The sequence below is a fragment of the Streptomyces sp. NBRC 109706 genome, from assembly GCF_000974485.1.
Taxonomy (GTDB): domain Bacteria; phylum Actinomycetota; class Actinomycetes; order Streptomycetales; family Streptomycetaceae; genus Streptomyces.
Genome location: NZ_BBOM01000005.1, coordinates 713,696 through 829,038, shown reverse-complemented (window position 1 = coordinate 829,038; position 115,343 = coordinate 713,696). Strand labels below are relative to the sequence as shown.

Genomic DNA, 115,343 nt, shown 5'->3' with positions numbered 1-115,343 from the left:
GTGGAGGGCCTCATGGCGGTCGTGTCCGCGAAGGAGTTCAGATGAGCGACCAGCCCGACTCGTCCGCACTGGAGGTGCTTCGGAGATACGCCGTCGGCCGCCCCCAACGGGGGCGTACCACCGAAGCCGTCTCCGAGGCGCTGCGCGAGGCCATTCTCGACGGCGCGCTCGCGCCGTCGACATGGCTGCGGGAGGACGAGGTCGCCGCGGTCCTGGAGGTCAGCCGCACCCCCGTCCGCGAGGCGCTGCGCCGGGTGGCCGACGAGGGGTTGGCCGTCAAGGTCGCCCACCACGGCACGGTCGTCGCGCCGATGAAGCTGGAGGACATCCTGGCCCTCTATGTGGTCAGGGAGAACCTGGAGGGAATGGCCACCCGGCTGGCCACCATTCACCAACAGCCGGGGCTGATCGCCGATCTGGAATCACTGCAGGAGCAGATGACCGCTCTGGTGAACCAGTCGGAACAGGTGGCCCCGGACGCCGCGAAGAGAATCGCCGCACTCAACCTGAAGTTCCACGGGCGCATCAGGGAATCGTGCGGAAACCTCTATCTCGACCGTTTCCTCTTCCAGGTGGAACAGGCCGTCCGCCGCCTCCAACCCACCAGCTTCTCGGCGCCCGGCCGCGCACAGCGAGCCCTCGACGAGCACATCGCCATCATCAAGGCCATCAAGATCGGCGACCCGGCGGAGGCGGAGAAAAGCGCCAAGGAACACATGCGCAACGCCCGCGAGATCAGACTCTCGATGCTCCTCGGCTGACCGCCGCCGGCTGCGCCGCCTCGGCGGCTCGGCGGCGGCCCACCGCGCCGGCCCGCGCGGGGCCCCCGACACGGCGGGCCCATGTGGTGCCCGGCTCAACCGGCCGGGGAACTCTCCTCGGGCTGCGCTTCCGTGAAGGGGGCCTGGTTGAGAAGCCTGATGAGCTTCTTCAACTCGTTGCCCCGGCACGCGCCCAGCTCGACCATGACCGAGTCGTTGTGGTCCGACCACGTGTCCCGGTAGCGGGATTCCACCCCGATGTCGGTCAACGTGATGCCGTGCCGCCGCACGGCCTTCTCCGTCTCGGCGACCAGCTGGGGGGTGCCTCAGGGCCTGGGTGTGGGTTTTGCCGCGGGTTCGTTGCTTGTCGTAGTAGGTGCGGGGTGTCGCGTGCATCCGCTGTTGTTGCCGGTCCTCGCCGTGCAGGGCCTGCGTGGCTCCTCCGGGCTCCTCCGCCCGGTCAGTCGGGTGCCCTGTACCTCGCGAGCATGGCACGGGCGCTGAGGTCTCCTCAAGGCGGTCCCGGGCGATGCCGGAGCCGGTCTCCGGCCGGAGTGAGTGGGAGTGCCGGGCGAATCCGGCCGTGGATCGTCCCGGCCCGAACGGGCAGCCAACGGGCCCTCGCTGCCCGAATGTCGAGGTCGCGCGCCCGAACTTGCGTGGACTGACGGGGCTCCAGAGAATTCAGAGGTTCTCTTGAGCTCAGTTCAGCCCCAACTCTTCTATAAATGAACTTCCGCAACTCAACGGAAACTTCGGCGGGTTCGACGCGACATAGCCTCAGAAGCCCCTTCCAGTGCGCCGTTGGAGCAGCAGCGATGTCCCACGCCCAATCGCCTCACCACCCTCTTCCCCGGCCGGCCGCCCTGCCACCGGCGCCGGTCGGCCGGCCGGTGGCCCGTGCCCACCCGAGACTCCCGGCGGCCGAGCGGTACCGCGACCGGCTGCTCCGGTACGTCAGACGTCTGACGGCCGGCGATCCGCACCGCGCCGAGGACATCGTCCAGGAGACGATGCTGCGCGCCTGGCTGGCCGCCGAGGAGTTCAGCGGGGAGTTCGCCGGCAAGCCGGAACCCTCCCGGAACGACGACCGGCTCGCCGCCTGGCTGCATGTCGTCGCCCGCAACCTCGCCTTCGACGCCCACCGCCGCGAGCGGAGCGTTCCGGCCGGCATCATGCCCACCGGTCTGCTCGGACAGGCCGACGAGGGCGTCGACGTGGCCGAGGCCGTCGTCAACCGGGTGGCGGTCACCCGGGCGTTGGCCGGCCTCAGCCCGCTCCACCGCGACGTGCTGGTCCACGTCCACCTGTGCGACCACTCCCGCGCCGACACCGCACGCCTCCTGGGGATACCCCGGGGGACCGTCAAATCCAGGGCGCACTACGCCCTGTCCGCCCTGCGAAGGGAGTTCCCGGCAGCATGAGGTCAGCCGATCCACTGGAGTTCCTGAGCCGGCACCGGGAGACCATCTTCCGGATCCTCGGCATCGTCGCGGTGCTGTTGGTGATCTTCCTGATCATCCGCGCCGTGGCCATGCGGATGGGCGGCTGGAAGGCGGCCAGGGACCGTGTGCGCCGCGAGTGCGCCATCACCGCGCACGCCTTCGCCGCGCCGGTGCGGTCCTGGCTGCGGTACCGGCGCTCGCTGCGGGTGCTGGTCCACGGGCTGCGCGCCCCCGCGACCTGGCGCGACGCCGAACGGGCCCTGGCCGCCGCCCGGCAGGCCGCGGGCCCCGAGGGCGCCCGGCCGTACGCGGTGCTGGTCGCCGGCCACACCGTGACCGTCCTCCTCGCCGGCCGGCGGATACCGCCTCCCGGGGCCGACCCCTGGTGGGTCGCCGACGACGACGAGACCGACCACTGGAGCGCGGAACGCGCCGATCTGCCGCCGGTGGTGCCGGTGCCCGACCAGGAGTATCCGGTGCTGGTCGCGGTCGGCGAGGTGGGCGGCTGGTGCGCGTTCCTCGACCTGGCCGTCGGGCCGCCGATGGTCTGCGTCGACGGGGAGCGGCGCGCCGCCACCGCCCTGCACCAGGCTGTCGCGGCGCAGTTGGACGTGCGGCTGCCGAAGGACACGGTGGTGGTGGCCGAGGGGGTGCACCGGGCGTTCGAGGGGCCGCCGATCCGCACCGCCTACCGCGCCGCCGCCCGGCTCGGGCCCCGCTCCGGGCTCGCCCCGTTCCTGGTCGGCGCCGAGCTGCCGGCCCCGATGCCCCCCGAACTGGTCGCGCCGCCCGCGGAGTTCCCCGGGCTGCGACTGCTGCTGCTGGGGGAGGGCCGCGGCTACACGCGCACCCTGCTGAATGACCGGACGGGGCAGATCCAGCTGGTCGGGACGCCCCTGGTGGCCGAGGGCAACGCGCTCAGCCGCGCCATCGCCCGGGTGCTGCCGCTGATCCCGCCCGTGCTGCCGCCCGATCTCGGTGGCGACGCCTCCAGCACCGCCCGCGTCTTCGCCGAGCTGGACGACGAACTCGACGCCGAGCTGGACGGGGAACTGCCCGGCGAGGACGCCGTGCGGCGGCCCGCCGCCCCGCCCGTCGCCCTCGTCCCTGGACCGCCTTCCCCCGAGCGCGAGGACGAGCCGGAGCCCGTGAGCGCGCCGAGGGCCGACGTCGACGAGGGGGAGGCGCCCGTGCCTTCCCTCAGCCCAGGGCGCCCCTGACCGCCGCGCATCCCCCCGTCCCTGACACCCGTTGGACTGCTCGTGAAGCTCACCGTGACCACCGCCGACTCCCAGGGGCGGCGCACGGACCATCTGCTGGACCTGCCGGGCGACACCACCGTCGGCGAACTCGCCGCCGCGCTGGGCACACCCCGTCTCTACCTCGGTGAGGAGGCGCTGGACTCCGGGACGCCGCTGGGCGCCGGCGGCGTCCGCGACGGCATGGTGCTCGGCCTGGACGGCCCGGCGCCGCCCGGCCCCGACGCCGCACGGGCCTGGCAACCCCCGGGCTCCGACCCGGTGTTGCTGGAGCTGCGGCATGTCTCGGGCCCGGGAGCCGGGCAGGTGTGGCTACTCGGCCCCGGCAGCCACGAGGTGGGCACCGACCGTCGCTGCTCGCTCCGCCTCCCCTCACCCGACGGCGAAGCGCCGGGCCCCGTGGCGGACTTGGAGGAGGGGGAGGAGGACCCCGGCACCCCTGAGTCCGGCACGTGGATCATCGTGCACACGGACGGCTCGGTGCGGTTCCGGCTCCCGGCGGACGCCGACCCGCTCCGGTGCGGCCTGCGCAGCCTCACCCCGCCGCCGCCCGTGGACCCGGAGACCGGTACGCCGCTCACCGACGAGGAGCCAGCGGGGCCGAGGGACGGCGGGCCCGGCGGCCACAGCGCCGAACCTCCGCCGGCGGGCCCCGACGGGCTGCCCCTGGAGCCGCCGCTGCCGCCCCCCGGGTACCGCCCGCCGCCGGACGACGGCTCCCACGACTGGCCCGCCTTCGCCGACCTCGCCCTCGGTGACCATCTGCTGCGGCTGGCGCCCAGGTTCGAGCCCGATGCCGCCGTCCGACCCGCCGCAGACGGGCTCACCATCGAGTACAGCCGTCCGCCGCGCATCCTGCCGCACCTGGACGCCGAGAACCTCAACCTGCCGGCACCCCCACCGCCGCCGGGGCCACGGCCGTTCCCGTTCATGCTGATGATCTCCCCCATGGTCATGGGCTTCGCCATGGTGGCGCTCTTCCGCTCCTTCTACTTCCTGATCCTCATCCTGTTCACCCCGCTGATGGCGGTGGGCAACTGGTTGATGGGGCGCCGGGGCAACCGCAAGCAACACGCGGAACAGCTGCGCAGGTTCCGGCTGCGCCGGGCCGCCCTGGAGCGGGAGATGCGCCGCGCGACGGTGGAGGAACGCCGGCAGCGGAACACCGCTTCGCCCGATCCCGCGTCCCTTCTGCTCACCGTCAGGGGCCCGGGCCACCAGCTGTGGGAACGGCGCCGCCACCACGGGGACTATCTGACCCTGCGCCTCGGCGTGGTGAACCGCGCCTCGCTCAAACGCATCAGCGACCAGGCCAGGGAGAGCAACCACCGGCAGGTGCACTGGCGGCTGTCCGACGTGCCCATCGGCGCCGAGCTACCGATGCTCGGCGTCATCGGCCTCACCGGCACCCCCGACACCGTGCGGGCCGTGGCTCGTTGGGCCATCATCCAGTCCGCCGTCCTGCACAGCCCCCGCGACCTGCGGATCGTCGTGCTCACCGACGAGGAGCACCTTGCCGACTGGGCCTGGGTGCGCTGGCTCCAGCATCTGCGCCCCGCCCGCGCCGGCGCCGCGACGACGCCGCTCGTCGCGCTGGGCCGCGACCCGGCGTCCACCCGCCAGCGCGTCGGCGAGCTCTACGCGGACCTCCAGTCCCGCGCGGCGGTCTCCGGGAAGTCCACGGGCGACGCGGCCGTCGCCCCGGGGGAGCCGGACATCCTGGTCGTCCTGGACGGCGCCTACCGGCTGCGCGAGGTGCCGGGGATGATCGGCGTCCTCACCCAGGGCCCGCCCCTGCGGATCTACAGTATCTGCCTGGACGAACGCGAGTCGCTGCTCCCCGAGGAGTGCACCTCGGTCGTCACCGCGAAAGGCAACCAGCTGACGATGCGCGTCTCGGGGGCCCCCGCCGTCTCGGGTATCCGCGCCGACCAGGTCACCCCCGAATGGTGCGAGGGGACCGCCCGCGCGCTGGCGCCGCTGCGCGATGTCACCGTGGAGGTCGAGGCCGGGATCCCCGCCGAGGTGCGGCTGCTGCCGCTGCTCGGCCAGGAGCCGCCGGACCCGGCCGCCCTGGTGCGGGCGTGGCAACGCCAGCCCGCCAGCACGGCGTTCCCCGTCGGCGCGGGACACGACGGCACCGCCCAGCTCGACCTGGTGGCGGACGGGCCGCACGCCCTGATCGGCGGCACCACGGGGTCGGGCAAGTCGGAGCTGCTCCAGACGATGATCGCCTCGCTGGCCGCGGTGAACCGGCCCGACGAGCTGACGTTCGTGCTCATCGACTACAAGGGCGGCAGCGCGTTCCGCGAGTGCGCCGAACTCCCCCACACCCTGGGGATGATCACCGACCTCGACGGGCATCTGGTGGAGCGCGCGCTGGCCTCGCTGGACGCCGAGCTGCGCCGCCGCGAGCAGCTGCTGGCCGATGTGGAGGTGAAGGATCACAAGGAGTACCGGGCCAAACGCGCCCGCGAGCCCGAACTGCCGGCGCTGCCCAGGCTGTTGCTGATCATCGACGAGTTCGCCACGCTGGTGCGGGAGCAGGTGGAGTTCGTGCCGGGTCTGGTCAGCCTCGCGCAGCGGGGCCGCTCCCTGGGCCTGCACCTGGTGCTGGCCACGCAGCGTCCGGCGGGCGCCGTCTCCAACGAGATCCGCGCCAACACCAACCTCCGGGTCGCCCTGCGCGTCACCGACCGGATGGAGAGCACGGACATCATCAACGCGCCGACGGCGGCGGCGATCTCCCCCGCCACCCCCGGCCGGGCCCTGGTCCGCCGAGGCGACGGGCCCCCGATGCCGTTCCAGACGGCCTGGGTCGGCGCCGAACGGCCCGACGAGAACCCGGACGCGCCGGGCGCCAGGACCGTGCCGCGCACCGTGCGGGGCGTGGAGCTGAGCCCGGAGCGGCTCGGCCATCCGCTGCCGGCGGCCAGGGTCATCCACGAGGGCGGCGATCCGATCGCGGACGCGGCGAACCCCGAGGAGCCGGACGAACCGGCTGAACCGGCCGAGGGGGAAGGGGACGAGAAGGACGGGGCGCCGGTCGACCCCGCCACTGATCTGAGCGTGCTGGTGGCGACCGTGCGGGCGGCGACGGAGGCCCTGGAGGACTTCGAGACCCAGCCCAGGCCCTGGCTGCCGCCGTTGCCGGAGGAGTTGCCGCTCACCGGCCCCGAGCAGGACCCGCACCCCGGGGCCGCCGCGCTGCCGCCGGTGCCCTACATCCTCTTCGACGTGCCGAGCCGGCAGGAACAGCGGCTCGGGCACATCGAGTTCGGCACCTTCGGCCATCTCTACGTGATCGGCGCGCCGCGCTCGGGGCGCACCCAGACGCTGCGCACCATCGCGGGCTCGGCCGCCCTGCACCTGACCACCGACCAGCTGCACGTCTACGGCATCGACGCGGCCGGCGGCGGCCTGGCGCCGCTTGAGGCCCTGCCGCACTGCGGCGCCGTGGTGCCCCGGCACGACGGCGAGCGCCTTGAGCGGCTGGTGCGCCGGCTGGTCACGGAGCTGACCGACCGCCAGCAGGTCATCGCCCGCCAGGGCGTGACCTCCCTGCCGGAGGCGCGGGCCCGGCTGCCCAGGGAGGAACGCCCGCCGCATCTGCTGCTGTTGATCGACGGCTGGGACGCCCTGGTGACCCAGTGGGAGAAGCAGGACGGCGGCCGGCTCACCGAGGAGTTGCTGCGGTTGCTGCGGGAGGGAGCCACGGCCGGCGTCCATGTGATCGCCACCTCGGAGCGGATGCTGCTCGGCGGCCGGCCGGGGCAGCACAACGACCGGCGCTTGCTGCTGCGTCAGTCCGACCGGATGGACTACGCCATCGTCGGCGTCAACCGCCGTGCGGTGCCGGAGCAGGTGCCGGCCGGGCGGGGCTGGGCGACGCCTGGCGCCGTCGAGGGACATATCCTCACCCTGCCGCTCTCGGCCCTCGCCAAGGGCGGCGACCAGGCCGACGTGGTGCGGGCCATCGGGCGGCAGGCGACGATCAGGGACGGCGGAGTGGCGGACGAGCTGCGCCCGTTCAGCGTGGCGGCGCTCCCCGAGGCGATCGGCTTCCAGGAGGCCGCCGACCAGATCGACGAGGCGGCCCGCCGCCCGCTGTGGGCGCTGCTCGGGGTTGGGGGCGACACCGGCGGGGCGCTGGGCCACGACTTCGCCACCGGCTCCGGGTCCTTCCTGGTGGTGGGCCCGCCGCACAGCGGGCGTTCCACCACGCTTGCCGCGATGTGCGTCTCGCTGGTGACCGGCGGCACCTCGCTGGTGGTGCTGACGCCCAGGGAGTCGCCGCTGCGGCGGCTCGCCGCGCACGGTCTGGCGCGGGTGATCGACGAGGTCGATCCGGATCCCGAGGCGTTGGAGGCGGCGCTGGCCGCCCTTGCGGGCCGGCCCACCGTGGTGGTGGTCGACGACGCCGAACTGCTGGTGAACACCCGGGTTGACGGTCCGCTGCGGAAGGTCGCCTCGGCCGGCCGGGACCGGGGCCTCGGGCTGTTGTTGGCCGGGCCGGCCGACGGCATGTCCAGCCTGGGCTGGATCGGCATCGCCCGTCGGGGCCGGCGCGGGCTGCTGCTGGCGCCCAAGGCCCTGAACGAGGGCGAGTTGATCGGCGCCCGGTTGACGCCCGACCACCTGCGTCCCGCGGCCGTTCCCGGCCGTGCCTGGACGGCTGACCCCGCCGGCCGGCTGCTGGCGGTGCAGGTGCCGCTGACCGTGCTCCAGTGAGACGGGCCCCTGGCACGGCGCCGCTTCGGCACCGTGCCAGGGGCGTGGTCAGCCCTGGGTGATCGAGCTGCGGTCCTCGTTCCAGGTGATGGGCGTGCCGCCCAGATCACCGCCGGGCGGTCCCCAGGTCGGCGCGTCGGGAGTGTCGGTCTCCACCTCATCGGCGGTGAGTTCGAGACCACCCTCGCCGTCGATGCTGGAGAGCGTCGCGGCGAAGAGCGCGGAGTCGTTGCTCTTGAAGGCGTCGTTGATGCCGGTGAACAGATTGGCCCAGTTCTGGATGTTGCTGGCCGCCATCTGCATGGACCTGCTGAACTCCTCGTAGGCGGTCTTCAGCGCGGGACTGGCCTGTTCCAGGTAGAGGCCGTTGTCGAGCAGCGTGCCCACCTTGGAGAGAAGCGAGTAGATCTCCGGCACGATGATGTTGCACTGCGCGCTGAGCTTGCTCGATGTCTCGGCGATGCCGGCGTAGTCGGCTGAGATGTCTGGCATGCCCGCCTCACTTCGGGTTGCGGATGTTCTCCGCGTACTGCTGGTCGAAGTCGATCATGCCGTCCTTGATGTCCACGAACTGCTTCGCGAAGCCCTCGATCGCCTCGCACAGCTGCTGGAGCTGCTCGTGGAGCAGGTTGTACTGGTCGGTGATCGCCGCGTTGGTCTCCGGCAGGACCAGGGAGCTGCCCAGGGCGTCGTCGATCGCCGCCTTGGCCGCGTCGACGGCCGGCTCGATGGTGTTGGTCCTGGAGTTGTTCATCGCGGACGCCGCTTCGTCCACGTCCTCGTAGGTGATGCTGATGTTGGGCATGAGGGCTCACTTCCTGTCGTGGCTGGCTGCTGGTGGTGTGCGGGCCGGGGCCGCTGGGGAGGGGCTCAGTCCTCTACCTCCTCCCAGTCCGACTCCCACTTCTTGTCGTCCGGACCGTTCTTGGGGTCCCTGGTGTACTCCGTGACCGTGACCTCCTCGTCGCCGTCGTCGTCCGTGGTGGTCGTGGTCACCTTCTGGGTGCCGGAGCCGTCGTCCTCGATGGTGTACTCGGCCACGCTCTCGGTGCCGTCGGGGCCGATGGTGGTGACCGTGTAGTCGCGGCGGTCGAAGGTGTCGTCGTCGTCCTCCGGGCCGCTCGGGTCGGGCGGGCCCTCGTACTCGACCGTCGTGGTGACCGTCCTGCCGTCCGAGGTCTCGATGACGGTCTTCTCCTCGGTGACGTTGTACTCGTCGTCGTAAGTGAGGTACACGTCGACGCTGCTGCCGTCGTCATCGGTGATCTGGACACGGCTCGGCGGGTGCTCCGGCGGCTTGTCGGGCTCGGGGCCGGGCCACGGCGGCCGGCCGTCGCCCAGGTCCTCCTGCCACCGCTCGCACCAGCCCGGGGGGTCGTCCACCGAGCAGACCTCCGCCGGGTCGGCGTCCGGGTGCTCGGCGAAGTAGTCGCCGGCGCCGATCTCCTCGGCGTAGTCGTCCCAGGTCTCCTTCTTCTCCTCCCAGTCCGAGTACGCCTCGCGCTCCCCGAGCCACTTGTCCAGCTCCGAGTAGCCGGTCATGGTCATGGCGCCGGCGGCGATCCCGGCGTCCTGCTCCAGCAGCACGTCGGCGACCCCGCCGAACATGTCGCCGAACTGCTTCAACTTGTCCTTGCCGTCGTTGATCCGTGTCTTGGACAGGCCGTAGAAGACCTGGAACTGGTACGAGAGGTTGTAGTTGCCGAAGATCGACTGGTTGGAGCTGGCGGTCCCGTCGCCGATCTCCTGCCACGCGTCCGCGCCGCCTGCCGAGTCGGCCCGGTCCGCCAGCTCGTGCAAGCCCCGCTTCATGGCGTAGAGCTTGTCGTAGTCCATGGCGAAGTCGGCCATCGCGCCTCCCTCCACTGCCGGTTGTCGAACGCCCCTGCCCGGGCGCGTCTCCACCCCCTCCACGCACCAGCCCGGCGGAAGGTTCAGCCGGCGCGGAAATCCGGTGAACCCCCGGGCGCTCTCGTGCGTAGAGCTTGCGAGGGGTGCCCCCGGCCAGCCCTCACCGTCGTCGCCCGCGAGCGGAAGGGACCAGGACATGCCTCGACCTCCGGACTGGAGCGCGCTCGACCTGGGCAGCGACCCGACGCCGGGGGACGCGGACCGGCTGGAGGCGCTGATCGAGGCGCAGAGGGCCATCGTCGAGCTCGCCACCGAACTCGACGACGACCTCGAAGAGCTGATGCGGGAGAACAGCGAGTTCTTCGTCGGCGAGACGGCGGGCGCGCTGCGCGAGGAGATGGACGACCGGGTGCGCAAGTTCGTCCGGAGCTTCGCCGAGGCGCACGAGTCGGTCCGCACGGCGCTGACCACCTACCACGAGACGATGGTCACCCAACAGGGCATCGCCGACGGGGCGTTGAGCGCCGTCGACGGCATGGACGAGGACGACGCCGAGTTCGCCGGGCACAAGGAGACCGCCGAGAACGCCGGGGACGCCCTGGAGGCGGCGGCGGCCACGGCGGCCAGCGCCATCCAGGAGGCCGGCTCCAACATCAGCTCGATGATCGACCCGTGCGAGGCGTTCTGGAAGTTCCTCCAGTTCTTCGTGATCGCGCTGATTCTCCCGGCGATCATCCTGGGCGGGCCGACCGCCATCCTCTTCCTCACCCTGAGCGCGGTCCTGCTGGTGAAGACCGCCATCGACTTCGCCGGCGGGAGGGCGAGCGTCACCGAACTCGTCCTGTCCGTCCTCGGCATGCTGGTGCCCACCACCAGGGGCCTCAACGTGGCCGGTATCACCAGGGCGATCACCAACTTCGGCAGCAAGGGCTGGGCGGGGGCCGGCGGTTCCTTCCGGCAGCTGATGATCAACGTGGGGAAGGGCTCCTGGGGCTCCTTCAGGGGTGCCGGCAACATCATCGCCAGCACCCACAGGCACCTGAGGATCGGCGGCGCCTGGTCGAACAGCCCCATGGCCCTCAAGATGACCTGGGTCAAGGACTTCGGCACCTATATCGCCGCCCACTTCACCCGCTACGGCTGGACGGCGATCTTCCTCCCCGTGAACGTCGGCGAGATCGGCGTCAAGTCCTTCTCGGGGCTGGCCAGCGCCTTCAAGATCTCGCTGTGGAACCGTGGCGTCCTCGGCCAGTACCGGGCCGGCGCCGTGGTGCACGGCACCAACGTCATCGATGTGCGCGCCCTGCACGGCTTCGACAACATGGGCCGCCCCCAGGTCAACTCGGCGCTGTGGGCGCGCTACCAGCCGGGCGCCTCCAATGTGGCCAAGTACCTCTCCGCGCCCCCGCAGCACGCCTGGAGCAACGTCAGCAACGCGCCGATCATCACCATCGGGGGCGGCTTCACCCCGAACAGCGGGTTCGGCTCCGTCGCCGACCTCACGCCGGCGCCCTCCACCCCGGCCAACGGCTCCACGGTCTCCCTGCTCGGGCCGGGCGGCCGGTCCCCGATCCCGTCGCCCAACTCCTCGATGGCCGACCTCTCGCTCCCCACCCCGACGCTGCCCGGGGGCCTGAACCGTCCGGGTGGCGCCATGACCGACCTGCCCACCCCGCAGTCGGGGCAGAGCGGATCGCTGGCCGACATGCGGCCCGTGCAGCCGATCTCGGTGAGCTTCGCCGACCAGGGGCGCGGCCTCGCCCCGCCGAGCCCCGTCGTCGGCAACACCACGGCCGACGGCATCGGCAACATGGCGGGCGACTTCTATGTCGCCGGCACCCCCACCGTCGTCACCCATATGCCCTCGCCCAGCGGGCAGATCGTCGGCGTCCAGACGCCGATGCCCTCCAGCATGCCGACGCCCACCGCGATCGCGACCCCCACGGCGACCCCGACGCCGGCCGGCGCCTCCGTCACCTCCACGACGCCCGTCGTCACCGCCACCCCGACGCCGACAACGACGCCCGCCCCCACGGCCGCGACCACCACGGTCGTCAGCGCCGGCGCCACCCCGACCTCGATGCCCAACGGCAGCACCGTCCCCGTCGGCAGCATCGTGCCCAACGGCAGCGTCGGCGCCGGTGGCAACGGGGCGATCGACGTCTCGCAGGGCTCGTTCTCCCCGATCCGGTTCCAGGACGGGGTGGACGGGGCGCGGATCGCGTCCGCCGGCGGCTCCTTCGGGCAGCTACCCGTCGTCAATGTCGCCGGGATGCAGCAGTTGGGCGACATGTCGCCCCTGCCGACGGCCGGCGTCACCTCGGCGCGCGGCGATATGAGCGGCATCACCGCCGCCCACCACGGCGGTGGCAACGCCCCGGGGGCGCTGTCAGGTTCGCAGCCCGTCTCGTTCGTCGCCGGGCAGTCGGGTGTCCCGGGCGGGGGCGGCCGTGGCACGGCGGGGGACGGCGCCCAGGAGCTCAACCTCGGCTCGGTGTCCCCGATCCCCTTGCACTTCGCCGACCAGGGCAGGGGCCTCGGCACCCCCGACATCGCCCAGGCCGGCGCGGGCGCCCGTCAGTTCACCGACACCCACCTCGGCCCGGTCGACGCGCCGGCGAACCCGGGCGCGCGGCACGCCGCCCCGGAGGGCAACCCCGGCGCCCTCACCGACGATGTGGCGGCCGTGGTGCCGACGGTCAGGCCGCTCCAGGCCGCCCCCGGCGGCCAACTCGGCGATGTACCGGGGCAGGCGGGCGGCAGCGCCGTCGGCCGCCCCGGTGGTGCGCCGCTGCCGCAGGCCACCGGCGACCTCGCCGCTCCCACCCAGCCCCTCACCCCGCCGGTGACCGCCGCGGCCACGGGCGGCAGCGGCGCCGCGCCGGCGATCCGTCAGGCGGGCGGTGGGATTACCACCCCCGTCGACGGCATCAGGCCGGTCAACCTCAGCGCGGTCGGCACCCGCGCCGCCGCCCCCGTCGAGAGCGTCCCGACCGCCCCGCCCCGCTCGGGGGACGGCGGCGGAGCCGGGGTCGAGGGCGGGCCGCTCCGCCGCCCGGCCGGCCAGGCGGAGCCCGGCTCCGGCGTGGTGGCGGTGGACAGCATCGTCCCGCCGGCCAGGTCCGCCACCCCGTCGGTCACCCCGCCGCCCGCCGCGCTGTCGCAGGGTCTGCTGCCGGGCGGGCCGCCGCCCGCGACGGCGCGGGGCACCGGCGGCGGTCCGGCCGGGCTACCGCCGGGCGCGGGAGCGCACAGCCACCCGGCCGGGCCGCTGGCCGGCCACACCGTGGTCACGCCGCCGGGGTCCACGCCCTGGCTGGTCGGCCCCGGCGGGGCGCGGGTCGCCGGCGACGTCACCCGGATCGACGGTCTCGGCTGGTCGTTCACCGCCCCCGGGCAGCGGGTCGGGGCCGTGGTGGACTCCTCGGGACAGCGCACCCACGATGTGGTGCCGCTGACCGGGCGGGGCGACCAGACGACCGGGGAGTTCGCCGCCGTGCCGCTGGGCGGCGACCGCACCCCGATCCTCTTCGGCCGCCAGGGCGAGACATCCCCGGCCCCCGTCGCGTTCCTCGGCGACTCCTTCGCCGTCCAACGGGCGGGCGGCACCGTCCACTTCCACGGTCTGGACGGCACCCTGCTCGGCACCTCCCACCGGCTGCCTGGCCAGGGCGGCCACGAGCTGATAATCGACCCGGGGGCGTTGCGCGCCTATGTGGCCGGCGGGGACGGGCAGCCGTTGGCCGGCGCCCAGGTCAGGCGGATCGGCGGCGAAGGGCTGCTGGTCGAGCGCCCCGGGCGGCCCACACTGCTCGTCGACGCCGACGGCGTCCGCACCCACGACGTGATCCGGCTGCCCGAACAGGGCGGCCACCGCTGGACGTTGGCGATCCCCAGCGAAGGGCACCGAGGCGGCCCCGTGCTGATCAGGGGCGTCGACGAGGTCGTCCCCGCCGGCCCCGGCGGTTCGGTGAACCCCCTCGGCCAGCACGGGAACCTGGTACGGATCGGCGGCGGGGCGCCGCTGCTCGTGGACGACGCGGGCCGCGTCGCCCCGGCGGTGACGCTCAAGAACCGCAACGGCGACGCCACCGATCTGGTGTTCGCCCCGGCGGCCGGCCGCACCGAGGCGCCCGCCGTTTACCGGAGCGACGGCCGGCTCTTCAGCGACGAGGTGACGACCGGGTTCGACGGCAACCGGATCGTCGTCCAGAGCGCCGCCACCTACACCGTGCACGGCCCCGACGGCGCCCTGCTGGGCTCGGGCGCCGCCCGCACCGGGGGCCCGCTCGGCGCGGGCAACCGGCTGGCCCTCCCCGAGCCCGGCGGCCATCCCCGGATCCTCGGCCCCGACGGCGCCCCGGTGCCGGGCGCGGCCGTCGTCCCCTGGGACGGGGACGCGTTCCTGGTGCGGGTGCCGGGCCAGCGCCCCGGCGTGGTCGACGCCTCGGGCGTCCACACCCACGACGCGATCCGGCTCGGCACGGGCAACGGCGCCCCCCACGGCTTTGTCACCGTGCCGCTGCGCGACGGCGGCACCCCCACGGTGCACGGTCCCGACGGCCGGCCGATGCCGCAGGTGACGGCGGGCGTCGACGGCTCCTCGCTCACCATCCGCCCGGCGGGCGGGAGCACCACCACGCTCTACGACCTGACGGGCGGCTTCAACGGGCTGCGGCACCAGCTGGTCGGCGGCCACGAGATGGTCCTGTCCGCCGGCGCGGCGCCCCGGGTCGTCGACGCGGCCGGGCAGCCGGTGCCGGGCTCGTCCGTGGCCCGGGTCGGCGACGGCGCGGGACACCTGGTGCGGGTGCCGGGCCATGACCCGGTCGTCATCGACGCCGCCAGCGGGGCCCGCACCCACGACGTGGTGGAGCTGCCGGGCCAACCGGGCGCGGCGGCCGACGAGTTCGTGCTCATCCCCGGGGGCGGCACCGGCCCCGCCCTCGTGGTCCACGCCGACGGCCGGCTCGTGGACGGTTCGCTGGCGACTCCGCTGAGCACCGGCGAACACCTGGTGAAGACCGGCGACACGACCCGCCTGATCGGCGCGGACGGCTCCGTCGGCCACACGGTGCGGACCCTGACCGGCCAGGAGGGGCACCCGGACCTGCTGGTGCTGGTCCGCTCCGACGGCCAGGTCTACCCCCACCCGCGCGACGTGGACGGGGTCCCGCTCACGGACCGGCGGGTGGAGTACCGGGAGTCGACGCCCCAGCCCACGCGCGCGGATCCCCATCCGGCGACGGAACGCCGGTTCAGCGTCTACACCGCCGACAACCGGGGCGCGCACTTCTCGGCGGACACCGGCCGGTTCACCGGCGAGGGTCCTGGCGGCGCCGGGATGCACCGGGTCGGCGCCGACGAGTACCGGCTGCTCGGCCCCGAGGACCAGGCGGCGGTCCGGCGGCAGCTCATCGAGTCGTCCAGCCGTCCCACCGTCACACCGCCGGGCCTGGACGACACCGACCGGATCGTCTTCATGATGCCCACCACGCGGATCGACCCGCCCGTCCATGGCCGGCCCGCCGTGGACCCGGCGGGGGCGCACCCCCACGGCGGGCTGCCGCTGGGCCGCGCGGACGGCGACGGGCCCCAGGACTTCCTCGTCACCCCGGAGGCCGGCGGTCCGCCCATGCTGCGGGGCCCGGCGGGGGAGGTCAGGGGCGAGGCGCCGACGGTCGAGGGGAACACCGTCACCGTGGTCCGGGGGAACATCACCCACCGGTACGACGCGACAACCGGCGACTGGCGGCTGCGCACCCACCAGTTCGATGCCGGCCCCTGGGCCAACCACGAGGTGCGGGTGCCCAACACCGCGCTCGACGCCGACGCCAGGCCCGCCCTCGTGGACCGCGCCACCGGACAGCCGGTGCCTGGCACCACCGTGGACGAGCTGGGCGACCAGAGCTTCCGCGTCACCCACGACACGCACGGCGGCGGCGTGGTGGTGGACCGTGCCGGCGCCGAACTCGGCACCAGTCAACGCCTGCGTGACTTCCAGGGCCAGGTCACCGACGACTACGTCCTCGTACCCGCCCGAGGCGCCGACCCGGGCGCCGCCGCGACCCCGCCACCGCCGGTGCTCCAGACGCGCGGCGGCGACGTGATCGACGGGGCCCGGGTGATCCCGACCGGGGACGGCCACCGGGTGACCAGGGTGGGGACCCCGGAGACGGTCGCCGTGCACGGCCCGGGCGGCCGGCTCCAGCACCTGGACCACGGCATCAGGGGCGGCACCGCGCTCGACGGCAACCGGCTGATCGTGCCCCCCGGGGGCAACGCGCGGGTGGTGGACGGCACGGGCAGGCCCGTGCCGGGGACCGATGTGGTGGCGACCCGCCCCGACGGGCATCTGATCACCACCGGCGACGAGTTGATCGGGCTCGGCCGCACCGGCGGCGCCGCCGATGTGCCGCTCCCGCTCGGCGGCCGGCACGCCGAGGGGCCGGATCTGACCCTGTACACCGGGACCGGCGGCGCCGGGCCACGGGTGGTCGAGCGGCAGCCGGGCGGCCAGGTCCAGATCGCGGGCGCCGGGGAGATCACGTTCGCCGGCCGGGAGATCCAGATCGTCCGGGGCACGAGCACCGCCGTGCACGACGCGGCGGGCGGCGCGCTGCTCCGCGATGTCCACCGCCTCGCCGGGACGCCCGAGTTCGACGCCGCCGACCTGGTGGTCCCCGGCCCGGGCGCCGGCGCGCCCCGGCTGGAACGGGCGGGCGCCGAGGTGCCGGGCAGCCAGGTCCGCGAACTCCCGGGCGGCGGCTACCTGGTGCGGGCCGACGGCACCCAGCGGGTGCTGGACCAGCACGCCCGCCCGCACCCGGGCGCCCTGGACGTGACCCTCCCCGACGGCACGGCCGGCATCGCCGTCCGCTCCCAACAGGCGGACGGGCGGCATCTGTTCATCGACTCCCACGGCCGCCTGGACGGCCACCACAACCCGCGGTTCGACACGGCGGACGACGGCACCGGGACCCTCGGCGTCACCTGGGAGCGCGGCACCCTCGACTACCGGATCACGGCGGGCGAGGCCGGCCCCGGCACCCAACTGGTCCAGGAGAGCTACCCGGTGCGGGGCGGCGGGCCCGCCCGGACACTGGAGATCGACCACCGGGGCGGCGCCCCGGTCGCCCGGTTCCGCGCCGGGGACGGGACGACGACCCCCGCCGTCCCGCAGCGCTGGGACGGCTACGCCGGCTACCGGGCCGAGGCGGGCGACGGCGGCGCCCACACGGTGGTCGACCACCGGGGCCAGGTCACCCACAGCGCCGTGCCGCTGTCCCCCCGCCACGGCGATCCGGACGCCTTCGTCTTCCGGCCGGCCGCCCACGGCCCCGGCGGCCCCGTGCTGCGCCAGCCGGACGGCGCCGGCCATCCGGCCCGGTTCCATCCGGGCCGCGACAGCTGGGAGTTCACCAACGACGCCGGCGTCACCCGCAGGCACGGGCTCGACGGCCGCTTCGTCGAGGAGACCTTCACCGCCAGGGGCGGGACGTTCAACAACTACCGGCTACGGCTGCCCGCCGACCTGGAGGGGGCCACCGTCCGGCCCCCCGGCGGCCGGCGTGAGATTCCGGTCACCGTCGTCCCCCAGGCCGACGGCGGTATGCGGGTGCACCACAACACCCTGCACGCCGCCGTCAACCCGGCCACCGGCGCCGTGACCCACGAGGTGCTCACCCTCAGCAGGGCCGGCGACGCCCGGCCACCGGCGCACGTCTTCACCGATGTGGCCGATCACCGGACGCTGCCGGCGCCCCGCGCGGACGACGGCACCGACGTGCCGAACACACACGTCCACCGGACGGCGGACGACGATGTCGTGCTGAGCCGGACGGACAACCCGACGACCGAGTACTTCGACGGCGTCACCGGCGCCTTCCGGTTCACCGAGACGACGCTGGACGGCGCGGGGGACGCCCTGCCGGGGACGTTGCTCCGCACCCATGAGACGGTCCGCGACGGCCAGGTCTTCCGCGCCTTCGACCTGCTGAACCACGACAGGACCGCGGTCGGCGGCTGGTCGGTGACGGGCCGCCAGGCGATACCGACCAGCCCGGACCCGGGCACCGGCGTCCGGGTGCGCAACGCGGACCGCTCGGAGACCTGGGTGATCGATGCCCGCGGCCGGGTGGTCGTCCATATCGGCGCGGCCGACGCCGCCACCCACGTCCGGGTCGGCCGCGTCTTCGACTGGGAGGGCGGCGGCCCGCCCACGGTCACCACCCACCGGGTGGTCGACATGGTCGACAGCGGCGGCCGGCGTTTCTTCGACGTCGACCCGGCGGGCCGGCCGGGGGCGGTGCGCGACGGCGAGCTGAACCGGCTCGACGGCCACCGACTCACCCCGGAGGGCGCCAACTTCCGCTCCACCGAGCACGCCGCCGGACTGCGGGACGGCGAGTGGAAGGACTACGGCATCGACGGCCGCCTGGTGGAGCAGCGGATCAACATCGTCAACCGGGGCGTGCGCCAGGACGACCACTTCTACAAGGTCACCTACCAGCACGACGCCGGCGGGAAGATCACCGGCGGCACCTGGGAGCACTGGCGTCCCAACCCTGGCTACCGGCCCCCGGCCGACGGGGCGCCGGCCACGGTCCCCCGCTCCGTCGCGCCACCGCCCGTCGCGCCCCTGCTGGACCGGGGCCGAGTGGACGTCAAGGGCGTCAACGAGGGGCATATCACCCTGCTCACCAACAACGTCGACGGCCTGCGCGGCTTCGTCTTCGAACGTCGCCCGCTGCCCGGCGGCGGCAGCCTGGACGCGCACGCCCCCGGCACGGTCGAGAACTTCGTCAACACCCACGGTGGCGTGCGGATCGGCATGAACCAGCGCGAGCGCTGGCAGCAGCTGGACGTGAACGGGAACGCCGCCGGGCACGGCATCCGGATCTGGGGCACCAGCAAGAAGACCTTCTTCGACTACCACGACGGCTGGCACATCTCCCGCTCCCAGTCCGGCCCCGTCCACCACTACCGGGAGACCCCGCAGGGCGGCTACATCCTGACCCACCGCGATCCGGGCAACGCGTTCTCCTTCAAGACCGGCGAACAGGGCCGCTGGTACCGCTACGACGCCGACTTCGCGCCGCAGGCCACAGGGGAGCGCCGCTGGGGGGCGTTCGGCCACGGCTGGAAGGACCGGATGCCCGATCCGCGGACCGGCGAGCTCAGCCTGGTGGGCGAGAAGACCGGCGGATACGCCACCCACAACATCCGCAACTTCCAGTCCTTCGAGCTGGGCGGGGACGGGCTGCCCAAGGCGAACGGCGGCTGGATCACCGTCTCCCCGCAGGGCAAGGAGACCAGCGTCGGCCGGGTCGAGCCCGACGGGGGCATGTTCCGAAACCACCGGAACGCCGAGCAGCGCCCGCCGAACTTCTACCGCTGGCTGCTCTCCCCGGAGTTCCGCAACGTGGACACCGGCGCCCGCGAGGGGCTGCACTTCCTGCTGCCGAACGGGTTCTTCCACCGGAACCACCGCTTCACCACCGACGGCAACCACGCGGCCTTCATGATGGACAGCCGATACCAGACGTTCGACTTCCAACGCACCAACGCCGCCGGGGAGATCGTCCAGCGGGGCATCCAGGGCATCAGCTCGCGCGGTTGGAACACCGTCACGGTGCCGTCCGGCGGGCGGATATCGGGGGAGACCAGGCCGCTGACCAACGGCAACACCCTCACTGTGGGCGACGATGTCGCGCTGCCACCCGGCGCCGTCCGGCACGCCGACCACCTGCCCTGGACGGAGGGCCCCGGCAAGCTGTCCGGACACCGGACCTTCGACACCGAGCATTTCGTCAACCCGCCGGCCGGCGTCAACAAGGACCGCACCAAAGTGGCCTGGCAGGACCAGTTCCGCGCCGACGTCCCCCCGAACGGCGACTGGTACAGCAGGGCGGCCGGCGCCGAGTGGCAGGTCGCCCGGATGGGCTTCAAGGACGGCACCATCCTCGACTTCCGCCCCCGCCCCGCCGAACGGCCCGCCGGCGCGGCCGGCAACGGCGACCTCGGCTTCCAGCGCACCGTGCACGGCGACCACCCCGCCCCGGCGGGCGGCAACCGGCCGGCCGCCAACGCCTACACGCACAGCGACTGGGTCCTCTACAACCACCACGGGAAGCTGCTGGGCCGCCAGGACACCTTCCCCGGCATCGGGCCCGGCGGCGCGGACCTCCAGGTCGTCAGCCGCTACAAGGACAGCCCCCTGGGGGCCGGGAAGATCGCCTGGACGGGGAGCGACGGGACCAGCGGATACCGCAAGCTTGCCTCGCGGAACGACATGGGCCACCACAACTACTTCGACCGCGAGTCCTACCGGGACTTCGTCAACACCCCGACCGGCCCCCAACTGGTGCGCGAGGTACGGCTGTTGGGGGACAACACCACCGTGGTCTCCTGGAAGTCGCGGGCCGGTGCCGACGGTGCCCCGGACGAGTGGCGCTGGAACAAGGTCGACCGCCACGGCAACATCATGTCCTTCGGCGCCCCCGAGCAGCGGATCAGGCACTGGTTCGACGACATGCGGCGCTGGGAGGACCGCGTCGTGGACATCCCCGCCGGCCGCGCCGACCCGCCGGCGGGCGCCTACACCAGCCCCGGTGGCGGTCACACCGTCGTCCAGGAGCTGCCCGTTGAGGTCGGCAGCGCCCTGCGGCAGGCGTTCAACTACAAGCCGCTGCGTACCCGGGAGTACTTCCCCGACCCCGCCAGCCTGACCGGCCTCGGCCGCACCCAGGACAACCTCCGTGCCCTCAGCTGGAAGGAGTTCGAGGGCGGCGCCGTGGCCCGCCGCAAGACCCCGTTCGGCGACGACGGCTCGTTCCAGGAGCTGGAGAGCATGTCCAAGCAGTGGCGGCGCTGGGTCCTGGACACCGAGACCAACCAGTGGAAGGTGATCACCGAGCGGTCGGTCGCCGGCTATGTGCGGGAGCTGCCCGCCTCGTCGTTCACCGCCGAGGGCGCCGGCCGGTTCGCCGGCGACCTCCGGTACTCCGGTCGGGAGACGTACTACATCGGCGTCATGAACGAGTACCGCGGCTTCGAGCGGATGTACCGACAGCCACGGCGCACCCCCTGGGGGTCGCCGGTGACGGAGACCGGCGAGTCCACCTACACCCCGTTCGCGGTGCGGAACATCCAGCACATGCTGGTCGAGTTCGGGCAGGAGTTCGTCCTCGACTTCCTGGTGACCCTGGCCGTCCTGGCCGCCCTGCCGGGCGACTTCACCTGGACCGACGTGGCGCAGGCCGCGTTGAGCGCGACCATCTCCAGCTCCGTCAAGACCAGCTTCATCGGAGCCCACAACCTGGCCGCCCAGCACACCCAGTTCCGGCTCGGGCTCAACTGGCAGGACCGGGGCTTCCCCTACCGGTTCCGCCAGGACGACGACGACTGGGCGGGCGAGTGGGCGTCGAACGAGTTCGTGCTCCGCTGGCGCGGCGGCACCTACGACTTCATCAAGGACGGCTTCGTCGCCGCGCCGCTCGGCGCCTTCCTCGGCAACCTGGCCGCCCTGGAGGTCTTCGGCATCAAGGACTCCGAGGGCAACAGGCACGACGTCTCGATCAGCGAGGCCGCCCTGCTGGCCGGCGCCGCCGCCGCCAGCGCGGCGTTCGGCACGGTGGTCACCGGCATCGCGAAGAACTCGCTCCAGAACACCGTCGCCACCCGCTGGTACCACCGGCAGGGGGCCATCGACTTCACGTTCGCGCCGATCGTCACCAAGTTCATCGACAAGTCCATCGGCATCCTCGTCCTGGCGCCCTTCGTCCGCGACTCGATCGGCGTCGTCCCGCCCTCGACCGGCGTCCAGGCGGGCACCCCGGTGGAACCCCCGCCCCTCCCGGACGGGTCCGTGGTGGCGGCGGCCATGCTGGAGCCCCCGCCCCTGCCCGAGTTCGGCACCGACCTTCCCGTCCTCGGCCACCTGAGCCCCTATCCGCCGCCCGTGATGCCCGACTGGGAGAACACACCGTGACCGACGACCGCATCCGCGTCGCGCCCCGCACCAGGGGCGCGCACCGGACCATCACCCAGGCCCTCGGCGCGGCCCCGGACGGGGCGGTGATCAGCATCGCGCCAGGCGAGTACCACGAGTCCTTCCGACTGATCCGCCGGGTGACGCTGGTCCCGCAGTACGGCAACGGCTCGGTGACCATCGCCGTGCCGGCGGCGGCCGGCGCGCTGACCGTCGCCGCCCCCAACTGTCGGGTCCGCGGCCTGGTCGTCCGGGGCACCGACCCGGGGGAGACGCTGCTGCGCGTCGAGGACGCAGCCGGCCTGACCCTGGAGGACTGCCTCGTCACCCACGGCCGGGCCGAGGTGCTGGGCTCGCGCACCGTCGTGCCGGGGGCGGGCCGGCCGGTCGGCGACATCCCGCTCGACCACGACCTGGCCACCGAGCTGGCAGACCCCACGGCCGGCGGCGTCCTGGTGACCCGCCGCACCCGGCTGCGGGCCGCCCGCCACACGGCTCTGCATGTCACGGGCGACGCGCTGGCCCGTCTTGACGACACAAACATCATGGACGTGGAGGGGATCGGCGTCGCCGTCTCGGGATCCGCCGTGCTCCGCGCCGACCAGCTGCGGGTGCACGGGGGTTCGGGCTCGGCGCTGCGGGCCCTGGACGCCTCTCGGGTGCTGCTGCGCGGCAGCGGCCTGTTCGGCGCCGGCCGCAACGGGGTGCTGGTGCAGGACGCGGCGGAGGCGCTGCTGACCGACTGCCGGGTCGAGAACGCGGCCCGCTCCGCCGTGCGTCTCGACCACACGGCGCGCGCCCAGATCGAGGAGTCCACCCTCGCCGGCGCCAGGCTCTCCGGCGTCGAAGTCCGCGACCAGGCACGGGTGATGATGCGCGGCGTCCGGATCAGCGGCGGCGAGACGGGGGTGCGTCTGCGCTCCCAGGAGGAGTCGGTGCTGCTGCACTGCTCGGTGACGGGCCAGCAGGGCAACGGCATCGAGCTGGCGGCCGGCGCCGACCCGCGCGTGCGCGGGGTGCGGGTGGCCCGCACCGGCAAACACGGGGTGAGCGTCGGCGAGAGCTCCCGTGGCACGTTCGACCACTGCGATGTGATCGCCAGCGGCTTCCCCTCGATCCATGTCGGCCGGGACGCGGCGCCCCGCTTCCGTGGCTGCCGGGTCTTCGACTCCGCACACGACCTCGGCGTCGCCGAGGACGCCAACCCGACGTTCGAGAACTGCGTGGCGATCAACGTCGCCTCACCCCGGCTCCCCGGCGCCCCGCGCGGCGGCACCGCCGCGCCAGGCGCCAGGCAGCCGGGTCCTGGCCGCCAGGGCCGGGACGCCGGCCCGCCCCCGGGGCCCCAGGGGCGGGCCGCGGCCACGCCCTCCGGCCAGGCCGCGACCGCGCCGGGGTCGGCGCACCCCCGGCAGGGCTCCGACGACGACGCGCCCGAGGCCGACTCGCTGACCGATCTGCTGGCGGAGCTGGACGAGTTGGTGGGTCTTGAGAACGTCAAGCGGGACGTCGGCGGCATGGTCAAGCTGATGCAGACCGTCCGGATGCGGCAGGAGGCCGGGCTGCCGGCGCCGCCGCTCAGCCGCCATCTGGTGTTCGCCGGCAACCCCGGCACCGGCAAGACCACCGTGGCCCGGCTCTACGGCCGGCTGCTGCACGCCCTCGGGCTGCTCTCCCGGGGTCATCTGGTCGAGGTCGACCGCAGCGCGCTCGTCGGCGAGTACATCGGCCACACGGGCCCCAAGACCACCGAGGCGTTCCAACGGGCGCGCGGTGGAGTGCTGTTCATCGACGAGGCGTACGCGCTGACGCCCCCGGGGGTCGCGCAGGACTTCGGCATGGAGGCCATCGCCACCCTGGTGAAGCTGATGGAGGACCACCGCGACGAGGTCGTCGTCATCGCCGCCGGCTACCCGGAGGAGATGGACCGCTTCATCGGCTCCAACCCGGGCCTCGCGTCCCGGTTCACCCGCAGCCTGCTGTTCACCGACTACTCGACGGAGGAGCTGGTGCGGATCGTGGAGCACCACGCGCGCCGGCACCGCTACGACCTCACCGAGGGAGCCCGCTCCGCGCTCGCCACCCACATCGGGGCCATTCCCAGGGGCGAGCGCTTCGGCAACGGACGCACCGCGCGCCAGCTCTTCCAGCAGATGACGGAGCACCAGGCGATGCGGGTCGCCGAACTGACCGCGCCCAAGGACCAGGAGCTGATGGCCCTGGACGAGAACGACCTGCCCGTGCCCCTGCCCACGTCCTGAGCGCCCCTGCCCCCTGACCTCTGAACTCCCCCGACCTTTCTGATGACGAGGTGCCGATGATACGAAGGCGACAACAGTCCGCACCTCGGTTCGCGGCGGCCTTCGCGCGCAGACCGGCCGTGGCACGCCGGGGACTGCTGCCGGGGCGGCGGGTGTTCGCCTCCCTGGTCTGGGGGGTTGCCCTGGTGACGCTGATCGTCGGCTCGGTCCGGCTCGTCGGCGTCGTGCTGCCGGGCGGCGACCAGGGCGAACCCGTGGCCGCCCCGGCGCCCACCGCGCCGCCCCCCGAACCCGAACCCGAGCCGGAACCCGAACCCGAAGGGCCGGCGGAGCCCACCGAGGAGCCGACCGAGGAGCCCGAGGAGGAACCGGAGCCGGACCCCGAGCCCGATCCCGCCCCGCCGCCGCCCCCCGACCCCGACCCCGAACCGGACCCGGATCCGGAGCCCGACCCCGAGCCCGATCCGGACCCGGAGCTTCTCCGCGAGGAGGACGGCCTCCCTCAGGACGGCGGCGTCTACGCGCTTCAGAACGCCACCAGATGCCTGGACGTGCCGAACAGCACCACCGAGGTGGGCGGACCGATCCAGCAGTGGAACTGCAACGGCAGCGACGCCCAGCAGTGGCTGGTCGGCGGGACCGACCAGCCGGACACCTTCACGCTGTCGGCCATGGGCAACTGCCTGGACCTGCCGTTCGGCAGCACGGAGCACGGCATCGACATGATGATGTGGCACTGCAACGGGTCGGAGCCCCAGAAGTGGCGGATCGAGCCACTCGGCGACGGCGCCGTGCAACTGGTCGCGGTCCTCAGCAACTACTGCCTTGAGGTGCCGAACGCCTCCGTGAGCCTCGGCGAGAAGGTCCGCCAGTGGGGGTGCAACGGCACCCCCGCCCAGACCTGGCGCCTGCACCGCCTCTGACGCCGCGTCAGCGGCGCTGCCGCTGTGGCTCGCCGAGCGGCCCGACGGCGAGCAGGACGCGGTAGCTGTACGCCTCGGCCGGCTCGCCGACCCGCAGCCCGTCCGCCTCCACCCAGGCGTGCGCGGCGAACGGCGGTGTCCTCACGCCGCTGCACCAGGTCGGCCGGACCCCCGCATCCGGCACAGCAGGAAGGTGGCGAGGGAGCGCGGCAGGCAGAACGTGCCCGCGCAGGAGGTGCTGGCCGTCGTCACCTCGGTGCGGGCGCGCAGCGCCTCTTGGTGCGTGGCGGGCACCGCGCGGCAGCGCAGCAGACGGAGGTGTCGAGGACCTGGCTCATGCGGCGCTTCCCCCGCCCGTCCCGCGTCCGGCCTCGACCGGCCGGTCGCCGCCCGGCAGGGCATGGCTGAGGAGGCCCTTGGCGCAGGTCAGGCATCGACCGTTGCGGTGGACGCGTACCGCGGAACCTGGCGGTTCAATCGTGGTGATCATCATAATGTCGCTTAGCGCGACCCCGGGTTACTTTCCTTCGGTGACTGTCTCCCAACTCCCCGTAGAGTTAAGCCCTCTGACCTCGTCCGCCGCACTCACCCAGCTGCTGTTCGACGCGCGGGACGACCTCCACGAGCCGTGGCGTCGCCTCTTCGGCTCGGCCGCGTTCGCCTACCAGGAGGGACTGACCCACCAGGAGCGCACGGAGCTGTCGTACCGGCGGCTGCGTGTGGTGAACGCGGCGCTGTCCGACCCCTGGGCCCTGGCCGGTGACGCCGAGGCGCTGAGCGCGCTGCACGAGTGGGCCGGGGTGGCGGACGCGGGGCTGACGACGATCCTCAGCATCCACTACAACCTGTTCCTCGGGAGCCTGCGCGAACACGACCACGGCGACCGGGATCTGGGGCCCTACCTGCGGATGGAGCGGGTCGGCACCTTCCTCTGCACCGAGCAGGCGCACGGGAACGACGCGCCTCAGCTCCAGACCACGGCCACCCTCGATCGGGTCACGGGCACCCTCACGCTCGACACGCCGACCCCGGGGGCACGCAAGTGGATGCCCAACACATCGAGCGTCGGCGGCCCGAAGGACGCGCTGGTGGCGGCTCGGCTGGTGATCGACGACGCGGACCACGGCGTCTTCCTCTTCCTGACGCCGCTCACCGACGCGAGCGGGCGCCATCTGCCGGGCGTCGAGGTCGAACCGCTCCCGCAGACCGCCAGCAGTCCCGTGGACCACTGCGCCACCTCGTTCCACGGCGTCCGACTGCCCTGGACGGCCATGCTCCAGGGCGACCACGGACGCCTGACGCCCGAGGGCGGGTTCACCTCCTCCCTGGGGAGCTCCCGCAAACGGTTCCTGCGCTCCATCGGCCGGGTCACCGCCGGCAAGCTCTGCATGAGCGGCTACAGCCTCGGCACCATGCGGCACGCCCTGACGGTCGCCGTGCGGCACGCACACCAGCGGGTCACCTCGGGCATGACCAGCGGACAGCGGGTGCCGCTGTTCGCGCACCGCACCCACCACGCCCCGCTCGTGGAAGCGCTGGCCACGACCTACGCCGCCACCCTGCTGCACCGTGCCGTGACACGGCGGTGGGCGCAGGCGGCGGAGGCCGAACGCGAGGACACCGAACGGCTGGTGGCCATCGCGAAGGGCTGGATCACCTGGCAGGCCAGGCAGGTGATGACCGAGTGCCGTGAGCGGTGCGGGGCGCAGGGACTGCTGCTCTCCAACGGGATCGCGGGCCAACTGGCGGCGAACGAGGGCACCATAACCGCCGAGGGCGACAACACGGTCATCTGGGTCAAGGCCGCCGGGGAGATGCTGCTGGGCGGCTTCTCCCCGCGGCCGGTCAGCCAGGTCCCGCCCGCCGGCCGCTCGTTGCTGGACCCGGAGCATCTGCTCGACCTGCTGGCCGATCTGGAGCGCATCAGGCACGAGCGGGCCCGCACCCGGCTGCGCACCCGGCGGGCCGGCTCGCCCCTGGAGCGCTGGAACGGCGCCTCTACCTCCGCCCTGGCCCTCGTGGACGCCCACGTCCACCGGCTGGCCGCCGCCGAGCTCCTGGCCGCCGCCGAAGGCACCACCGCGCCCGGCGCGGTGGTGCCGCTGCGGGATCTGCAACGGCTGTTCGCGCTGCGCTATGTGGCCGCGCACAGCGGCGAACTGCTGGCGCACGAGCGGCTCACCACCGAGCAGGTGCGCCAACTGCCGGAGACGGTCGAGTCGGTCATCGGCGCCCTGATCCCCCAGGCCCTGGCGCTCACCGAGGCGTTCGACACACTCGATCAGCTGACGGGCCGTCACCCGATGCTGCACACCGGAGCGGCCTCCAACTGACCGGCGCGGTCGCGCCCCTGGCCCGTTCGACGGTCGTCGGGGGCGGGGCCGTGGCCGGTCCCCACCGGACCACCCCTGGCCAGGCACAACTGCTCCGCCAGCCGTCCGCAATCGCCGACGATCGTCACGCGGTGGGCAACCGAGCCGGCCCTCTGGTGATCCGGCGAAGCGGCCTCGACTGTTAAGATCATTACGCTTTTCAGCGGGCTGACGATGCGTCACGCACGTGCGGGGGACAGCCACAGCAGCCCCATCGTGAAGGAGCGATCGTTGATCTCCCGGTAAGGCTTGCGACCGCACGGCGGCGGTGGCTTTTCCGGGGTTCACCCACCGATCGGTCTCCGGACGCGAGGCGACTTGAAGAGAGTCTCATGACGTCTTTGTTAGGGGATCCACTCCTGTGGGTCCTACTCGTGGTGCTCATCGCTGCGGTTTTCGCAGTGACACGAGCGCGGAGAACCAATATCCAGCTCAGGGCGAGCAACAACGTCCTGACCGGCGACCTGACCACCGTGCAGGGCCAGCTCGCCGAACTCCGGGCGGTCCACTCGTCGGCGAGCTCCCGGCACACCTCCGATCTTGAGGAGGTACGCAAGGACGCCGAGGCGGCGACCAAGGCCACCCTGAAGTCGGCCGTCGGCACGCTGGCGACCCTGGCGGAGGAGCAACTGGCCCTGTTGGACGAACTCCAGCAGAAATACGGTGACGACCGTGCCTACCTGGCCGACCTGATGCTGGTCGACCACACCGGCAGCCAGTTCAGCCGTCGCACCAAGGGCATCTCGGTGCTCTGCGGCGGCTGGCTCGGCCGGCGCGACCGCGACGCCTCGGTGTACGACGTGGCGCGCAGCGCCCAGGGCCGGATCCGCAGCTTCGAGCGGGTGCGAATCCACTCGCAGGCCAACGTCGCCGTCAGCAACCGGGCGGTCGAACCCATCGCCATGGTGCTGGCCGAACTGCTCGACAACGCGACCAAGTACAGCGCCCCTGGCTCGCCCGTCGAGATCAACATCCAGGTCGTCCCCACGGGTATCTGCCTGATCGTGGACGACGCCGGCCTCGGCATGGACCAGGAGACAAAGGCCCGCGCCACGTCCCTGCTCACGATGGGCGGGGCCGTGGACATCACCAGCCTCGGTGACCCGCCCAAGTTCGGCTTCGCCCTCTCGGGGAAGCTCGCCACCCACTACGGATTCCATGTCTCCGTGGACGCCGTCTCGCCCTACGGCGGCGTGCGGGCCGTGATCCGGGTGCCGGAGAGCCTGCTGACGGCGGAGGTCCCGGCCCCCGCGGCCGTCGTGCTCGACCGATCCGACAACGACGAGGCGGAGGAGGTCAAGCCGACCCCGATCGCCTCCCTGGTCGTCGGGCAGACGGCCGGGGGCCTCCCCAAGCGCCGCCGGCGCCGCAACGGGGCCGTCAGCGTGGTGGCCTCGCCCCCCAACCCGTCGTCCGAAGCGGACGGAACCAGCGAGGAGACGGCTACACGCCTCAAGGCGTTCGCTCGCGGAACCATGCTCGGCCGAGACTCAGACAACGCGGAAGGACCTCAGAGCCAGTGAGCGCCAATCTGTCCTGGGTGTTGAACGACGTGCTCGAAGTACGTGGGGCACACCACGCCATCCTTGTCTCGGCGGACGGTCTGCTCATGCAACGCTCCGACGGTATCGGCCGTGACGACGCCGAACGGAACGCCGCCGCGATGAGCTCGCTCCAGTCGCTCTGCCGCAGCGTTGCCTCCTTCGTCGGTGAGGGCGGGCTGTGGAAGCAGACGCTGATCGAGTTCGACGGTGGATGGATCTTCCTGATCGCCGGCGGCCGGGGCTCCTACCTCGCCGTCTCCACCACCCTGGACGTCGATATGGAGGCGATGTCGATCCGGATGCAGAAGACCGTGAGCGCGCTGGCCAAGGCGATGAGCGCGGAGCTGCGCGAGGCCACGGGCGCGGACGCATGACCTGGCCTCGCGAGGACACCCCAGGGACCAGCGGCTTCGTCCGCTCCTACGTCATCACGGGCGGCCGTCGCCTCCCCTCGGAAAGCGAGCTGGCGCTCCACGCCCTGGTCTGCCTGGCCCCCGACCGGAAGCTGCCGCGCGGGGCCAGCCCCGAGGTGCGGGCCATCTGGGAGCTGTGCGAGGGCGGCTACCTCTCGGTCGCCGAGGTCGCCGGGCATCTGGGACTGCCGGTCGGCGTCACCCGGCTGCTGCTGTCCGACCTGTCCGACCAGGGCCACCTCCTGCGCCGCGCCGAACCGGCCCCGGCCCAGCGCGTTCCCCGACCGATTCTCGAGAAGGTTCTTCATGGACTCGAAGCCCTCAACATCGGCTAACTCGACGGTGAACCGTTCCATCTATGTCTCGGACGAAGTGACCACCGCCGCGAAGATCTTGGTGGTGGGCCACTTCGCCGTGGGAAAGACGACCTTCATCGGGTCCCTGTCGGAGATCGCTCCCCTGCGCACGGAGGAGAAGATGACGCAGGCGTCCGTGCACGTGGACGACCTGCGCGGGGTGCCGAACAAGGCAACCACCACCGTGGCCCTGGACTTCGGCCGGCTGACCCTGAGCGACGAGTTGGTCCTGTACCTGTTCGGCACCCCGGGGCAGCAGCGCTTCGTCCAGGTCTGGGAGGACATGGCCCGCGGCGCGCTCGGCGCCCTGCTGCTGATCGACCCCGCACGCCTGGAGGAGACCTTCCCGGTCATCGATCTGATCGACGAGTACGGCCTGGAGTACGCGATCGCCGTCAACGCCTTCTCCGATCCGGAGAGGTTCGACGAGGCGGAGATCCGCGAGGCTCTCGACCTGCTCCCCGACACCCCCGTGGTCTACTGCGACGCGCGGAACCGGCGCTCCTCCACCGACGCGCTGATAGCCCTGGTCCGTCATCTGCTCGACCGCGTGGCCTGACCCCCCTCCTCGGACCACGGCCCGGGCCCTCAAAGGACACAAAGATGGACGCTCACAACTCGAACGCCGCCGGCGCGGCCAGATGCCCCATGTACGACGCCGACTTCGCCGCCGCACCGGAGAAGGTCTACAACTACATCAGGGAACACGGCCCCGCCGGCCCCGTCGAACTCGCTCCCGGCGTCGAGGCCACCCTCGTCGTCGAGCACGAGACCGCCAGGCGGGTGCTCCAGAGCCCCGGCCTGTTCGCCCGCGACGGGCGCCGCTGGACCGCGCTCAACGAGGGCCGGATACCACTCGACAGCCCCGTCCTGCCGATGATGGCCTATCGGCCCAACTGCCTGTTCACGGACGGTGCCCAGCACCTTCGGCTCCGCAAGGCGGTCACGGAGAGCCTCGATCGGCTCAACGTGGCGCGGGTCAGGCGTGACGTCGAGCCGATCGCCGCCTATCTCATCGACCAGTTCAGCGAGTTGGGCCGGGCGGATCTGGTCAACCACTACGCCAAGCTGCTGCCGATGCTGCTGATCAACAAGCTGTTCGGCTGCCCCCCCGCCATCGGCGACCGGGTGACGACCGCGATGGCCGACATGTTCGACGGCCGGGACTCGCTGCGGGCCAGCGAGGAACTGGCCGACTGCTTCCTGGAGTTGGTCGCGCTCAAGCGCCGCAGCCCGGCCGAGGACATCACCTCCTGGCTCGTCCGGCACTCCGCCGGCCTCAGCGACGAGGAGTTGAAGGACCAGCTGGTGATGCTGATCGGCGCCAGCGTGGAGCCCGAGCGCAACCTCATCGCCAACACCCTGCTCCTGCTGCTGGAACGGGGCGGCGACGACGGGCCGAGCATGGGGATCGAGGACGCCCTCGACCGCGTGCTGCTCAACGACCCGCCGATCGCCAACTACGCGACGCACTTCCCGTTGCAGGACGTCGATCTCGGCGGGGTGCTGGCGCCGGCGAACACGCCGGTCGTCATCAGCTTCGCCGGAGCCAACAGCGACCCCGCCCTCGCCGAGGCCGGTCACGCCCACGGCAGGAGCGCCCACCTCGCCTGGGGAGCCGGCCCGCACGCCTGCCCCGCCAAGAGCCTCGCCCAGGTCGTCGCGGTCACCGCCATCGAGCAGCTCCTCAACGCGCTGCCTGACATCGCCATCAGCGAGTCGGCGGGCGAGCTCCAGTGGCGTCCTGGGCCCTTCCACCGGGCCCTGGCCACGCTGCCCGTCGAGTTCGCTCCCGCCCCGGCCACCCGGACGGCGTCGGCGTACCGGCCCACCCCCACACGTTCGGTCGCCGCGCAGCCGGTGCCGCGCGTGCCGGCGCCCGGCACGCCGGGCACACCTGGCGCGTCCGACCGGCCGAAGAAGGGGTTCTGGAGCAGTTTCCTTGAGATCTTCCGCGTCTGACGCGCCGGCGGTCTCGCGGAAGGGGGCCTGCCGTACCCGCCAGCGGGTACGGCAGGCCCCCTTCCGGTCTCTCCTCCGGTCTCCCGGTGTCAGACGCGTTCCATTCGCCACGCCTGGCCGATGCTGCCGTTGCACGTCCACTGGCGGATGTCGGCCCCGATGTCGGCCGACCCGCCGGCCACCTCAAGGCAGAGGCCGTTGACCCGGGAGACGAGCTGGACGGTGCCGTCGCCCAGCGGCTCGGCGAGCCACTTCTGGGGGCGCAGACCGTTGCACGTCCACATCATGATCTTCCGGCCCAGTTCGCTGGAACCGTTGGGCACATCAAGGCAGTTACCCATGGACATCAGCGCGAAGTAGTCCGGCTCGTCGGACATGCGCAGGCTCCACTGCTGGGCGCCGGTGCCGTTGCATTCCCACTGCTGGAGCAGCACCTTGGTGTCGGAGCTGCTGTTCGGCACGTCAAGACAGCGGTCGTCGGCGGTGGTTGCCACCAGGGAGTAGATCGCGCCGTCCTGCGGCACGAAGGCGGGCTCCTCCTGGAGCGGCTCGGGCTCGGGCTCGGGTTCCGGCTCCGGCTCCGGGTCGGGCTCCGGCTCGGGCTCCGGCTCGGGCGCCGGCGGAGGGGGCGGTTCGGGCTCGGGCTCTGGTTCCGGCTCGGGCTCCTCGGGCGGTTCCGCCGGCCCTTCGGGTTCGGGTTCCGGCTCGGGTTCGGGTTCGGGGGGCGGCGCGGTGGGCGCCGGGGCGGCCACGGGTTCGCCCTGGTCGCCGCCCGGCAGCACGACGCCGACGAGCCGGACCGAGCCGGTGATCACCGCCACCAGGGCGACCCCCCAGACCAGGGAGGCGAACACCCGCCGCCCCGGTAGCAGTCCCCGGCGTGCCACGGCCGGTCTGCGCGCGAAGGCCGCCGCGAACTCACGGTCGGACTGTTGTCGCTTTCGTATCATCGGCGCCTCGCTGTCGGTGGTGTCAGGGCCCACCTGCCCAGCCTGCCACTCGCGATCGCGTCCGAGCGGCGCGTCTCATCACAACTGGGAAAACGTTGCCCGATGCGGCGTCAGATGCCAACCCCACGAAGGGGGCTGGGCGCTGGCGCGGCACGTGCCGAGGGGCGGTGGCGTCCCGGTGGGGAGCGGCACCGCCCTGTGGTCAGGGGCGATCGGCCTCCAGGCGCTGTCTCACAGCCGGCCACTCCGCGCGCAGCACACTGTAGAAGATCGCGTCCCTTGGTGACGTGTGGGTCCTCGCCGGGGATGACGGGCGCCTCATCGGGTGCACCACCGTTCAGGAACAGACTCCCCCGTGGGGCTGGACGGAAGAGGAACTGAACGAGCCGGCGCACTACCTGTACACGACCGTAACCGATCCCGCCTACCGCGCCATGAAGCCGGGAACGTTGTTGGCGCTCTGGGCGGTGAACCGGCAGCGGAGCAGGGGCGTACATGGGTTCGCCGTGGCTGCCACTTCCCGGGGTTGGTGAGGTACTACGAGACCCAAGGGTTCGAGTTGGTGCACGAAGTGCAGCGCACGCGCACCAAGGTCTATCTCATGGGCCGCCGTAGGCCCCTGTGGACGTGTATTTCACGGGGGCTGCTTCCGTTCTCACCCAAAGGCGTTCGAATGGTCGTCGCTGTGGCGGATGGGGTGGCCGGTGGGGGCGGTGGTGAGCCAGGTGTTGTCGCCGAGGAGGTGGATGTCGTGGGGGGCTTCCGCGTGGGGGGTGAACTCGGCCTGGATCTCGCCGGTTTGGGCGTGGACGCGGTAGAGGCGGGACCAGTCCTCCTCGTTTTCGGTCTCTCCGGCGAGGGTGGCGACGAGGGTGTCCTCGTTCAGGAAGCCGCCGAACCAGTCGACGAAGATCTCGTCCGGGTCGTGGCCGAAGGCGTCGACGGTGAGGCTGAACGTCACCTCGCCGTCGGGGTGGCGGTGGACGGCGAGGTCGGTCTGCTGGTGGTCGACGGTCATGAACCGGGTTCCGTCGGGTGAGAGGCCGATCAGGATCCGGTCGTGCCAGGGGTAGCGGACGAGGTCCAGTCGGCCGTCGACCAGCGACGCGCGGTGGATGACCGTGCCGTCCTGTCCCTCGCCCACATCGAGAAGCATGAACTCGCCTGCGGGATGGGGCAGTTGCTCGCCGCCGTGGCCGACGGTCCCCAGATCCGCCTGGGCGAGCACCGCGCCGGTGGCGGCGTCCAGGGCGACCCACCGGTCGGGCCGGTCGCGGCCGGCCAGGACGTCGGGCCGGTAGATCCACAGCACCCGCCCGTCCAACGACAGCGCGCAGCCCGGCCGGTGGCCGTACCGTTCCCGTGACCGGGGGGCGAACTCCGAGCGCCAGACCTCGGCGCCGTCCGCCGTCACACAGACCGCCGCGTGGAGCGTCGTGTAGAAGACGTGGCGGGGATCGGCGGCGACCGCGTGTTCCACGACCTCGTCGCCGGCGGCCGGCCGGCAGGTCAGCGCGGGGGTGAGCACGCCCAGGGCGTCGGCGGCCGGTCGGTAGACGCAGAGGCGTCCGTCGACGAGCCGGGTGAAGGGCCGGGGCGGGCGCGGGAGTTGGGCCATGCCTCGGAAGGCTAGTCGTCCGGCGTCAGGGGGTTGCCCGGGGCGTGGTCGCCGAGGCCGATGAGCAACTGGCGGAGCAGGCCGGCGAGTTGGTGTTGGTCCTGGTCCGTCAGCTCGGCCAGGAGGCGGGCTTCCAGGGCGAGGTGGCCGGCGACCGCTCCGTCGGCCAGTTCGCGGCCGGCGTCGGTGAGCGTGATCAGCACGCTGCGCCGGTTGGTCGGGTCGGTCTCGCGGGTGACCAGCTCTCTGGCGACCAGCCGGTCGATCCGGTTGGTGATGGCGCCCGAGGTGACCATCGACGCCTCGACCAGCTGTTTCGCGGTGAGCCGGTACGGGGGGCCTGAGCGCAGCAGGGTGCCCAGGATGTCGAACTCCCACAGCTGGAGTCCGCGGGTCGCGAAGTGGTCGCGGATCTCGCGTTCCAGCAGGCGGCAGGCGCGTTGCAGTCGGGCGACGACGGCCATGGGGGAGGGGTCGAGATCCGGCCGCTCGGCGCGCCACTGATCGAGTCGCCAGTCGACGTTGTCCGCCTTGTCCGCGTCGTGCTGCGCCATCGGCCGGCCTCCGAACGTCTCGAAACGTCTCAACGTGAAACTGTTTGACGTTAGCCTAACCGCTGTCTACTCTCCTCCGCGTTGAACATTTCAACGTTAAGGAGTTTGGATGGCTCAGGACCGGAGCCGATGGGGCGTGACCGCGTTGGCCGCGTGTGCGCCGGTGAGTTGGGGGACCACCTACCTCGTCACCACCGAGTTCCTGCCGCCGGGGCAGCCGTTGGTGTCCGGGGTGATCCGCGCGCTGCCGGCCGGGCTCGTGCTGCTGGCCGTCACCCGGCGACTGCCCCACGGGGTGTGGCTGGCACGGGCGTTGGTGCTCGGCACGCTCAATATCGGCGCGCTCTTCGCGCTGTTGTTTGTCGCCGCCTACCGGCTGCCCGGCGGCGTCGCGGCGACGCTCTTCGCCGTCCAGCCGCTGCTGGTCGCCGCGTTGGCGCTGCTGCTGCTCGGGGAGCGGCCCAGCCGTTGGCGGCTCGGCTGGGGGCTGGTCGGGGTGGTGGGCGTGGGGCTGATCGTGCTGCGGGGCCGGCTGGCCTTCGACGCGCTCGGCGTGCTGGCCGGCATCGGCGCCGCCGGCGTGATGGCCGCCGGGATCGTGCTGGTCAAACGGTGGGGGCGGCCGCCGGGCGTCGGCCCCGCGGCGCTCGCCGGCTGGCAGCTCACCGCCGGTGGCCTGGTGCTTCTCCCGCTCGCCCTCGCCTTCGAGGACGCGCCGACCGTCTGGGACGCCGGCGCGATCGGCGGCTACGCCTGGCTGGCGACCGCCGGCGCGCTGCTCGCCTATCCGGTCTGGTTCCGGGGCATCGGCCAACTCCCGGTGGTCGCCGTCTCGTTCCTCACCCTGCTGTCGCCGGCCGTCGCCGCCGTTCTCGGCCGGCTCTTTCTCGACGAGGGGCTGACGCCCTGGCAGGGCGTCGGCTTTGTCCTGGCGCTGACCGCCATCGCCGCCGCCCAGCTCACCCCGGACGCCGTCCGCGAGCTGATCCCGACCAGGAACCCGACCAGGAACCCGACCAAGAACCGAGGGAACTGAACATGCCACGCACCGTACTGATCACCGGAGCCACCGGAACGGTCTCCACCGCGCTGATCGAGGCCCTGGCCGGGGCGGACATCACGCCACGCGCCCTGGTCCGCGATGCGTCCCGCGCCGCCGGGCCGCGGGCGTGCGGCGTCGAGGTGGTGGTCGGGGATCTCGACGACCCCCGGTCGCTGCCGCCCGCGTTCGCCGGCGTCGACGACGTCTGGCTGCTCACCCCGAACGGCCCCCGCGCGCCCGAGAACAGCTCGAACGCGGTGTGGGCCGCGCGCCGGGCCGGGGTGGAACGGATCGTGCGGCTGTCGGCGGTCGGCGCCGCGCATGACGCGCCGAACCGCGGCGGCCGCCTGCACGCCCTCTCCGACGCCGAGTTGGCGGCCTCCGGCCTGCGCTGGACGGTGCTGCGCCCGCACTGGTTCATGGCCAACCTGCTGAACGAGGCGGCCGGCATAGCCGCCGCCGGCGCCTTCGCTTTGGACATGGGCGGGGCGCGGATCGGGATGGTCGATGTGCGCGATATCGCCGACTGCGCCGCCCGGTTGCTGCTCGACGACCCCGACCGCCACCATGGCCGGATCTACACCCTCACCGGGCCTCGCTCGCTGACCTTCGACGAGGTCGCCGACCAGCTGACCCGGCTGCTGGGCCGCCCCGTGCGCTATCGGCCGGTCGGCGCGGAGGCCGTGCGGGAACGGCTGTCGGGGTACGGGGTCCCCGGCTGGATCGTCGACATGCTGGCGGAGTACGCGCGGGCCTACGCGTCCGGCTGGGGCGATTTCACCACGGACGCCGTCGCCGAACTGCTCGGTCGCCCGCCGCGCGATCTCGCCGACTTCCTCCGCGACCACGCGGACGCCTTCCGGGCGCCGGACGCCCGGCCCTGACCCGGACAACCCCGACCCGGGAACGCCCTCCTCGGGAACAACCCGGACAGAACTGCGCAACGAACATCTCTTGACTGTGAACATCCCTATACATACGCTCCCCCATGTTCAGGGTTGTCCACGTACAAAAGAGCCGGTGTGCATCAATGAAGATCGCAGTTGTCGGAAGCTACGGGGTCGGTCTCACCATGCGGGTGCCCAAGGCTCCCGCCCCCGGGGAGACCGTTTCGGACGGTGCCTTCGACGAGGGCCCCGGGGGAAAGGGCTCCAACCAGGCCATCGGCGCCGCGCGCCTGGGCGCCGAGGTCTCCTTCCTCACCGCCGTCGGCGATGACGACTACGGTCGGGCCGCCCGCGCCCTGTGGGAACGGGAGGGCGTCGACGCCGCTCAGGTGGTGACCGGGCGGGCCGCGACCATGGTGGGCTTCATCCTGGTCGAGCCGTCGGGCGAGAACCGGATCGCGATCGCCCCCGGCGCCCTGGACGAACTCACCGCCGCCGCCGTCGAGGCGTTCCGCCCGGCCATCGCCGAAGCCGATGTGCTGGTGGTCTCCATGGAGATCCCCGCCGCCGCCGTCAGCGCGGCGCTGCGGGTCGGCCGCGCGGCGGGCACCACCACCCTGCTCAACCCGGCGCCCGCCCGCCCGCTGGCCGACGCCGACTGGCCGCTGATCGATGTGCTCACCCCGAACCAGACCGAGGCCCCCGTGCTGCTGGGCCTCCCCGACGGGCATGGCCGCACCGACGCCGAGCTGGTCGCCGAACTCCGCGCCCGCACCGCCGGATCCGTGGTGCTGACCAGGGGCGGCGCCGGCGCGCTGGTCGCCGACGGAAGCCGCGGGCAGGTGGCGGAGGTGCCCGCCCGGCGGGCCGCGCGGGTGGTCGACACCACCGGCGCCGGCGACTCGTTCACCGCCGCCCTCGCCGTGGCGCTCGCCGCCGGCGCCGAGTTGACGACGGCCGTCGCGTTCGCCGCCGAGGCGGGTGCGCACACGGTCTCCGTCGCCGGGGTCATCCCCGCCCTTCCCACCCGGGCCCACCTGAAGACCGAGATTGGAACCCCCCGATGACCACGACCACCGCACCGGCGCGGGCGTCCCTGGACTTCCGTTCCCTGCTGCACGCCAGGGAGTCCGGGGTCTTCGCGGCCCTGGTCCTGCTGTTCGCCCTCGGCACCGTGCTGACGCCCAGCTTCGCCTCGTCCGACAACCTGCTCTCGGTCGGCCAGCAGATAGCGCAGATCGGCATCATGGCCATCGGCGCCACCTTCGTCATCGTCAACGGCGAGATCGACCTCTCCGTCGGCTCGATCTACGCCCTCTCGGCGATCACCACCGGAATGATCATCTCCGAGGGCGTCGCCTGGCCGTTGGCGATCCTCGCCGGCCTCGCGGTCGGCGCGTTCGCCGGGCTGCTCAACGGTCTGGCGGTGGTCGGGCTCGGCGTCCCCTCGTTCATCGTCACGCTCGGCACCCTCAGCGTCTACCGGGGTGTGGCGCTGCTGATCTCCGACGGCGCGCCGATCTCGCTCAGCTCCAGCCAGGACGGGGTCGCCGACTTCAACCTGCTCGGCCAGGGCCGGCTCTTCGGCGTGGTGCCGATGCAGTTCGTGTTCTTCGCGATCGTCGCCGCCATCGGCATCGTGCTGCTCTCCCGCTCCCGCCTCGGCTTCAACACCTATGCGGTGGGCGGCAACCAGGAGGCGGCCCGGCTGGTCGGCATCGACGTCAAGCGGGTCAAGCTGACCGCGTTCGTCCTCTCCGGCTTCACGGCCGCCGTCGCCGGCGTGCTGGGCCTGTCGTTCCTCTCCTATGTGCAGGGCGTCACCGGCAGCGGGCTCGAACTCACCGTCATCTCCGCCGTGATCATCGGCGGCGCCGCGCTCTTCGGCGGCTCGGGAACGATGTGGGGCACCGTGATCGGCGTCGCCTTCATCGGACTCCTCCAGAACATCCTGAACATCAAGGGCATTTCGTCCTTCTGGCAGACCATCGTCACCGGCCTGGTGATCATCGCCGCGGTGGCCGCCGACACCTGGCAGCGCAAGCGCAAGACCAGGGCCTGAACCCCGCAACCCCCAGCTTTCTGAGAACGGACACGACAAAGGAGTTCCGATGTCCCTTCGCTCCACCGCCCGCAGGTTCCTGGCCGCCGGCGTCCTCGCCGCCACCGCGCTGACCGTCAGCGGCTGCGGCGCCATCACCTCCGAGAACTCGGGGTCCTCCTCGGAGGACGGGTTCCAGCTCGCCGCGCATATCCAGGACCGCATCGACCGCGGCGACCCGCTGCGCATCAAGCTCAGCTACCACGACCCGTCGCTCGCCTTCGCCGCCCCGATCAGCGAGGGCATGGAGCGGGCCGCCGACGAACTCGGCGCCGACGTCCAGCTGATCGGCCCCACCGGCGGCGACGCCGCCCAGCAGGTGTCGGAGCTGCAGACCCTGATGCAGCAGAAGTCGGTGGACGGCCTCGCCGTCTCCTCCTCGTCGAGCGACGCGCTCAAGCCGGTGATCGCGCAGGCGTACAACGCGGGCATCCCCATCGTCTCGTTCAACACCGACAACCCGGACTCCGAGCAGATGGGCTTTGTCGGGCAGGACCTCGCCGGTTCTGGCGCCGCGCAGGCCGAGGAGCTGCTGTCGGTGCTCGGCGAGGACGCCACCGGGAAGGTCGTCGTCTTCTCCGTCGACACCGGGGCCGGCTGGTCGCACGACAGGTTCGGCGGCTTCGAGAGCGCGCTGGCCGACTCGGGGCTTGAGGTCGTCGGCCCGGTCAACGTCGGCAACGAGCCCAACGCCGCCTACAACACCGTGGAGTCCACCATGTCGGGCCAGTCGGGGGTGGCCGCGATAGCCGGTCTCGACTGCTGCTCCACCACGGCCGCCGCGCAGTGGGTCCAGCAGTCGGGGAACGCCTGCGAGATCGCCGTGGTCGGCTTCGACCTGCTGCCGGCGACCGCCGAGTACATCGAGCGCGGCGTCGTCGACTTCACCATCAGCCAGAACCCCGCCGAGCAGGGCTACCAGGCCGTCAAGGTGCTCTACGACTTCCTCACCGAGGACACCGAGATCACCGGCGTCGACACCGGCTCCGAGTTCGTCACCGAGGACAACCTCGCCGACGCGGCGGTGGAGGGCTGATGACTTCCCTCGCGAAGGAGACCGGAGGCGCCGCGCCCGCCGTCAGCGTCCGGGGCCTGAGCCGGAACTTCGGCCCGGTCCGCGCGCTCACCGATGTCTCGTTCGACGTCCCCGAGGGCGAGATCACCGCGCTGCTCGGCGAGAACGGCGCCGGCAAGTCCACCCTGCTGAAGATCCTCGCCGGCCTCCAGCCGCCCAGCTCCGGCACCGTCACCGTCTTCGGCGAGGAGCTGACGACGTTCGACCCGAGCACCGTGCTCGGCCGGCACGGCGTGGCGATCGTCCCGCAGGAGCTGTCGCTGCTGCCCGACCGCAGCATCGCGGAGAACGTGCTGGCCGGCGTCGAGCCCGGGCACCGCTGGTTCCCCTCGCGTCGACAGATGCGGGACCGCACCGTGGCCCTCCTCGGCGAGCTGGAACTCGACCTCGATCCGGGCGCGACCGCCGGATCCGTCGACCTCGCCACCCAGCAACTCGTCGTCGTCGCCCGGTCGATCGCCCGCGGCTGCCGGGTGCTGATCCTCGACGAGCCGACGGCGATGCTCACCCCGGCCGAGGCCGAGCGGCTGTTCGCGCTGATGGGACGGCTGAAGGACGCCGGCACCACGATGCTCTACGTATCGCACCGGATGCCGGAGATCTTCCGGCTCGCCGACCAGATCGAGGTGCTGCGCGACGGCGGCCATGTCGCCTCCTCGCGCCGCGTCGAGACCACCCCCGACCAGGCGGTGGCCGCCATGGTCGGCCGCGAACTCGGCCAGTTCGACGGGCGGGAACGGACCGGCCGGCCCGACCGGCGGGCCGCGCTCGCCGTCACCGGGCTCAGCGGCCGCCGGCACCGGGACATCACCTTCGACGTGCGTCCCGGCGAGATCCTGGGCGTCGCCGGGCTGCCCGACTCCGGGCGGGTCGAACTGCTGCACAACATCTTCGGCGGCGACCGGGGCACCGGCGGCACGGTCGAGGTGCTGGGCAGCGACTACCCGAGGCGCGACCCGATCGCCAGCGTCGAACGGAAGCTCGCGTTCGTCCCCGGCGAGCGCCGCGCCCAGGGGCTGCTCTCCACGATGACCGTCGGCGAGAACATCGGCGTGCTGACCACCGGCCGGCTCAGCCGGCTCGGCTTCCTGCGGCGCCGCGCCTTCGACCGGGAGGCCGGGACGCGCGCGGAACGGATGCGGGTGAAGACCGCCAGCCTGGACACGCCCATCACCAACCTCTCCGGCGGCAACCAGCAGAAGGCGGTGCTCGCCCGCTGGCTCGCCATCGACCCGGGCGTGCTGATCCTCGACGAGCCCACCCGGGGCGTCGACGTCGGCGCCAAGGCGGAGATCTACGAGCAGCTCTTCGCGCTGGCCGAGGGCGGCCTGGCGATCCTCTGCTCCTCCTCCGACCTGCCGGAACTGCTCACCCTCACCGACCGGATCGCGGTGCTGAGCCAGGGCCGGCTGGCCGGAGTGGTGGACAGCTCGGAAGCGACCGAGGAGTCGATCATGGCGCTCGCCACCGGCCTCAAGGACGCCACCACCGCACCGGCACCAGCCGCCTGACCACCGACCAACCGAAAGGACCGCGACGATGAAGCGCACCGGAATCCTCAACGCCCAGCTCAGCGGCGCCCTCGCCACGCTCGGCCACACCGACCTGCTCCTGGTCGTCGACGCCGGCTTCCCCGTCCCGCGCGACGCCCACCGCGTCGACCTCGCCATCGCCGAGAACCTGCCGGACCTGCGCACCGTGCTCGGCCTGATCGCCGACGAGCTGGTCGTCGAGGGCGTGGTCCGCGCCGACGACGTGCCCAGCAACAACCCCAGGCTCGACGAGTGGCTGCGACAGCGGTTCGACGACGCCGAGTTCACCACCCGCAGCCACGCCGAGATGCTGGGCGAGACGGCCCGTCAGGCGAAGGTCGTCGTGCGCACCGGCGCGTTCGAACCCTGGGGCAACATCGGCCTGTTCTGCGGCGTCGACGTGCCCAAGTGGTTCGGCGGCGAGGGCGTCGTCGCCCCCGACTACTACGCGGACAAGCTCTGACCGTCCTGCCCGCGCCACCCCCAGTACCACCCCACGAAAGAGACGAACCGACGTGACGCAGTCCACCCTCACCAGCACGGATCTCCAGCCCGCCGAGCTGGCCCCCTTTATCCAGCACACCAGGATCGACGCCGACGCCACCCGCGACGACATGGTCGCCCACGCCAGGGAGGCCGTCACCCACGGCTTCAACGCCGCCATGGTCGCCGCCTCCTGGGTGCCCGTGGTCGCCGCCGAGCTGAAGGGCACCGGCATCGAGGTGGCCTCGGCGCTCGACTTCCCGACGGTCGGCGTGATGACCAGCGCCGGCAAGGCGGCCGAGGCGGCGGAGATCGCCCGGCTCGGCGCCACCCAGATCGACATCGGCGTCCAGATCGGCTGGCTCAAGAGCGGCCGGTACGACGACTTCCGCGAGGACATCGCGGGCGTCGTCCGGGCCAGCGGCCTTCCCGTCAAGGTGATGCTGGAGCTGCCGCTGCTCACCGACGCGGAGAAGCAGGCGGCCGTCGAACTCGCCATGGAGGCCGGCGCGACCTATCTGAAGAACGCCAGCAGCGGGCAGATCGAGACGGCGAATCCCGACAGTGTTCGCTACCTTGTCGAGCGGGCCCGCGAAGGGGTCCTCGTCAAGGCGTCCGGTTCGATCAAGACCTACCGGCAGGCGCTCGGCCTGCTCGGCGCGGGCGCGGTCCTGCTCGGCACCAGCGCCGGTATCTCGATCGTCACCGACACCGGCGACGAGAACACCACGAGCTACTGACCGCCGACCGCCCCGTGGCCCCGGCCGCCCCGGCCGCCGGGGCGGCGGGCCGGATGGCCACCCAGGGATGGAGAGAAGAGCGACAGTGAGCGCCAGGCCGAACGAGGCGGACCGCCCGGACATCAAACGCGATGTCCCCATGGCGATCCATGCCCAGATCTCGGAACACATCAGGTCGCGTATCGCCATGGGCGAGTGGCCGGCGCACTACCGCCTCAAGAGCGAGCCGGAACTCGCCGCCGAACTGGGCGTCAGCCGGGGCACCGTGCGGCGGGCGCTCGCCACCCTGATCGAGGAGGGCCTGCTGCGCCAGGTGCGCGGACGTGGCACCTTCGTCACCTCCACCACCATCGAGCCGGCGATCGCCCAGAAGCTCACCACCCTCTCCGAGGACTTCGCCCACCAGGGCGTGGTGACCAGCACCGATGTGCTGCGGTGCGCGCTGATCGAGCCGCCGCGGCCGGTGGCGGCGCTGCTCGACATAGTGCCGGGCGTCACCGTCCTCGAACTGGTCCGGCTGCGCCGCACCGCCGACGGACCGGTCGCGCTGCTCTACAACTATGTGCGCAGCGATGTCGCTCCCGGGATCGAACAGGTCGACTTCACCGGCTCCAGCCTCTTCGGCGTGCTGGAGGGCACCTACGGCCTGAAGATCGCCACCGCCCGCCGCACCTTCAGCGCCGAGTCCGCGTCCCCCGACGTGGCGGGCGCCCTCGACCTGACGCCCGGCGCGCCCGTGCAGTACCTCCAGCAGGTCACCTATCTCGCGGACGACCGGCCCGTCGAGTACTCGGACGTCTGGATCCACAGCGGCCGGCTGCATGTCACCTCGCTGCTGTCCCGGCGCTGACCTGCCCCCACTCGACGGTGACGCGGGGGGCGAGGGCACGGAGGAAGTCGGCCGCCTCCGCCGCGAAGAGCGCGCCGGCCGAGACGACGCCGACCGTCCCCGTGCGGCCGGTCAGGATCCGGTGCACCGCCTCCACGGCGAGCGGCGCGGTGACCGCGTAGATGTCCTCCCCGCGCGCCACCGCGCGCCGCTCCACACCCCCGGCGCGCACCCGGACATCGACGAGAAACGTCTCGGGCGTCCGCTCCACCGGAGACGCGCCGGCCAGTTCGGTGGCCGCCGTCACGGTCATGGCGGTGCTCACCTCCGGCACGGTCAGATGGCTGGGGATCGTCACCAGATCCGCCATGGAGAACTCGGGAAGCACCGGGCGCTCGCCCAACGGCTCGGGAAACGACCAGTTCAGCGCGGGTGCCGGGGCGTCGTCGTGGTAGACCAGCCGGCCGCCGGTGTAGCGGACCCGGCGGCCCGCCCGCCGCTCCCGGGAGACCGCGCCGGCGGCCCGGGTGCCCGGCGTCGGCCGCCAGCCGCTCAACCCGTAGGCCACCCGCACCTCCTCGGCGGCCGTCCCGCCGTCCAGCGCCGCCGTGACCAGCAGATCGCCGAGGCCGCCATAGAACGCCATCGCCGGCAGCACCACGGTGCCGGCCGCCCGCGCCCGCTCCCCGAACCGCGCGAAGGTGTCGACATTGGCCTCGATCTCGGCCGCCACATCCACATAGGGAACGCCGGCGCGCAGCGCTGCCTCGATCACCGGCGCGGCTGTGGTGGCGAACGGACCCGCGCAGTTGACCACGGCCGCCGCGCCGGCCAACGCCCGGTCCAGGGACGCGGGATCGTCCACGGCGGCCGGGCGGACGTCGAGCCCGGCGCCGATCGCCCGCAGCCGCTCCGGGGAGCGCCCCGATACGACGGGGACGAAACCGCGTCGCCGCAGCTCCGCCACCACAAAGCGCCCGGTGTGCCCGGAGGCGCCGAACACCGTCACCGCACGGTTCTCGCCCATCACTTCTCCAGCCGCTGGAAGGTTCAACGAGTAACATCCTGCGGTCGGTTCTCGATCGGGACGAGTGGCCGAAACGACGACCCCCATACACTTTCGGACATGAGCCCGGATACGAACCCGGATATGAGCGCCGTCGCGCTGGTGGTCACCGAGGGCATGCTGCCGCTCGAACTCTCCCTGGCGCAGGAGGTCTTCGGCGCCGATATCAACGGGGTGCCGGAGCCCTGGTACCGGGTCTCCGTGCACGCCGCCGGCCCGGTGCGGATCGGCAGGTTCCAGGTGCTGCCGGACGCCGGGCTCGACCAACTTCCCTACGCCGGCACGGTGATCGTCCCCGGCTGGGCCGATGTGGACGAGGCCCCGCCGGCCGCACTGGTCGAAGCGGTCCGCGCCGCCCACCGCGCCGGCGCCCGGATCGTCTCGCTCTGCACCGGCGCCTTCGTACTCGCCGCCGCCGGACTGCTGGACGGCCACCGCGCCACCACCCACTGGGCCCACACCGACACCCTCGCCGCCCGCCACCCCGGGATCGAGGTGGACCCCGACGTCCTCTATGTGGACAACGGGCAGGTCCTCACCTCGGCCGGCAAGGCCGCAGCGCTTGATCTCTGCCTCCATCTGGTGCGGCGCGACCACGGCTCGGCGGTCGCCAACACCGTCGCCCGCAACCTGGTCGTCCCCCCGCACCGGGCGGGCGGCCAGGCCCAGTTCGTCGCCGCCCCGGTGCCCGCGCGGGACGACCATCCGCTCGCCGAACTGCTGCCCTGGGCGCTGGAACGGCTCGACCAGCCGCTGACCGTCGAGGATCTTGCCCGCCGCGCGCATCTGAGCACCCGTCAGCTCGGCCGCCACTTCCGCGCCGCGACCGGCACCACCCCGCTGCGCTGGCTGCTCACCCAACGGGTTCGCCGCGCCCAGGAGTTGCTGGAGACCACGGGGGAGAGCGTCGACGCCATCGCGGTCGCCACCGGCCTCGGCACCGCCACCACCCTCCGCCGCCACTTCCACCGCACCCTCGGCGTCCCCCCGGACACCTACCGCCGCACCTTCCGCGCCACCACCCGCTGATCCGGCGGGGCACGGGAACCGACGCAGTACAGACCTCCGTCAACGGCGTCACGGTGTGGGCTTGTCGGGCCGCGCTCAGGCCCGGTGCCGGTATTGCCGGCCGGCGGCGCGCTCGCGCCCTGCACTGGACCACCGGTGGGCTCGCCATCTTCCTGGTCGCCGGCTTCACCGTTTTCAACGGCTACTCCGGCCCCGGCATATGGGTCTACTACGTCGGCTGCGCGGCCACGCTCTTCGCCGCCGCCCGCTTCCCCGTCACCGGTCCGCCTCACCCGTCCCGGCTGCCTCGGCCGAACTGACCGTCCAGACCAGGTCGTTGTCGCCGGTGAAGGCGAGGCGCAGCGTCAACTCGCCGTGGGTGACGGCCGGGTGGACGTCGGTCTTGCGGCGGTCGGCGGTGTCGCCGGCGATCCGGGCCAGCGGGGTCGAGCTGCCGTCCGGGGTGGTGAGGCGCAGCCGCCAGGTGCCGGCGGCGGCGTCGCGGTGGGCCAGGGTGGCGCGCAGGCCTTCGGGGGTGGTGCTGACGGCCAGGGGTATCTCGTCGCCCGCCGGGCCATGGGCGGAGATCCGCGCGCCGGCGCCGGCCCCCGTGGTCAGGGTGATGGTGCTGGCTGCGGCGCCCGTCTCGATCGCGGTGACCTCCGCGTGCCCGGCCCGCTGCCAGGTGCGCAGGGTGAGGTTGCCGTCCTTGGTGGGGTAGGGGATCCAGGCGGTGGCGCCCTCGGCGGTGTCCAGCGGCAGGGCGTTGACCAGCGCGGCGGTCTCCACCAGCCGGGCGGCCAGCCGTTGGGGCTTGGCCGCGACCTCGGTGACCAGGAAGGCGTCCCAACGGCCCTCGGCGAGGGCGTGGTCGGCGCGGCGCAGGACGGCGCGCCCCCGCCGGTCGAACGGGACACGGACGGTGCGGCGCGCCGGGTCCTTGCGCAGCCGCAACAGGAGTTCGCCCCGGGCCTGCTGGTCCAGGGTGACGGTGAGGCTGCCGTCGGCGGCGGCCACCGCATGGGTGCCGGGCCGCGCGGGCTCCGGCGTGCCGGCCGGCACGGCTGCGGTGGCGACGGGCGCCGCCGAACGGGGGCCGAGGAGGCCGCGCAGCCTGGCCAGCCCACCGGCCCGGGAACGGGGGCGGGTGTCGGGACGTAGCCGTCCCACCAGCTCCTCGAACCGCTCCGCGATCAGATCGGGGGCGTAACTCCGGGCGGTGGCCAGGGCGTTGCCGGCGATATGGCGGCGCAGGTCGGGGTCCTTCATCAGGGTGCGCAGCCCCGCGGCGATGCCGGGGACCGGGTCATCGTCGAGCGGAACGAGATAGCCGTCCTCGCCATGGGTGATGATCTCGGCGGGCCCGTGCGGGCAGTCGGTCGAGACGACGGGCACGCCACAGGCCATGGCCTCGATGATGGTCAGGCCGAACGACTCCCACTGGGAGGTGACGGCGGCGACGGCGCCCTTGGCCCACTCCGTCTCGATGGGGGCGACCGCGCCCATCAGCCGGGCCCGGTCGGCCAGTCCGCGTTGGTCGATCCGGGCGCGCAGCGCTGGGCGTTCGGGGCCGCGCCCGTAGATCCGCAGCCGCCAGTCGGGGAACTCGTCGGTGAGCAGCGCGAACGCGTCGATCAGCCGGTCGTAGCGCTTGGTGGCGACCAGCCGCCCGGCGGCGACGATGGTCCTTGAGCCACCGGTGGCCGGCGAAACCCCGGGCAGCGGCGAGCAGTTGGGCAGCCGCTCGATGACGGTGGCCGCGTCGGGCAGGGCCACGCGGTAGGCGTCGGCGTCGGCGTGCGAGACCGGCGTGAAGGCGTCGAGCCGGGGCACGGCGGCGAGCCGCAGCGCCTGCCCCTCGGGGGGCCTGGTGGCCAGCGGGGCGTGTTCCTGGCCGACGCGCAGATAGCGGGCGCTGCCGTAGTGGCCGAGATAGACGCTGAGCGTGGGGCGGGTGGAGACCACCACATCGGCGTCCAGCTCGGCGAGATGGGCGCGCATCCGCTGGTCGCTGAGGAGCGAGACATCGTCCTGCCAGGCGGGCAGCAGCTCGCTGGGACGGTCGGCGGCCGGCGACGTCAGATCGGCGGCGCCCTCCCTGCGGTCGATCAGGGTCTCGACGGGAACGCGCGGGTCGAAGGCGAAGCTGGTGGTGTCACGGTGCCGGTAGAGGCTGGTGACGCGCACGGTGTGGCCGCGTTCGGCGAGCCCGGCCGAGAGATTGGCCACGGAGCGGATCGTTCCGCCGATCCCATAGGCGTTGTTCAGCAGAAACACGATCTTCACGAGAGACCCCCCACAGGTCAGCCGCCCGGGCGTTCCCCCGACGCCCGGCGCACACGCATGTCAACCGGCTCATGTTGGCATGAGATGTGAGGACGCTGTGACGAATATGAATCGCGTCGTGTCGGCGATGAGATGACCGGCGTCGCATGGGTGGCCGGGCGGTGATATGCCGCCTGTGCTGCGCGTTCGCCGCGACGGGTGATCTCTGTAACGTGTCATGCGCATGTGGTGAGCGGATCGAATCCGAGTGCCAAACATGACATAGATCACTGCGGCGAGTTATCCAACTCGCCCCGCTGTGGCGGGTTATGCCGAGGCGCTGTCGGTCAACACCTGGCGGATGCCGGCGAAGTGCTGGCGCATGGCGACGACCGCCCGGGGCGCGTCGCCGGCGGCCAGCGCGGTGACGATCTCCTGGTGGCGGGCGCAGGTGACCCGCGCGTCCTGGGCGTCCTCGCGCAGCTCCTGGCGCACCCGGTGGAAGGCGGCCCAGAAGGCGTCCAGCACCTCGCTGAGCAGATGGTTGCCCAGCGAACGGTAGAGCGTCAGATGGAACGCCCGGTCGGTGGCGGCGCTGACCCGGCCGTCGTCGGCGGCCTCCCGTTCCATGGTGCCGACCAGCTCGCGCAGCCGCGCCAGATCGTCCGCCGGCACCTCGCCGGCCACGCCGCCGATCAGGCCGACCTCCAACGCCTCGCGCACCTCCAGGAGTTCGGCCAGGCTGGCCTCGCCCCTGCGGTGTCGGACGGCGGCCCGGAAGACCATCCCGTCCACGAAGGAGTCCAGGCTGAGGCTGCCGACATAGGTGCCGAAACCATGCCGGATATCAACGATGTTGACCGCCTGGAGGGCTTTGAGCGCCTCCCGGACCGAGTTGCGGCTCACCTCGAAGAGGGTCATCAACTCGGCCTCGGTGGGCAGCGGATCGCCGGGTGCCAGGCGGCGGGTGAGGATCAGCTCCCGGATCTGGCCCTGCACCTCGTCGGACATCATGCGGCGGGCCATAGAAGCCTCTCCCTCTGCTGCGCGCGCCCGCCGCGATCCCGACGGGCCGGCGGTCGACCACGTGACCTTGACCTTCGGTTCACATTCTGCCATCGGAGATAGGACATGGGATGTCCTGGCTCTTGACCTCGGTCCCACCACGCTTCTAGGTTCCTAGGACGTACAACGTAGGACCTCCTAGGCGCTGGAGAAACACCGTGGTTCCTCCCCTCGATCGCAGATCCTTCCTCCGGTTCACCGGCGCCCTGGGGGCCGCCGGCGCGCTCAGCGCGGGGCTCGGCGCCTGCACCGGGCCGCCGTCCACCATCGGCACCGGCGGCGGAAGCGGTTCGGCGCTCGACACCCTCACCGCCGTCATCGGCTATGGAAACGACCAGAGCTGGGACCCGACGCAGACCGCTTCGGCGTTCTCCATGGCCGCCAACCACCATATCTACGAGGGGCTGTTGGACACCGACCCGCTCACCCGCACCCCCTACCCCGCGCTGGCCACCGCGCTGCCCGCCGATCCCACCGCCACCACCTGGCAGTTCACCCTCCGCGAGGGCGCCCGCTGGCACGACGGCGAGCCGGTGACCGTCGACGATGTGCTGTTCACCTTCGAACGCGTCCTCGACCCCGAGGTCAACACCCTCGCCCGCTCGTTCTTCGCCAGCTGGCTCGCCGAGGTCAGGGCCGTCGACGAACGTGTCGTCGAGCTGGACTTCCGCTTCCCGTTCCCGGACGCCGCGCCCCGGCTGACCATCGCCAAGATCATGCCGCGCCATGTCTTCGGCGCCGAGGGCGCCTGGGACCTGGCCACCGGCGGCCTCGCCGTCGGCTCGGGGCCCTACCGGCAGACCGCCCACCACCCCAGGTCCAACACCACCTTCGAGGCGTTCGAGGAGTACAACGGCCCCCGCCACCCCGCGTTCCGCGCGATGAACTGGCGCTCCGTGGTGGACGCCGCGCCCCGCGTCGCCGCGATATCGGGGGACAGCGCCGAGGCCCAGCTCGCCGAGAACATCCCCTATGCCAATGTCGAGCAACTGCGCGACGACGGCCTCCAGGTGGAGGGCGGCGCCGGGATGAACCACCTCTTCCTGATGTTCAACACCGAGAACCCGCCCTTCGACGACGTCCGGGTCAGGCAGGCCCTCCTCTATGCCCTGGACATCGACCAGTTGATCGAGGTCGGCCTCAAGGGCTACGGCCGGCCGGTGAGTTCGTTCCTGGACGAGGGCAACCCGGCGCACCGGCCCGCGTCCACCGTCTACACCCACGACCCCGAGCTGGCCAGGCGGCTGCTGGACGAGGCGGGCGTCGACGAGATCGACGTCAACCTGATGTCGGTCAACGTCAGTTGGGCCGTCGACTGCCTGCCGACCATCAAGGAGTCCTGGGACGCCATCGGCGTGCACACCACCCTGGAGCCGCAGGAGACCTCCGCGCTCTTCACCAAGATGGACCAGGACCGCGCCTACCAGGTGGTCGCCGCCGTCTCCAACCCCAACCAGTTCGGCCTCGACGCCGACCTGATCCTGCGCTACAACTACACGGCCGGCGGCCTGTGGATGTCCTACACCGGTTGGGACGGCGGCGAGGACGCCGGCGAGCTGTTCTCGCTGATGGACCGGGCCACCGAGGAGCCGGACCCCACCGCAAGCTGGAGCTCACCCACCGCTGCCTCGACCTGGTCGCCGAGGCCGCCGTGCTCTACCCCGTGGTCCACAACGAACTCCTCACCGCCTGGAACCCGCGCGCCGTCACCGGCATCAGGGCGCAGCCCTACCCCGGGGTCAACGTCCTCCAGTCCGGGGCGGTCGTCTCGTGACCGTCGTCCTGCGGATGGTGCTGCGCCGGGTGCTGCTGCTGGTGCCGCTGCTGCTGGGCATCATCCTCTTCGTCTTCCTGGTCATGCGGTTCTCCGACATGGACCCGGCCTCCGCCTACTTCCAGGGCGCCAACCCCACCCAGGAGCAACTGCACGAGTTCCGCGAGGAGAACGGGCTGCTCGACCCGCTCCCGGTGCGCTACGCCGCGTTCGTCGGCGATCTGGTCACCGGCGACATGGGCATCAGCGTGCTGACCCGCGCCCCCGTCTGGGACCAGGTCACCACCGCGCTGCCGCTCACCCTCCAACTCACCTTCCTCGGGCTGGGGATCGCGGTGCTGATCGCGCTGCCGCTGGGCGTGCTGGCCGCCCTCTACCGGGACAGGGCGCCCGACCAGATCATCCGCGTGGTCTCCCTGGTCGGCGTCGCGGCCCCCGCGTTCTGGCTGGCGCTGCTGCTGATCCAGTACCTGGCCGTGGGCCGCGGCTGGTACCCCACCGGCGGCTATATCAACCCCCAGGACTCGCTGCGGGGTTGGCTCAACAGCCTGACGCTGCCCGCGCTGGCGCTCTCCCTGCCGGTCGCGGCGCAGCTCACCCGCGTGGTCCGCACCGCCGTGGTGGAGGAGCTGGACCGCGACTACGTCCGCACCGCCATCGGCGGCGGACTGCCGCCCGTGGTGGTCGTCGGGCGCAACGTCCTGCGGAACGCGCTGATCAACCCGCTGACCGTGCTGGGCCTCCGGGTCGGCTATCTGCTGGGCGGCGCCGTGGTGATCGAGACGATCTTCTCGCTGCCCGGCATGGGCAAGCTGATGATCGACGCGGTCCGCAACGGCGACCCGGCCGTCGTCCAGGGCGTGGTGCTGACCACCGCCGTGGGCTTCGTCGTGGTCAACCTCGCCATCGACATTCTCTATCTGCTGGTCAACCCCAGGCTGAGGAGCGCCGCGTGAGATTCCTCAAGTCACCACACCGGCCAGGCGCGTTGGCCCGACTGACGCCGCTCTCCAGGGTCGCGCTGGTCGCGCTGCTGCTGGTGGTGCTGGTCGCGCTGCTCGCCCCCTGGCTGGCGCCGCACGACCCCTATGCCCAGTCCGGCAGCTCCGACGGGCCGTCCGGCGACCACTGGATGGGCCAGGACAGCCTGGGCCGCGACATTCTCAGCCGACTGATGCACGGCGCCCGTTGGTCGCTGGCCATCGGCCTGGGCGCCACCGGGCTGGCCCTGGTCGCCGGCGCGGTGATCGGCGCCGTCGCCGCCACCTCCCGCAAGGCGGTCGACGAGACGCTGATGCGCTGCCTGGACGTCGTCATGGCGTTCCCCGGCATCGCGCTGGCCGCCGTGCTGATCTCCGTCTTCGGCGGCGGCATCCCCGTGCTGGTCTGCGCCATTGCCTTCCTCTACACCCCGGCCATCGCCCGGGTGGTGCGCGCCAACGTCCTCGCCCAGTACGGCGAGGACTACGTCACCGCCGAACGCGTCATCGGCGCCCGCACCCCGCACATCCTGATCCGCCATGTCGCCGTCAACTGCGCCGCGCCCGTCCTGGTGTTCTGCACCGTGATGGTCGCCGACGCCATCGTCTTCGAGGCGTCGCTCTCCTTCATCGGCGCCGGCGTCCGCCCACCGGAACCGTCCTGGGGCAGCGTCATCGCCGACGGCAAGAACCTGGTGCTGCTGGGCGGTTGGTGGGCCACGGTCTTCCCCGGGCTGCTGATGCTGCTCACCGTGCTGGCACTCAACGTCCTCGCCGAGGGCGTCTCCGACCGCTGGGCCGCCCCCACCACCCGGGACCGCCCCGCCGAACGGGACGCCGCCGACCCCGTCGAACGCGCCGCCGCCCCGCCCACCGGCGAGGTGCTGCCGCTGCCGGGTCTGGAACGCGCCGGCGAACGGCTGCGCGCGCTGGCCCGGCCGCCCGTCACCGCCGAACCGGTGCTCAGCGTCCGGGAGTTGACCGTGAGCTTCGCCGACCGACACGGCGGCACCGAGGTGGTCGCCGGCGTCGGCTTCGACGTCCGGCCGGGCGAAGTCGTCGGCCTGGTCGGCGAATCGGGCTGCGGCAAGTCCCTGACCGCGCTCACCGTGATGGGCCTGGCACCGGCCGGCGCCAGCGTCGGCGGCAGCGTCCGCTTCGACGGGCGCGAACTGACCGGCCTTGCCCCCCGCGCCCGCCGGGCGCTGCTCGGCCACCAGATGGCGATGGTGTACCAGGACGCGCTCTCCTCACTCAACCCCGCCATGACCATCCGCGCCCAACTCCGCCAACTGGTCCGCAGGGGCGGCCGACGTACCCCCGCCGAACTCCTCGAACTGGTCGGCCTCGACCCGGCGCGGGTGCTCCGCGCCTACCCGCACGAGATATCCGGCGGGCAACGCCAACGCGTGCTGATCGCCATGGCGCTCTCCCGCGAGCCCAGGCTGATCATCGCCGACGAACCCACCACCGCGCTGGATGTCACCATCCAGGCCCAGGTCATCGAGCTACTGCTGCGGCTGCGCGCCGAGTTGGGCTTCGCGCTGGTGCTGGTCTCCCACGATCTGGCGCTGGTCGCCGATGTCACCGACCGGGTGGTGGTGATGTACGGCGGGCAGATCGCCGAGACCGGCGTCACCGCCGACCTGGTGGGCGCCCCCGCCCACCACTACACCAGGGGACTGCTGGGCTCGGTGCTGTCGCTGGAGTCGGGCGCGGCCAGGATGACGCAGATCAGGGGCGTGGTGCCGTCGCCGGCCGACTTCCCCGCCGGCTGCCGCTTCGCCGACCGCTGCCCACTGGCCGACGCCGACTGCGCCGAACCGCCGCCACCCCGGCCGGCCCCAGGCCCCGGCCACCTGGTCGCCTGCCACCATCCGGCCCCACCACCGGGCCCGGGCCGGGAATCCGACACCAGGGAAGGGGCGGAGCGATGAACGTCGACCACGAGCGGGCGGCGCCGCTGACGGAACTGCGCGGGGCGCGGCTCTCCTACGCGGCGCGCGGCGCCGGCCTCTTCCGCCCGCCGCGCGTCCAGGCCCTGGTGGACATCGACCTCGCCATCGCCCCCGGCGAGACGCTGGGCGTGGTCGGCGAATCGGGCTGCGGCAAGTCGACGCTGGCCAGGGTGCTGGTCGGCATCGAGAAGCCCGAGTCGGGCACCGTGCTGCACGGCGGCCGCGACCTGTGGGCGATGCCCGCCGACGAACGCCGCCGCACCCTGGGCGGCGGCGTCGGCATGGTCTTCCAGGACGCCGCCACCGCCCTCAACCGGCGGCTGCCGGTGCACCGGGTGCTGCGCGACCCCCTGGATGTGCACCGACGCGGCTCGGGCGCCCAACGCGACGCCCGCGTAAGGGAGTTGCTGGGCCTGGTCGGGCTGCCGTCCTCGGTGGCCGACGCGCTGCCCGGGCAGCTCTCCGGCGGCCAGCGGCAACGCGTCGCCATCGCCCGCGCGCTGGCCCTGGAACCCGCGCTGGTGATCGCCGACGAGCCGACCAGCGCGCTGGACGTCTCCGTCCGGGCCCAGATACTCAACCTCCTGCTGGACCTCAGGGAACGGTTGGGCCTGGCCATGGTCTTTGTCTCCCATGACATCCAGACCGTCCGGCGGATGAGCGACCGGGTGATCACCATGTATCTGGGGCGGATCGTGGAGGAGGCCCCCGCCGAGCGGGTCACCGGACACGCCCGCCACCCCTACACCCGGGCGCTGTTCTCGGCCACGCCGGGACTGCTCGACCCGATCGAGCCGATCCCGCTCACCGGCCCGCCGCCCTCGGCCACCCGCCCACCCAGCGGCTGCCCGTTCCGCACCCGCTGCTGGAAGGCCGACGAGCGGTGCGCCGAGTCGATGCCGGACTTCCGGGACGAACCCGGCGAAACTCCCGATGGGCACCGCTTCCGCTGCCACCACCCGGTGGCCGCCTCGGAGTCCACCCACCAACTGGTCGCCCAGGCCACCGCAGCCCAGTCGACCGCAGCCCAGGACAAGGAGCGTTCATGACTCTGCCCGCCCGCCTCGCCGGGGTGATCCCCCCGGTATGCACCCCGCTGACACCCCGGGGCGAGGTGGACACCGCCTCCCTGACCCGCCTGGTCGACCAGCTGGTCGGCGCCGGCGTGCACGGGCTCTTCCTGCTGGGCTCCACCTCGGAGGCCGCCTTTCTCACCGACCGGCAACGGGTCACCGTGGTGGAGACCGTCGCCGCCCGGGTCGACGGGGCGCTCCCGGTGCTGGCCGGCGCCATCGACATGACCACCCCCCGGGTGATCGAACACGCCACCGCCGCGCTCGCCGCCGGGGCCGACGCCGTCGTCGCCACCGCCCCCTTCTACACCCGCGTCCAACCCCAGGAGATCGAACGGCACTTCAGGGCGCTGGCGCACCGCGTCCAGGCCCCCGTCTTCGCCTATGACCTGCCGGTCGCCGTCCACAGCAAGCTGGGCGCCGATCTGGTGCTGCGGCTGGCCGCCGACGGGGTGCTCGCCGGACTCAAGGACTCAAGCCCCGAACTCGGCGTGTTCCGCGAGGTGTTGCGCGAACTGCGGGAGGGACCGGCCGGCGACGGGTTCGCCGTTCTCACCGGATCCGAACTCATCGTGGACGCCGCCCTGTTGCTCGGCGCCGACGGGGTCGTCCCCGGCCTGGGGAACGTCGACCCGCACGGCTATGTCCGGCTGGTCGGGCACTGCGCACGCGGCGAATGGCAGGCCGCCGCCGCCGAACAGAACCGGCTCGGACGGCTGTTCGCCCTGGTGGACGAGGGCTCCCCGGCCCGGATGGGCCGCGGCTCGGCCGCCATCGGCGGCTTCAAGACGGCCCTCTATCTGCGCGGCTGGATCGACCACCCGACCACCGCCGAGCCCCAGATCCCGCTCGACGAACGGGAGACGGAGCGCGTCGCCCACCATCTGGCCACCGCCGGACTGCTCTGACCGAGCCCGAAACGGCGCCGGGCCGGCTCACCCCGGGGGGCGAGCCGGCCCGGCCCACGTTCCGTCAGCTCTCGTCCAGCCTGCGGAACTCGACCGTCTCATAAGGCCCTTGGACGCCGGTCTCATAGAGCACGCCGACCGTGCCGTCGTCCAGCCGCACCAGATCCGAATAGGCCGCCGGCTGTTCGGAGAGCGTCACCGCCGGCTCGAACGAGGCCCCGTCGTCATCGCTGCGCCAGACCGTCAACGCCTCCCTGACGCCCGGGTTCGAAGGACCGGAGAAGAGCAACGGGCCCTCCTCGCCCGGGAGTCGGAGCACACTGCCCTGCACCACCGGCACCGACTCAAGGCCCGGCTGTGCGGTCAGCGGCCCCTCCAGGCTCGCCCCGCCGTCCGACGAGTAGCCGCCCAGCCGGTTCCCCGCCGCCTCGCCGTTCTGGTCCCGGACGCTGAAGTAGAGCCGCCCGTCGGGGAGTTCGGCGACGGATGACTCGTTGGAGTTGACCAGCCCGTCATAGCTGTCGTCGATATAGCCCAACTCCCAGCTGACGCCGCCGTCATCGCTGTAGAGCGCGTGCGAACCGTAGTAGCGCGCCTCCTGACCGGTGTCGGGGGAGCCGGCCGGCGGCGCCGTCGAGTGGTTGGCCGGTACCAGCAGCCGGCCGGCGTGCTCGCCCGTCGTCAGCGCGATCGCGTGCCCGGGACCGGTCGCGTACCAGCGCCAGTCCGGCAGCTTCGCCTGGTCGGTGATCTCCCTGGGCGCGGTGAACGTCCGCCCCTCGTCGTCGCTGGTCTGCACGAAGACCCGCCGGCTCTGCTCCGGGGTGACCTCGCCCCGCATGATCTGCCCCTCGCCGACCTCGCCGCTGTTGTAGCAGGTCACCAGCACCAGCCGGCCGGTCGCCGGATCGACCACCGGCGCCGGGTTCCCCCGGGTGTCGCCGGCGCCCTCGGCCACCACCGTCAACGGCCCCCAACTGCAGCCGCCGTCCTCCGACCGCCGCGCCACCACATCGATCTCGCCGGTGTCGCCGGCGCCCGACACCCGCCCCTCGGCGAAGGCCAACAACGCGCCGGACGGCAGCACCACGGCGGACGGCACCCGGAAGGTGTCATAGCCCCCGGTGCCGGAGAGAAACGGCACCGAGGAGTCACAGGCCACGGGGGGCACCCCGCCGCCGCCCGCCAGCGCGGCCGGCGCCGCCGCGACCAGCAGGCCCAACACGGCGCCGGTCGCCACCACCAGCGGCACCGCCCGCCGCCTCCGCCGGCCAACACCCGCCCGGACACCGGCGGTTGGGTAACGCGTCAGGGAAAACGTCAGGGGATGCATGCCGAACCCACTCCTGTCGTCGATGGCTCTTGGACATCACATGGGACGCCGTACGTCGGACGTCCGATGTCCTAGAACAGTAGAACGGCGCCCGCCGACCGACAAGGCGCCGGACACCGTTCTCCCCGTTCTCCCTGTCGAGTCCTCAGCCCAACTCGGCGACCGCCCGCGCGATCGGGGTGTCCCCGTTCACCAGATCCAACGTCAGCCCCGCCGCCGAGGGCCGATCCAGCAACGCCGCCAACACGGCCGCCACATCGTCCCTGGTCACCGTCGAGTAGTCGACGCTCGGCGCCAACCGCACCCGGCCCGTGCCCGGATCGTCGGTCAGCCGACCGGGGCGCAGAATCGTCCAGAACAGCCCGGTACGCGCCCGGATATCGGCGTCCGCCGCGCCCTTCGCCCGCAGATAGGCCGCGAACACCGGATCGGTCCCGGCCGGCGGCTCGTCGTCCACGCCGATCGCCGACACCACCAACAGCCGCCGCACCCCGGCCCGTTGGGCCGCGTCCGCGAACAGCGTGGCGGCGGCCCGATCCACCGTCTCCTTCCGCGCCACCCCGCTGCCGGGGCCGGCGCCCGCGGCGAACACCGCCGCGTCCGCGCCGGCCAGATGCCGGGCGACCTCCTCCACCCCCGCCGACTCCAGATCGCAGACCACCGGCTCGGCCCCGGCGTCGAGCAGCGCCCCGGCCTGCTCCGGCTGCCGGATCAACCCGGCCACCTGCTCACCCCGCCCGGAGAGCAGCCTCTCCAGCCGCCGGGCGATCTTGCCATGTCCACCAGCGATGACAGTGCGCATACCTCGACCGTAACGCGATCCGGCGCGAGCCAGGGGCGCCGACCGCCGACCGCCCCGGCCCGCGCGCCTCACCCCGCCGGCTGACGCGGCAGCTCAAGCCCCACCGGACTCGGCGGATCGGAACGGTACTCGCGGACCGCGCTCGTCCTGGCCACGATCCGCCCCCGGTGCACCACCACCCGGCTGTAGCCCAACGACAGCGCCCCGGCCACCGACTCGCCCCGCACCGCCAGCAGTTCGGCCGGCGCCCCCGGCTCGACCGCCACCGTGGCAAGACCCGAAGCCGCCCGCGCCGCCCCGCTCACCGCCTCATAGGCACCCAGCGGCGACCGTTCACCCCACGACGCCAACAGGAACGCCGCCTCCAACGGGTCCCCGCGCCCCACCGGGTTGACGACCGAACGCAGCGCCCCGCTGCCCGCCGCCACCGTCACCCCGGCCGCCGTCAACTCCCGCACCGGCACCCGCCCACCGCACGTGCCCGCGCACCCGCCCTGCGGCAGGCAGACCACCGTCACCCCGCCGGCGGCCAGCCCGTCGGCGACCCGGGCCAGCGCCGTCGGCCCCAGCCGGCCGAGTCCACCGGCCGGACCCACGGTCAGCCGCGTCATCCCACCCGCCCCGGCCAGCGCCACCAGCCGCGCCAACCAACCGGCGTCCGCCGCGTCGGTGTGCAGATCCACCGGCCTGCCGTGCTCGGCGGCCAGCTCCACCACCCACCGGAGATGGCCGACCGGATCCGGATCGAGATCCGGCGCGCCGCCCACCGCGTCGGCCCCCGACTCCACCGCCTCCCGCAGCCGCGCCCGCTGGTCGGCCCCCGCCCGGCCGGTCAGCGGCCCCGGCAGCGCCACCGTGCTCAACTCCGCGAGCCCCGCCAGCGCCCGGCCGGCGCGCTGCGCGGCGGCGAGCGCGGCCAGACCCCGGTCGTCGCGCACCAGGACATGGCTCCGCTGCGCGGTCGCGCCATGACCCAGCTGCGACAGCGCCGCCTCGGTGATCCGCCGCTCCAGCACGGTCGGACCGCCGGCGCCGTCGGGCGCGCCGTCGGCGGTCAACGCGACATCGTGGTGCGCGTGCGGCTCGGCCGGGGCCGGCAGCAGCAGATAGCCGGCCAGCTCCACCCGCTGGCCGGGCGCGCCGGCCGGCAGCGTGCCGGCCGGGGCCACCGCCCGGATCCGGCCGGCGTCCAGGGCCACATCCACGGGCCGGCCGTCGGCCAGGCGGGCCCCACTCAGCAGTAGTCGGTCCGAGTCCGACATCGCTCTCCCCGGTCAGGTCAGGTCAGACGGAAGCGAGCGTAAGGGGAGGCAACCGGACCAGCCGGGATCAACCGGGCCGACAAGGGGGAAACCGGAAAGACCCGGAGAAAGCGCCAAGAGCGCACGGCACCTGGCGGGCGAAAATCGTACCGCCGCACCCGGAGGGCCGGGGGTTCAATGGATTTCGCCATCTGCCGAGGACCGTGTAATCTCTTGAGCGCTCGCCCCAATAGCTCAGTCGGCAGAGCGTCTCCATGGTAAGGAGAAGGTCAACGGTTCGATTCCGTTTTGGGGCTCTGGGGTGCCAGGCCCTTATCCGCGAGGATGAGGGTGGCTCACCCTGTGGCGGCGTAGCTCAGTCGGTAGAGCAAACGGCTCATAATCGTTGTGTCACCGGTTCAAGTCCGGTCGCCGCTACTCTCAGTAGCCGATTGCGGGGTCGGTCCTCCGATCGGCTACTCTTCTCTGTGTTCAATAGGTTTTACCCGTCCATCCGTCAAGGAGCACTCACGTGGCTGCCACCGACGTCCGCCCGAAGATCACGCTGGCCTGCGTGGAGTGCAAGGAGCGGAACTACATCACCAGGAAGAACCGGCGTAACGACCCGGATCGCATGGAGATGAAGAAGCACTGCCCGCGCTGCAACGCGCACACGGCCCACCGCGAGACCCGCTGATCCAGCGGGAGCCCTCGGGTTTTCGAGCCTGACCAACCCAAGAGTTCGCTGTGTGAAACCGCCCTCGGTATCCACCGGGGGCGGTTTCGTCTATCCCGGCGCATACGGGCCGGCGCGTACACCGACCGCGCATGCGGACCGCGCACGCCGGCACGCACCACCGGCGTGCACGCGCAACGATGTACCCAGGATGTGAGGATTCCGATGCCCCTCGACCAGTCCTTTGTCGGGCGGAGCTATCCCCCCACCGAGCCGTACGAGGTGGCACGGGAGAAGATCCGCGAGTTCGCCGAGGCGATCGGGGACGACAACCCGGTCTACACCCGGCCCGAGGCGGCCAGGGAACTCGGCCACCCGGATGTGATCGCGCCGCCGACCTTCGTCTTTCTGATCAGCTACCGGGCCGCGTTCGCCGTCGTCCAGGACCCCAAGCTGGGGCTCGACTACGGCCGGGTGGTCCACACCGAGCAGCGCTTCACCTATGAACGCCCGCTGCGCGCCGGCGACCGGGTCTCCGTGACCTCGACCATCGAGGCGATCAAATCGCTCAAGGGGAACGAGATGTTGACCGTGCGCGGTGAGCTGCACGACGAGTCCGGCGCCCATGTGGCGACCGCCTACACCAAGCTGGTCGCCCGGAGCGCCGACGAGGCCCCGGCGGGGGAGGGGGACCGATGAGCGCGCACACCCGGTCGAGGATCGTCTACGCCGAGGTCGAGGAGGGCACCGAACTGCCCACCCGCACCTTCCCCGTCGACCGCGCCACGCTGGTGCGCTACGCGGGCGCCTCGCTGGACTTCAACCCGATCCACTGGAACGAGCGGTTCGCCGTCGAGGTCGGCCTGCCCAATGTGATCGCCCACGGCATGTTCACCATGGCCGAGGCGGTCCGGGTGGTCACCGACTGGGTCGGCGACCCGGGCGCGGTGCTGGAGTACGGGGTCCGTTTCACCAAGCCGGTGGTCGTGCCCGACGACGGGGTCGGCGCGGAGATCACGGTCAGTGCCAGGGTCGCCGCCAAGCTGGACGACGAACGGCGCACCGTCCGGATCGACCTCACGGCACACAGCGACGGACAGAAGGTCCTCGGCCGGGCCAACGCCGTGGTCCGCCTCGGCTAGACCCTCCGGCACCCCCGACCACCCCGACCACCCTGTCAACCCCCGACCGGCCGCCAACACGGCGTCGACGGTCGGGGGTTGACTTGGTTAGTGATTAACCAATAACTTACTCCCATGGCACGGGAGAGTGGCCGCATGTCGGCCGAGGAGCGGCGCGAGAGCGTTATCCGCGCGGCGGTGGTCGAGTTCGGCCGCGCCGGTTACGTGGGCACCTCGACGGCGGCCATCGCCAAGCGGGTCGGGGTCTCACAGCCCTATCTGTTCCGCCTCTTTCCCGACAAGCGTGCGATCTTCCTGGCCGCCGCCCATCGCACCATTGGCGAGATGCGGCGCCGGTTCGACGAGGCCGCCCGGGGGCTTGAACCCCAGGAGGCCCATGAGGCGATGTGCAAGGCGTACTTTCCGCTGATCAGCGATCGTGACCATCTGCTCTTCCAGATGCAGATGTATGTCGCGGTCAGCGCCCGGGAGTCGGAGGGGGATGTCGAGTTCGCCGCCGAGATCAGATCCGCCTGGTCCGGGATGTGGGACTCGATCCTGGCGAACCTGGGCAATGACACGACCCTCACCAGGGACTTCTTCAGTATCGGCATGATGATCAACGTGATGCTGTCCATGGGCTTCCCCGAGGGACACCGGGTGTGGGAGACCCTGACGGTCTTCGAACATCTGGAGGGCTCCGGCCCCGCCTCCTAGACCACCTGGCCCGGGCGGCGGGATCCACGGGCGAACGGAACGACCGGTCCACACCGTGGCACCCGTCCGTCCGCGAAAGTTATTGACCGATCAATACCAAACATTTAACCGTCGTTGACCAGCCGGGGGGCGGCCGGTCGGCGAGCGTTTCCGGAGCCCGAAGGGGCCCGGAGAGGAGGGGAACGTGCGAGAGACAACCAAGCCACCGGGCAGGGGCAGCGCCGTCTGGACGCTGGTCATCGTGGGCGCCGCCACCTTTATGGCCGCACTCGACAACCTGGTGGTCACCACCGCGCTGCCGGTGATCAGGGACGATCTCGGCGGAGAACTCGCCGATCTGGAATGGATCGTCAACGGCTACACCCTGCCGTTCGCCTGCCTGTTGCTGCTCGGCGCGGCACTCGGCGACCGGTTCGGCAGGCGCCGCGTCTTCGGCATCGGCGTGCTGATCTTCACCGCCGCCTCGGCCGGCGCCGCCCTCGCCGGCTCCACCGACGCGCTGATCGCGGCCCGCGCCCTCCAGGGCGCCGGCGCGGCGATCCTGATGCCGCTCAGCCTCACCCTGATCTCCGCCGCCGTCCCCGCCGAGAAGCGCGGCGCGGCCTTCGGCATCTGGGGCGCCGTCAACGGCCTCGCCGTGGCGTCCGGGCCGCTGGTCGGCGGCGCCATCACCGAACACCTCTCCTGGCAGTGGATCTTCTGGATCAACGTGCCCATCGGCCTGGCCCTGATCCCGCTCGCCTACCGCAAGCTCGCCGAGAGCACCGGCGGCAACGACCGCCTCGACCTGGTCGGCACCGCGCTCGTCAGCTCCGGCCTCTTCGGCGTGGTGCTCTCCCTGGTGCGCGGCCACGAACACGGCTGGACCTCGGGCCCGGTGCTGGCCGGCTTCATCCTCGGCGGCATGCTGCTGATCGCCTTTGTCGCCTGGGAGTTGAAGACCAGCCACCCCATGCTGCCGATGCGCTTCTTCCGCTCCCGCACCTTCAGCGCCATCAACGCCGCCAGCCTGCTGATGTTCGCCGGCATGTTCGGCTCCATCTTCCTGCTCACCCAGTACCTCCAGCTGATCCAGGGCTACAGCCCCACCGAGGCGGGCGTGCGGATGCTGCCCTGGACCGCCATGGGCCTGGTGGTCGCGCCGATCGCCGGAAGGCTCACCGACCGGATAGGCGGCCGGGTGATCATCGCCACCGGAATGCTGCTGATGGGCACGGGCCTCGGCTGGCTCGCCGCCCTCGCCGGACCCGACGCGAGCTACGGCCCCCAGGTGCCCGCCTTCGTCCTCTGCGGCGTCGGCATGGCGATGTTCTTCGCGCCGGCCGGCGCCATGGTGATGGGCTCGGTCCCGCGCCGCGACGAGGGCATCGCCTCCGGCGTCAACAACGCGCTGCGCGAGGTCGGCGGCGCCCTCGGCGTCGCCGTGCTGGCCTCCGTCTTCGCCACCCGGGGCGGCTACGAGACGCCCCGCACCTTCACCGACGGGCTGACCCCGGCCGTCTGGCTCGGCGCCGCCGCGGTCCTGGTCGCCGGCGCCGTGGTGCTGATCGCCCCCCGACGCGCCAGGCAGGCACCCCCGGCCCCCGACGACCGGGACGAGCCGGCCCCCGTTCTCGTCCCCTGACCCAAGGACCCCGACTCAGGGATCGACAGCCTCCGACGGACAACGGAGCCCGGCGGCCCACCGGCCACCGGGCTCCAGCCGTCATATGGACGCCGTACCAGCCGTCATTCCAGGCCGAGTTGACGCTTGGCCGCCGTCACCGTCTGGGCCAGAAGCACCGCGATGGTCATCGGACCGACCCCACCCGGCACGGGAGTGATCAGGCTCGCCCGCTCCCGCGCCGAATCGAAGTCGACATCCCCCACGTTCCCCGCGTTGTAGCCGGCGTCGATCACCACCGCGCCCGGCTTGATGTCCTCGCCCCTGATGAACCTCGCCCGCCCCACCGCCGCGAGCAGCACATCCGCCTCCCGCACATGCGCCGACAGATCGGCGGTCCGCGAGTGGCAGTACGTCACCGTCGCGTCCCGGCCGAGCAGCAGCAGACCCGCCGGCTTCCCGAGAATCGCGCTGCGACCCACCACCACGGCGTGCTTCCCGGCGAGATCCACGTCGTACTCGTCGAGCAGCCGCATGATCCCGCCGGGCGTGCACGAGACAAAGCCCGGCAGACCGAAGCCCATCGCCGCGAACGAGTGCATCGTGACGCCGTCGACGTCCTTGGCCGGCGCGATCGCCTCGAACGCCGCCCGCTCGTCGATATGCGGCCCCACCGGATGCTGCAGCAGAATGCCGTGCACCTGCGGATCCCGCGAGAGAGCCGTCACCTCGGCCACCAGGCCCTCGGTGCTGATCGAAGCGGGCAACGCCACATGCCGGGACGTGATGCCGGCCTTCTCGCACCGCCTGCGCTTCATCCGCACATAGGTCACCGACGCGGGATCCTCGCCCACCAGGACCGTCGCCAGACAGGGCGCCGTCCCCGTCCGCCGCAACACCTCGGCCGCGCCGGCCGCGCTGGCCTCGACGAGCCGCCGCGCCGGCTCCGTGCCGTCCATCAAACGAGCCGACCGTGTCTGAGTCATACCGAACTCCCGAGCCTCGCAACGAGTCGCCCAGGCGCACGGCATCGACAGGATGTCAGGCCGCTCCCCGGTGGTACTCCACCCCAGCGCCAGTCACGGCCCGCCGACATTTTAGTCGACAGGTGACCTCGGTCGACCGGCGGCGAGCGTCTCGTATGGTGGCCTGGTGCTGGAAACACCTGACGCCCCGCTCGCCCCGCTGACCACCCTCCGGCTGGGCGGACCGGCCGACCGGCTGCTCACCGCCACCACCGACGAGGAGATCGTCGAAGCGGTGCGCCAAGCCGACGCCGACGGCACACCCCTGCTGCTTGTCGGCGGCGGCAGCAACCTGGTCGTCGCGGACGCCGGCTTCCCCGGCACCGCCCTGCGCATCGCCACCACCGGCTACCAACTGGACGGCACCCGGCTGGAGTTGGCCGCCGGCGAGAACTGGTCGGCGGCCGTGGCCCGCACGGTCGACGCCGGCCTCGCCGGCATCGAATGCCTCGCCGGCATCCCCGGCTCGGCCGGCGCCACCCCGATCCAGAACGTCGGTGCCTACGGTCAGGAGGTCTCCTCCGTCATCACCGAGGTCGACGTCTACGACCGCGCCGCCGGCCGGATCGTCACCCTGCCGGGCGCGGAGTGCGGATTCGCCTACCGGCACAGCAGGTTCAAGGCCGAACCCGACCGCCATGTCGTCCTCCGCGTCCGCCTGGAACTGAGCGACGCCGGCGGCCTCTCCGGCCCCGTCCGGTACGCCGAGACGGCCCGGGCGCTCGGCGTCGAACCGGGCGGCCGGGTGCCCCTGGCCAACGCCAGGGACACGGTGCTCAAACTCCGCACCGGCAAGGGCATGGTCCTCGACCCCGAGGACCACGACACCTGGTCCGCCGGCTCCTTCTTCACCAACCCGGTGCTGGACGAACCCGCCCTCGCCGCGTTCCTCGACCGCGTCGCCGACCACCTCGGCCCCGACGTCGCGGCGCCGGCCTACCCCGCCGCCGACGGCCTCACCAAGACGTCCGCCGCCTGGCTGATCGACCGCGCCGGCTTCCCCAAGGGCTACGGCACGGGCCCCGCCCGCATCTCCGGCAAACACACCCTCGCCCTCACCAACCGGGGCACCGCCACCACCGCCGACCTCCTCACCCTCGCCCGCGAAATCCGCGCCGGAGTCCAAGCCACCTTCGGCATCACCCTCGTCAACGAACCGGTCCTCATCAACACGACGCTCTAGCCGTGGTGGGTCAGAGATAGACGGGGGGCCGCCGGGTCGGGTCGGCGGGGGTCACATCCAGGTGGGGATGGCCGACGAGTTCGGCGACGGCCAGGGAAGCCGCACCGATGCCGGCCCAGTGCGGGTCCACGTCATTGGCGACACACCAGGCGCGGTCGGCCGGCCAGGCCAACGCGGGGCCCGGCGACATCGGCCCCGCCCCCCAACCGCCGGCCTCGGTGAGCGACCCCCGGAACAGCAGATACGAACGGGCCGGAACCACGACTCGGGCCGCTCCGGCGCCACCGTCCGGGATATCCCCGTAGCCGTCCCAGAGGCAGAAGTAACAGTCGTCGGGGGTTCGGGTGTGCGCGGCCAACACGTCGAAAAGCATCCGCAACCGCTCATCCTCGCTCGGCCCTTCGGCTTCGACATCGGCCTCGCTCTGTCCTTCGAAGACAGGGTCGGGCAGAAAACGCAGCCGCGCGTACGACGGAAACCCGGCCGGACCGAATCCGACCAACCGCTGCCACGGCAACTCACTCGACACAATCCAGTCGGCCGGCGCCGGGTCCGCACACGGAGTAAAAGCCATGCCCCGAAGGTAGAACACCCCGCCGCAGCGGGCGGGTCGGCGGGTCGGCCGCCGTCTCATGGTGCCGGCCCGTCCGGCGGTTCGGCGCTCCACGCTTCCCGCCCTGCCCGCGCGGCCAGCGGACCCCGGTCGGCGCTTGGTGCCACCGCCTCCTCGTGCCCCGCCCCGGCCGGCGCGGCCAGCGCTTGGCGCTGCCGCCCTGCCGTACCCTGCCCGGCCAGCGCACTGCTCCGCCTGGCCGGCATCGGTCGCCGTTCCACGCCTGGCCGGCGAGGCCGGCGCACCGTGGCTCGTGCGTAGTGCCGCCGTCTCGTCGTGCCCGGCTCGGCCGGCGCGGCCAGCGCTTGGCGTTGCTGTCTCGCCGTACCCCGCCCTGCCGGCGCGGCCAGCGCTTAGCGCTGCCGCCCCGCTGTGCCCTGGCCGGCCGGCGCACCGTGGCCGGTGCGTAGTGCCGCCGTCTCGTCGTGCCCGGCGCGGCCAGCGCTTCGCGCTGCTGTCTCGCCGTGCCCCGCCCCGGCCGGTATCGGTCGGCGTCCCTCACTCGCCTGGCGCGGCCAGCGCTTAGCGCTGCCGCCCCGCTGTGCCCTGGCCGGCCGGCGCACCGTGGCCGGTGCGTAGTGCCGCCGCCTCGTCGTGCCCGGCCGGCGCGGCCAGCGCACTGCTCGGCCGTGCCCCGCCCTGCCCGCCCGGCCAGGGCACTGCTCGGCCGTGCACCGCCCTGCCCGGCGCGGCCAGCGCTTCGCGCTGTCGCCCTTCCGTACCCCGCCTGGCCCGCCCGGGCAGGGCACTGCCCCGCCGTGCCCCGTCCGGCCCGGCGCGGCCAGCGCCCCGCGGCCAGCGCACCGCGCTGGCCGGGCGGCGCGCCGCCCGGTCCGCCTGGCCCGCCCGGCTAGGGCACGGCGAGCCAGGTGTCGATGTCCAGCAGGGTCTTCGTCTTGATGTCGTCCGGGGCCGCCGAGGCTCGGATGGATTGGCGGGCCAGGTCGGCCAGTTCGTGGTCGGTGAAGGCGTGGTGGTCGCGGGCGATGCGGTACTGGTCGGCCAGGCGGGAGCCGAAGAGGAGAGGGTCGTCGGCGCCGAGGGCCATGGGGACGCCCGCGTCCCAGAGGGTGCGCAGCGGGACCTCCGTGGGGCGTTGGTAGACGCCGAGGGCCACGTTGGACGCCGGGCAGACCTCGCAGGTGACGCCCGCGTCGGCCAGGGCGGCCAGCACCGCCGGGTCCTCCGAGGCGCGCACGCCGTGGCCCACCCGGGTGGCGCCCAGGTTGACGAGGCAGTCGCGGACGCTGATCGGCCCCGCCAGTTCGCCGCCGTGCGGGGCGGCCAGCAGGCCGCCGTCCCTGGCGATGGCGAACGCCCGGTCGAAGTCCCGTGCGAAACCCCGGCGTTCGTCGTTGGAGAGGCCGAAGCCGACGACGCCCTGGTCGCGGTAGCGGACCGCGAGCCGGGCCAGGGTGCGGGCGTCCAGCGGATGCTTCATCCGGTTCGCCGCGACCACCACCCGCATCCCGAGGCCCGTCTCCCGCGAGGTGGTGCGGACCGCGTCGAGGATGATCTCCAGGGCCGGGATCAGCCCGCCCAGGCGGGGGGCGTACGAGGTCGGGTCGACCTGGATCTCCAGCCAGCGCGAACCGTCGCGGACGTCCTCCTCGGCGGCCTCGCGGACCAGCCGCCGGATGTCCTCCGGCTCCCGCAGACAGGACCTGGCCAGATCGTAGAGCCGCTGGAAGCGGAACCAGCCGCGTTCGTCGGTGGCGCGCAGCTGGGGCGGCTCGCCGCCGCGCAGTGCCTCCGGCAGATGGACGCCGTACTTGTCGGCCAGCTCACGCAGCGTCCCGGGCCGCATCGACCCGGTGAAGTGCAGGTGGAGATGGGCCTTTGGCAGGGTTTGAACATCACGTGCACGAGCCATTCCAGGATCTTGCCGTAAGTCCCCCGTCCGCCAAAACCCGGTCGCCCCGGGGAGGCGCCGGCCCGAACACCGACTCGAGCCGGCACACCGCCGTGGGCGTTACGAGAGCAGCTTCTGGAGCCGCCCGATGCCCTCGACGAGGTCGTCGTCGCCCAGCGCGTAGGAGAACCGCAGGAAGCCTGGGGTGCCGAACGCCTCGCCCGGGACCACGGCGACCTCGGCCTTCTCCAGCAGAACCTCGGCCAACTCCAGTGAGGTGGCGGGACGTTGGCCGCCGATCTCCCGGCCGAGCAGCTCCTTGACGGAGGGGTAGGCGTAGAACGCGCCCTTGGGCTCGGGGCAGTTGACGCCGTCGATCTCGTTGAGCATCCGCACGATCGTGGTGCGGCGGCGGTCGAACGCCTCGCGCATCGCGGTCACCGCGTCCAGATCGCCGGCGACCGCCGCCAGCGCGGCGGCCTGCGCCACGTTGCTCACGTTGGAGGTGGCGTGCGACTGCAGGTTGCTCGCCGCCTTGACGACGTCCGAGGGGCCGATCAGCCAGCCGACCCGCCAGCCGGTCATCGCATAGGTCTTGGCGACGCCGTTGACCACGACGCAGCGGTCGGCCAGCTCGGGCACCAGCGTGGGCAGCGAGCTGAACTCGGTGCCGCCGTAGACCAGATGCTCGTAGATCTCGTCGGTGAGCACCCACAGACCGTGCTCGACTGCCCAGCGGCCGATGGCCTTGGTCTGCTCGGGGGAGTAGACCGCGCCGGTCGGGTTCGACGGCGAGACGAAGAGCAGCACCTTGGTCCGCGAGGTGCGGGCCGCCTCCAACTGCTCGACGCTGGCGAGGTATCCGCTGGTCTCGTCGGTGTCGACGGTCACCGGGACGCCGCCGGCCAGCCGGATCGACTCGGGGTAGGTGGTCCAGTAGGGGGCGGGCACCAGCACCTCGTCGCCCGGGTCGAGCAGGGTGGCGAACGCCTCGTAGATCGCCTGCTTGCCGCCGTTGGTGATCAACACCTGGCTGGCGTCGACCTGGTACTTCGAGTCGCGCAGCGTCTTGGCCGCCACTGCCTCCCGCAGCTCGGGCAGCCCGCCGGCCGGCGTGTAGCGGTGGAACCGTGGCTCCCGGCAGGCGGCCTCGGCCGCGGCCACGATGTAGTCGGGCGTCGGGAAGTCCGGTTCGCCGGCGCCGAAGCCGATCACCGGGCGGCCGGCGGCGCGCAGCGCCTTCGCCTTGGCGGTCACGGCCAGGGTGGCGGACTCGGAGATGGCGCCGATCCGCGCCGAGACCCGGCGCTGGGCGGGCGGCGCGACTGGCGGCTGGGCGGGGGATGGGGTTGCGGCACTCATGGGGGCATCGTCGCAGACGGCCGTCCGGGCCGGCACACGGGTTGCGGGCCGTCGGCGCACCCGTCACGCCGGAAACCCTCGCACCAACCGTTCGACGGCCGGGCTTTGAGCACGTACACTCCTCACCTGTGGCGCCGGATGCGGTACGTTGTCGGCACCACACGGTAAAGGGTCGTAGCTCAATTGGTAGAGCACTGGTCTCCAAAACCAGCGGTTGGGGGTTCAAGTCCCTCCGGCCCTGCTACACGAAGTGAAAAGCCGTCCGGGTGGCCGGGCGGCTTATGACCATGACCGGGATCGGGTGAGGACGAGTGGCTGGGATCACGGACTCCGATGTTGCGCCGGAGCCCCGGGGCGAGGGCGCCGGCCGTCGCGGCCGTCGCGCGAAGAGGGGCCCGCTGGGCAAGCTGGCTCTCTTCTACCGCCAGGTCGTCGCGGAGCTGCGCAAGGTCGTCTGGCCGTCGCGCCGGCAGCTGACGACGTACGCGACAGCGGTGATCATCTTCGTAGTCGTCGTCATCTGCATCCTGACCGTGCTTGACTGGGGATTCAGCCGAGCCGTCGACTACGTCTTCGGCTGATGTGCCATCCCTCGTAACGAAAGTCAGGAAGAAGCAGCTACCGTGTCTGACCCGAACCTGAACGACGCCTCCCCCGAACCCGAGGGCGAGGACACCGCGCGCGACACGGTCGAGGTGGCAGAGGCCGCGCAGAGCGATGTCGAGCAGGCCGACGCCGCCGAAGCCACGGCGGACGAGGCCGACGGTGTCGCGGCGGATGAGGTCGCCGAGCGGTCTGCCGAGGCGGACGAAGCCGGGGACGTCGAGGCCGCGGACGTCGAGGAGGCGGCCGAGGAGCCGGTCGACCCGGTCGCCGCGCTGCGCGAGGAGCTGCGGACGCTGCCCGGCGAGTGGTATGTCATCCACACCTACGCCGGCTACGAGAACCGGGTGAAGACCAACCTCGAACAGCGGGCCGTCTCGCTGAACGTCGAGGACTACATCTTCCAGGTCGAGGTGCCGCAGGAAGAGGTCGTCCAGATCAAGAACGGCGACCGGCGCACCATCAAGCAGAACAAGCTGCCCAGTTATGTGCTGGTGCGGATGGATCTCACCAACGAGTCCTGGGGTGTGGTGCGCAACACCCCGGGCGTCACCGGCTTCGTCGGCAACGCCTACGACCCGTATCCGCTGACGCTGGACGAGATCGTCAAGATGCTCGCCCCCGAGGTGGAGCAGAAGGCCGCCGCCGAGGCCGCGGCCGAGGGCGGCGCCGTCAGCGGCGGCCGCCGGGTCGAGGTGCAGGTCCTCGACTTCGAGGTCGGCGACTCGGTCACCGTCACGGACGGCCCGTTCGCCACCCTCCAGGCGACGATCAACGAGATCAACGCGGACTCGAAGAAGGTCAAGGGCCTGGTGGAGATCTTCGGCCGGGAGACCCCGGTCGAGCTGAGCTTCGACCAGATCCAGAAGAACTAGGCGTCATCACGACGTGAGGAAGCCCCCACCAGCACGTATGTCGCTGGTGGGGGCTTCCTGTCGCCCTCTGGGCCGTCCCTGGGCCGTCAGCTGTCCAACGCGGGCGGGTTGAACACCGCGTCAACGGCCTTCCGCGTCCGCTCCCGGCTGGTCGGCATCAGGTGGGCATAGACCCGCAGGGTCATCGAGGCGTCCGCGTGGCCCAGGTACTCGCTCACTGCCTTGATGCTCTCCCCGGCGTCCAACAGGACGGACGCGTAGAAGTGCCTGAGCGCGTGCATCCCGTGCTCCCGGGCGGCTTGGTGCCGCTCCCCGCGCTGACGCTCCGGGATGACGCCGGCGGCGGCCAGGGCGGGCTTCCAGGCGTGGTCGTTGAAGTCGTTCCTGCGGACCGCACTGCCTTCCTTGGCCGTGAAGAGGAGGTGGGCCGTTACCGGGGGCCCGTCCAACTTCTTCCAGGGCAGCGTGATGGCGGTCGGCTCGAACTCCTTCATGTGGGTCCGGAGCGCGTCAGCGATGACCGCCGGCAGCGGCACGTCGCGTTCCTTCTCGCACTTCGGGGGCGCGAACACGGGCTTGCCCTTGACGAGCTTGACCTGACGCACCACGTGCAGGGTGTCCGTGTCGAAGCCCACACCATCAACGCCAAGCCCGAACACCTCACCCTGCCGGAGGCCACAGCCAGCGGCCAGATCCACCATGGCCTGAGCCCGGGGCGGTAGGGCTGCCCGGACCGCGAAGACGCGGCCGGGCTCCCACGGGACGACGCGCTTGGGCTCTGGCGACGGCGGGCGGACGGATCGGGCGTCGCATGGGTTGCGGGTCAGGTAGCCGTCGTCGACGGCGGCGGACAGCACCGCGCGGACGTTGCCGTAGATCACGTAGCCGTAGGTGCCGGGGATGCCTGCGTCTTCGAGCTGGCGGACCCAGGTCCGCATGTGCTCGGGCTGGAAGGAACCGAGCGGGCGGGTACCGAGGTACGGGTACGAGTGGAGCCGCAGGCGGCTCTCCACGGCGTCTCGCGTCGCCACGTCCGTGGTCTGGGCGGCGACCCACTGTTCGGCGTACTGCCGGAAGGTGATGCGCGCCTTCTTGGGGTCGATGTACTGGCCGCGCTCCATGTCGGCGGTCGTATTGCTCAGCCACTTTTCGGCGGCGCGCTTCTGCTTGTCGGGGAAGGACTTCGACTTCTCGGTGCCGTCCGGCCCGACGTACCGGGCGCGGTACCGGAGCCCGACGCCGTATCGGTCGGTCTTGACGCGCTTGATGGTGCCGTCCGGCTGCTCTTCGTCCTTGTACCAGCGGTCTTGAACATGGCCAGGCATGGGTGGGTGTCTCCCGTGGTGATAGCGGGTGCGGCGGGTGCCGGAACGGCCCTTGGTGGGCCGTTCTGACGGGTGCCGTGTGTGGCGCGCTACCTGCTATCGCGCTGGTCAGGCGGCGTTTGGGGAGCTAGCGGGGGCGCTAACGCTAGCGATGCGTGCCGCTAGCGTTAGCGCCCCGCGTCGCAGGGTTCAGAAGATGCTGGGGGTGCATCCGGGGTGGGTGGTTTGGTCGGGTTCGATGGCGGTCATGGGGTCGCCGCACGTGGCGCAGTGTCCGGCCGTGGTGGTCACGCTGGGTGTGGGGTTCGGCGAAGGTGACAGCGAAGGTGCCGAAGGTGCCAGGCTTCTGGGGGTTGGCACCTTCGGCACCTTGGTGTCACCTTCGGTGGGGGTGGTGACGTTCAGTACCCACACCCACCCTTTGCCGAATCCGGACTTTTGGGATGTCACGCCAACCTTGCTGCGGGCGCGTTGGAGGGTGCGCTTGGCGAAGCCGTCCTTCTCGGCGGCTTTGATGATGTCGCCGGCGGGAGCTTCTCCGCCTTGTTCGGTGAGGTAGTCGGTTAGCCAGGTGGCGGCTTCGTCCCGCTCCCCGGCGCCTTCGGGGTCGGCGGTGGTGGAGAGGGTGTCTTCCACGGAGCGTTCGGCGATGCCGGTGAAGTCCAGCCGGCCGACGTTCGCCGTGCCGCCCGCGGCGGGGATGTCGCATCCCTCGATGCGGTAGGACAGCGACGGTAGGTCGAGCTTGCCGAGACTGTTCTTGGTCTGGGTCATGACCTGTTCACCGCTCTCACGATCGTGGGCGAACGCGAGGATCGCGCGGGCGAGATCCTTGAACGCCCCTGAGCCGGAGATCAGTTGGGAGGCGTCGGTGCCGGTGGTCTTGTTGAAGTGGGCGATCCCCAGGGTCAGGGCCGTGGTGCGTTCGGCCATGCGCACCACCGGTTCCAGAGCGCGGCGTACGTCCTGGGTGCGGTGGGCGTCGGTGTTCTGTCCCAGGGTGGACATCAGCGGGTCGATGATCAGGGCGGCCACCTGGTGTTCGGCGATAGCCGCTTCCAAGGGGCCGGTGTCCAGGGGCAGGGAAAGCATCGTCTCGCCCTGGAGTACGTCGTCCACGTCCACGCGGTAGACGCGCTCCAAGTCGGCGCCGGCGGCCATGAGGCGGGGAACGAGGGTGCGCGACCAGGAATCCTCGACGGCCGCGTAGAAGACGGTGCGGGGTTGGTGGTGGAAGGTGCCGGGGAGCTGGCCGCGCGAGAGGCGAGCGGCCAGCCAGATCCCGAAGCTCGACTTGCCGGTTCCCTCCCGGCCGGCGGCCAGGGTCAGCGCGCCGGCCGGGATGCGCCCGATCCCGGGCTCGGGCTCCCATGCCCAGATGACGGGTTCGGGGGCGATCGAGGCTGCCGGGGTGAGCTTGATGCGGCGGGCGGGGAAGTCCGCCTCACCGACCGCCCCGGGCGGGGTCGGCTGGTCGGGCATCACGCCGCCTCCCGATCGGTGGTGCGGGCGGCGATCCAGTCGGCCACCGCCTGCGGGTCGTACCGCAGGTGTTTGCCGATGCGGAAGCCGGGCGGACCGTTGCCGCTCTTGCGCCAGGCGTACACGGTCTCCACGCTCTCCAGCTGCAAGAGGGACACCAGATCGAGCGGGGTCAGGTACCGATCGGGCAGGCCACCGCGCAAGGCGCGAACCGGCGCGGGATCGCCCGACTGGCCACCCGATCGGATCGGCCGATCCGGGGCCGATCCCCGACCCGATCGAGCGGCTCCCCGATCGGGTCGGCGCCTCGGGGATCGGGTGGGCGGCTTTTCGTCACGCGTTTCGTCACGTGTGGTGGGGGCGGTGCGCGGGGCGTTGACCTGTGTGACGGACCGCGTCACACCCGGGGTCGCGTTCGGCTGGGACATCAGGCGGCCACCTCCCACCGCGCGCGCCAGGCGGCACGGTTGGCCGTCTGACGGGCGTGAGCGAGGCGGGCGAGCAGCTGCAACATGCCGCCGGACAGCGGCCCACCGGAGGTGTTCACGACGTTGGCGGGGGTGTTCACGGCCACCGCCCCGGTGTTCATCAGCGGCGGGGAGTCGTTCACGACGCACCCGGGGCGGTCCATCAACCCCAGACGCGTGTTCACGGCGTCGGTCGTGGTGTTCACGGTGTCGGCGGGGATGTTCACGGCGGCCACCGTGGTGTTCACGGCGTCGGTCGTGGTGTTCATGGCCGCGCCGTGGGGGGTGCGTTCGGTGGCCAGCAGGGTCAGGGCCAGCAGCAGGGACAGGTGGTTGGCCTTGCGGTCGTTGCAGGGGCGGCAGGCCAACACCAGGTGGACCGCGCGCCAGGTCGGGAAGAGGGAGAACGGTGCGATGTGTTCCAGCGTCGCTTCCGTCAGGCTGGTGAACGGGACCAGGCAGTAGGCGCACCGCGCCCCGTCCCGGGCGGCGAGCACCTGCTTACGGGCCCGTGTCGTCGCACCGTTCAGGTGCCCCCGGCGTTTGGAGGCGGCCATCACGCCACCGCCGCGTGGGCCGAGGCGACACCGGAGGGCGCCGGGGTCGGGTTGGTGCCGAGGTAGGCGCGCCGGCGCCGATCGCGGGGGCCGCTCCATCCGGCCTGGGCGATGACGCCCGCCCGCGTCAGGCTGGTCAGCACGTGATTCCACTTCTGCGGCGTGTCCGGGGCTTCCAGCTGGTAGCGCTCGATCAGGTCCGCGCTGGTGAACAGGCGCCCGGTGGCGGCCTCGGCGGCCACGGCCGCGCGGGCGGCCACCGCCCACGTACCGTCCCCGCCGACCTGCTTCTTCTTCGCGGCCGGGGGTGCCATGCCCAGGTTGCGCCGCACGGCCGCCAAGGCGGCCTGCATGCGACTGTCCACCGTGCCCACCGACACTCCCAGACGCACCGCGATCTGCCCGCTGGTGAGATCGTCCACCACCCGCAGCGCCAGCACCTGGCGCTGCTTCTCCTTCAACGGCGCCAACAGGGCCCGCACGTCCGCCAGGTGGCAGCCCAACGCCTCCGTCTGAGACAGCTCATCCGTGGCGGCCGGCTCGATCGGCACCACATCCGCACTGCCCTCAGACGACGGCGCCAGAAACTCCCGATTGCGCTTGGCCTGCTCCGCGAAGTAGGAGTTCAACGTCCACCGCACCTGAAGATTCAGGTAGGGGTACAGGTGCCCGTCCGTGGCCGGGTCCACCTTGTGCAACGACCGTCCCAGCTGAATGAAGAGGTCCTGCGTCAGGTCCTCCGCCGTCTCGGCATCGGCGAGCTTGACCGTGAACCGCCGCAAAACCCACGGCCGGTACCGAGCGATGACCCGCGCCCACCGCTCGTTGTCGATCTCCGGCTTGGCGTCCCTCGGCACCGGCAGGCCCAGCTCCTCGCGCGACACGCCGTACACGGCCGTCAGCAGCTCCAGGTAGCGGGACTTCGGCGGCTGTCCCCCCTCCCACCCACGCACCCGCAGCCTCAACTCCTTGTTCGAGGGCAGCTCCCAACCCCGCTCGAACGCCGCCTGCCGCAACCGCATCACCAGCTGCGGAACGTCCCAACCCCGCTCCAACCGCGCCGCCCGCAACAGCGAACCCGGCTCCTCAACCGACACGACCGACACCAACTCAGGCATCATGGAACTACCCCTTCCAGGGGACTCAGGGGCGCGGTGATCAGCTGCCAGGCGGGCACCGCGCCCTATGTGTTGTCCGGACACGGGCATGACCGCATCCCGTGCAACTGGTTCGAATCAGTGGACTGGTGCGAACCAGTTGCACGGGAGTAGTTCAGCAGTCACCGTGCGGTCCGGTCAAGCCCTTCACGCCAAGATGTATGAACCAGTTGAGCAAGTGCGGCATGATGGGGGGATGAGTCCCAAGCCGCTGTATCGCCAGGTCGCCGATGCGCTCCGTGCCGAGATCGCAGACGGCACAAGACCCCCGGGGAGCAAACTGCCTTCGGAGCGGGCCCTGTGCGAGAGGTTCGACGCCGCACGGAACACCGTTCGTATGGGGCTGAACGTCCTGATCACCGAAGGGCTTGTGATCCCCAGCCACGGCCGGGGGTACGAGGTGAGATCGGCCGAAGTCTTCGTCCTCAACGCATCGCGCTCCGAGAACCTGACGCTGCCGCAGGAAGGGGACTCGTACACCACCGATGTGAAACGCGTTGGCCGGGAGCCTCATCAGGAGTTTCGCGTCGAACTGGTGCCCTTGCCCCCTGAGGCGGCGAGCCGCCTTCGGGTCGAATCCGAACAAGACGGCGTGCTGCGGTTCTGTCTGCGCTACCTGGACGGCGTGCCCTGGTCGACTCAGGCGACGTACTACCCCATGTGGCTGGCCGAAGGCACGCGAATCGCCCAGGCCGGAGACATCGCAGAGGGCACGACGCGCTACCTCGCGGACCGGGGGATCGAACAGGTCGGGTACTACGACGAACTGCTGACTCGTATGCCCACTCCGGAGGAAGCTCGGGATCTCCAGATCGGTCCTGGCGTGCCAGTGCTGGTCTGGACGCGCACGGGCTATGGCAGTGACCGCCCGATCCGGTGCACGGTCACCACCTTCAGGGGCGACCTGAACCGGATCACATTTGAGGTCGGGGACCTTTCGGCACGTGGGGGACAGCCATGATCGTTCGATACGCCACCCCTGATGACCTGGGCACGCTCCTCGACTTCCGTCGAGAGGCTTCTCAGTGGCTTTCGGCGCAGGGGATAGACCAGTGGCGCAAGCCCTACCCCCCGGACTTGATGCTGGCCAGCATCAAGCAGGGGAACGTCTTCCTGTTCGACGTGGACGGCCAGGCAGTCGCCACGGTGACCCTGGACGACGAGGACTTGGAGCCGGGTGCCTGGACGGACGTTGAGTTGGCGGAGCCGGCCCTCTACGTCCACAAGCTCACCGTGCGGAGGGAGCGCGCCGGGCGGCAGCTCGGTTCCCTCATCCTCGATTGGGCCGACGACCGAGCGGCCAGAACAGGCGCGCGGTGGCTGCGCTTGGACGCCTGGACGACGAACACGAAACTGCACGCCTACTACCTTGAGCAGGGCTTTCAGCACGTCCGCACCGTCACTGAAGGCAGCGCGGTCAACGGGGGCCCAAGAGTCTCCGGCTGGCTCGCCCAACGCCCCTGCCGCCCACACACAAGCCTTGGCTTGGAAGACCTGACACGCTCGGCTCAGAGATAGTCAGGTGCGGCCTTCGGCCGCGCGTTCCTCGGGCGCCTCAGGGGCAGTTCGGGGTGTGGGCTGGCTGGCGGGTGCGGTCGATCGCGGGGTTCAGGATGCTCTTCAGGCGGGGCGGGGCGGTGTGTGCGGCTGGTCGCCCACCTCGGGACGGCCTTCCAAGGGGGGCGGGGTGGCCTCTTCCCACCGACCCCACCACGGCGGCCAGGTGTTCAGCGGGTAGCAGCACGCAAGGGGACGCATGCCCCTCTCAGACGGGGTTGGCGGGGCACCGGTGGAGGGGTGCTAGGTGCTAGGCCGCTGGTCAGGCAGCGGATCGGGTGCTAGCGGGGGTGCTAGACATAGCACCCCTTGCTGCTAGGCATAGCGGCTGTGCGTGGCGGGGCCAGCAGTCTCTTAGGGGAGGAGGGAGGCGGTACCCGTCGCCCGGGTGCCGAATTCTGGGGGTTCAGGGAGTGTGGCGCCTGCCTCCCTGGCTCCCTAAGAGGGTGTTCCCGCAGGTCAACCCAAGGGATGTGGGTCAGGGAGTTCTCCCTGCCTCCCGTCTGGTCGGGTCGGTGGGAAGAGGCCACCCCGCCCCCCTTGGAAGGCCGTCCCGAGGTGGGCGACCAGCCGCACTCACACACCCAGCCCGCCCCGCCTGAAGAGCATCCCGAACTCCGCGATCGACCGCACCCGCCGGCCAGCCCTCACCCCGAACTGCCCCTGAGGCGCCCGAGGAACGCGCGGCCGAAGGCCGCACCTGATGCTCCTCTGTGAGGGCCACGTTCGACGCGACGGTCACTCGCTGCTACTGGTTAGTGGTTAGTGGTGGGCCACCACTAACCACTAACTCATGCCCTCAGCCCGGGGGAGGGTACTCCCAGCAGGCAATCCACCACTAACCACTAGCTGTATGAGGGCTGGACGTTCGTGACGCCTTCCCGCAGTCGGGATGCCGGAGGCTGACCGCCTGCGCCTGAGTGTGGTCGGTGGTAGTTGTAGTGGATGTTCCAGACCGCGATCGCTGCTGAACGCGCGTCCTCGCTGGTGAAGTCGCGGGCGTAGAGCAGTTCTTCGGCCAGGATTCGCTGGTAGCGCTCCACCTTGCCGTTGTGACGAGGCGTGTAGGGCTTGGTCTTCTGGTGCCGGGATTGGTTGCCGACGATGCGGGCGAAGTCTCCGGAGCGGTAGCACGCGCCGTTGTCGGTGACGACTCGGTGGATGTGGGTGATGCCGTGGGCGGCGAACCAGACCTTGGCACGGGCAAGGAACGCTGCCGCGGTGGCTCCCTTCTCATCGAGTAGTGGCTCGGTGTAGGAGAGCCGTGAGAATCCGTCGATCGCGGAGTGCAGGTAGGTGTACCCACGCCGTGCCCCCGCTGATTTGGCGCGGTCGGCGGCCTTGGCCTGGTCACTGTCACGACCATGGACGCGCCATCCGCCGCCGTCGGGGATCCTGCCGACCTTCTTCACGTCCAGGTGCATCATGTGCCCGGGCCAGCGGGCGGTGATCTTTCCCGGCTTGCGGTTGCTGCCGCCGGCAGGGTCGATGAACCGGCGTCGGCCGAGGCCGAGTCTGGTCAGGTGTCGAGTCACGGTGCGCCGGTTGATCCGGTGGCCCAGGTGACCGAGCTCGTCGGTGATGCGCTGGGCCGACCATTTGTGTTCTCGCCGCCACGTCTCGATGTGCCCGATGACCCATGCAGGCGTGGCGTGCGGGCTCCGATGTGGAGTCGACGGGCGGTCGTGAAGTCCAGCATCGCCGTGACGCCGCCATCGGTTGACCCACTTCGATGCGCAGGCGCGTGAGATTCCCATCTCTGATGCGACGTGGGCGATGGGGCGGGTCTTGCAGCGTTCGACAAGCCGTCGGCGTCCCTCGATCGACAGGGGTGCGTTGCGATGGGTCATGCTGTGACCGCGGCTGGTTGTGGTGTCCGGAATGAGGCGCTGATCCACGCGAGCGTCAGCGCGAGAGCCGCGGCGAACGGGACCCAGAGTGCCCCGGGTCCGTCGACGATGATTCCGCCGACACCGGCTGCGGCCGCGGTGCCGAGGTAGAGGCCGGAGATGTTGAGCGAGATGGCTGTCATGGGCGCTTCGGGTGCGGCTTCGATGGTGCTGGCCTGTAGGGGTGGGTTGAGTGCCCAGGCGAAGACCGACCAGGCGGCGATGCCGAGCAGCAGCAGCGGGAAGGGCGCGCTCAATGCGATCAGACTGCCCACGAGAACGAGGGCAAAGGCGTGTCCGCCGACGACGATGAGGCGGCTGCGTCGCCCGCCGTACTGGTCCGCAAGCCGGCCACCCAGGAATGCTGAGGGGACGCCGATGATGCCCACCAGCAGAAGCACCCAGGGCAGTGCCTGCGTGTTGCCCTGGCTGCGCTCCAGGAGTGCGGAGAGGTAGCTGTAGAACATCAGACCGCCCGCCCCACAGAGGGTCACGGCAAGGACGAGCCGCAGCACGCGCACGTTGCGTAGAGGGCTGAGTCGCTCGACCAGACCCGCGGCCGGGGCTCCCTCGAGCTGGGGCAGCCCCGCTGCGAGAACGATCATGGCGGCGAGAGCGACGACCGCGATCAGCACGAACGTCGACCGCCACCCGAACAACCCGCCAATCCATGCCCCGACCGGCACTCCGGTGAACAGCGCCACGGTCAGCCCCGCGGTGACGACTGAGAGATAGCGACCCTGCCGATCGGACGGAGCACCCTGCGCCGCGACCGCGAACGCCGTGGACGACACCACCGCAGCGGCAAGACCGGCCACTGCCCTGAGCGCGATCAAGCTGCTGAATGTGGGCGCGATGGCGGCGCCGAGGTTGGCGAGCATGAATACCGCCAAGGCGGTCAGGATGACCCGCCGTCGTGGATACGGGTCCAAGACGACCGCCATCACCGGCGCACCGAGCGCGAACGTGAGGGCGAACACGGTGATCAGTTGACCAGCTGTGCCCGTGGTGATCTGTAGGTCGGCGGCCAGTTCGGGCAGGAGGCCCGCGATCACGAACTCGTCGGTGCCCAACGCGAGGGTGGCGACGAAGAGGCCGATCAGCCAGCCGGGGAGTCGGTGTTGTGTCATGGCGCCCACCTTATTCGATGTTCGCCGAACATCGAATAAGGTGGGTCAGGTGCGATACTGGACGTGTGGCGAAAGATGCACATCACCCTGATCTGAACGAGGTGGCGCTGACCACCGTCCTTGCCGCCCTGTCCGACCCCCTGCGGCTGGGTCTGGTGCGACTACTGTCCGACGGGGTCGAGCGACAGTGGGGCGAGTTGGATGCGCCCGTCGCGAACTCCACGCTCAGCCATCACCTGAAGGTGCTGCGGTCCTCGGGGGTCACACGGACTCGTGAGGAAGGCACCCGTTGCTACGTACATCTCCGGGCCGACGAACTCGAAGAGCGGTTCCCAGGCCTCCTGGAGAGCTTGCTTGCCACCTCAGGGCACGGAGCAACGAACGTCGGAGTCAAGCCGCCGCGACAGACTGCGTGACCTCGTCACTCGGAAGCGGGCGAGATTCAACGCTTCACCGTCAACAACCACCTGCCCCGCAACAACTAGCCACTAGTCAGTAGCCACTAACCACTAGCCAGTAGCTCAGCGTTACAGCCCGGTGTCCTCCCCCTGGCGGGTACGAGCCTTCGAGTACGGCAGGTACGCGTACCCGAAGCGGCAAGGAAGGCGAGTACATCAGCGGGTACAGGTGGCCGCGCGGTAGAACCGGAGGGTCCGCACGGCAGGCGCGCGGCAAGCCGTATCGGGCGCTCCGGGTGTCCCATCGGCTACTCGGCTCCGCGCTTCGGGAACTCGGCCGGTTGTATCGGCCGCACAGCCGCTAGGTTCGAGGACCGCGCCCGCGGCTTCGACCGCTCGCCGCTCGCCTTCGGGTACTCGCCCCCGAGGTTCGGCCGCTCAGCGAGCCGCCACGCACCGCTACTGGGTAGTGGGTAGTGGGGGCGCACCCCAGTAGCCGGACGGGGCCCAGGGGAGCGTTGAACGGCCCTGAGCTGGGACCCCCCACTACCCACTACCCAGTAGGCCCCCCACTACCCAGTAACACGCTGCGACGACGGCTGTCCGATCGGCTGCCGGTGGCGACCCTTCACTGAGCGGTCGCCCAGCGGGGCGCTGTGACACTCCGCGCTCATCATCACCGGCCCTTCCGGGCTCATCCCGGGGCCCAGACGCGCGCGTCACGCGCGCGTAAGGCATCACCCCTCATCACGTCAAGTAGTTCCGGTGTCGAAGCGCGGAGAACCTTGTCCAGCTCGCTGGCCTGTCACTTGTTACCCCGCCTGTCACCTGTCACCCTCCCCCGGGAGGGGCCTGTCACGGCGGGCTGAACCCCGCTCTGACCTGGGGGTTACAGGTGACAGACAGGTGACAGGTGACAGGCGGAGTTACAGGTCGGGTTACAGGCCGTGCGGGCCCGCGTGGTCGGCACTGTCGCCTGTCGTGTCGCTTGTCGCGTGAAGGGGGTCAGCCTGTTGTCTGGGGCCGCAAACCCCCCTCTGACCTGGGGGGCTACAGGCGACACGACAGGCGACAGGCGACAGGTAGACAACAGGCAACACGACAGTACAAGCCGGGGCCAGAGGAAGCGTCGGGAGTCACGAAGGGTAGCGACCGGGACGCCCGGTGTCGCTCCCTGGGGAAGCCGTCCAAGGGGTGTCAGAACCGAGGTGTCAGAACGCTGTCAGCCTCGCGCCCGGGACCGCGTTTGTATAGGTGGCGGGCGGTGTCAGAACCTCTGACACCGTTCTGACACCCCGATCTGCTGTCAGCGGGTGTCAGAACGATGTCAGCGCAGGTCAGGGGCGGTGTCAGAGGTGCCAGACCGCTCTATGACAGCCCGGAAGCACCGAAGCCGAACCGAGCTTCCACCCCCACCCTCAGTGGCCACATCGGGCACGCGCACCGCCCCGTCCGGCCGTTGCCCCACCACGTCCGACGAACCGGCCCGCCGGGCCGTGCGTGGGCCGTGAAACGACGGCCCGGGACGACCGGCAACGACCAACAACGACCGGGTGAACCATGCGGAAGCCAGTCCCGCCAAGGGGGTTACCCTGGTCGCCTGAGAGCCACGACAGTCCCAGAAGAACTGACCCCGTACGACCTGGGAAGTCCTGGACGGCCACGCGCGGTGGCCGGTCAGGGCTTTCCCTCGCCTGCCCCGCGCCCCCGGTCACCGAGGTGATCACGGCCCGCATTTGGGGCCCGTCAGGTTACCCGCTACCGTGGTGCGGTATGCCTTCCGCCAGGTCGTCTTGTACCGGCCCGGCGGGAGCCTCGTTACCTCTCGTCTAGGACCCGGAGAGAGCACATGCCTCCCAAGAAGAAGAAGGTCACCGGGCTGATCAAGCTCCAGATCCAGGCAGGCGCGGCCAACCCGGCCCCGCCCGTCGGTCCGGCGCTGGGTCAGCACGGTGTCAACATCATGGAGTTCTGCAAGGCCTACAACGCGGCCACCGAGTCGCAGCGTGGCTGGGTGATCCCGGTGGAGATCACGGTCTACGAGGACCGCTCCTTCACCTTCATCACCAAGACTCCGCCTGCCGCCAAGATGATCCTCAAGGCCGCCGGCGTCGACAAGGGCTCGGGCACGCCCCACACCACCAAGGTCGCCAAGATCACGCGCGACCAGGTGCGGGAGATCGCGACCACCAAGATGCCCGACCTCAACGCCAACGACCTGGACGCCGCCGAGAAGATCATCGCCGGCACCGCCCGTTCCATGGGCGTCACCGTCGAGGGCTGAGGACGCCGCCGGCCTTTCGGCAGCCTCTCGACCTCGTGGCAGGGCCACGCGCTGGCCCGGACCACCACTCCACCGAACCAACCCAGGAGCAGCAGTGAAGCGCAGCAAGACTCTTCGCGGCGCGGACGCCAAGATCGACAAGACGCGCGTCTACAGCCCGCTTGAGGCCGTCCGTCTCGCCAAGGACACCTCCGGCACCAAGTTCGACTCGACCGTCGAGGTCGCCATGCGGTTGGGCGTCGACCCCCGCAAGGCGGACCAGATGGTCCGAGGCACCGTGAACCTCCCGCACGGCACCGGCAAGACCGCCCGGGTCCTGGTCTTTGCCACGGGTGACCGTGCGGCGGCCGCGGAGGCCGCTGGAGCCGACATCGTCGGCTCGGACGAACTGATCACCGAGGTCGCCGGCGGCCGTCTGGACTTCGACGCCGTGGTGGCCACCCCCGACCTGATGGGCAAGGTCGGCCGCCTCGGCCGGGTGCTCGGCCCGCGTGGTCTGATGCCCAACCCGAAGACCGGCACCGTCACCCCCGATGTCGCCAAGGCCGTCACCGAGATCAAGGGCGGCAAGATCGAGTTCCGCGTGGACAAGCACGCGAACCTCCACTTCATCATCGGCAAGGTGTCGTTCGCCGAGACGCAGCTGGTGGAGAACTACGCCGCCGCGCTGGAGGAGATCCTGCGGCTCAAGCCTTCGGCGGCGAAGGGGCGTTACCTGAAGAAGGCCGTCATCTCCACCACCATGGGCCCGGGTGTGCCGGTCGACCCCAACCGCACCCGCAACCTGCTGACCGAGGACGCCCTCGTCTGACCCGCGGGTCATCTCGTTCCTGATCGAGCGCCCGTCCCGGTTCTGTCACAGAACCGGGACGGGCGCTTTGTGCACGCCTGGGAGCAAATACGGTAAAGGGTGGACGGGGGATCCGTAGCACGTCCACACCCAGCACAACCCTTGGGGGAGTCATGCGTTTCACGCTTCGAGCGGCGGCCGGGATAGCCGGGGTCGCGCTGCTCGCCGGCACGGCCGCCTGTGGCAGCGACGACGGCCCCACCGAGGGTGGAGGCGGGGGCGAGCGTTCGGTCTCGGACGCCGCCTCGGCGCTCCAGGCCGCCGCCGAGACCACCTCGGAGATGACCTCCGCCCGGTTCGAGGGCCGGATGTCCGCCCCCGCCTCCGCCGGCGGCGAGATGACGATGGACGGCGTCATGAGCTGGGACTCGGCGCTGGTCATGGAGATGGCCGTGCAGTCCGAGGAGTTGGCGGCCACCCCGGGCGCCCCGCAGGAGATGACCATCCGCTGGCTCGACAACGTGATGTACATGAACATGGGCGAGGAGTTCGCGGCCGAGATGGAGGGCCGTGAATGGCTCAGCCTGGACCTCACCGCGATCGCCGAGGAGACCGGCGACCAGGCCATGGTCGATGCCCTGACGATGGGGCTCGAGTCCACCAACCAGGACCCGGCGCAGCAGATGGGGATCATGCTCCAGTCCCCGGGGATCGAGGAGGTCGGCGAGGAGACGCTGGACGGCGTCGAGACCCGGCACTACCAGGGCACCGTCACCGTTGAGGACGCGATCGCCGGCGACAGCGGCGGGGCCACCGCCACGCTCACGGACGCGGAGCTTGAGCAGCTGGTGGAGATGATGGAGCAGCAGGGCATCGAGAGCTACGACATCGACGTCTGGATCGACGAGAACGACCTGCCGGTGCGGATCGTGCAGAGCTACGACAGCAACGAGGGCCCGATCGAGTACGAGATGCGGTACTTCGACTACAACACCGACATCGCGGTCGAGGCGCCGCCGGCCGATTCGGTCTTCGACTTCATGGACCTGCTGGCGGAGATGGGCGCGGTCTGACCGCCCCGGGCCGGCCGGTCGGCCGGCCCGGTTCCGCTTCCCCCGGGGCGATTTGCGAATCCGCGAATCGCTCACGTACTCTTCCACGTGAAGCCAGAGACCGCTGGTTGTCGCCCTGTTTCCGTTTGGATTCGGGGTGGCCGAAGGACCGCTCACGCGGCGACCCGCGCAGGTGATCGTGGAAGAACATAGTTTGTTTCGTGCTGTGTTCCGCCCTGAGCGCCTGCGCTGAGGGCGTTTTTTTGTTGGGTCGGCCCCTTCTGCCGCGGTTGCTGAACACCTGCGGAAAAACCCGGAAGGAGGGCCGAGGTTATGGCTACGTCCGACAAGGGCGCGGTCGTCGAGGAGATCAAGCAGCGTTTTGAGAACTCCAACGCGGCCGTGGTCACCGCCTACACGGGCCTTACCGTGGCTCAGCTCAAGGAGCTGCGCCGCTCGCTCGGCGAGAACGCCCAGTACCGCGTGACCAAGAACACGCTGACCAAGATCGCGGCCAACGAGGCCGGAGTCAGCGGGCTCGACGAGTTCTTCAAGGGCTCCACCGCCGTCGCCTTTGTGACCGGTGACCCGGTCAACGTGGCGAAGGGCCTGCGGGACTTCTCCAAGGAGAACCCCGCGCTGGTCATCAAGGGCGGAGTCCTCGACGGCAAGGCGCTCAACGCCGCCGAGATCGTCAAGCTGGCCGACCTGGAGCCGCGCGAGGTTCTGCTCGCCAAGCTCGCCGGTGGCATGAAGGCGTCGATGGCCAAGGCCGCCGCGACCTTCGAGGCCCCGCTCACGAAGTTCGTCCGCACGGCAGACGCCCTGCGGAACAAGGTCGAGCAGGGTGGTGCCGGTGCGCCGGCCGCCGCCGAGTCCGCCGAATAGCCGGAGCGACGTCTCTCGTCTCCCGGTCCCATCGGAGGACCTCAGGCGTGGGCTGTTCGGCCCGCGTCTCACGTTCAACCGGCACCAGCCGACTCAAGTGGAAGGACCGCCATCATGGCGAAGCTGAGCCAGGACGAGCTGCTTGAGCAGTTCGCCGACATGACCCTGCTCGAACTGTCGGACTTCGTGAAGAAGTTCGAGGAGAAGTTCGACGTCGAGGCCGCCGCCCCGGCCGCCGTGGTCGCCGCCCCGGGCGCCGGCGGCGGTGCCGCCGAGGCCGAGCCGGAGAAGGACGAGTTCGACGTCGTCCTGACCGGTGCCGGCGACAAGAAGATCCAGGTCATCAAGGTCGTGCGCGAGCTGACCTCGCTGGGTCTGAAGGAGGCCAAGGAGCTGGTCGACAGCGCCCCCAAGGCCGTCGTCGAGAAGGTCACCAAGGAGGCCGCCGACAAGGCCAAGGAGTCGCTGGAGGGCGCTGGCGCCTCCGTCGAGGTGAAGTGACGCCCGGCGTCGCTTCCCCCTCTCCTACCAGGGGCGATCACCCAGTCGGGTGGTCGCCCCCGGGCGTTCCCGCAGCGGCCTCCTTGCCCGTGACGCGGGGGCGGGTATGGTGATCTTCGGTCGTCTCTCCCGACGTGCCCGGGACGGGTGGCGGGGGAGTCGGGGCCTTGACGAACCGCGGCGGTCGCGCGATTCTCTGGTCGCACGCCGGATCGATCCGCGATCCGAGGAATGGATCGCCGGCGTAGTGGGAAGTACTGCGGCAGACGGGTCCGTTGCCAGCCTTCGAGGCGGCTGGCGGCGGTACGGAGCACGGCCGAGGGTGGCTCCTCGATTGATAGATATGGGCATTGGACATCAGTGGGTCTTGTGACTACACTGACCCTTTGCGCTGCCTAGCTGCCTCCTGCCCGTCACCTAGGGGGCCGGCACGCGCGCAGAGAGTCCGAGCCCTCGGAAGGACCCCCTCTTGGCCGCCTCGCGCAACGCCTCGACCAACAGTACGAACAACGGCACCAGCACTGCACCGCTGCGTGTCTCTTTTGCGAAGATCAAGGAGCCGCTAGAGGTTCCCAATCTCCTTGCGCTGCAGACCGAGAGTTTTGACTGGCTGCTCGGTAATGACGCCTGGAAAGCCCGCGTCGAGGCCGCGCTGGAGAGTGGACAGGACGTTCCGAGGAAGTCCGGTCTGGAGGAGATCTTCGAGGAGATCTCCCCGATCGAGGACTTCTCTGGGTCGATGTCCCTGACGTTCCGCGACCACCGTTTCGAGCCGCCGAAGAACTCGATCGACGAGTGCAAGGAACGCGATTTCACCTTTGCCGCCCCGCTGTTCGTCACCGCGGAGTTCACCAACAACGAGACCGGCGAGATCAAGTCGCAGACGGTCTTCATGGGTGACTTCCCGCTGATGACGGACAAGGGCACCTTCTGCATCAACGGCACCGAGCGCGTGGTCGTCTCCCAGCTGGTGCGGTCCCCGGGCGTCTACTTCGACAGCAGCATCGACAAGACCTCGGACAAGGACCTCTTCTCCGCCAAGATCATCCCGTCCCGGGGTGCCTGGCTGGAGATGGAGATCGACAAGCGCGACATGGTCGGCGTCCGCATCGACCGCAAGCGCAAGCAGTCCGTCACCGTGCTGCTGAAGGCCCTCGGCTGGACCTCCGACCAGATCCTGGAGGAGTTCGGCGAGTACGAGTCCATGCGCGCCACCCTGGAGAAGGACCACACCCAGGGGCAGGACGACGCGCTGCTCGACATCTACCGCAAGCTCCGTCCGGGCGAGCCGCCGACCCGCGAGGCCGCCCAGACGCTGCTGGAGAACCTCTACTTCAACCCCAAGCGGTACGACCTGGCCAAGGTCGGTCGTTACAAGATCAACAAGAAGCTGGGCGGGGACGAGCCGCTGGACGCGGGCGTGCTCACCGTCGAGGACATCGTCGCCACCATCAAGTACCTGGTGCGGCTGCACGCCGGCGAGACCGAGACGGTCGTCGCCGGGGGCCGGACGATCGTCGTCGAGACGGACGACATCGACCACTTCGGCAACCGGCGGCTGCGCAACGTCGGCGAGCTGATCCAGAACCAGGTCCGCACGGGCCTGGCCCGGATGGAGCGCGTCGTCCGTGAGCGGATGACCACCCAGGACGTCGAGGCGATCACGCCGCAGACCCTGATCAACATCCGGCCGGTCGTCGCCTCCATCAAGGAGTTCTTCGGCACCAGCCAGCTGTCGCAGTTCATGGACCAGACCAACCCGCTCTCCGGGCTGACCCACAAGCGTCGTCTCTCGGCGCTCGGCCCCGGCGGTCTGAGCCGGGAGCGGGCCGGTCTCGAAGTCCGTGACGTGCACCCCTCGCACTACGGTCGGATGTGTCCGATCGAGACGCCCGAGGGTCCCAACATCGGTCTGATCGGCTCGCTCGCCGCCTTCGGCCGGGTCAACGCGTTCGGCTTCGTCGAGACGCCCTACCGCCGGGTCACCGACGGTATCGTCACCGACTCCGTCGACTACCTGACCGCCGACGAGGAGGACCGCTTCGTCATCGCGCAGGCCAACGCGCCGCTCACCGACGACTACCACTTCGCGGAGTCCCGGGTGCTGGTGCGTCGCCGTGGCGGCGAGATCGACTACGTCGCCGGCACCGAGGTCGACTACATGGACGTCTCGCCGCGCCAGATGGTGTCGGTGGCCACGGCCATGATCCCGTTCCTGGAGCACGACGACGCCAACCGCGCGCTGATGGGCTCCAACATGATGCGCCAGGCGGTGCCGCTGATCCAGGCGGAGTCGCCGCTGGTCGGCACCGGCATGGAGTACCGCTCCGCGGTCGACGCCGGCGATGTGATCAAGGCCGAGAAGGACGGCGTGATCTCCGACGTCTCGGCCGACTACATCTCGGTGCAGAACGACGACGGCACCCATGTCACCTACCGGCTGGCCAAGTTCCACCGCTCCAACCAGGGCACCTCGTTCAACCAGAAGGTCATGGTCGAGGAGGGGGACCGCGTCGTCACCGGCCAGGTGATCGCCGACGGTCCGTCCACCCAGAGCGGTGAGATGGCGCTCGGCAAGAACCTGCTGGTCGCGTTCATGCCGTGGGAGGGCTACAACTACGAGGACGCGATCATCCTCAGCCAGCGGCTGGTGCAGGACGACGTCCTCTCCTCGATCCACATCGAGGAGCACGAGGTCGACGCCCGGGACACCAAGCTCGGCCCCGAGGAGATCACCCGGGACATCCCGAACGTCTCCGAGGAGGTCCTGGCCGACCTGGACGACCGGGGCATCATCCGGATCGGCGCCGAGGTCGAGGCCGGCGACATCCTGGTCGGCAAGGTCACGCCCAAGGGCGAGACGGAGCTGACCCCGGAGGAGCGCCTGCTGCGCGCGATCTTCGGCGAGAAGGCCCGTGAGGTCCGCGACACCTCGCTGAAGGTGCCGCACGGCGAGACCGGCAAGGTCATCGGCGTGCGGGTCTTCGACCGCGAGGAGGGCGACGAACTGCCCCCGGGCGTCAACCAGTTGGTTCGCGTCTATGTCGCGCAGAAGCGGAAGATCACGGACGGCGACAAGCTCGCCGGACGGCACGGCAACAAGGGCGTGATCTCCAAGATCCTGCCCATCGAGGACATGCCGTTCATGGAGGACGGCACGCCCGTCGACATCATCCTCAACCCGCTGGGTGTGCCCTCCCGGATGAACCCCGGGCAGGTGCTGGAGATCCACCTCGGCTGGCTGGCCTCCCAGGGCTGGAAGGTCGAGGACCTGGAGGAGGAGTGGCAGCAGCGGCTCGCCGCGATCGACGCGGACGATGTCGCGCCCGGCACCAACGTCGCCACCCCGGTGTTCGACGGTGCCCGCGAGGACGAGTTGGCGGGCCTCTTCGGCGCCACCATCCCCAACCGCGACGGCGACCGGCTGGTGCTGCCCTCGGGCAAGGCCAGGCTCTTCGACGGCCGCTCGGGCGAGCCGTTCCCGGACCCGATCTCCATCGGGTACATGTACATCCTCAAGCTGCACCACCTGGTGGACGACAAGCTGCACGCCCGCTCCACCGGCCCGTACTCCATGATCACCCAGCAACCGCTCGGTGGTAAGGCGCAGTTCGGCGGCCAGCGGTTCGGCGAGATGGAGGTGTGGGCGCTGGAGGCATATGGTGCCGCCTACGCCCTCCAGGAGCTGCTGACCATCAAGTCCGACGACGTCACCGGCCGCGTCAAGGTCTACGAGGCGATCGTCAAGGGCGAGAACATCCCCGAGCCCGGCATTCCCGAGTCCTTCAAGGTGCTCATCAAGGAAATGCAGTCGCTCTGCCTGAACGTGGAGGTGCTGTCCTCGGACGGCATGTCCATCGAGATGCGTGACACAGACGAGGACGTCTTCCGCGCCGCGGAGGAACTCGGCATCGACCTGTCCCGGCGGGAGCCGAGCAGCGTCGAAGAGGTCTGACGGGCCAGGTCGGAGGGGCGGGTCCAACCCGCCCCTCCGGCTCCCCCCGGACCCCGACAGACCATTGACTGACACGACCCTGAGAGGGATTGACGAGAGTGCTCGACGTCAACTTCTTCGACGAACTGCGGATCGGCCTGGCGACGGCTGACGACATCCGTCAGTGGTCTCACGGCGAGGTGAAGAAGCCGGAGACCATCAACTACCGCACCCTCAAGCCCGAGAAGGACGGCCTCTTCTGCGAGAAGATCTTCGGTCCCACCCGGGACTGGGAGTGCTACTGCGGCAAGTACAAGCGCGTGCGCTTCAAGGGCATCATCTGTGAGCGCTGCGGCGTCGAGGTGACCCGCGCCAAGGTGCGCCGGGAGCGGATGGGCCACATCGAACTGGCCGCCCCCGTCACCCACATCTGGTACTTCAAGGGCGTTCCGTCGCGCCTTGGCTACCTGCTCGACCTGGCGCCGAAGGACCTGGAGAAGGTCATCTACTTCGCCGCCTACATGATCACCTATGTGGACGAGGAGCGTCGCACCCGCGACCTGCCGTCCCTTGAGGCGCACATCTCCGTCGAGCGCCAGCAGATCGAACAGCGTCGCGACGCCGACCTTGAGGCCAGGGCCAAGAAGCAGGAGTCGGACCTGGCCGAGCTGGAGGCCGAGGGCGCCAAGGCGGACGCGCGCCGCAAGGTGCGCGAGGGCGCCGAGCGCGAGATGAAGCAGCTGCGCGACCGCGCCCAGCGCGAGCTGGACCGGCTCGACGAGGTGTGGAACCGCTTCAAGAACCTCAAGGTCCAGGACCTGGAGGGCGACGAGCTGCTCTACCGCGAGCTGCGCGACCGCTTCGGCACCTACTTCGACGGTTCGATGGGTGCCGCGGCGCTCCAGAAGCGTCTGGAGACGTTCGACCTGAACGAGGAGGCCGAGCGGCTGCGGGAGATCATCCGCACCGGCAAGGGTCAGAAGAAGACCCGCGCCCTGAAGCGGCTCAAGGTGGTCTCCGCGTTCCTGCAGACCTCCAACAGCCCGCGCGGCATGGTCCTCGACTGCGTCCCGGTGATCCCGCCGGACCTGCGTCCGATGGTGCAGCTGGACGGTGGCCGGTTCGCCACCTCCGACCTGAACGACCTGTACCGCCGGGTGATCAACCGGAACAACCGCCTGAAGCGGCTTCTCGACCTCGGCGCGCCCGAGATCATCGTCAACAACGAGAAGCGGATGCTGCAGGAGGCCGTCGACGCGCTGTTCGACAACGGTCGGCGCGGACGTCCGGTCACCGGCCCCGGCAACCGTCCGCTGAAGTCGCTGTCCGACATGCTCAAGGGCAAGCAGGGCCGGTTCCGGCAGAACCTGCTGGGCAAGCGCGTGGACTACTCGGCGCGTTCGGTGATCGTGGTGGGCCCGCAGCTCAAGCTGCACCAGTGCGGTCTGCCCAAGGCGATGGCGCTTGAGCTCTTCAAGCCGTTCGTGATGAAGCGTCTTGTCGATCTCAACCACGCGCAGAACATCAAGTCGGCCAAGCGGATGGTCGAGCGGCAGCGGACCGTGGTGTACGACGTCCTCGAAGAGGTCATCGCCGAGCACCCCGTGCTGCTGAACCGCGCGCCCACGCTGCACCGGCTCGGTATCCAGGCGTTCGAGCCGCAGCTGGTCGAGGGCAAGGCCATCCAGATCCACCCGCTCGTCTGTACCGCGTTCAACGCGGACTTCGACGGTGACCAGATGGCCGTGCACCTGCCGCTGTCGGCGGAGGCGCAGGCCGAGGCCCGCATCCTGATGCTGTCCTCGAACAACATCCTCAAGCCGGCCGACGGCCGTCCCGTCACCATGCCCACCCAGGACATGGTGCTGGGCCTGTTCTTCCTCACCACCGACGAGGAGGAGCGGGAGGTCCGCGGCGAGGGGCGTTCGTTCGCCTCGACCGCCGAGGCGATCATGGCGTTCGACGCCGGCGAGCTGTCGCTCCAGGCGAAGATCGACATCCGGTTCCCGCTGGGCACCGTGCCGCCGCGTGGCTGGACTCCGCCGGAGCCGGCCGAGGGCGAGCCCGCGTGGCAGCAGGGCGAGAGCTTCCGGCTGCGCACCACGCTTGGCCGGGCGCTCTTCAACGAACTGCTGCCCGAGGACTACCCGTTCGTCGACTCGTCCGTGGGCAAGAAGCAGCTCTCCGGGATCGTCAACGACCTCGCCGAGCGCTACCCCAAGGTCGTCGTCGCCGCCGCGCTGGACAACCTCAAGGCGGCCGGCTACTTCTGGGCCACCAGGTCCGGTGTCACCGTGGCCGTCTCCGACATCGTGGTGCCCGAGGCGAAGAAGCAGATCATCGCCGACTACGAGGCCCAGGACGAGAAGGTCCAGAAGCAGTACGAGCGCGGCCTGATCACCAAGGACGAGCGCACCCAGGAGCTCATCGCCATCTGGACCAAGGCCACGGTCGAGGTCGCGGACGCGATGAGCGAGAACTTCCCGAAGACCAACCCGATCTTCATGATGGTCGACTCGGGTGCGCGCGGCAACATGATGCAGATGCGTCAGATCGCCGGTATGCGTGGTCTGGTGTCCAACGCCAAGAACGAGACCATCCCGCGGCCGATCAAGGCGTCGTTCCGCGAGGGCCTCACCGTGCTGGAGTACTTCATCTCCACCCACGGCGCCCGTAAGGGTCTGGCGGACACCGCGCTGCGTACCGCCGACTCCGGGTACCTCACCCGGCGTCTGGTGGACGTCTCGCAGGACGTGATCATCCGCGAGGAGGACTGCGGCACCGACCGTGGCCTCAAGCTGTCGATCGCGTCCAAGGGCGCGGACGGCACGCTGCGCAAGGCGGAGGACGCCGAGAGCAGCGTCTACGCCCGCTGCCTGGCCGAGGACATCACGGTGGACGGGAAGGTCCTGGCCCCGGCCGGCACCGACCTGGGCGACGTGCTGATCGACGAGCTGGTGCGGCACGGCGTGGAGACGGTCAAGACCCGTTCCGTCCTCACCTGCGAGTCCGCGGTCGGCACCTGCGCCATGTGCTACGGGCGTTCGCTGGCCACCGGCAAGCTGGTGGACATCGGCGAGGCCGTCGGTATCATCGCGGCCCAGTCGATCGGTGAGCCCGGCACCCAGCTGACGATGCGGACCTTCCACACCGGTGGTGTGGCGGGTGACGACATCACCCAGGGTCTGCCGCGTGTGGTCGAGCTGTTCGAGGCCCGTACCCCGAAGGGCGTCGCGCCGATCTCCGAATCGGCCGGCCGGGTGCGGATCGAGGAGACGGAGAAGACCAAGAAGGTCGTCGTCACCCCGGACGACGGGTCGGACGAGACCTCCTACCCGGTCTCCAAGCGGTCCAGGCTGCTGGTGGGCGAGGGCGACCATGTCACGGTCGGCCAGCCGCTCACCGTCGGCGCGGCCAACCCGCACGACGTGCTGCGGATCCTCGGACAGCGCGCGGTCCAGGTGTACCTGGTCGGCGAGGTTCAGAAGGTCTACAACTCGCAGGGCGTGGCGATCCACGACAAGCACATCGAGATCATCGTCCGGCAGATGCTGCGCCGGGTGACCATCATCGAGTCCGGCGACGCGGAGCTGCTGCCGGGCGAGCTGGTGGAGCGCTCGAAGTTCGAGTCGGAGAACCGCCGGGTGGTCGCCGAGGGCGGGCACCCCGCCTCCGGCCGTCCGCAGCTGATGGGTATCACCAAGGCGTCGCTGGCCACCGAGTCCTGGCTGTCGGCGGCGTCCTTCCAGGAGACGACGCGGGTGCTCACCGACGCGGCGATCAACGCCAAGTCGGACTCGCTGATCGGCCTCAAGGAGAACGTGATCATCGGCAAGCTGATCCCGGCCGGTACGGGCCTGTCCCGTTACCGCAACATCCGGGTGGAGCCCACCGAGGAGGCGAAGGCCGCGATGTACTCGGCTGTCGGCTACGACGACATCGACTACTCGCCCTTCGGCACCGGCTCGGGCCAGGCGGTCCCGCTTGAGGACTACGACTACGGCCCCTACCAGGGCTGACAGCGTGTGGTGGCCGGCGGCCGGGGCGGAGCGATCCGCCCCGGCCGCCGCGCCGTGTGGCCGGGTGTGCCGTCGCGCGCGGTCGCGTCAAGGGGGCCGGACCTCGATCGTTTTGACCGTAGCCATCGCGCTGGGTACGCTCTGACCTTGTGCCTGGGGTGTTCCCTGCGCTTTTTCAGCCGCAGTCGGGACTCCGGGGTCCGCATCCACTTCCCTGCACCGCCCGTCGGCGGAGAGCGGAAGCCCGCGGTTTTCGACACGCCCGACCGCGTGGGTCGGCGCGTGTTCCAGGTTAGCTTTATTGAGACCGGCACAGAGAAACCGGAGATACGGTGCCAACGATCCAGCAGCTGGTCCGCAAGGGCCGGCAGGACAAGGTCGAGAAGAACAAGACACCCGCGCTTGAGGGTTCGCCCCAGCGCCGCGGTGTCTGCACGCGTGTGTTCACCACCACGCCCAAGAAGCCGAACTCGGCGCTGCGCAAGGTCGCGCGTGTCCGGCTGAGCAACGGGATCGAGGTCACCGCCTACATCCCGGGTGAGAACCACAACCTTCAGGAGCACTCCATCGTGCTGGTGCGCGGTGGACGGGTTCGGGACCTGCCGGGTGTTCGCTACAAGATCATCCGCGGCTCCCTGGACACCCAGGGCGTCAAGAACCGCAAGCAGGCTCGCAGCCGCTACGGCGCCAAGAAGGAGAAGTAAGAATGCCTCGTAAGGGCCCCGCCCCGAAGCGACCGGTGCACATCGACCCGGTGTACGGCTCTCCTCTGGTGACGTCGCTGATCAACAAGATCCTGCTGAACGGCAAGCGTTCCACGGCCGAGCGCATCGTCTACGGCGCCATGGAAGGCCTTCGGGAGAAGACCGGCAACGACCCGGTCATCACCCTGAAGCGCGCCCTGGAGAACGTGAAGCCGACCCTTGAGGTGCGGTCCCGCCGCGTCGGTGGCGCCACGTACCAGGTGCCGGTCGAGGTGCGCCCCGGGCGTTCCTCCACGCTCGCCCTGCGCTGGCTCGTCGGGTACTCCCGCGCTCGTCGCGAGAAGACCATGACCGAGCGTCTGATGAACGAACTGCTCGACGCCTCCAACGGCCTCGGCGCGTCCGTGAAGAAGCGCGAGGACACGCACAAGATGGCCGAGTCCAACAAGGCGTTCGCGCACTACCGCTGGTAGTCGCAACCCCTATCGAGACCGAGAGAAGACTGAAGCCAGATGGCTACCACTTCACTTGACCTGGCCAGGGTCCGCAACATCGGGATCATGGCCCACATCGACGCGGGCAAGACGACCACCACCGAGCGGATCCTGTACTACACCGGTGTGAGCTACAAGATCGGTGAGGTCCACGACGGCGCCGCCACGATGGACTGGATGGAACAGGAGCAGGAGCGCGGCATCACGATCACGTCCGCCGCGACCACCTGTCACTGGCCTCTCGACGAGGTCGACCACACCATCAACATCATCGACACCCCGGGCCACGTGGACTTCACGGTCGAGGTGGAGCGTTCGCTGCGGGTGCTCGACGGGGCCGTCACCGTCTTCGACGGTGTGGCCGGTGTCGAGCCGCAGTCGGAGACCGTCTGGCGTCAGGCGGACCGCTACGGCGTGCCGCGTATCTGTTTCGTGAACAAGCTCGACCGCACGGGTGCGGACTTCTTCCGCTGTGTCGACATGATCGTCGACCGGCTGAAGGCCGTCCCGCTGGTCATGCAGCTGCCGATCGGCGCCGAGGCCGGCTTCCAGGGCGTGGTGGACCTCGTCCGCATGAAGGCCCTGGTCTGGTCCGAGGAGACCAAGCTCGGCGAGATGTACGACGTCGTCGACATCCCCGAGGATCTGCGCGAGCAGGCCGACGAGTGGCACGCCAAGCTCGTCGAGGCGGTCGCCGAGAACGACGAGGAGCTGATGGAGCTGTACCTGGAGGGCGAGGAGCCCTCCGTGGAGCAGCTCTACACGGCGGTGCGTCGGATCACCCTGGCCTCCACGGGGGCCGAGGGCACGACCACGGTCACGCCGGTGTTCTGCGGTACCGCGTTCAAGAACAAGGGCGTTCAGCCCCTGCTCGACTCGGTGATCCGCTACCTGCCGTCGCCGCTGGACGTCGAGGCGGTCGAGGGTCACTCGCCGCGCGACAGCGAAGAGGTCATCACCCGGCGGCCCTCCGAGGAGGAGCCGCTGGCGGCCCTGGCGTTCAAGATCGCCACGGACCCGCACCTGGGCAAGCTCACCTTCATCCGTGTCTACTCCGGCGTGCTCCAGACGGGCACGCAGGTGCTGAACGCGGTGAAGGGGCGCAAGGAGCGGATCGGCAAGATCTACCGGATGCACGCCAACAAGCGGGAGGAGATCGACCGCGTCGGCGCCGGTGACATCGTCGCCGTGATGGGGCTCAAGCAGACCACCACGGGCGAGACGCTGTCGGACGCCTCCCACCAGATCATCCTGGAGTCCATGGAGTTCCCGGCTCCGGTGATCGAGGTCGCCATCGAGCCCAAGTCCAAGGGCGACCAGGAGAAGCTGGGCGTGGCGATCCAGCGGCTGGCCGAGGAGGACCCGTCCTTCCAGGTCAAGACCAACGAGGAGACCGGCCAGACGATCATCGCGGGCATGGGCGAACTGCACCTCGACGTGCTGGTCGACCGCATGAAGCGCGAGTTCAAGGTCGAGGCCAACGTCGGCAAGCCGCAGGTCGCCTACCGTGAGACGCTGCGTCGTGCGGTCGAGAAGGTCGACTACACGCACAAGAAGCAGACCGGTGGTTCGGGTCAGTTCGCCAAGGTCCAGATCAGTCTGGAGCCGCTGGAGGGCGACGGCTACGAGTTCGAGAACAAGGTCACCGGTGGCCGTATCCCCCGGGAGTACATCCCCTCGGTGGACGCGGGATGCCAGGAGGCGATGGAGTTCGGCGTGCTCGCCGGCTACCCGCTGACCGGTGTCAAGGTGACCCTGCTCGACGGTGCGTACCACGACGTCGACTCCTCGGAGATGGCGTTCAAGATCGCCGGTTCGATGGTCTTCAAGGAGGCCGCTCGCCGCGCGAGCCCGGCCATCCTTGAGCCGCTGATGGCGGTCGAGGTCACCACGCCCGAGGAGTACATGGGCGATGTGATCGGCGACATCAACTCCCGCCGTGGCCAGATCCAGGCCATGGAGGACCGTGGTGGCGTCAAGGTCGTCAAGGCCCTGGTCCCGCTGTCCGAGATGTTCGGCTACGTCGGTGACCTGCGCAGCAAGACCTCCGGTCGTGCGAGTTACTCCATGCAGTTCGATTCCTATGGTGAGGTTCCCAAGAACGTCTCCGAGGAGATCATCGCGAAGGCCAAGGGCGAGTAGCCCTTAAGCTGGAGCCAAGGGGCATTCGGGGGCATTCCGCCCCCGGTGCCCGGCCCTTTAGCGAAGCGGTCAAGGGCATCCCCCTCGGGGTCCTGACCGGTTCGGTCGATATCTGAAAACCTCCCGCAAAGTGCGGGGGGCGTACAGCACCAGTCCACAGGAGGACCCCAGTGGCGAAGGCGAAGTTCGAGCGGACTAAGCCGCACGTCAACATTGGCACCATCGGTCACATCGACCACGGCAAGACGACGCTTACCGCGGCGATCACCAAGGTGCTGCACGACGCTTACCCGAACCTCAATGAGACGTTCGCGTTCGAGAACATCGACAAGGCGCCCGAAGAGCGTCAGCGCGGTATCACCATCTCCATCGCGCATGTCGAGTACCAGACGGAGAACCGTCACTACGCGCACGTCGACTGCCCGGGTCACGCGGACTACATCAAGAACATGATCACCGGTGCCGCCCAGATGGACGGCGCGATCCTGGTGGTCGCCGCCACCGATGGTCCGATGCCGCAGACCAAGGAGCACGTGCTGCTCGCGCGCCAGGTCGGCGTGCCGTACATCGTGGTCGCCCTCAACAAGGCGGACATGGTGGACGACGAGGAGATCATGGAGCTGGTGGAGCTCGAGGTCCGTGAGCTGCTCACGGAGTACGAGTTCCCGGGCGACGACGTGCCGGTGGTCAAGGTCTCCGCGCTGAAGGCGCTGGAGGGTGACCCGGAGTGGGCCAAGACGGTTCTCGAGCTGATGGAGGCCGTGGACACGGCCATTCCGCAGCCCGAGCGTGACGTCGACAAGCCGTTCCTGATGCCGATCGAGGACGTGTTCACCATCACCGGCCGCGGCACCGTCGTGACCGGCCGGATCGAGCGCGGCATCCTCAAGGTCAACGAGACCGTCGACATCATCGGCATCAAGGAAGAGAAGGCCACCACCACGGTGACCGGAATCGAGATGTTCCGGAAGCTGCTGGACGAGGGTCGGGCCGGTGAGAACGTCGGTCTGCTGCTTCGTGGCATCAAGCGCGAGGACGTGGAGCGCGGCCAGGTCGTCATCAAGCCGGGTTCGGTCACGCCGCACACCGACTTCGAGGCGCAGGCGTACATCCTGTCGAAGGACGAGGGTGGCCGCCACACCCCGTTCTTCAACAACTACCGCCCGCAGTTCTACTTCCGTACCACCGACGTGACCGGTGTGGTGCACCTCCCCGAGGGCACCGAGATGGTCATGCCGGGCGACAACACCGAGATGCGCGTTGAGCTGATCCAGCCCATCGCCATGGAGGAGGGCCTGAAGTTCGCCATCCGTGAGGGTGGTCGGACCGTGGGCGCCGGTCAGGTCACCAAGATCATCAAGTGAACTGACGCTCGCCGTCGATCGCGAGCACCCGTCGGGGCCCCGGGCCCGCCGCCACCGTGCGGCGGATCCGGGGCCCCCACGTCTGTCGGAAACGTTCCCGACCGGGAAGAGTGCGGGGCGGTCCCGCCGCCGGCCGGCCCGGCCCCCGGCCCCTCGTCGACCCTTGGGCCGCGCTCCGGCGCCCGCTCGGCGCGGAAATCGACCGTTCGTCGAGCGGCCCCGCCAAGGCCGTGCCCCGGGCCTGTGACGCTCCTTACATTTCGTGGGCAGCGATTGTCCGAGGTCCCCGAGATTTCCCAGGAGTACCCCCGGGCTTCCCCTCCCGGACCGTTTCCCGAAGGAGCCGTCGATGGCGACACACTCCGCCCCCGATTCCAGCGAGCCTCCCCAGCCCGCCGAGCGTGGGGATCCCGAGCCAGCGGCCGAAAGTCCCAACCCCGAGGCCGAGTTGGAAGCCCGCTCCGCCGTGATGCACGAGGATCCGCGGTTCCACGAGCTGCGCACCCGCCTGTTGCGCTTCGTGGTCCCGGCCAGCATCGCCTTTCTCTCCTGGTATCTGCTCTATGTGGTGATGTCCGTCTACGCACGCGGTGTGATGTCCACCGAGGTCGTCGGCAGCGCCAATATCGCCTTGTTCTTTGGTCTGTTGCAGTTTGTTACGACGTTCGGTATCGCGATCCTCTACTCGCGCTACGCCAACCGCCGCTTCGACCCGCTCGCCGACGAGCTGCGGGACGAGCTCGAGGGTCAGCCGGTGGTTCCTGGCGCCAGGAAGGGAGACGCGGCATGATCACCATCGCGGCGGACAACTCCGACGAACGAATCATCACCCTCATCCTGTTCGGCCTGCTGATCGCCGGCACGCTGGGCATCACCATCTGGGCCAGCCGGCAGACCAAGACGGCCACCGACTTCCACTCCGGCGGCCGTGGCTTCAGCGGCATCCAGAACGGCTTCGCGATCGGCGGCGACTACATGTCGGCCGCGTCGTTCCTGGGCATCGCCGGCATGATCGCGCTCTACGGCTACGACGGGTTCCTCTACTCGATCGGCTTCCTGGTCGCCTGGCTGGTGGCGCTGCTGCTGGTCGCCGAACTCCTGCGGAACTCCGGCCGGTTCACCATGACCGACGTGGTCTCCTACCGGATGCGCCAGCGCCCGGTGCGGACCGCGGGATCGATCTCGACGCTGACCGTCTCGATCTTCTACCTGTTGGCGCAGATGGTCGGCGCCGGCGCTCTGGTGGCGCTGCTGCTCGGCATCGAGGAGGGCGAGACCTACCTCGGGATGAGCGCCGACACCGCGAAGATCGTCGGCATCGTGCTCGTCGGCCTGTTGATGATCACCTATGTCTCCTTCGGCGGCATGACCGGCACCACCTGGGTGCAGATCGTCAAGGCCGTGATGCTGATGGGCGGCGCACTGCTGGTCACCCTGCTGGTGTTGGCGATCTACGACTTCAACATCGGCTCGCTGATGAACGACGCGGCGGACGCCAGCGGGGTGGGGAACGCGTTCCTCGAACCCGGCCAGCGCTATGGCGTCGAGGTCGCGGGGGACACCTGGCAGACCCTGGTCAACAAGCTGGACCTGATCAGCCTGGGCCTGGCCCTGGTGCTGGGCACGGCCGGTCTGCCGCACATCCTGATCCGCTTCTACACGGTGCCGGACTCCAAGACCGCGCGGAAGTCCGTCAACTGGGCCATCGGCCTGATCGGCACCTTCTACCTGCTGACCCTGATCCTGGGCTTCGGCGCCGCCGCACTGGTCGGAAAAGAGGCGATCACCGCACAGAACTCGGCGGGCAACACGGCCGCGCCACAGCTGGCCGAGGAGGTCGGTGCCCACTTCGGCGGGGACTTCCTCGGGGCGGTGATGCTGGCGCTGATCGCCGCGGTCGCGTTCGCCACCATCCTCTCCACGGTGGCCGGGCTCACCATCGCCTCGTCCTCCTCGCTGGCGCACGACTTCTACAACGCGGTGCTGCGCGGCGGGAAGGCCAGCGAGCAGGAGGAGGTCAGGGTCGCCAGGTTCGCCGCGATCGGCGTGGGCGTGGTCTCCATCGTGCTGGCGGTGTTCGCACAGGATCTGAACGTCGCCTTCCTGGTCGCCCTCGCCTTCGCCATCGCGGCCTCGGCCAACCTGCCGGTGATCCTCTTCAGCCTCTTCTGGAAGCGGTTCAACACGGCGGGCGCGGTGGCCGGCATCTATGGCGGCCTGGTCGGTTCCGTCGGCCTTGTGCTCTTCTCGCCGGTGGTGTCCGGCAAGGTCGACGCGGAGGGCAACAACCTGGCGCTGCTGCCCAAGAGCGTGGACATCTCCTGGTTCCCCCTGGAGAACCCGGGCCTGGTGTCCATCCCGCTCGGTCTGCTCTGTGCCGTCGTCGGCACCCTCATGTCCAAGGAGTCCGATCCCGATCGGTTCGCCAAGCTTCAGGTGCGGGCCCTCACCGGCGCCGGAGCCGAGCGAGCCAGTAAGCACTGACGGATCGGACCATCCCACGGGGGTATCTCGCCCCACCCCCGGCGCCCGGGGCCTTGTCTCTGCCCTTCCCCGACAAGGCCCCGGGCGCCTTCGCGTCCGCCGCTGTTCCGTCGCCTCGTTCCGACGCCGCGACACGCGGTCGCTGGTGGAACGGCCGGGCGCGGCCCGGGCGGTGGCACGCTGGCGGGGGTGCCCCGACGGGCGGGCGCCGCTTCGCGAAAGGGCGGTTTCGTCATGGCCAGGATCGCGGTCTTCGGCGCCTCGGGCAGCATCGGCCACCGGGTGGTGAGCGAGGCACTGGACCGGGGGCACCAGGTGACGGCGGTGGTACGCGATCCGGCGAAGGTCACCAGAAGCCACCCCGCGCTTGAGGTGCTGGGCGGCGACGTGCTCGACCCGGCCAGCGTCACGGTGGCCGCGCGCGGACAGGACGCGCTGGTCAGCGCGGTGGGCGGCAACGATGCCGAGGGGCATGAGGCGCTGATCGAGCCGTCGGCGCAGGCGCTGGTCGCCGGGCTGCACGCGCTGGGCGCCGAGGCACCCCGGCTGATCATGGTCGGCGGCGCCGGCTCGCTGCGCACCCCCGAAGGCGGTCAGCTCTGGGACACCCCGGGCCTCCCCGACCAGGTGGTGCGGATCATGCGGTCGCACGGGGCCGCGCTCGACTATCTGCGGAGCATCGCCAGCGAGGTCCGCTGGACCAACCTCAGCCCGGCGGCCCAGATCGAGTCGGGGGTGCGCAAGGGCGCCTACCGCACGGCGCTGGAGGAGCTGGTGATCGACGAGGACGGCCGGAGCTGGATCTCCACCGAGGACTACGCCAAGGCCGTGGTCGACGAGATCGAACAGCCCGCCCATATCGGCCGCCGCTTCACCGTCGGCTACTGACGCCCCCCGACCACCGGCCGCCGTCGCCGGGAAACCCGGAGATGCGTGAACGTCGTGAACATGGGGGCAAGCTAGCCCCCCGAAAGGTGGGGGCTTTGGGGAATCCCCGGACGGAGAGCGCGGATACCGTCACACTGGGCATATGGCGGATCACCAGAGGAACGCACCGCGTCACCTCACCTTCCGGGTGACCAGGCGGGAGGATCCCGTCTCCGAGGTCACCGAACAGGACGCGATCAGAGCCGCGGAACGCTACCCCCATGTGGTCATCCGGGGCCCCGTCTTCGGCTTCGCCGAACAGCGCCCCGAGGACGGCCCCGCCTGGCGGCTGCTCGACGACGTCACCGACGGCTTCGCCCAGCACGCGCGCGACGGGCTCAACTCCCACCTCTGGTTCCGGGCCAGGGACGAGACCGCCCCCGGCGATCGGCTCCGCGCCCAACTGCGGGAAGCCGTCTCCCGGTTGGAGCGCGAGCCGGTCAACGAGCTGACCGTCGGCGACACCCGCTACCGGATCGTGCGCGGCGACGAGTTCGCCAGGATCGGCCCCGACGGCATCGAGGGGCCACGCCCCACCGACCCCGACGAGCCGGCCGCCGACCTCTCCTGGGGCGAGCGCCGCTCCTCGCCCAGCCGCACCAGGGGCCTGCTGGTCGACCACGCCAGACCCACCGGGATCATGGAGTCCATCCAGCGGATGGAACTGCTCGGGCTGCGCTACGAGGCGCCCCGGATCCCCGCCGAGGCGCGGGCCGACTCGGCCACCGCGCTGGCCACCCACCCCGGAGTGGTGTTGCTCCCCGCCACCTTCACCTTCGCGGAGCGCAAACGCTCCTCCTGGGAGCCGATGGCCGCGCTCCAGCCGAGCCCCCACGAGGCACGCGCCACCCTCTACGACTATCTGGCCGAGTTCCTGCCCAAGCTGGGCCAGGAGGTGTCCGAGGACGACGCCCGGGTCTACGCCGAGGCCGCCGAGGAGTTCCGCGCCCGCCCGCGCCGCGACGAGATCACCGTGCTGGGCCGCAGGTTCCAGATCATCAGGGTGGAGCGGCTGATCCGGATCGGCCCCGACGGCCCGGAGACGCCCAGGCCCAGCGATCTCGATCCCTACGGCCCCTGCCCGATCCACCGGCCGTTGCCCGAGTGACCCGCGGGTAGCTTCGCGGACGCAGCCGCGATTCGACCCCGTTCGGCCAGGAAGGGGCGGTCGTTTCCCTACAGCGGAACGGCCCTCTGGGCTAGGTTCGGGCCATGCTGGATGGCAGACGGCGGCGCAGGGCCGAACAGGGCGAGGACACGCGGAGCATCGCGCGCCTGCTGACCGCCGTCCAGGAGCTGGACGACGACCTCCGCGACGGCCTCACCGGACGCGGTGCCGGCCAGGCCGCCCGACGGCTGCGCAGGCTGCTCGGCGCCGACAGCGTGCTCCTCGCCGACCTCGGCGGCCCGGTCGCCGTGGCGGGGCCCGAGCCCACCGACGCCGATTCGGGCGCGCTGCTCGCCCAGTCCTACGAGGACGGCAGCCCCGTGCACCGGCCGCCCTGGTCGGCCGTCCCGCTGCTGGTCGCCGGCGAGCTGTCCGGCGGGCTGCTGGTGCGCGGCGGCGCCGAGGCCGAGGTCACCGCCGTGGCCGCGCTGGTGGCCCGTTCCCTCGACCACGCCGCGCTGCGCCGGGCCAGGGGCCGGATCGCCCAGGCCGAACTGCGCACCCTGCGCGCCCAGATATCCCCGCACTTCCTGCACAACGCGCTGGCCGTGATCGGCGCCCGGGTGCGCACCGACCCGGACCGGGCCAGGGCCCTGCTCAGCGACTTCGCCGACTATCTGCGCTACAGCTTCTCCACCAAGGGCGACTACGCCACCGTCGCCGAGGAGCTGCAGGCCATCCAGACCTATCTGGAACTGCAACGCGCCCGCTTCGACGACCGGATGGAGCTGACCGTCCGGATGGCGCCCGAGATCCTGCCCGTCGTCATTCCCTTCCTAGTGATCCAGCCCATCGTGGAGAATGCCGTCCGGCACGGCCTCGAGCCCAAGCCGGGGCCCGGATCCATCCAGGTCTCCGGCTTCGGCGAGGGCCCGCTGTGTGTGATCGAGGTGGAGGACGACGGGGTGGGGATGCGACCGGAGTTCGCCCAGGCGGTGCTCGCCGGGGAACACGCGGCCACCGGGGGCGAGCCGCTGGACGAACAGCGTCGCCGGGTCGGCCTGGCCAATGTGGACATGCGGCTGCGGGCGGTCTACGGGCCCGAGTACGGGCTGGTGATCGAGACCGCGCCGGACAGCGGCACCAAGGTCGTCATCCGGGTGCCCCGATTCAGACGAGGAGTGGCCGCGCGGTGACCGCCGAGACCCGACTGCGTGCCCTGGTGGTGGAGGACGAGACGTTCACCCGCAGGGAGTTGGCCGCCATGCTGACGGCGCTGCCCGAGATCGGCGAGGTCAGCGAGGCGGACGGCGGGGAGAGCGCGGTCCGCCTGCTGGGCGAGGCCGCCTTCGACGCGGTCTTCCTCGACATCTCGATGCCGGGCCTCGACGGGATGGCGGTGGCCCGGGTGCTGGGCCGGCTCTCCGCACCGCCGGCCATCGTCTTCGTCACCGCGTCGGAACAGCACGCCGTCGACGCCTTCGGCATCGGCGCCATCGACTACCTGCTCAAGCCCGTCCGCCCCGAGCGGCTGGCCGAGGCGGTCGCCAGGGCCGGCGCCCTGCACCGCCCGCCGCCGGCCGCGCCGCGCGCCCCGCACAGCGACGAGCTGTCCGTGGTCCGGGTGGAGAACGGCCGGCACACGGTGTTCGTGCACCGCGACGACATCCAGTACGCCGAGGCGCACGGGGACTACGTCCGGCTGCACACCGCCGAGGAGACCCATCTGATCCGGATATCCCTCAGCTATCTGGAGGAGGTGTGGGCGCCGGCCGGCTTCGTCCGGGCGCACCGGGGCTATCTGGTGGCCATCCGCTGGGTCCGCGACCTCTGGGTCAGCAGCTCCTCGGGGCTGCTGGCGCGCACCCCGGCCGGCGATGTGCCGGTCAGCCGGCGGCACGCCAGGGCGCTCAAGGAGCAGCTGCTGGCCGCGGTGCGGGACGAGGAGTGAGCCGATGAGCGCGCCCCGCCGGGTGCGGATCACCAGCCCACAGACCAGGATCGCGCTGGCCAGACGGCACCGCCCGGCGCAGCATCTGCTGCCGCCGACCATCCCGGGCCCCGACGAGCGGGACTCCACGGACGCCGCCCGGGCGCTCTTCGCCCGCCAGCGGCGGCAGGCGGCGCGCACCCTCGGGCTGCTCGGCACGGTGCTCTTCGGGCTGAGCGGGCTGCTCGCCGCGCTGCCGGTGCTCAGCCGGCTGACCGTCGCCGAAGTGCCGGTCTCCTGGCTGCTGTTGATGGGCGGCACCTATCCGGTGCTGCTGGTGATCGCGGTGCGGCATGTGCGTCGGGTGGAGCGCCTTGAGCGCGACGGCGCCCCGGGGGCGGGGCGGCAGGGGTGATCGGTCTCGCGGCGATCGGGCTGCTCTTCGTGGTGAGCGTGGTCATCGGCGCCTACGGGGTGCGCGCCGCCCGTACCACGCCCGACTTCCTGGTGGCCTCGCAACGGGTCGCGCCCGGCTGGAACGCGATGGCCATCGCGGGGGAGTACGTCTCGGCCGCCTCGGTGCTGGGCCTGGCCGGGCTGATGCTGAAGAACGGCGTCGGCACCCTCTGGTACGCGGTCGGCTTCACCGCCGGCTATGTGGCGGTCGCCGCCCTGGTCGCCGGGCCGATGCGCCGCTCGGGCGCCTATACCGTCCCGGACTTCGCCGACTACCGGTTGGGTTCGGAACGGATCAGGAAGCTCTGCGCGGTGATCGTTCTGGTGATCATGTGGCTCTATCTGGTGCCGCAGTTCAAGGGCGCCGGGATGGTGCTGCACGCGGTGAGCGGCACCCCCTACTGGGTGGGCGTGGTCCTCGCCGGGTTGGTGGTGAGCGTCTCCATCGCGGCCGGCGGGATGCGGTCGGCCACCTATGTGCAGGCGTTCCACTACGGGGTGAAGCTGCTCTTCATCGCGGTGCCGGCGATCTTCCTGGTGGTGCACGCCGGCGGCGGGGCGCGGGCCGAGGCGCTGCGCTTCGACGTCGACGACGACTGGAGCCGGCCGCTGCTGGACCTGGACGGCTCGGGGGCGCCGCTGCTGGCCACCTGGTCCGTGCTGCTGGCCACCACGCTGGGCGCCGTGGGGCTGCCGCATGTGATCATGCGCTTCCACACCAGCCCCACGGCCAAGGCGGCCCGCCGGGTCGCGGTCGGCGTGATCGTGCTGCTGGGCGTCTTCTATCTCTTCCCCGCCGTCTACGGGCTGCTGGGACGGGTGTTCACCCCGGAGCTGGTGCACGGCGGGGACACCGACATGGTCACCGTCGTGCTGCCGGGGGAGATCGTCCCCGGCGCCTGGGGCTCGCTGTTGACGGCGGTGGTGGCGGCCGGTGCCTTCGCCGCCTTCCTCTCCACCTCGTCCGGGCTGCTGATGGCGCTGGCCGGCGGCCTCTCGCACGATCTGTCCCGGGCGACGGTGCCCCGGCTGCGCTGGGCCGTGGTGGCCGGGGCGACGGTGGCGGTGGCCCTGTCGTTGCCGGCCCGTAGTGTGGACATCAACGTGGCGGTCGGCTGGGCGTTCGCCGTGGCCGCCTCGACGTTCTGTCCGCTGCTGGTGCTGGGCATCTGGTGGCGCGGGCTGACCACGGCCGGCGCCGCCTCGGGGCTGGCCACCGGGGTCTGCGCGGCCACCGGCGCGGCGCTGGCCTCGGTGCTGACGGACGGCGGCCCGGGCTGGCTGGTGGTGCTGCTCGCCCAACCGGCGGCCTGGACGGTGCCGTTGGCGTTCGCCGTGATGGTGGGGGTTTCGCTGCGCGGCACCCCGACGGAATGGGCCGAGCGCGCGGTGCTCCGACTGCACCTGCCGGGCTGAGCCCGCGGGGCCTGCGCCGCAGGTGGGACATACCGCCCGATTGGCGGGGGCCAGGGGCCCTATGGCACACTGACCAGGTTGCTCGGTTGACAGCCGATGCTGCGCGCCTCCCGCCGGGAGGACCGGAAGCGAGTCTCACTGTATTCGTCATCCCATGAATGCCCTGGTCAGCCGGGGTAGGGATGGAAATACCGAGATCTTCCGGGAAGCGTGGGCGGGGCTTACGGCCAGGCACCCGGTGGAAGTTCTCCCCCCACTCCTCGCAGAGGAAACCTCTGTGGCGAAATCTGGGAACGAGTACGACACGCCCGACCGCGTGGGTCGGGAAGTCGTGGGGCAGGGGTGACGCCGGGTTCCAGAGCGTTGACAAAGAGACAGGACTACGAAGTAGCCATGGCGGGACAGAAGATCCGCATTCGGCTCAAGGCCTACGACCACGAGGTCATCGACAACTCGGCGAAGAAGATCGTCGAGACGGTGACCCGCACGGGAGCGTCGGTCGCGGGCCCGGTGCCGCTGCCCACTGAGAAGAACGTGTACTGCGTCATCAAGTCGCCGCACAAGTACAAGGACTCGCGCGAGCACTTCGAGATGCGCACCCACAAGCGGCTGATCGACATCCTCGACCCGACCCCCAAGACCGTTGACTCGCTGATGCGCCTGGACCTGCCGGCCGGCGTCGACATCGAGATCAAGCTCTGAGAGGCCGGTAGAGATGACCAAGCAGATCAAGGGCGTCCTGGGCGAGAAGCTCGGCATGACCCAGGTCTGGGACGAGAACAACCGCGTCGTCCCAGTCACCGTGGTCAAGGCCGGGCCCTGCGTTGTCACCCAGGTCCGCACCAACGACAGGGACGGCTACGAGGCCGTCCAGATCGCGTTCGGCGAGATCGACCCGCGCAAGGTGAACCGCCCCCTCAAGGGCCACTTCGCCAAGGCCGACGTCACCCCGCGCCGCCACCTGGTAGAGCTGCGGACCGCCGACGCCGCCGAGTACACCCTGGGCCAGGAGGTCACGGCCGAGGTGTTCGACTCCGGCGTCCGCGTCGACGTGACCGGCACCACCAAGGGCAAGGGCACCGCCGGTGTGATGAAGCGTCACGGCTTCGCCGGCCTCGGCGCCTCCCACGGCACCCAGCGCAAGCACCGCTCGCCTGGTTCCATCGGCGGCTGCGCCACCCCGGGCCGGGTTTTCAAGGGCCTGCGGATGGCCGGTCGGATGGGCAACGAGCGCGTCACCACCCAGAACCTGACCGTCCACGCCGTGGACGTGGAGAAGGGCCTGCTCCTCATCAAGGGCGCGGTGCCCGGTCCCAACGGCGGCCTCGTCCTGGTCCGTTCCGCGGCCAAGGGGGCCTGAGGTAATCATGAGTACCCCAAAGAGCATCGTCATTCTTTCGCCCGCGGGTGAGGAGGCAGGCTCCGTCGAGCTTCCGGCGGAGATCTTCGACGCCAAGGTCAGCGTTCCGCTGATCCACCAGGTCGTCGTCGCCCAGCTCGCCGCCGCCCGCCAGGGCACGCACAAGACCAAGACGCGTGGCGAGGTCCGCGGTGGTGGCAAGAAGCCGTACCGCCAGAAGGGCACCGGCCGCGCCCGTCAGGGTTCCGTCCGTGCGCCGCAGTTCGCCGGCGGTGGCGTCGTCCACGGCCCGGTGCCGCGTGACTACAGCCAGCGCACCCCGAAGAAGATGAAGGCCGCCGCCCTGCGTGGCGCCCTCACCGACCGCGCCCGGCACGACCGCGTGCACGTGGTCAGCGGCGTGGTGGACGGCGAGGTCTCGACCAAGGCCGCCAAGTCCCTGCTGGGCAAGATCAGCGACCGCAAGAAGGTCCTGCTGGTCGCCGAGCGCGCGGACAACGCCTCCTGGCTGTCGGCGCGCAACCTGCCGCAGGTGCACATCATCGACCCGGGCCAGCTGAACACCTACGACGTCGTCGACTCCGACGACGTGGTCTTCACCAAGGCCGCGTTCGACCGCTTCGTGGCCGGCCGGGCCGCCGGTGCCGTGGCGCTCGACAAGACGCCCGAAGGGAGCGACGCCTGATGAGCGACGCAACCATCGCCGAGTTCTCCAGCAAGGAGTTCTCCTCCCACCACGACATCCTGATCAAGCCGGTCGTGTCGGAGAAGAGCTACGCGCTCCTCGACGAGAACAAGTACACCTTCATCGTCGACCCCCGGGCGAACAAGACCCAGATCAAGCAGGCCGTCCAGGCGGTCTTCGCGGTCAAGGTGCTCGGCGTCAACACGATCAACCGTCAGGGCAAGCGCAAGCGCACCCGTACCGGTTACGGCCGTCGCGCCAGCACCAAGCGCGCGATCGTGACCCTGGCCGAGGGCGACAGCATCGACATCTTCGGCGGCCCGGTCTCCTAGGAGATCCGGTCGTCCGATACCGGACGAGGACTAAGAAATGGGAATCCGCAAGTACAAGCCGACGACCCCGGGCCGTCGTGGCTCCAGCGTCGCCGACTTCGTCGAGATCACGCGGTCCACGCCGGAGAAGTCGCTGGTCCGCCCCCTGCACAGCAAGGGTGGACGGGACAACGCCGGTCGTGTGGCGGTTCGTCACCAGGGTGGCGGCCACAAGCGCGCCTACCGCGTCATCGACTTCCGTCGGCACGACAAGGACGGCGTGCCGGCCAAGGTCGCGCACATCGAGTACGACCCCAACCGCACCGCGCGCATCGCGCTGCTCCACTACGCGGACGGCGAGAAGCGGTACATCATCGCGCCGGCTCACCTCAAGCAGGGTGACCGGGTGGAGAACGGTGCCGGGGCCGACATCAAGCCCGGCAACAACCTGCCGCTGCGCAACATCCCGGTCGGTACCGTGATCCACGCCATCGAGCTCCAGCCCGGCGGCGGCGCCAAGTTCGCCCGCTCCGCCGGCACCTCGGTGCAGCTGCTGGCGAAGGAGGGCCGCATGGCCCACCTCCGGATGCCCTCGGGCGAGATCCGGCTGGTGGACGTGCGCTGCCGCGCCACGGTGGGCGAGGTCGGCAACGCCGAGCAGTCCAACATCAACTGGGGCAAGGCCGGCCGGATGCGCTGGAAGGGCGTTCGGCCGAGCGTGCGTGGCGTCGTGATGAACCCTGTCGACCACCCGCACGGCGGTGGCGAGGGCCGGACCTCGGGTGGTCGCCACCCGGTCTCGCCCTGGGGCAAGAAGGAAGGCCGTACGCGCTCGCCCAAGAAGGCAAGCAACAAGTACATCGTCCGCCGCCGCAAGACGAACAAGAAGCGCTAGGGAGCAGGTCGATGCCGCGCAGTCTCAAGAAGGGACCCTTCGTCGACGACCACCTGATCAAGAAGGTGGACGTCCAGAACGAAGCCGGTACCAAGAACGTCATCAAGACCTGGTCTCGTCGCTCGATGATCATCCCGGCGATGCTGGGCCACACGATCGCGGTGCACGACGGCCGCAAGCACGTCCCGGTGTTCATCACGGAGTCGATGGTCGGGCACAAGCTCGGCGAGTTCGCGCCGACCCGCACCTTCCGGGGTCACGTGAAGGACGACCGCAAGTCGCGGCGTCGCTGAGCGGGGTGTGCAGATCATGACCGACTCCCCGACAAACACCGAAGGGACGACCATGGAAGCCAGGGCCCAGGCGCGGTACATCCGCGTCACGCCCATGAAGGCCCGCCGTGTGGTGGACCTCATCCGTGGCAAGGATGCCTCGGAGGCTCAGGCGGTCCTGCGTTTCACCCCGCAGGCAGCCAGCGTGCCGGTCGGCAAGGTGCTCGACAGCGCCATCGCCAACGCCGTGCACAACCACAACCACCCGGACGCCGAAACGTTGTACGTCAAAGAGGCGTACGTGGACGAGGGCCCCACGCTGAAGCGGTTCCGGCCGCGCGCGCAGGGACGCGCGTACCGGATTCGCAAGCGGACAAGCCACATCACCGTGGTCCTCGGCAGCAAGGAAGGAACCCGGTAATGGGCCAGAAGGTAAACCCGCACGGGTTCCGTCTCGGCATCACGACCGACTTCAAGTCGCGGTGGTATGCCGACAAGCTCTACAAGGACTACGTCAAGGAAGATGTCGCGATCCGCAAGATGCTCACCCAGGGCATGGAGCGGGCCGGTATCTCCAAGGTGGAGATCGAGCGCACCCGGGACCGGGTCCGCGTCGACGTCCACACCGCCAGGCCCGGCATCGTCATCGGTCGCCGGGGTGCCGAGGCCGACCGGCTCCGGGGCAACCTGGAGAAGCTCACGGGCAAGCAGATCCAGTTCAACATCCTTGAGGTGAAGAACCCGGAGCTGGACGCCCAGTTGGTGGCCCAGGCGGTCGCCGAGCAGCTGTCCTCCCGGGTCTCGTTCCGTCGTGCGATGCGCAAGTCGATGCAGAGCACGATGAAGGCCGGTGCCAAGGGCATCAAGATCCAGTGCGGTGGTCGACTGGGTGGGGCCGAGATGTCCCGCTCCGAGTTCTACCGCGAGGGTCGGGTCCCGCTGCACACGCTGCGCGCCAACGTGGACTACGGCTTCTTCGAGGCCCGTACCACCTTCGGTCGCATCGGCGTCAAGGTGTGGATCTACAAGGGCGATGTGAAGAACATCGCCGAGGTGCGCGCCGAGAACGCGGCCGCCCGGGCGGGCAACCGTCCCGCGCGCGGTGGCGGCCCCGGCGGCGACCGTCCGGCCCGTGGTGGTCGCGGCGAGCGCGGTGGCCGTGGCCGTAGGCCGCAGCAGCAGAGCGCTCCGGCGGCCGAGGCCCCCAAGTCCGAAGCAGCTGCGGCAGCTCCGGCCGCCGAGGGCGCCAGCGGCTCCAACCAATCGTCCGGCTCTGCCGGAGGGGAGAGCTGAGCCATGCTGATCCCTCGCAAGGTCAAGTACCGCAAGCAGCACCACCCCAAGCGCAGCGGGGCGGCCAAGGGTGGTACCGAGGTCTCCTTCGGTGAGTACGGCATCCAGGCCGTCACCGGCGCTTATGTCACCAACCGGCAGATCGAGGCAGCACGTATCTCGATGACCCGGCACATCAAGCGTGGTGGCAAGGTGTGGATCAACATCTACCCGGACCGCCCGCTGACCAAGAAGCCGGCCGAGACCCGCATGGGTTCCGGTAAGGGTTCGCCGGAGTGGTGGGTGGCCAACGTCAAGCCCGGACGCGTGATGTTCGAGCTGTCGTTCCCGAACGAGAAGATTGCCCGTGAGGCGCTCACCCGCGCCGCGCACAAGCTTCCGATGAAGTGCCGGATCGTCCGGCGCGAGGCAGGTGAGGCGTGATGGCAGCCGGTACCAAGTCCTCCGAGCTGCGCGAGCTGAACAACCAGGAGCTGGTTGAGAAGCTGCGTGAGTCGAAGGAGGAGCTGTTCAGGCTTCGCTTCCAGGCGGCCACCGGTCAGCTGGAGAACAACAGCCGGTTGAAGGCCGTCCGTAAGGACATCGCCCGGGTCTACACCCTGATGCGCGAGCGCGAGCTCGGTATCGAGTCGGTGGAGCCGGCTGAGGCTGTCGAGGCGGTGGAGAACGCCTGATGAGTGAGAAGACTGTGACTGAGACGACGACCGAGCGCGGCCGGCGGAAGACCCGTGAGGGCCTGGTGGTCAGCGACAAGATGGACAAGACCGTCGTCGTGGCTGTCGAGGACCGGGTCAAGCACGCCCTCTACGGGAAGATCATCCGCCGTACCAACAGGCTCAAGGCGCATGACGAGCAGAATGCCGCGGGCGTTGGCGACCGCGTTCTTCTGATGGAGACCCGTCCGCTTTCCGCGACCAAGCGCTGGCGCGTCGTGGAGATTCTGGAGAAGGCGAAGTAACCAATGATCCAGCAGGAGTCGCGACTGCGCGTCGCCGACAACACGGGTGCGAAGGAGATCCTCTGCATCCGCGTGCTCGGCGGATCTGGGCGCCGCTACGCGGGCATCGGTGACGTCATCGTCGCCACCGTCAAGGACGCGATCCCCGGTGGCAACGTGAAGAAGGGTGACGTCGTCAAGGCGGTCATCGTGCGTGCCGTCAAGGAGCGCCGCCGCCCGGACGGTTCGTACATCCGGTTCGACGAGAACGCCGCCGTCATTCTCAAGAACGACGGCGACCCGCGGGGCACCCGTATCTTCGGCCCGGTGGGCCGTGAGCTGCGCGAGAAGAAGTTCATGAAGATCATCTCCCTCGCGCCGGAGGTGCTGTAACCGATGAAGATCAAGAAGGGCGACCTGGTCCAGGTCATCACCGGCAAGGACAAGGGCAAGCAGGGCAAGGTCATCGTGGCCTTCCCCCGCGAGGACCGCGTTCTGGTCGAGGGTGTCAACCGGGTCAAGAAGCACACCAAGGCCGGTACGACCGCGCGTGGTTCCAAGACCGGTGGCATCATCACCACCGAGGCCCCGATCCACGTCAGCAACGTGCAGTTGCTGGTGGAGAAGGACGGCAAGAAGGTCACCACCCGGATCGGCTTCCGCTTCGACGAGGACGGCAACAAGATCCGCGTCGCCCGCCGAACCGGTGAGGACATCTGATGACCACTGCCACCACGACCGCGCCGCGTCTCAAGACGCGGTACCGCGAAGAGATCAGCGGCAAGCTGCGTGAGGAGTTCGCCTACGCGAACGTCATGCAGGTGCCAGGACTGACCAAGATCGTGGTCAACATGGGTGTGGGCGACGCCGCCCGCGACTCCAAGTTGATCGAGGGCGCCGTGCGCGACCTCGCCACGATCACCGGCCAGAAGCCGACCGTGACCAAGGCCCGTAAGTCCATCGCGCAGTTCAAGCTGCGCGAGGGGCAGCCGATCGGCGCCCATGTGACGCTGCGCGGCGACCGGATGTGGGAGTTCCTGGACCGCCTGCTGTCGCTGGCGCTGCCCCGGATCCGTGACTTCCGCGGCCTGTCGCCCAAGCAGTTCGACGGCAAGGGCAACTACACGTTCGGCCTGACCGAGCAGGTCATGTTCCATGAGATCGACCCCGACCGTATCGACCGGGTGCGCGGCATGGACATCACCGTGGTCACGACGGCCAACACCGATGACGAGGGTCGCAGCCTGCTGCGCCACCTCGGATTCCCGTTCAAGGAAGCCTGAGGCGCGCACGATGGCTGAGTATCGAAACAAGGAGGCGTGAGCTATGGCTAAGAAGGCTCTTATCGCCAAGGCCGAGCGCAAGCCCAAGTTCTCGGTGCGTGGGTACACCCGCTGCCAGCGTTGTGGCCGGCCGCACTCCGTGTACCGCAAGTTCGGCCTGTGCCGCGTGTGCCTGCGGGAGATGGCACACCGTGGCGAACTGCCGGGCGTCACCAAGAGTTCCTGGTAAGACCGACTACGCCGTAGGTCCGGCGGGCTCCCCCTCCCGGGGGAGCCTGCGGAAACCCCGGTGAGAGAGGCCCAAGGCCGTTCTATGACCATGACCGATCCCATCGCAGACATGCTGACCCGTCTGCGTAACGCGAACTCGGCTTACCACGACACCGTGGTGATGCCGCACAGCAAGATCAAGACGCATATCGCGGAGATCCTCCAGCAGGAGGGCTACATCACCGGCTGGAAGACCGAGGACGCCCAGGTGGGCAAGGCCCTCGTGCTCGAGCTGAAGTACGGCCCGAACCGCGAGCGTTCGATCGCTGGCATCAAGCGCATCTCGAAGCCGGGCCTGCGGGTCTACGCGAAGTCCACCGCGCTCCCCCGGGTGCTCGGCGGTCTCGGCGTGGCGATCATCTCCACGTCGCACGGTCTGCTGACCGACAAGCAAGCTCAGAAGAAGAACGTGGGCGGGGAAGTCCTCGCCTACGTCTGGTGACGGAAGGGAACGGAGGAGAGCACATGTCGCGTATTGGCAAGCAGCCCATCCAGGTTCCCGCCGGCGTGGACGTCACCATCGATGGCGCCGTGGTCGCGGTGAAGGGTCCCAAGGGCACCCTGTCGCAGACCATCGCCGCGCCCATCGAGGTGGCCAAGGGCGACGACGGCGTGATCGTCGTCTCCCGGCCCAACGACGAGAACCGCAACCGTGCGCTGCACGGACTGTCCCGCACCCTGGTGGCCAACATGATCACCGGTGTGACGCAGGGATACATCAAGAAGCTCGAAATCAGCGGCGTCGGCTACCGCGTCCAGGCCAAGGGCTCCAACCTGGAGTTCTCCCTGGGCTACAGC

Annotated in this window: 100 protein-coding genes, 3 tRNA genes, 1 pseudogene and 1 riboswitch (1 of these 105 cut by a window edge); of the genes and pseudogenes, 78 read left to right on the top strand and 26 right to left on the bottom strand. The window is 70.8% G+C overall.

Going from position 1 to position 115,343, the window contains the following annotated elements; all coding sequences use genetic code 11:
• Positions 1–41 precede the first annotated feature (41 nt).
• Complete coding sequence (locus AOM46_RS08635; RefSeq protein ID WP_062207640.1) at positions 42–761, top strand: GntR family transcriptional regulator; 720 nt, start codon at positions 42–44, stop codon at positions 759–761.
• Between the two features lie 95 nt (positions 762–856).
• Here AOM46_RS08635 and AOM46_RS08630 read toward each other — a convergent pair whose 3' ends face one another.
• The gene (locus AOM46_RS08630) at positions 857–1,051 is read right to left on the bottom strand and encodes a hypothetical protein (protein ID WP_062207638.1); all 195 of its coding nucleotides are present in this window, start codon (positions 1,049–1,051) and stop codon (positions 857–859) included.
• A 528-nt stretch (positions 1,052–1,579) separates the two neighbouring features.
• On the opposite strand from AOM46_RS08630, the gene AOM46_RS08625 reads away from it, so the two are divergent.
• Genes AOM46_RS08625 through AOM46_RS08615 form a run of 3 tightly spaced genes read left to right on the top strand, consistent with a single transcriptional unit; the run spans position 1,580 to position 8,196 of the window.
• Entirely contained in the window at positions 1,580–2,185 is a 606-nt protein-coding gene (locus AOM46_RS08625) for a sigma-70 family RNA polymerase sigma factor (protein ID WP_078856613.1), read from the top strand.
• Positions 2,182–3,426, top strand: a complete 1,245-nt coding sequence (locus AOM46_RS08620; protein ID WP_062207636.1) for a hypothetical protein — start codon at positions 2,182–2,184, stop codon at positions 3,424–3,426. Before AOM46_RS08625 ends, AOM46_RS08620 begins: the two co-directional genes overlap by 4 nt.
• 42 nt (positions 3,427–3,468) lie before the next feature.
• Positions 3,469–8,196: an FtsK/SpoIIIE domain-containing protein gene (locus AOM46_RS08615; RefSeq protein WP_199823935.1), complete on the top strand. Its 4,728-nt coding sequence runs from the start codon at positions 3,469–3,471 to the stop codon at positions 8,194–8,196.
• Between the two features lie 48 nt (positions 8,197–8,244).
• Here the strand turns inward: AOM46_RS08615 and AOM46_RS08610 are convergent, their stop codons facing one another.
• The 3 genes from AOM46_RS08610 to AOM46_RS08600 all read right to left on the bottom strand — a co-directional run bounded on the left by AOM46_RS08610 (position 8,245) and on the right by AOM46_RS08600 (position 10,047).
• A complete protein-coding gene (locus tag AOM46_RS08610) occupies positions 8,245–8,688 on the bottom strand; it encodes a hypothetical protein (RefSeq protein ID WP_062207632.1) in 444 nt (147 codons plus the stop codon).
• Positions 8,689–8,695: 7 nt separating this feature from the next.
• Entirely contained in the window at positions 8,696–9,001 is a 306-nt protein-coding gene (locus AOM46_RS08605; protein WP_062207630.1) for a hypothetical protein, read from the bottom strand.
• Positions 9,002–9,066: 65 nt separating this feature from the next.
• Complete coding sequence (locus AOM46_RS08600) at positions 9,067–10,047, bottom strand: hypothetical protein (protein ID WP_062207628.1); 981 nt, start codon at positions 10,045–10,047, stop codon at positions 9,067–9,069.
• Positions 10,048–10,243: 196 nt separating this feature from the next.
• Here AOM46_RS08600 and AOM46_RS08595 point away from each other — a divergent pair, with 196 nt between their 5' ends.
• The 3 genes from AOM46_RS08595 (at position 10,244) to AOM46_RS08585 (ending at position 25,223) form a co-directional block, all read left to right on the top strand.
• Positions 10,244–22,039 carry a hypothetical protein gene (locus tag AOM46_RS08595; RefSeq protein WP_062207626.1) on the top strand — a complete coding sequence of 3,932 codons (11,796 nt, stop codon included), beginning with the start codon at positions 10,244–10,246 and terminating at the stop codon, positions 22,037–22,039.
• Entirely contained in the window at positions 22,036–24,300 is a 2,265-nt protein-coding gene (locus AOM46_RS08590; protein WP_067225997.1) for a right-handed parallel beta-helix repeat-containing protein, read from the top strand. The genes AOM46_RS08595 and AOM46_RS08590 overlap by 4 nt, the downstream gene beginning before the upstream one ends.
• A gap of 119 nt (positions 24,301–24,419) precedes the next feature.
• Positions 24,420–25,223, top strand: coding sequence for an RICIN domain-containing protein (locus AOM46_RS08585; protein WP_158920301.1), 804 nt, complete (start codon positions 24,420–24,422; stop codon positions 25,221–25,223).
• A 7-nt stretch (positions 25,224–25,230) separates the two neighbouring features.
• Here the strand turns inward: AOM46_RS08585 and AOM46_RS36010 are convergent, their stop codons facing one another.
• Complete coding sequence (locus AOM46_RS36010) at positions 25,231–25,368, bottom strand: lasso peptide biosynthesis protein (protein ID WP_370592663.1); 138 nt, start codon at positions 25,366–25,368, stop codon at positions 25,231–25,233.
• On the bottom strand, positions 25,365–25,517 hold the full coding sequence (locus AOM46_RS36005) for a lasso peptide biosynthesis protein (RefSeq protein ID WP_370592662.1): 153 nt from the start codon (positions 25,515–25,517) through the stop codon (positions 25,365–25,367). Before AOM46_RS36005 ends, AOM46_RS36010 begins: the two co-directional genes overlap by 4 nt.
• A 236-nt stretch (positions 25,518–25,753) precedes the next feature.
• On the opposite strand from AOM46_RS36005, the gene AOM46_RS08580 reads away from it, so the two are divergent.
• From AOM46_RS08580 to AOM46_RS08555, 6 genes are all read left to right on the top strand, one after another.
• Entirely contained in the window at positions 25,754–27,556 is a 1,803-nt protein-coding gene (locus AOM46_RS08580; RefSeq protein ID WP_062207622.1) for an acyl-CoA dehydrogenase, read from the top strand.
• Between the two features lie 371 nt (positions 27,557–27,927).
• Positions 27,928–29,118 (top strand): ATP-binding protein, encoded by a 1,191-nt coding sequence (locus AOM46_RS08575; protein WP_078856609.1) that lies wholly within the window; start codon positions 27,928–27,930, stop codon positions 29,116–29,118.
• Positions 29,115–29,513 carry a roadblock/LC7 domain-containing protein gene (locus AOM46_RS08570; RefSeq protein ID WP_062207620.1) on the top strand — a complete coding sequence of 133 codons (399 nt, stop codon included), beginning with the start codon at positions 29,115–29,117 and terminating at the stop codon, positions 29,511–29,513. Before AOM46_RS08575 ends, AOM46_RS08570 begins: the two co-directional genes overlap by 4 nt.
• Positions 29,510–29,887: a DUF742 domain-containing protein gene (locus AOM46_RS08565; protein ID WP_062207618.1), complete on the top strand. Its 378-nt coding sequence runs from the start codon at positions 29,510–29,512 to the stop codon at positions 29,885–29,887. The genes AOM46_RS08570 and AOM46_RS08565 overlap by 4 nt, the downstream gene beginning before the upstream one ends.
• Positions 29,859–30,467 (top strand): ATP/GTP-binding protein, encoded by a 609-nt coding sequence (locus tag AOM46_RS08560; protein WP_062207617.1) that lies wholly within the window; start codon positions 29,859–29,861, stop codon positions 30,465–30,467. Before AOM46_RS08565 ends, AOM46_RS08560 begins: the two co-directional genes overlap by 29 nt.
• 44 nt (positions 30,468–30,511) lie before the next feature.
• Positions 30,512–31,870, top strand: coding sequence for a cytochrome P450 (locus AOM46_RS08555; protein ID WP_234313680.1), 1,359 nt, complete (start codon positions 30,512–30,514; stop codon positions 31,868–31,870).
• Positions 31,871–31,959: 89 nt separating this feature from the next.
• Here the strand turns inward: AOM46_RS08555 and AOM46_RS34550 are convergent, their stop codons facing one another.
• Positions 31,960–32,820: an RICIN domain-containing protein gene (locus AOM46_RS34550; protein WP_199823934.1), complete on the bottom strand. Its 861-nt coding sequence runs from the start codon at positions 32,818–32,820 to the stop codon at positions 31,960–31,962.
• A 287-nt stretch (positions 32,821–33,107) separates the two neighbouring features.
• On the opposite strand from AOM46_RS34550, the gene AOM46_RS08545 reads away from it, so the two are divergent.
• A complete protein-coding gene (locus AOM46_RS08545; protein ID WP_234313679.1) occupies positions 33,108–33,353 on the top strand; it encodes a GNAT family N-acetyltransferase in 246 nt (81 codons plus the stop codon).
• A 122-nt stretch (positions 33,354–33,475) separates the two neighbouring features.
• Here the strand turns inward: AOM46_RS08545 and AOM46_RS08540 are convergent, their stop codons facing one another.
• Both AOM46_RS08540 and AOM46_RS08535 read right to left on the bottom strand, forming a co-directional pair.
• The gene (locus tag AOM46_RS08540; protein WP_062207613.1) at positions 33,476–34,438 is read right to left on the bottom strand and encodes a hypothetical protein; all 963 of its coding nucleotides are present in this window, start codon (positions 34,436–34,438) and stop codon (positions 33,476–33,478) included.
• A gap of 11 nt (positions 34,439–34,449) precedes the next feature.
• The gene (locus AOM46_RS08535; protein WP_062207611.1) at positions 34,450–34,992 is read right to left on the bottom strand and encodes a MarR family winged helix-turn-helix transcriptional regulator; all 543 of its coding nucleotides are present in this window, start codon (positions 34,990–34,992) and stop codon (positions 34,450–34,452) included.
• Between the two features lie 109 nt (positions 34,993–35,101).
• Here AOM46_RS08535 and AOM46_RS08530 point away from each other — a divergent pair, with 109 nt between their 5' ends.
• From AOM46_RS08530 to AOM46_RS08490, 9 genes are all read left to right on the top strand, one after another.
• Entirely contained in the window at positions 35,102–36,028 is a 927-nt protein-coding gene (locus tag AOM46_RS08530; RefSeq protein ID WP_062207609.1) for an EamA family transporter, read from the top strand.
• A gap of 2 nt (positions 36,029–36,030) precedes the next feature.
• Positions 36,031–36,918, top strand: coding sequence for an SDR family oxidoreductase (locus AOM46_RS08525; RefSeq protein ID WP_062207607.1), 888 nt, complete (start codon positions 36,031–36,033; stop codon positions 36,916–36,918).
• Between the two features lie 146 nt (positions 36,919–37,064).
• Positions 37,065–37,988: a ribokinase gene (locus AOM46_RS08520; RefSeq protein ID WP_062207605.1), complete on the top strand. Its 924-nt coding sequence runs from the start codon at positions 37,065–37,067 to the stop codon at positions 37,986–37,988.
• Entirely contained in the window at positions 37,985–38,983 is a 999-nt protein-coding gene (locus AOM46_RS08515; RefSeq protein ID WP_062207603.1) for an ABC transporter permease, read from the top strand. Before AOM46_RS08520 ends, AOM46_RS08515 begins: the two co-directional genes overlap by 4 nt.
• 49 nt (positions 38,984–39,032) lie before the next feature.
• Positions 39,033–40,058 (top strand): substrate-binding domain-containing protein, encoded by a 1,026-nt coding sequence (locus tag AOM46_RS08510; RefSeq protein WP_062207601.1) that lies wholly within the window; start codon positions 39,033–39,035, stop codon positions 40,056–40,058.
• Entirely contained in the window at positions 40,058–41,608 is a 1,551-nt protein-coding gene (locus tag AOM46_RS08505; RefSeq protein WP_062207598.1) for a sugar ABC transporter ATP-binding protein, read from the top strand. Before AOM46_RS08510 ends, AOM46_RS08505 begins: the two co-directional genes overlap by 1 nt.
• A gap of 28 nt (positions 41,609–41,636) precedes the next feature.
• Positions 41,637–42,092 carry a D-ribose pyranase gene (rbsD, locus tag AOM46_RS08500; protein ID WP_062207596.1) on the top strand — a complete coding sequence of 152 codons (456 nt, stop codon included), beginning with the start codon at positions 41,637–41,639 and terminating at the stop codon, positions 42,090–42,092.
• Between the two features lie 52 nt (positions 42,093–42,144).
• On the top strand, positions 42,145–42,852 hold the full coding sequence (gene deoC, locus AOM46_RS08495) for a deoxyribose-phosphate aldolase (protein ID WP_062207594.1): 708 nt from the start codon (positions 42,145–42,147) through the stop codon (positions 42,850–42,852).
• Between the two features lie 85 nt (positions 42,853–42,937).
• On the top strand, positions 42,938–43,702 hold the full coding sequence (locus tag AOM46_RS08490) for a GntR family transcriptional regulator (protein WP_234313678.1): 765 nt from the start codon (positions 42,938–42,940) through the stop codon (positions 43,700–43,702).
• On the opposite strand, the gene AOM46_RS08485 is transcribed toward AOM46_RS08490, so the two are convergent.
• A complete protein-coding gene (locus AOM46_RS08485; RefSeq protein ID WP_062207591.1) occupies positions 43,677–44,708 on the bottom strand; it encodes a saccharopine dehydrogenase NADP-binding domain-containing protein in 1,032 nt (343 codons plus the stop codon). The two genes, AOM46_RS08490 and AOM46_RS08485, sit on opposite strands and share 26 nt — an antisense overlap.
• A 99-nt stretch (positions 44,709–44,807) precedes the next feature.
• Here AOM46_RS08485 and AOM46_RS08480 point away from each other — a divergent pair, with 99 nt between their 5' ends.
• On the top strand, positions 44,808–45,776 hold the full coding sequence (locus AOM46_RS08480; RefSeq protein ID WP_370592661.1) for a helix-turn-helix domain-containing protein: 969 nt from the start codon (positions 44,808–44,810) through the stop codon (positions 45,774–45,776).
• Between the two features lie 255 nt (positions 45,777–46,031).
• Here the strand turns inward: AOM46_RS08480 and AOM46_RS35815 are convergent, their stop codons facing one another.
• Positions 46,032–48,041, bottom strand: coding sequence for a glycosyltransferase family 4 protein (locus tag AOM46_RS35815; RefSeq protein ID WP_062207585.1), 2,010 nt, complete (start codon positions 48,039–48,041; stop codon positions 46,032–46,034).
• Positions 48,042–48,347: 306 nt separating this feature from the next.
• Complete coding sequence (locus AOM46_RS08465) at positions 48,348–49,046, bottom strand: FadR/GntR family transcriptional regulator (protein WP_062207583.1); 699 nt, start codon at positions 49,044–49,046, stop codon at positions 48,348–48,350.
• Positions 49,047–49,243: 197 nt separating this feature from the next.
• Here AOM46_RS08465 and AOM46_RS08460 point away from each other — a divergent pair.
• The 5 genes and pseudogenes from AOM46_RS08460 (at position 49,244) to AOM46_RS08440 (ending at position 55,778) form a co-directional block, all read left to right on the top strand.
• Positions 49,244–50,859, top strand: a pseudogene (locus AOM46_RS08460) (ABC transporter substrate-binding protein).
• A complete protein-coding gene (locus AOM46_RS08455) occupies positions 50,856–51,815 on the top strand; it encodes an ABC transporter permease (protein ID WP_062207581.1) in 960 nt (319 codons plus the stop codon). Before AOM46_RS08460 ends, AOM46_RS08455 begins: the two are co-directional and overlap by 4 nt.
• Entirely contained in the window at positions 51,812–53,776 is a 1,965-nt protein-coding gene (locus AOM46_RS08450) for a dipeptide/oligopeptide/nickel ABC transporter permease/ATP-binding protein (RefSeq protein WP_062207579.1), read from the top strand. The genes AOM46_RS08455 and AOM46_RS08450 overlap by 4 nt, the downstream gene beginning before the upstream one ends.
• A complete protein-coding gene (locus tag AOM46_RS08445) occupies positions 53,773–54,846 on the top strand; it encodes an ABC transporter ATP-binding protein (protein ID WP_062207577.1) in 1,074 nt (357 codons plus the stop codon). Before AOM46_RS08450 ends, AOM46_RS08445 begins: the two co-directional genes overlap by 4 nt.
• Positions 54,843–55,778 carry a dihydrodipicolinate synthase family protein gene (locus AOM46_RS08440; protein WP_062207575.1) on the top strand — a complete coding sequence of 312 codons (936 nt, stop codon included), beginning with the start codon at positions 54,843–54,845 and terminating at the stop codon, positions 55,776–55,778. Before AOM46_RS08445 ends, AOM46_RS08440 begins: the two co-directional genes overlap by 4 nt.
• Before the next feature lie 64 nt (positions 55,779–55,842).
• Here AOM46_RS08440 and AOM46_RS08435 read toward each other — a convergent pair whose 3' ends face one another.
• The 3 genes from AOM46_RS08435 to AOM46_RS08425 all read right to left on the bottom strand — a co-directional run bounded on the left by AOM46_RS08435 (position 55,843) and on the right by AOM46_RS08425 (position 59,175).
• Positions 55,843–57,024 (bottom strand): exo-alpha-sialidase, encoded by a 1,182-nt coding sequence (locus tag AOM46_RS08435; protein ID WP_370592671.1) that lies wholly within the window; start codon positions 57,022–57,024, stop codon positions 55,843–55,845.
• Positions 57,025–57,256: 232 nt separating this feature from the next.
• The gene (locus AOM46_RS08430) at positions 57,257–57,913 is read right to left on the bottom strand and encodes an NAD(P)H-binding protein (protein WP_062207570.1); all 657 of its coding nucleotides are present in this window, start codon (positions 57,911–57,913) and stop codon (positions 57,257–57,259) included.
• Between the two features lie 68 nt (positions 57,914–57,981).
• Positions 57,982–59,175, bottom strand: a complete 1,194-nt coding sequence (locus tag AOM46_RS08425; protein WP_062207568.1) for a hypothetical protein — start codon at positions 59,173–59,175, stop codon at positions 57,982–57,984.
• A gap of 223 nt (positions 59,176–59,398) precedes the next feature.
• On the opposite strand from AOM46_RS08425, the gene AOM46_RS08420 reads away from it, so the two are divergent.
• The 7 genes from AOM46_RS08420 to AOM46_RS08390 all read left to right on the top strand — a co-directional run bounded on the left by AOM46_RS08420 (position 59,399) and on the right by AOM46_RS08390 (position 63,292).
• A tRNA-Thr gene (locus AOM46_RS08420) sits at positions 59,399–59,471 on the top strand.
• 48 nt (positions 59,472–59,519) lie between these two features.
• Positions 59,520–59,592: transfer RNA gene (locus AOM46_RS08415), tRNA-Met, on the top strand.
• Positions 59,593–59,686: 94 nt separating this feature from the next.
• Positions 59,687–59,851, top strand: a complete 165-nt coding sequence (gene rpmG, locus AOM46_RS08410) for a 50S ribosomal protein L33 (RefSeq protein WP_062207566.1) — start codon at positions 59,687–59,689, stop codon at positions 59,849–59,851.
• Positions 59,852–60,055: 204 nt separating this feature from the next.
• Positions 60,056–60,529 (top strand): MaoC family dehydratase N-terminal domain-containing protein, encoded by a 474-nt coding sequence (locus AOM46_RS08405; RefSeq protein ID WP_062207564.1) that lies wholly within the window; start codon positions 60,056–60,058, stop codon positions 60,527–60,529.
• On the top strand, positions 60,526–60,972 hold the full coding sequence (locus AOM46_RS08400; protein WP_062207562.1) for a MaoC family dehydratase: 447 nt from the start codon (positions 60,526–60,528) through the stop codon (positions 60,970–60,972). The genes AOM46_RS08405 and AOM46_RS08400 overlap by 4 nt, the downstream gene beginning before the upstream one ends.
• 114 nt (positions 60,973–61,086) lie before the next feature.
• Positions 61,087–61,668 carry a TetR/AcrR family transcriptional regulator gene (locus AOM46_RS08395; protein WP_234313677.1) on the top strand — a complete coding sequence of 194 codons (582 nt, stop codon included), beginning with the start codon at positions 61,087–61,089 and terminating at the stop codon, positions 61,666–61,668.
• Positions 61,669–61,852: 184 nt separating this feature from the next.
• Positions 61,853–63,292, top strand: a complete 1,440-nt coding sequence (locus AOM46_RS08390; RefSeq protein WP_062207558.1) for an MFS transporter — start codon at positions 61,853–61,855, stop codon at positions 63,290–63,292.
• Between the two features lie 104 nt (positions 63,293–63,396).
• On the opposite strand, the gene AOM46_RS08385 is transcribed toward AOM46_RS08390, so the two are convergent.
• Entirely contained in the window at positions 63,397–64,257 is an 861-nt protein-coding gene (locus AOM46_RS08385; protein ID WP_062207556.1) for a bifunctional 5,10-methylenetetrahydrofolate dehydrogenase/5,10-methenyltetrahydrofolate cyclohydrolase, read from the bottom strand.
• 21 nt (positions 64,258–64,278) lie between these two features.
• A riboswitch (ZMP/ZTP riboswitch) is annotated at positions 64,279–64,364 on the bottom strand.
• A gap of 59 nt (positions 64,365–64,423) precedes the next feature.
• On the opposite strand from AOM46_RS08385, the gene AOM46_RS08380 reads away from it, so the two are divergent.
• Positions 64,424–65,479 carry a UDP-N-acetylmuramate dehydrogenase gene (locus AOM46_RS08380; RefSeq protein WP_062207554.1) on the top strand — a complete coding sequence of 352 codons (1,056 nt, stop codon included), beginning with the start codon at positions 64,424–64,426 and terminating at the stop codon, positions 65,477–65,479.
• A 10-nt stretch (positions 65,480–65,489) separates the two neighbouring features.
• On the opposite strand, the gene AOM46_RS08375 is transcribed toward AOM46_RS08380, so the two are convergent.
• The 3 genes from AOM46_RS08375 to AOM46_RS08365 form a co-directional block, all read right to left on the bottom strand.
• The gene (locus AOM46_RS08375; protein WP_067226081.1) at positions 65,490–66,053 is read right to left on the bottom strand and encodes a hypothetical protein; all 564 of its coding nucleotides are present in this window, start codon (positions 66,051–66,053) and stop codon (positions 65,490–65,492) included.
• 889 nt (positions 66,054–66,942) lie between these two features.
• A complete protein-coding gene (locus AOM46_RS08370; protein ID WP_062207550.1) occupies positions 66,943–67,965 on the bottom strand; it encodes an adenosine deaminase in 1,023 nt (340 codons plus the stop codon).
• A 99-nt stretch (positions 67,966–68,064) separates the two neighbouring features.
• The gene (locus tag AOM46_RS08365) at positions 68,065–69,306 is read right to left on the bottom strand and encodes a pyridoxal phosphate-dependent aminotransferase (RefSeq protein ID WP_062207547.1); all 1,242 of its coding nucleotides are present in this window, start codon (positions 69,304–69,306) and stop codon (positions 68,065–68,067) included.
• A gap of 168 nt (positions 69,307–69,474) precedes the next feature.
• Between AOM46_RS08365 and AOM46_RS08360 the strand changes: the two genes are divergently transcribed.
• The 3 genes from AOM46_RS08360 to nusG all read left to right on the top strand — a co-directional run bounded on the left by AOM46_RS08360 (position 69,475) and on the right by nusG (position 70,784).
• A tRNA-Trp gene (locus AOM46_RS08360) sits at positions 69,475–69,547 on the top strand.
• A gap of 79 nt (positions 69,548–69,626) precedes the next feature.
• Entirely contained in the window at positions 69,627–69,887 is a 261-nt protein-coding gene (secE, locus tag AOM46_RS08355) for a preprotein translocase subunit SecE (RefSeq protein WP_228084045.1), read from the top strand.
• 42 nt (positions 69,888–69,929) lie between these two features.
• Positions 69,930–70,784: a transcription termination/antitermination protein NusG gene (gene nusG / locus AOM46_RS08350; RefSeq protein ID WP_062207543.1), complete on the top strand. Its 855-nt coding sequence runs from the start codon at positions 69,930–69,932 to the stop codon at positions 70,782–70,784.
• Between the two features lie 86 nt (positions 70,785–70,870).
• Here the strand turns inward: nusG and AOM46_RS08345 are convergent, their stop codons facing one another.
• The 5 genes from AOM46_RS08345 to AOM46_RS08325 form a co-directional block, all read right to left on the bottom strand.
• Entirely contained in the window at positions 70,871–72,109 is a 1,239-nt protein-coding gene (locus tag AOM46_RS08345) for a site-specific integrase (protein ID WP_062207541.1), read from the bottom strand.
• A gap of 189 nt (positions 72,110–72,298) precedes the next feature.
• Entirely contained in the window at positions 72,299–73,591 is a 1,293-nt protein-coding gene (locus AOM46_RS08340) for an AAA family ATPase (protein ID WP_062207538.1), read from the bottom strand.
• Positions 73,591–74,019 carry a helix-turn-helix domain-containing protein gene (locus AOM46_RS36000; RefSeq protein ID WP_107080014.1) on the bottom strand — a complete coding sequence of 143 codons (429 nt, stop codon included), beginning with the start codon at positions 74,017–74,019 and terminating at the stop codon, positions 73,591–73,593. The genes AOM46_RS08340 and AOM46_RS36000 overlap by 1 nt, the downstream gene beginning before the upstream one ends.
• A complete protein-coding gene (locus AOM46_RS08330) occupies positions 74,019–74,615 on the bottom strand; it encodes an HNH endonuclease (RefSeq protein ID WP_062207534.1) in 597 nt (198 codons plus the stop codon). The genes AOM46_RS36000 and AOM46_RS08330 overlap by 1 nt, the downstream gene beginning before the upstream one ends.
• Entirely contained in the window at positions 74,615–75,736 is a 1,122-nt protein-coding gene (locus tag AOM46_RS08325) for an RNA polymerase sigma factor (protein ID WP_062207532.1), read from the bottom strand. Before AOM46_RS08325 ends, AOM46_RS08330 begins: the two co-directional genes overlap by 1 nt.
• Positions 75,737–75,968: 232 nt before the next feature.
• Here AOM46_RS08325 and AOM46_RS08320 point away from each other — a divergent pair, with 232 nt between their 5' ends.
• Positions 75,969–76,733, top strand: a complete 765-nt coding sequence (locus AOM46_RS08320; RefSeq protein WP_062207530.1) for a GntR family transcriptional regulator — start codon at positions 75,969–75,971, stop codon at positions 76,731–76,733.
• Positions 76,730–77,290, top strand: coding sequence for a GNAT family N-acetyltransferase (locus AOM46_RS08315; RefSeq protein WP_062207528.1), 561 nt, complete (start codon positions 76,730–76,732; stop codon positions 77,288–77,290). Before AOM46_RS08320 ends, AOM46_RS08315 begins: the two co-directional genes overlap by 4 nt.
• Before the next feature lie 884 nt (positions 77,291–78,174).
• On the opposite strand, the gene AOM46_RS08310 is transcribed toward AOM46_RS08315, so the two are convergent.
• Together AOM46_RS08310 and AOM46_RS08305 are read right to left on the bottom strand one after the other, a co-directional pair.
• A complete protein-coding gene (locus AOM46_RS08310; RefSeq protein WP_062207526.1) occupies positions 78,175–79,179 on the bottom strand; it encodes an IS481 family transposase in 1,005 nt (334 codons plus the stop codon).
• Positions 79,176–80,348, bottom strand: a complete 1,173-nt coding sequence (locus AOM46_RS08305; RefSeq protein WP_078856604.1) for an MFS transporter — start codon at positions 80,346–80,348, stop codon at positions 79,176–79,178. The genes AOM46_RS08310 and AOM46_RS08305 overlap by 4 nt, the downstream gene beginning before the upstream one ends.
• A gap of 2,247 nt (positions 80,349–82,595) precedes the next feature.
• Between AOM46_RS08305 and rplK the strand changes: the two genes are divergently transcribed.
• From rplK to rplF, 36 genes are all read left to right on the top strand, one after another.
• Positions 82,596–83,030 (top strand): 50S ribosomal protein L11, encoded by a 435-nt coding sequence (gene rplK, locus AOM46_RS08300; RefSeq protein ID WP_062207522.1) that lies wholly within the window; start codon positions 82,596–82,598, stop codon positions 83,028–83,030.
• Positions 83,031–83,124: 94 nt separating this feature from the next.
• A complete protein-coding gene (gene rplA, locus AOM46_RS08295; RefSeq protein WP_062207520.1) occupies positions 83,125–83,841 on the top strand; it encodes a 50S ribosomal protein L1 in 717 nt (238 codons plus the stop codon).
• 152 nt (positions 83,842–83,993) lie between these two features.
• A complete protein-coding gene (locus AOM46_RS08290; protein WP_062207517.1) occupies positions 83,994–84,893 on the top strand; it encodes a hypothetical protein in 900 nt (299 codons plus the stop codon).
• 312 nt (positions 84,894–85,205) lie between these two features.
• The gene (gene rplJ, locus AOM46_RS08285; RefSeq protein ID WP_062207515.1) at positions 85,206–85,760 is read left to right on the top strand and encodes a 50S ribosomal protein L10; all 555 of its coding nucleotides are present in this window, start codon (positions 85,206–85,208) and stop codon (positions 85,758–85,760) included.
• 114 nt (positions 85,761–85,874) lie between these two features.
• Positions 85,875–86,261 (top strand): 50S ribosomal protein L7/L12, encoded by a 387-nt coding sequence (rplL, locus tag AOM46_RS08280; RefSeq protein WP_062207512.1) that lies wholly within the window; start codon positions 85,875–85,877, stop codon positions 86,259–86,261.
• A 469-nt stretch (positions 86,262–86,730) separates the two neighbouring features.
• Entirely contained in the window at positions 86,731–90,216 is a 3,486-nt protein-coding gene (rpoB, locus tag AOM46_RS08275; protein WP_062207510.1) for a DNA-directed RNA polymerase subunit beta, read from the top strand.
• A 98-nt stretch (positions 90,217–90,314) separates the two neighbouring features.
• Positions 90,315–94,214 (top strand): DNA-directed RNA polymerase subunit beta', encoded by a 3,900-nt coding sequence (locus AOM46_RS08270; RefSeq protein ID WP_062207508.1) that lies wholly within the window; start codon positions 90,315–90,317, stop codon positions 94,212–94,214.
• 332 nt (positions 94,215–94,546) lie between these two features.
• Positions 94,547–94,918 (top strand): 30S ribosomal protein S12, encoded by a 372-nt coding sequence (gene rpsL, locus AOM46_RS08265; protein WP_062207506.1) that lies wholly within the window; start codon positions 94,547–94,549, stop codon positions 94,916–94,918.
• A gap of 2 nt (positions 94,919–94,920) precedes the next feature.
• Positions 94,921–95,391: a 30S ribosomal protein S7 gene (rpsG, locus tag AOM46_RS08260; protein WP_062207504.1), complete on the top strand. Its 471-nt coding sequence runs from the start codon at positions 94,921–94,923 to the stop codon at positions 95,389–95,391.
• Between the two features lie 39 nt (positions 95,392–95,430).
• Complete coding sequence (gene fusA, locus AOM46_RS08255) at positions 95,431–97,554, top strand: elongation factor G (RefSeq protein WP_062207502.1); 2,124 nt, start codon at positions 95,431–95,433, stop codon at positions 97,552–97,554.
• Between the two features lie 170 nt (positions 97,555–97,724).
• Positions 97,725–98,918, top strand: coding sequence for an elongation factor Tu (tuf, locus tag AOM46_RS08250; RefSeq protein ID WP_062207500.1), 1,194 nt, complete (start codon positions 97,725–97,727; stop codon positions 98,916–98,918).
• A 349-nt stretch (positions 98,919–99,267) separates the two neighbouring features.
• Positions 99,268–99,708, top strand: a complete 441-nt coding sequence (locus tag AOM46_RS08245) for a DUF485 domain-containing protein (RefSeq protein ID WP_062207498.1) — start codon at positions 99,268–99,270, stop codon at positions 99,706–99,708.
• Positions 99,705–101,402, top strand: coding sequence for a cation acetate symporter (locus AOM46_RS08240; RefSeq protein ID WP_062207496.1), 1,698 nt, complete (start codon positions 99,705–99,707; stop codon positions 101,400–101,402). The genes AOM46_RS08245 and AOM46_RS08240 overlap by 4 nt, the downstream gene beginning before the upstream one ends.
• 234 nt (positions 101,403–101,636) lie before the next feature.
• Complete coding sequence (locus AOM46_RS08235; protein ID WP_062207494.1) at positions 101,637–102,290, top strand: NAD(P)-dependent oxidoreductase; 654 nt, start codon at positions 101,637–101,639, stop codon at positions 102,288–102,290.
• Positions 102,291–102,432: 142 nt separating this feature from the next.
• Entirely contained in the window at positions 102,433–103,437 is a 1,005-nt protein-coding gene (locus tag AOM46_RS08230) for a DUF5954 family protein (protein ID WP_062207492.1), read from the top strand.
• Positions 103,438–103,541: 104 nt separating this feature from the next.
• Complete coding sequence (locus AOM46_RS08225; protein WP_078856602.1) at positions 103,542–104,633, top strand: sensor histidine kinase; 1,092 nt, start codon at positions 103,542–103,544, stop codon at positions 104,631–104,633.
• Entirely contained in the window at positions 104,630–105,388 is a 759-nt protein-coding gene (locus tag AOM46_RS08220) for a LytTR family DNA-binding domain-containing protein (RefSeq protein ID WP_067225995.1), read from the top strand. The genes AOM46_RS08225 and AOM46_RS08220 overlap by 4 nt, the downstream gene beginning before the upstream one ends.
• Before the next feature lie 4 nt (positions 105,389–105,392).
• Positions 105,393–105,782, top strand: a complete 390-nt coding sequence (locus AOM46_RS08215; protein WP_062207490.1) for a hypothetical protein — start codon at positions 105,393–105,395, stop codon at positions 105,780–105,782.
• On the top strand, positions 105,779–107,239 hold the full coding sequence (locus tag AOM46_RS08210; RefSeq protein ID WP_107080013.1) for a cation acetate symporter: 1,461 nt from the start codon (positions 105,779–105,781) through the stop codon (positions 107,237–107,239). Before AOM46_RS08215 ends, AOM46_RS08210 begins: the two co-directional genes overlap by 4 nt.
• Positions 107,240–107,632: 393 nt before the next feature.
• Positions 107,633–107,941 carry a 30S ribosomal protein S10 gene (gene rpsJ, locus AOM46_RS08205; protein WP_016473429.1) on the top strand — a complete coding sequence of 103 codons (309 nt, stop codon included), beginning with the start codon at positions 107,633–107,635 and terminating at the stop codon, positions 107,939–107,941.
• Between the two features lie 13 nt (positions 107,942–107,954).
• Positions 107,955–108,599: a 50S ribosomal protein L3 gene (gene rplC, locus AOM46_RS08200; protein ID WP_062207488.1), complete on the top strand. Its 645-nt coding sequence runs from the start codon at positions 107,955–107,957 to the stop codon at positions 108,597–108,599.
• A gap of 7 nt (positions 108,600–108,606) precedes the next feature.
• Positions 108,607–109,284 (top strand): 50S ribosomal protein L4, encoded by a 678-nt coding sequence (rplD, locus tag AOM46_RS08195; RefSeq protein ID WP_062207486.1) that lies wholly within the window; start codon positions 108,607–108,609, stop codon positions 109,282–109,284.
• Positions 109,284–109,616: a 50S ribosomal protein L23 gene (rplW, locus tag AOM46_RS08190; protein ID WP_062207484.1), complete on the top strand. Its 333-nt coding sequence runs from the start codon at positions 109,284–109,286 to the stop codon at positions 109,614–109,616. Before rplD ends, rplW begins: the two co-directional genes overlap by 1 nt.
• A gap of 37 nt (positions 109,617–109,653) precedes the next feature.
• Positions 109,654–110,490, top strand: a complete 837-nt coding sequence (gene rplB / locus AOM46_RS08185) for a 50S ribosomal protein L2 (protein ID WP_062207481.1) — start codon at positions 109,654–109,656, stop codon at positions 110,488–110,490.
• 11 nt (positions 110,491–110,501) lie between these two features.
• Positions 110,502–110,783 (top strand): 30S ribosomal protein S19, encoded by a 282-nt coding sequence (gene rpsS / locus AOM46_RS08180; protein WP_062207479.1) that lies wholly within the window; start codon positions 110,502–110,504, stop codon positions 110,781–110,783.
• Positions 110,784–110,835: 52 nt separating this feature from the next.
• Entirely contained in the window at positions 110,836–111,183 is a 348-nt protein-coding gene (gene rplV, locus AOM46_RS08175) for a 50S ribosomal protein L22 (RefSeq protein ID WP_062208696.1), read from the top strand.
• Positions 111,183–112,055, top strand: coding sequence for a 30S ribosomal protein S3 (rpsC, locus tag AOM46_RS08170; RefSeq protein WP_062207477.1), 873 nt, complete (start codon positions 111,183–111,185; stop codon positions 112,053–112,055). Before rplV ends, rpsC begins: the two co-directional genes overlap by 1 nt.
• A gap of 3 nt (positions 112,056–112,058) precedes the next feature.
• The gene (rplP, locus tag AOM46_RS08165; RefSeq protein ID WP_062207475.1) at positions 112,059–112,478 is read left to right on the top strand and encodes a 50S ribosomal protein L16; all 420 of its coding nucleotides are present in this window, start codon (positions 112,059–112,061) and stop codon (positions 112,476–112,478) included.
• A complete protein-coding gene (gene rpmC, locus AOM46_RS08160) occupies positions 112,478–112,729 on the top strand; it encodes a 50S ribosomal protein L29 (RefSeq protein ID WP_062207474.1) in 252 nt (83 codons plus the stop codon). Before rplP ends, rpmC begins: the two co-directional genes overlap by 1 nt.
• Entirely contained in the window at positions 112,729–113,013 is a 285-nt protein-coding gene (gene rpsQ, locus AOM46_RS33065; protein WP_062207472.1) for a 30S ribosomal protein S17, read from the top strand. The genes rpmC and rpsQ overlap by 1 nt, the downstream gene beginning before the upstream one ends.
• A gap of 3 nt (positions 113,014–113,016) precedes the next feature.
• A complete protein-coding gene (gene rplN, locus AOM46_RS33870) occupies positions 113,017–113,385 on the top strand; it encodes a 50S ribosomal protein L14 (RefSeq protein WP_019433424.1) in 369 nt (122 codons plus the stop codon).
• Between the two features lie 3 nt (positions 113,386–113,388).
• Entirely contained in the window at positions 113,389–113,712 is a 324-nt protein-coding gene (rplX, locus tag AOM46_RS33865) for a 50S ribosomal protein L24 (protein WP_062207470.1), read from the top strand.
• Positions 113,712–114,275 (top strand): 50S ribosomal protein L5, encoded by a 564-nt coding sequence (rplE, locus tag AOM46_RS08140; protein WP_062207467.1) that lies wholly within the window; start codon positions 113,712–113,714, stop codon positions 114,273–114,275. The genes rplX and rplE overlap by 1 nt, the downstream gene beginning before the upstream one ends.
• A 43-nt stretch (positions 114,276–114,318) precedes the next feature.
• Entirely contained in the window at positions 114,319–114,504 is a 186-nt protein-coding gene (locus AOM46_RS08135) for a type Z 30S ribosomal protein S14 (RefSeq protein ID WP_062207465.1), read from the top strand.
• A gap of 84 nt (positions 114,505–114,588) precedes the next feature.
• Positions 114,589–114,987 carry a 30S ribosomal protein S8 gene (gene rpsH / locus AOM46_RS08130; RefSeq protein WP_062207463.1) on the top strand — a complete coding sequence of 133 codons (399 nt, stop codon included), beginning with the start codon at positions 114,589–114,591 and terminating at the stop codon, positions 114,985–114,987.
• A gap of 23 nt (positions 114,988–115,010) precedes the next feature.
• Positions 115,011–115,343 carry the 5' portion of a 50S ribosomal protein L6 gene (gene rplF / locus AOM46_RS08125; protein ID WP_062207461.1) on the top strand. The gene runs 207 nt beyond the window's last position, so only the first 333 of its 540 coding nucleotides appear in the window; the start codon lies at positions 115,011–115,013; the stop codon falls past the right edge of the window.

What these genes read in the sequence shown, in the direction of transcription:
- AOM46_RS08535 (WP_062207611.1), bottom strand. Translation starts at nt 34,992, where the DNA reads ATGGCGCAGCACGACGCGGACAAGGCGGACAACGTCGACTGGCGACTC.
- AOM46_RS08605 (WP_062207630.1), bottom strand. Translation starts at nt 9,001, where the DNA reads ATGCCCAACATCAGCATCACCTACGAGGACGTGGACGAAGCGGCGTCC.
- AOM46_RS08575 (WP_078856609.1), top strand. Translation starts at nt 27,928, where the DNA reads ATGACGTCTTTGTTAGGGGATCCACTCCTGTGGGTCCTACTCGTGGTG.
- AOM46_RS08430 (WP_062207570.1), bottom strand. Translation starts at nt 57,913, where the DNA reads ATGCGCACTGTCATCGCTGGTGGACATGGCAAGATCGCCCGGCGGCTG.
- AOM46_RS08465 (WP_062207583.1), bottom strand. Translation starts at nt 49,046, where the DNA reads ATGGCCCGCCGCATGATGTCCGACGAGGTGCAGGGCCAGATCCGGGAG.
- AOM46_RS08245 (WP_062207498.1), top strand. Translation starts at nt 99,268, where the DNA reads ATGGCGACACACTCCGCCCCCGATTCCAGCGAGCCTCCCCAGCCCGCC.
- rpsH (WP_062207463.1), top strand. Translation starts at nt 114,589, where the DNA reads ATGACCATGACCGATCCCATCGCAGACATGCTGACCCGTCTGCGTAAC.
- AOM46_RS08505 (WP_062207598.1), top strand. Translation starts at nt 40,058, where the DNA reads ATGACTTCCCTCGCGAAGGAGACCGGAGGCGCCGCGCCCGCCGTCAGC.
- AOM46_RS36000 (WP_107080014.1), bottom strand. Translation starts at nt 74,019, where the DNA reads ATGTCCCAGCCGAACGCGACCCCGGGTGTGACGCGGTCCGTCACACAG.
- AOM46_RS08320 (WP_062207530.1), top strand. Translation starts at nt 75,969, where the DNA reads ATGAGTCCCAAGCCGCTGTATCGCCAGGTCGCCGATGCGCTCCGTGCC.
- AOM46_RS08235 (WP_062207494.1), top strand. Translation starts at nt 101,637, where the DNA reads ATGGCCAGGATCGCGGTCTTCGGCGCCTCGGGCAGCATCGGCCACCGG.
- AOM46_RS08530 (WP_062207609.1), top strand. Translation starts at nt 35,102, where the DNA reads ATGGCTCAGGACCGGAGCCGATGGGGCGTGACCGCGTTGGCCGCGTGT.
- rpsC (WP_062207477.1), top strand. Translation starts at nt 111,183, where the DNA reads ATGGGCCAGAAGGTAAACCCGCACGGGTTCCGTCTCGGCATCACGACC.
- AOM46_RS08400 (WP_062207562.1), top strand. Translation starts at nt 60,526, where the DNA reads ATGAGCGCGCACACCCGGTCGAGGATCGTCTACGCCGAGGTCGAGGAG.
- AOM46_RS08515 (WP_062207603.1), top strand. Translation starts at nt 37,985, where the DNA reads ATGACCACGACCACCGCACCGGCGCGGGCGTCCCTGGACTTCCGTTCC.
- AOM46_RS08625 (WP_078856613.1), top strand. Translation starts at nt 1,580, where the DNA reads ATGTCCCACGCCCAATCGCCTCACCACCCTCTTCCCCGGCCGGCCGCC.
- AOM46_RS08385 (WP_062207556.1), bottom strand. Translation starts at nt 64,257, where the DNA reads ATGACTCAGACACGGTCGGCTCGTTTGATGGACGGCACGGAGCCGGCG.
- rpsJ (WP_016473429.1), top strand. Translation starts at nt 107,633, where the DNA reads ATGGCGGGACAGAAGATCCGCATTCGGCTCAAGGCCTACGACCACGAG.
- AOM46_RS34550 (WP_199823934.1), bottom strand. Translation starts at nt 32,820, where the DNA reads ATGATACGAAAGCGACAACAGTCCGACCGTGAGTTCGCGGCGGCCTTC.
- rplW (WP_062207484.1), top strand. Translation starts at nt 109,284, where the DNA reads ATGAGCGACGCAACCATCGCCGAGTTCTCCAGCAAGGAGTTCTCCTCC.
- rpsQ (WP_062207472.1), top strand. Translation starts at nt 112,729, where the DNA reads ATGAGTGAGAAGACTGTGACTGAGACGACGACCGAGCGCGGCCGGCGG.
- AOM46_RS08325 (WP_062207532.1), bottom strand. Translation starts at nt 75,736, where the DNA reads ATGATGCCTGAGTTGGTGTCGGTCGTGTCGGTTGAGGAGCCGGGTTCG.
- AOM46_RS08240 (WP_062207496.1), top strand. Translation starts at nt 99,705, where the DNA reads ATGATCACCATCGCGGCGGACAACTCCGACGAACGAATCATCACCCTC.
- rpmC (WP_062207474.1), top strand. Translation starts at nt 112,478, where the DNA reads ATGGCAGCCGGTACCAAGTCCTCCGAGCTGCGCGAGCTGAACAACCAG.
- AOM46_RS08510 (WP_062207601.1), top strand. Translation starts at nt 39,033, where the DNA reads ATGTCCCTTCGCTCCACCGCCCGCAGGTTCCTGGCCGCCGGCGTCCTC.
- AOM46_RS08610 (WP_062207632.1), bottom strand. Translation starts at nt 8,688, where the DNA reads ATGCCAGACATCTCAGCCGACTACGCCGGCATCGCCGAGACATCGAGC.
- AOM46_RS08565 (WP_062207618.1), top strand. Translation starts at nt 29,510, where the DNA reads ATGACCTGGCCTCGCGAGGACACCCCAGGGACCAGCGGCTTCGTCCGC.
- AOM46_RS08560 (WP_062207617.1), top strand. Translation starts at nt 29,859, where the DNA reads ATGGACTCGAAGCCCTCAACATCGGCTAACTCGACGGTGAACCGTTCC.
- rbsD (WP_062207596.1), top strand. Translation starts at nt 41,637, where the DNA reads ATGAAGCGCACCGGAATCCTCAACGCCCAGCTCAGCGGCGCCCTCGCC.
- AOM46_RS08230 (WP_062207492.1), top strand. Translation starts at nt 102,433, where the DNA reads ATGGCGGATCACCAGAGGAACGCACCGCGTCACCTCACCTTCCGGGTG.
- AOM46_RS08215 (WP_062207490.1), top strand. Translation starts at nt 105,393, where the DNA reads ATGAGCGCGCCCCGCCGGGTGCGGATCACCAGCCCACAGACCAGGATC.
- rplV (WP_062208696.1), top strand. Translation starts at nt 110,836, where the DNA reads ATGGAAGCCAGGGCCCAGGCGCGGTACATCCGCGTCACGCCCATGAAG.
- AOM46_RS08520 (WP_062207605.1), top strand. Translation starts at nt 37,065, where the DNA reads ATGAAGATCGCAGTTGTCGGAAGCTACGGGGTCGGTCTCACCATGCGG.
- AOM46_RS08370 (WP_062207550.1), bottom strand. Translation starts at nt 67,965, where the DNA reads ATGGCTCGTGCACGTGATGTTCAAACCCTGCCAAAGGCCCATCTCCAC.
- AOM46_RS08345 (WP_062207541.1), bottom strand. Translation starts at nt 72,109, where the DNA reads ATGCCTGGCCATGTTCAAGACCGCTGGTACAAGGACGAAGAGCAGCCG.
- AOM46_RS08635 (WP_062207640.1), top strand. Translation starts at nt 42, where the DNA reads ATGAGCGACCAGCCCGACTCGTCCGCACTGGAGGTGCTTCGGAGATAC.
- AOM46_RS08595 (WP_062207626.1), top strand. Translation starts at nt 10,244, where the DNA reads ATGCCTCGACCTCCGGACTGGAGCGCGCTCGACCTGGGCAGCGACCCG.
- AOM46_RS08340 (WP_062207538.1), bottom strand. Translation starts at nt 73,591, where the DNA reads ATGCCCGACCAGCCGACCCCGCCCGGGGCGGTCGGTGAGGCGGACTTC.
- AOM46_RS08405 (WP_062207564.1), top strand. Translation starts at nt 60,056, where the DNA reads ATGCCCCTCGACCAGTCCTTTGTCGGGCGGAGCTATCCCCCCACCGAG.
- fusA (WP_062207502.1), top strand. Translation starts at nt 95,431, where the DNA reads ATGGCTACCACTTCACTTGACCTGGCCAGGGTCCGCAACATCGGGATC.
- AOM46_RS08440 (WP_062207575.1), top strand. Translation starts at nt 54,843, where the DNA reads ATGACTCTGCCCGCCCGCCTCGCCGGGGTGATCCCCCCGGTATGCACC.
- rplE (WP_062207467.1), top strand. Translation starts at nt 113,712, where the DNA reads ATGACCACTGCCACCACGACCGCGCCGCGTCTCAAGACGCGGTACCGC.
- AOM46_RS08395 (WP_234313677.1), top strand. Translation starts at nt 61,087, where the DNA reads ATGGCACGGGAGAGTGGCCGCATGTCGGCCGAGGAGCGGCGCGAGAGC.
- rplP (WP_062207475.1), top strand. Translation starts at nt 112,059, where the DNA reads ATGCTGATCCCTCGCAAGGTCAAGTACCGCAAGCAGCACCACCCCAAG.
- AOM46_RS08365 (WP_062207547.1), bottom strand. Translation starts at nt 69,306, where the DNA reads ATGAGTGCCGCAACCCCATCCCCCGCCCAGCCGCCAGTCGCGCCGCCC.
- rplN (WP_019433424.1), top strand. Translation starts at nt 113,017, where the DNA reads ATGATCCAGCAGGAGTCGCGACTGCGCGTCGCCGACAACACGGGTGCG.
- AOM46_RS08315 (WP_062207528.1), top strand. Translation starts at nt 76,730, where the DNA reads ATGATCGTTCGATACGCCACCCCTGATGACCTGGGCACGCTCCTCGAC.
- AOM46_RS08225 (WP_078856602.1), top strand. Translation starts at nt 103,542, where the DNA reads ATGCTGGATGGCAGACGGCGGCGCAGGGCCGAACAGGGCGAGGACACG.
- rplC (WP_062207488.1), top strand. Translation starts at nt 107,955, where the DNA reads ATGACCAAGCAGATCAAGGGCGTCCTGGGCGAGAAGCTCGGCATGACC.
- AOM46_RS08620 (WP_062207636.1), top strand. Translation starts at nt 2,182, where the DNA reads ATGAGGTCAGCCGATCCACTGGAGTTCCTGAGCCGGCACCGGGAGACC.
- AOM46_RS08600 (WP_062207628.1), bottom strand. Translation starts at nt 10,047, where the DNA reads ATGGCCGACTTCGCCATGGACTACGACAAGCTCTACGCCATGAAGCGG.
- AOM46_RS08135 (WP_062207465.1), top strand. Translation starts at nt 114,319, where the DNA reads ATGGCTAAGAAGGCTCTTATCGCCAAGGCCGAGCGCAAGCCCAAGTTC.
- AOM46_RS08480 (WP_370592661.1), top strand. Translation starts at nt 44,808, where the DNA reads ATGAGCCCGGATACGAACCCGGATATGAGCGCCGTCGCGCTGGTGGTC.
- rpsS (WP_062207479.1), top strand. Translation starts at nt 110,502, where the DNA reads ATGCCGCGCAGTCTCAAGAAGGGACCCTTCGTCGACGACCACCTGATC.
- AOM46_RS08485 (WP_062207591.1), bottom strand. Translation starts at nt 44,708, where the DNA reads ATGGGCGAGAACCGTGCGGTGACGGTGTTCGGCGCCTCCGGGCACACC.
- rplX (WP_062207470.1), top strand. Translation starts at nt 113,389, where the DNA reads ATGAAGATCAAGAAGGGCGACCTGGTCCAGGTCATCACCGGCAAGGAC.
- AOM46_RS08445 (WP_062207577.1), top strand. Translation starts at nt 53,773, where the DNA reads ATGAACGTCGACCACGAGCGGGCGGCGCCGCTGACGGAACTGCGCGGG.
- rplB (WP_062207481.1), top strand. Translation starts at nt 109,654, where the DNA reads ATGGGAATCCGCAAGTACAAGCCGACGACCCCGGGCCGTCGTGGCTCC.
- AOM46_RS08525 (WP_062207607.1), top strand. Translation starts at nt 36,031, where the DNA reads ATGCCACGCACCGTACTGATCACCGGAGCCACCGGAACGGTCTCCACC.
- AOM46_RS08310 (WP_062207526.1), bottom strand. Translation starts at nt 79,179, where the DNA reads ATGACCCATCGCAACGCACCCCTGTCGATCGAGGGACGCCGACGGCTT.
- rplL (WP_062207512.1), top strand. Translation starts at nt 85,875, where the DNA reads ATGGCGAAGCTGAGCCAGGACGAGCTGCTTGAGCAGTTCGCCGACATG.
- AOM46_RS08425 (WP_062207568.1), bottom strand. Translation starts at nt 59,175, where the DNA reads ATGTCGGACTCGGACCGACTACTGCTGAGTGGGGCCCGCCTGGCCGAC.
- AOM46_RS08305 (WP_078856604.1), bottom strand. Translation starts at nt 80,348, where the DNA reads ATGACACAACACCGACTCCCCGGCTGGCTGATCGGCCTCTTCGTCGCC.
- AOM46_RS08555 (WP_234313680.1), top strand. Translation starts at nt 30,512, where the DNA reads ATGGACGCTCACAACTCGAACGCCGCCGGCGCGGCCAGATGCCCCATG.
- AOM46_RS08330 (WP_062207534.1), bottom strand. Translation starts at nt 74,615, where the DNA reads ATGGCCGCCTCCAAACGCCGGGGGCACCTGAACGGTGCGACGACACGG.
- rplD (WP_062207486.1), top strand. Translation starts at nt 108,607, where the DNA reads ATGAGTACCCCAAAGAGCATCGTCATTCTTTCGCCCGCGGGTGAGGAG.
- rpsG (WP_062207504.1), top strand. Translation starts at nt 94,921, where the DNA reads ATGCCTCGTAAGGGCCCCGCCCCGAAGCGACCGGTGCACATCGACCCG.
- AOM46_RS08375 (WP_067226081.1), bottom strand. Translation starts at nt 66,053, where the DNA reads ATGGCTTTTACTCCGTGTGCGGACCCGGCGCCGGCCGACTGGATTGTG.
- AOM46_RS08540 (WP_062207613.1), bottom strand. Translation starts at nt 34,438, where the DNA reads ATGGCCCAACTCCCGCGCCCGCCCCGGCCCTTCACCCGGCTCGTCGAC.
- rplJ (WP_062207515.1), top strand. Translation starts at nt 85,206, where the DNA reads ATGGCTACGTCCGACAAGGGCGCGGTCGTCGAGGAGATCAAGCAGCGT.
- rplK (WP_062207522.1), top strand. Translation starts at nt 82,596, where the DNA reads ATGCCTCCCAAGAAGAAGAAGGTCACCGGGCTGATCAAGCTCCAGATC.
- AOM46_RS08290 (WP_062207517.1), top strand. Translation starts at nt 83,994, where the DNA reads ATGCGTTTCACGCTTCGAGCGGCGGCCGGGATAGCCGGGGTCGCGCTG.